111 protein-coding genes and 1 tRNA gene (2 of these 112 only partly in view) are annotated in these 115,343 nt (G+C 40.8%); 79 read left to right on the forward strand and 33 right to left on the reverse strand.

The window, feature by feature from the left end:
- A protein-coding gene (mutH, locus tag AC3KVK_RS04605) for a DNA mismatch repair endonuclease MutH (protein ID WP_490313226.1) crosses the window boundary here: on the reverse strand, window positions 1-682 show its 5' portion. Its footprint begins 11 nt before the window's first position; 682 of the gene's 693 nt are visible here — the first part of the coding sequence; the start codon lies at window positions 680-682; its stop codon lies beyond the left edge, outside the window.
- 614 nt (window positions 683-1,296) lie between these two features.
- On the opposite strand from mutH, the gene rppH reads away from it, so the two are divergent.
- The 8 genes from rppH to AC3KVK_RS04645 all read left to right on the forward strand — a co-directional run bounded on the left by rppH (window position 1,297) and on the right by AC3KVK_RS04645 (window position 8,980).
- Window positions 1,297-1,815, forward strand: coding sequence for an RNA pyrophosphohydrolase (rppH, locus tag AC3KVK_RS04610; protein ID WP_086743921.1), 519 nt, complete (start codon window positions 1,297-1,299; stop codon window positions 1,813-1,815).
- Window positions 1,816-1,874: 59 nt separating this feature from the next.
- Window positions 1,875-4,172: a phosphoenolpyruvate--protein phosphotransferase gene (gene ptsP, locus AC3KVK_RS04615; protein WP_490313227.1), complete on the forward strand. Its 2,298-nt coding sequence runs from the start codon at window positions 1,875-1,877 to the stop codon at window positions 4,170-4,172.
- A 61-nt stretch (window positions 4,173-4,233) separates the two neighbouring features.
- Window positions 4,234-5,037, forward strand: coding sequence for a sulfite exporter TauE/SafE family protein (locus AC3KVK_RS04620; RefSeq protein WP_490313228.1), 804 nt, complete (start codon window positions 4,234-4,236; stop codon window positions 5,035-5,037).
- 13 nt (window positions 5,038-5,050) lie between these two features.
- Entirely contained in the window at window positions 5,051-5,848 is a 798-nt protein-coding gene (lgt, locus tag AC3KVK_RS04625) for a prolipoprotein diacylglyceryl transferase (protein WP_490313229.1), read from the forward strand.
- Window positions 5,849-5,863: 15 nt separating this feature from the next.
- Window positions 5,864-6,697 carry a thymidylate synthase gene (locus AC3KVK_RS04630; protein WP_490313230.1) on the forward strand — a complete coding sequence of 278 codons (834 nt, stop codon included), beginning with the start codon at window positions 5,864-5,866 and terminating at the stop codon, window positions 6,695-6,697.
- 28 nt (window positions 6,698-6,725) lie between these two features.
- Window positions 6,726-7,616: a UTP--glucose-1-phosphate uridylyltransferase GalU gene (gene galU / locus AC3KVK_RS04635; RefSeq protein ID WP_490313236.1), complete on the forward strand. Its 891-nt coding sequence runs from the start codon at window positions 6,726-6,728 to the stop codon at window positions 7,614-7,616.
- Window positions 7,617-7,694: 78 nt separating this feature from the next.
- Window positions 7,695-8,300: a FlgO family outer membrane protein gene (locus AC3KVK_RS04640; protein ID WP_490313231.1), complete on the forward strand. Its 606-nt coding sequence runs from the start codon at window positions 7,695-7,697 to the stop codon at window positions 8,298-8,300.
- A gap of 14 nt (window positions 8,301-8,314) precedes the next feature.
- Window positions 8,315-8,980: a FlgO family outer membrane protein gene (locus AC3KVK_RS04645; protein WP_490313232.1), complete on the forward strand. Its 666-nt coding sequence runs from the start codon at window positions 8,315-8,317 to the stop codon at window positions 8,978-8,980.
- Window positions 8,981-9,377: 397 nt separating this feature from the next.
- Here AC3KVK_RS04645 and AC3KVK_RS04650 read toward each other — a convergent pair whose 3' ends face one another.
- A complete protein-coding gene (locus AC3KVK_RS04650) occupies window positions 9,378-10,238 on the reverse strand; it encodes an IS982 family transposase (protein ID WP_248532008.1) in 861 nt (286 codons plus the stop codon).
- A 126-nt stretch (window positions 10,239-10,364) separates the two neighbouring features.
- A complete protein-coding gene (locus tag AC3KVK_RS04655) occupies window positions 10,365-11,030 on the reverse strand; it encodes a FlgO family outer membrane protein (RefSeq protein ID WP_490312684.1) in 666 nt (221 codons plus the stop codon).
- 96 nt (window positions 11,031-11,126) lie between these two features.
- Here AC3KVK_RS04655 and AC3KVK_RS04660 point away from each other — a divergent pair.
- Window positions 11,127-11,201: transfer RNA gene (locus tag AC3KVK_RS04660), tRNA-Arg, on the forward strand.
- A 124-nt stretch (window positions 11,202-11,325) separates the two neighbouring features.
- On the opposite strand, the gene AC3KVK_RS04665 is transcribed toward AC3KVK_RS04660, so the two are convergent.
- Window positions 11,326-12,054: a glutathione peroxidase gene (locus AC3KVK_RS04665; RefSeq protein ID WP_490312683.1), complete on the reverse strand. Its 729-nt coding sequence runs from the start codon at window positions 12,052-12,054 to the stop codon at window positions 11,326-11,328.
- 127 nt (window positions 12,055-12,181) lie between these two features.
- Complete coding sequence (locus AC3KVK_RS04670) at window positions 12,182-13,363, reverse strand: flagella assembly protein FlgT (protein ID WP_490312682.1); 1,182 nt, start codon at window positions 13,361-13,363, stop codon at window positions 12,182-12,184.
- 127 nt (window positions 13,364-13,490) lie between these two features.
- Here AC3KVK_RS04670 and AC3KVK_RS04675 point away from each other — a divergent pair, with 127 nt between their 5' ends.
- A complete protein-coding gene (locus AC3KVK_RS04675; protein ID WP_490312681.1) occupies window positions 13,491-13,946 on the forward strand; it encodes an LPP20 family lipoprotein in 456 nt (151 codons plus the stop codon).
- Window positions 13,947-13,966: 20 nt separating this feature from the next.
- Here AC3KVK_RS04675 and flgN read toward each other — a convergent pair whose 3' ends face one another.
- The 3 genes from flgN to flgA all read right to left on the reverse strand — a co-directional run bounded on the left by flgN (window position 13,967) and on the right by flgA (window position 15,580).
- On the reverse strand, window positions 13,967-14,404 hold the full coding sequence (gene flgN / locus AC3KVK_RS04680) for a flagellar export chaperone FlgN (RefSeq protein WP_490312680.1): 438 nt from the start codon (window positions 14,402-14,404) through the stop codon (window positions 13,967-13,969).
- Window positions 14,397-14,720, reverse strand: a complete 324-nt coding sequence (flgM, locus tag AC3KVK_RS04685; RefSeq protein ID WP_490312679.1) for a flagellar biosynthesis anti-sigma factor FlgM — start codon at window positions 14,718-14,720, stop codon at window positions 14,397-14,399. The genes flgN and flgM overlap by 8 nt, the downstream gene beginning before the upstream one ends.
- Before the next feature lie 152 nt (window positions 14,721-14,872).
- Window positions 14,873-15,580 (reverse strand): flagellar basal body P-ring formation chaperone FlgA, encoded by a 708-nt coding sequence (gene flgA, locus AC3KVK_RS04690; protein WP_490312677.1) that lies wholly within the window; start codon window positions 15,578-15,580, stop codon window positions 14,873-14,875.
- Window positions 15,581-15,713: 133 nt separating this feature from the next.
- Here flgA and AC3KVK_RS04695 point away from each other — a divergent pair, with 133 nt between their 5' ends.
- The 20 genes from AC3KVK_RS04695 to AC3KVK_RS04790 all read left to right on the forward strand — a co-directional run bounded on the left by AC3KVK_RS04695 (window position 15,714) and on the right by AC3KVK_RS04790 (window position 39,445).
- Complete coding sequence (locus tag AC3KVK_RS04695; RefSeq protein WP_490312676.1) at window positions 15,714-16,646, forward strand: chemotaxis protein CheV; 933 nt, start codon at window positions 15,714-15,716, stop codon at window positions 16,644-16,646.
- Between the two features lie 20 nt (window positions 16,647-16,666).
- Window positions 16,667-17,500, forward strand: a complete 834-nt coding sequence (locus AC3KVK_RS04700; protein WP_490312675.1) for a CheR family methyltransferase — start codon at window positions 16,667-16,669, stop codon at window positions 17,498-17,500.
- Window positions 17,501-17,592: 92 nt separating this feature from the next.
- Window positions 17,593-17,997 carry a flagellar basal body rod protein FlgB gene (flgB, locus tag AC3KVK_RS04705; protein WP_086743900.1) on the forward strand — a complete coding sequence of 135 codons (405 nt, stop codon included), beginning with the start codon at window positions 17,593-17,595 and terminating at the stop codon, window positions 17,995-17,997.
- 2 nt (window positions 17,998-17,999) lie between these two features.
- Entirely contained in the window at window positions 18,000-18,422 is a 423-nt protein-coding gene (gene flgC / locus AC3KVK_RS04710; RefSeq protein ID WP_086744012.1) for a flagellar basal body rod protein FlgC, read from the forward strand.
- Window positions 18,423-18,434: 12 nt separating this feature from the next.
- Window positions 18,435-19,157, forward strand: a complete 723-nt coding sequence (locus tag AC3KVK_RS04715) for a flagellar hook assembly protein FlgD (RefSeq protein WP_490312674.1) — start codon at window positions 18,435-18,437, stop codon at window positions 19,155-19,157.
- A gap of 15 nt (window positions 19,158-19,172) precedes the next feature.
- Window positions 19,173-20,645 carry a flagellar hook protein FlgE gene (gene flgE / locus AC3KVK_RS04720; RefSeq protein WP_490312673.1) on the forward strand — a complete coding sequence of 491 codons (1,473 nt, stop codon included), beginning with the start codon at window positions 19,173-19,175 and terminating at the stop codon, window positions 20,643-20,645.
- A gap of 103 nt (window positions 20,646-20,748) precedes the next feature.
- Window positions 20,749-21,516, forward strand: coding sequence for a flagellar basal-body rod protein FlgF (locus AC3KVK_RS04725; protein ID WP_490312672.1), 768 nt, complete (start codon window positions 20,749-20,751; stop codon window positions 21,514-21,516).
- Between the two features lie 21 nt (window positions 21,517-21,537).
- Complete coding sequence (flgG, locus tag AC3KVK_RS04730) at window positions 21,538-22,326, forward strand: flagellar basal-body rod protein FlgG (protein ID WP_086743896.1); 789 nt, start codon at window positions 21,538-21,540, stop codon at window positions 22,324-22,326.
- Window positions 22,327-22,342: 16 nt separating this feature from the next.
- Window positions 22,343-23,026 carry a flagellar basal body L-ring protein FlgH gene (gene flgH / locus AC3KVK_RS04735; protein ID WP_490312671.1) on the forward strand — a complete coding sequence of 228 codons (684 nt, stop codon included), beginning with the start codon at window positions 22,343-22,345 and terminating at the stop codon, window positions 23,024-23,026.
- An 11-nt stretch (window positions 23,027-23,037) separates the two neighbouring features.
- On the forward strand, window positions 23,038-24,129 hold the full coding sequence (locus AC3KVK_RS04740) for a flagellar basal body P-ring protein FlgI (RefSeq protein WP_490312670.1): 1,092 nt from the start codon (window positions 23,038-23,040) through the stop codon (window positions 24,127-24,129).
- 145 nt (window positions 24,130-24,274) lie between these two features.
- Entirely contained in the window at window positions 24,275-25,312 is a 1,038-nt protein-coding gene (gene flgJ, locus AC3KVK_RS04745) for a flagellar assembly peptidoglycan hydrolase FlgJ (protein ID WP_490312669.1), read from the forward strand.
- Window positions 25,313-25,318: 6 nt separating this feature from the next.
- Window positions 25,319-27,364 carry a flagellar hook-associated protein FlgK gene (gene flgK / locus AC3KVK_RS04750; RefSeq protein WP_490312668.1) on the forward strand — a complete coding sequence of 682 codons (2,046 nt, stop codon included), beginning with the start codon at window positions 25,319-25,321 and terminating at the stop codon, window positions 27,362-27,364.
- A 9-nt stretch (window positions 27,365-27,373) separates the two neighbouring features.
- Complete coding sequence (gene flgL / locus AC3KVK_RS04755) at window positions 27,374-28,933, forward strand: flagellar hook-associated protein FlgL (protein ID WP_490312667.1); 1,560 nt, start codon at window positions 27,374-27,376, stop codon at window positions 28,931-28,933.
- A gap of 61 nt (window positions 28,934-28,994) precedes the next feature.
- Complete coding sequence (locus AC3KVK_RS04760; RefSeq protein WP_490312666.1) at window positions 28,995-30,701, forward strand: flagellin N-terminal helical domain-containing protein; 1,707 nt, start codon at window positions 28,995-28,997, stop codon at window positions 30,699-30,701.
- Between the two features lie 171 nt (window positions 30,702-30,872).
- Complete coding sequence (locus AC3KVK_RS04765) at window positions 30,873-32,573, forward strand: flagellin N-terminal helical domain-containing protein (protein WP_490312665.1); 1,701 nt, start codon at window positions 30,873-30,875, stop codon at window positions 32,571-32,573.
- 181 nt (window positions 32,574-32,754) lie between these two features.
- The gene (locus AC3KVK_RS04770) at window positions 32,755-34,458 is read left to right on the forward strand and encodes a flagellin N-terminal helical domain-containing protein (protein WP_086743888.1); all 1,704 of its coding nucleotides are present in this window, start codon (window positions 32,755-32,757) and stop codon (window positions 34,456-34,458) included.
- Window positions 34,459-34,541: 83 nt separating this feature from the next.
- Window positions 34,542-34,946 carry a flagellar protein FlaG gene (locus AC3KVK_RS04775; protein ID WP_490312664.1) on the forward strand — a complete coding sequence of 135 codons (405 nt, stop codon included), beginning with the start codon at window positions 34,542-34,544 and terminating at the stop codon, window positions 34,944-34,946.
- 26 nt (window positions 34,947-34,972) lie between these two features.
- Complete coding sequence (gene fliD / locus AC3KVK_RS04780) at window positions 34,973-36,703, forward strand: flagellar filament capping protein FliD (protein ID WP_490312663.1); 1,731 nt, start codon at window positions 34,973-34,975, stop codon at window positions 36,701-36,703.
- A 68-nt stretch (window positions 36,704-36,771) separates the two neighbouring features.
- On the forward strand, window positions 36,772-38,796 hold the full coding sequence (locus tag AC3KVK_RS04785) for a motility associated factor glycosyltransferase family protein (RefSeq protein WP_490312662.1): 2,025 nt from the start codon (window positions 36,772-36,774) through the stop codon (window positions 38,794-38,796).
- Complete coding sequence (locus tag AC3KVK_RS04790) at window positions 38,789-39,445, forward strand: class I SAM-dependent methyltransferase (protein WP_490312661.1); 657 nt, start codon at window positions 38,789-38,791, stop codon at window positions 39,443-39,445. The genes AC3KVK_RS04785 and AC3KVK_RS04790 overlap by 8 nt, the downstream gene beginning before the upstream one ends.
- A gap of 57 nt (window positions 39,446-39,502) precedes the next feature.
- On the opposite strand, the gene pseI is transcribed toward AC3KVK_RS04790, so the two are convergent.
- The 10 genes from pseI to fliS form a co-directional block, all read right to left on the reverse strand.
- Window positions 39,503-40,543, reverse strand: coding sequence for a pseudaminic acid synthase (gene pseI, locus AC3KVK_RS04795; RefSeq protein ID WP_490312660.1), 1,041 nt, complete (start codon window positions 40,541-40,543; stop codon window positions 39,503-39,505).
- Window positions 40,527-41,834 (reverse strand): HAD family hydrolase, encoded by a 1,308-nt coding sequence (locus tag AC3KVK_RS04800; RefSeq protein ID WP_490312659.1) that lies wholly within the window; start codon window positions 41,832-41,834, stop codon window positions 40,527-40,529. The genes pseI and AC3KVK_RS04800 overlap by 17 nt, the downstream gene beginning before the upstream one ends.
- Window positions 41,834-42,646: a class I SAM-dependent methyltransferase gene (locus AC3KVK_RS04805; protein WP_490312658.1), complete on the reverse strand. Its 813-nt coding sequence runs from the start codon at window positions 42,644-42,646 to the stop codon at window positions 41,834-41,836. The genes AC3KVK_RS04800 and AC3KVK_RS04805 overlap by 1 nt, the downstream gene beginning before the upstream one ends.
- Window positions 42,647-42,648: 2 nt before the next feature.
- Window positions 42,649-43,905: an aminotransferase class III-fold pyridoxal phosphate-dependent enzyme gene (locus AC3KVK_RS04810; RefSeq protein ID WP_518526928.1), complete on the reverse strand. Its 1,257-nt coding sequence runs from the start codon at window positions 43,903-43,905 to the stop codon at window positions 42,649-42,651.
- Between the two features lie 24 nt (window positions 43,906-43,929).
- The gene (locus AC3KVK_RS04815; protein ID WP_490312656.1) at window positions 43,930-44,694 is read right to left on the reverse strand and encodes a cytidylyltransferase domain-containing protein; all 765 of its coding nucleotides are present in this window, start codon (window positions 44,692-44,694) and stop codon (window positions 43,930-43,932) included.
- A 14-nt stretch (window positions 44,695-44,708) separates the two neighbouring features.
- Window positions 44,709-45,557 carry an aldo/keto reductase gene (locus AC3KVK_RS04820; RefSeq protein WP_490312655.1) on the reverse strand — a complete coding sequence of 283 codons (849 nt, stop codon included), beginning with the start codon at window positions 45,555-45,557 and terminating at the stop codon, window positions 44,709-44,711.
- The gene (gene pseC, locus AC3KVK_RS04825) at window positions 45,554-46,699 is read right to left on the reverse strand and encodes a UDP-4-amino-4,6-dideoxy-N-acetyl-beta-L-altrosamine transaminase (RefSeq protein ID WP_490312654.1); all 1,146 of its coding nucleotides are present in this window, start codon (window positions 46,697-46,699) and stop codon (window positions 45,554-45,556) included. The genes AC3KVK_RS04820 and pseC overlap by 4 nt, the downstream gene beginning before the upstream one ends.
- Window positions 46,696-47,697 (reverse strand): UDP-N-acetylglucosamine 4,6-dehydratase (inverting), encoded by a 1,002-nt coding sequence (gene pseB, locus AC3KVK_RS04830; RefSeq protein ID WP_490312653.1) that lies wholly within the window; start codon window positions 47,695-47,697, stop codon window positions 46,696-46,698. Before pseB ends, pseC begins: the two co-directional genes overlap by 4 nt.
- Before the next feature lie 76 nt (window positions 47,698-47,773).
- Complete coding sequence (locus AC3KVK_RS04835) at window positions 47,774-48,100, reverse strand: hypothetical protein (protein WP_490312652.1); 327 nt, start codon at window positions 48,098-48,100, stop codon at window positions 47,774-47,776.
- Window positions 48,087-48,509, reverse strand: coding sequence for a flagellar export chaperone FliS (gene fliS / locus AC3KVK_RS04840; protein WP_490312651.1), 423 nt, complete (start codon window positions 48,507-48,509; stop codon window positions 48,087-48,089). Before fliS ends, AC3KVK_RS04835 begins: the two co-directional genes overlap by 14 nt.
- 221 nt (window positions 48,510-48,730) lie before the next feature.
- On the opposite strand from fliS, the gene AC3KVK_RS04845 reads away from it, so the two are divergent.
- The 34 genes from AC3KVK_RS04845 to AC3KVK_RS05010 all read left to right on the forward strand — a co-directional run bounded on the left by AC3KVK_RS04845 (window position 48,731) and on the right by AC3KVK_RS05010 (window position 82,944).
- Entirely contained in the window at window positions 48,731-50,548 is a 1,818-nt protein-coding gene (locus tag AC3KVK_RS04845) for a flagellinolysin (RefSeq protein WP_490312650.1), read from the forward strand.
- 64 nt (window positions 50,549-50,612) lie between these two features.
- Window positions 50,613-51,371: a flagellin gene (locus tag AC3KVK_RS04850; protein ID WP_490312649.1), complete on the forward strand. Its 759-nt coding sequence runs from the start codon at window positions 50,613-50,615 to the stop codon at window positions 51,369-51,371.
- A 121-nt stretch (window positions 51,372-51,492) separates the two neighbouring features.
- Window positions 51,493-52,956, forward strand: coding sequence for a sigma-54 dependent transcriptional regulator (locus tag AC3KVK_RS04855; RefSeq protein ID WP_490312648.1), 1,464 nt, complete (start codon window positions 51,493-51,495; stop codon window positions 52,954-52,956).
- A gap of 182 nt (window positions 52,957-53,138) precedes the next feature.
- Window positions 53,139-54,248, forward strand: coding sequence for a sensor histidine kinase (locus AC3KVK_RS04860; protein ID WP_490312647.1), 1,110 nt, complete (start codon window positions 53,139-53,141; stop codon window positions 54,246-54,248).
- Complete coding sequence (locus AC3KVK_RS04865; RefSeq protein ID WP_490312646.1) at window positions 54,245-55,594, forward strand: sigma-54-dependent transcriptional regulator; 1,350 nt, start codon at window positions 54,245-54,247, stop codon at window positions 55,592-55,594. Before AC3KVK_RS04860 ends, AC3KVK_RS04865 begins: the two co-directional genes overlap by 4 nt.
- A gap of 181 nt (window positions 55,595-55,775) precedes the next feature.
- Complete coding sequence (fliE, locus tag AC3KVK_RS04870; RefSeq protein ID WP_490312645.1) at window positions 55,776-56,099, forward strand: flagellar hook-basal body complex protein FliE; 324 nt, start codon at window positions 55,776-55,778, stop codon at window positions 56,097-56,099.
- 18 nt (window positions 56,100-56,117) lie between these two features.
- Window positions 56,118-57,845 carry a flagellar basal-body MS-ring/collar protein FliF gene (gene fliF, locus AC3KVK_RS04875; protein WP_490312644.1) on the forward strand — a complete coding sequence of 576 codons (1,728 nt, stop codon included), beginning with the start codon at window positions 56,118-56,120 and terminating at the stop codon, window positions 57,843-57,845.
- On the forward strand, window positions 57,838-58,869 hold the full coding sequence (fliG, locus tag AC3KVK_RS04880) for a flagellar motor switch protein FliG (RefSeq protein WP_490312643.1): 1,032 nt from the start codon (window positions 57,838-57,840) through the stop codon (window positions 58,867-58,869). The genes fliF and fliG overlap by 8 nt, the downstream gene beginning before the upstream one ends.
- 30 nt (window positions 58,870-58,899) lie before the next feature.
- On the forward strand, window positions 58,900-59,733 hold the full coding sequence (gene fliH / locus AC3KVK_RS04885) for a flagellar assembly protein FliH (protein ID WP_490312642.1): 834 nt from the start codon (window positions 58,900-58,902) through the stop codon (window positions 59,731-59,733).
- A gap of 2 nt (window positions 59,734-59,735) precedes the next feature.
- A complete protein-coding gene (gene fliI / locus AC3KVK_RS04890) occupies window positions 59,736-61,064 on the forward strand; it encodes a flagellar protein export ATPase FliI (RefSeq protein WP_490312641.1) in 1,329 nt (442 codons plus the stop codon).
- 19 nt (window positions 61,065-61,083) lie between these two features.
- Window positions 61,084-61,536, forward strand: coding sequence for a flagellar export protein FliJ (fliJ, locus tag AC3KVK_RS04895; protein ID WP_490312640.1), 453 nt, complete (start codon window positions 61,084-61,086; stop codon window positions 61,534-61,536).
- Between the two features lie 83 nt (window positions 61,537-61,619).
- Window positions 61,620-63,434, forward strand: coding sequence for a flagellar hook-length control protein FliK (locus AC3KVK_RS04900; RefSeq protein WP_490312639.1), 1,815 nt, complete (start codon window positions 61,620-61,622; stop codon window positions 63,432-63,434).
- Window positions 63,435-63,499: 65 nt separating this feature from the next.
- Complete coding sequence (fliL, locus tag AC3KVK_RS04905; RefSeq protein ID WP_490312638.1) at window positions 63,500-64,042, forward strand: flagellar basal body-associated protein FliL; 543 nt, start codon at window positions 63,500-63,502, stop codon at window positions 64,040-64,042.
- Between the two features lie 12 nt (window positions 64,043-64,054).
- On the forward strand, window positions 64,055-65,149 hold the full coding sequence (gene fliM / locus AC3KVK_RS04910) for a flagellar motor switch protein FliM (protein WP_490312637.1): 1,095 nt from the start codon (window positions 64,055-64,057) through the stop codon (window positions 65,147-65,149).
- 34 nt (window positions 65,150-65,183) lie between these two features.
- Window positions 65,184-65,588 carry a flagellar motor switch protein FliN gene (gene fliN / locus AC3KVK_RS04915; RefSeq protein WP_490312636.1) on the forward strand — a complete coding sequence of 135 codons (405 nt, stop codon included), beginning with the start codon at window positions 65,184-65,186 and terminating at the stop codon, window positions 65,586-65,588.
- Window positions 65,585-65,962, forward strand: coding sequence for a flagellar biosynthetic protein FliO (gene fliO / locus AC3KVK_RS04920; protein WP_490312635.1), 378 nt, complete (start codon window positions 65,585-65,587; stop codon window positions 65,960-65,962). The genes fliN and fliO overlap by 4 nt, the downstream gene beginning before the upstream one ends.
- 1 nt (window position 65,963) lies before the next feature.
- The gene (gene fliP, locus AC3KVK_RS04925) at window positions 65,964-66,707 is read left to right on the forward strand and encodes a flagellar type III secretion system pore protein FliP (protein ID WP_490312634.1); all 744 of its coding nucleotides are present in this window, start codon (window positions 65,964-65,966) and stop codon (window positions 66,705-66,707) included.
- Between the two features lie 2 nt (window positions 66,708-66,709).
- Complete coding sequence (fliQ, locus tag AC3KVK_RS04930; RefSeq protein WP_490312633.1) at window positions 66,710-66,979, forward strand: flagellar biosynthesis protein FliQ; 270 nt, start codon at window positions 66,710-66,712, stop codon at window positions 66,977-66,979.
- Window positions 66,979-67,758, forward strand: coding sequence for a flagellar biosynthetic protein FliR (gene fliR / locus AC3KVK_RS04935; protein ID WP_490312632.1), 780 nt, complete (start codon window positions 66,979-66,981; stop codon window positions 67,756-67,758). The genes fliQ and fliR overlap by 1 nt, the downstream gene beginning before the upstream one ends.
- Window positions 67,759-67,774: 16 nt before the next feature.
- On the forward strand, window positions 67,775-68,905 hold the full coding sequence (flhB, locus tag AC3KVK_RS04940; protein ID WP_490312631.1) for a flagellar biosynthesis protein FlhB: 1,131 nt from the start codon (window positions 67,775-67,777) through the stop codon (window positions 68,903-68,905).
- Between the two features lie 104 nt (window positions 68,906-69,009).
- Window positions 69,010-71,118 carry a flagellar biosynthesis protein FlhA gene (gene flhA / locus AC3KVK_RS04945; protein ID WP_490312630.1) on the forward strand — a complete coding sequence of 703 codons (2,109 nt, stop codon included), beginning with the start codon at window positions 69,010-69,012 and terminating at the stop codon, window positions 71,116-71,118.
- A gap of 19 nt (window positions 71,119-71,137) precedes the next feature.
- On the forward strand, window positions 71,138-72,544 hold the full coding sequence (gene flhF, locus AC3KVK_RS04950; RefSeq protein WP_490312629.1) for a flagellar biosynthesis GTPase FlhF: 1,407 nt from the start codon (window positions 71,138-71,140) through the stop codon (window positions 72,542-72,544).
- Entirely contained in the window at window positions 72,537-73,394 is an 858-nt protein-coding gene (locus AC3KVK_RS04955) for a MinD/ParA family ATP-binding protein (protein ID WP_086743852.1), read from the forward strand. Before flhF ends, AC3KVK_RS04955 begins: the two co-directional genes overlap by 8 nt.
- A gap of 46 nt (window positions 73,395-73,440) precedes the next feature.
- Window positions 73,441-74,124, forward strand: a complete 684-nt coding sequence (locus AC3KVK_RS04960) for an RNA polymerase sigma factor FliA (RefSeq protein ID WP_490312686.1) — start codon at window positions 73,441-73,443, stop codon at window positions 74,122-74,124.
- Between the two features lie 45 nt (window positions 74,125-74,169).
- A complete protein-coding gene (gene cheY, locus AC3KVK_RS04965) occupies window positions 74,170-74,553 on the forward strand; it encodes a chemotaxis response regulator CheY (protein WP_086743851.1) in 384 nt (127 codons plus the stop codon).
- A gap of 17 nt (window positions 74,554-74,570) precedes the next feature.
- Window positions 74,571-75,341, forward strand: a complete 771-nt coding sequence (locus tag AC3KVK_RS04970) for a protein phosphatase CheZ (RefSeq protein ID WP_490312628.1) — start codon at window positions 74,571-74,573, stop codon at window positions 75,339-75,341.
- Window positions 75,342-75,357: 16 nt separating this feature from the next.
- A complete protein-coding gene (locus tag AC3KVK_RS04975) occupies window positions 75,358-77,577 on the forward strand; it encodes a chemotaxis protein CheA (protein WP_490312627.1) in 2,220 nt (739 codons plus the stop codon).
- Between the two features lie 19 nt (window positions 77,578-77,596).
- The gene (locus AC3KVK_RS04980) at window positions 77,597-78,721 is read left to right on the forward strand and encodes a protein-glutamate methylesterase/protein-glutamine glutaminase (protein ID WP_490312626.1); all 1,125 of its coding nucleotides are present in this window, start codon (window positions 77,597-77,599) and stop codon (window positions 78,719-78,721) included.
- Window positions 78,714-79,481 (forward strand): flagellar motor protein, encoded by a 768-nt coding sequence (locus AC3KVK_RS04985; protein WP_490312625.1) that lies wholly within the window; start codon window positions 78,714-78,716, stop codon window positions 79,479-79,481. The genes AC3KVK_RS04980 and AC3KVK_RS04985 overlap by 8 nt, the downstream gene beginning before the upstream one ends.
- 11 nt (window positions 79,482-79,492) lie before the next feature.
- Window positions 79,493-80,467: a flagellar motor protein MotB gene (locus AC3KVK_RS04990; protein ID WP_490312624.1), complete on the forward strand. Its 975-nt coding sequence runs from the start codon at window positions 79,493-79,495 to the stop codon at window positions 80,465-80,467.
- A 12-nt stretch (window positions 80,468-80,479) separates the two neighbouring features.
- Window positions 80,480-81,259 carry a ParA family protein gene (locus AC3KVK_RS04995; RefSeq protein ID WP_490312623.1) on the forward strand — a complete coding sequence of 260 codons (780 nt, stop codon included), beginning with the start codon at window positions 80,480-80,482 and terminating at the stop codon, window positions 81,257-81,259.
- Between the two features lie 2 nt (window positions 81,260-81,261).
- The gene (locus AC3KVK_RS05000) at window positions 81,262-81,993 is read left to right on the forward strand and encodes a chemotaxis protein CheW (RefSeq protein WP_490312622.1); all 732 of its coding nucleotides are present in this window, start codon (window positions 81,262-81,264) and stop codon (window positions 81,991-81,993) included.
- A gap of 28 nt (window positions 81,994-82,021) precedes the next feature.
- Window positions 82,022-82,513 carry a chemotaxis protein CheW gene (locus AC3KVK_RS05005; protein WP_490312621.1) on the forward strand — a complete coding sequence of 164 codons (492 nt, stop codon included), beginning with the start codon at window positions 82,022-82,024 and terminating at the stop codon, window positions 82,511-82,513.
- Window positions 82,514-82,545: 32 nt separating this feature from the next.
- Entirely contained in the window at window positions 82,546-82,944 is a 399-nt protein-coding gene (locus AC3KVK_RS05010) for a DUF2802 domain-containing protein (protein WP_490312620.1), read from the forward strand.
- Here the strand turns inward: AC3KVK_RS05010 and AC3KVK_RS05015 are convergent.
- Complete coding sequence (locus AC3KVK_RS05015; protein WP_490312619.1) at window positions 82,941-83,240, reverse strand: EscU/YscU/HrcU family type III secretion system export apparatus switch protein; 300 nt, start codon at window positions 83,238-83,240, stop codon at window positions 82,941-82,943. The two genes, AC3KVK_RS05010 and AC3KVK_RS05015, sit on opposite strands and share 4 nt — an antisense overlap.
- Before the next feature lie 2 nt (window positions 83,241-83,242).
- Window positions 83,243-85,360: a flagellar hook-length control protein FliK gene (gene fliK, locus AC3KVK_RS05020; RefSeq protein ID WP_490312618.1), complete on the reverse strand. Its 2,118-nt coding sequence runs from the start codon at window positions 85,358-85,360 to the stop codon at window positions 83,243-83,245.
- A 109-nt stretch (window positions 85,361-85,469) separates the two neighbouring features.
- Between fliK and ccmA the strand changes: the two genes are divergently transcribed.
- From ccmA to AC3KVK_RS05070, 10 genes are read left to right on the forward strand one after another with little or no spacing between them, the layout of a single operon-like run.
- Window positions 85,470-86,090 (forward strand): cytochrome c biogenesis heme-transporting ATPase CcmA, encoded by a 621-nt coding sequence (ccmA, locus tag AC3KVK_RS05025; protein WP_490312617.1) that lies wholly within the window; start codon window positions 85,470-85,472, stop codon window positions 86,088-86,090.
- Window positions 86,090-86,776: a heme exporter protein CcmB gene (ccmB, locus tag AC3KVK_RS05030; protein ID WP_490312616.1), complete on the forward strand. Its 687-nt coding sequence runs from the start codon at window positions 86,090-86,092 to the stop codon at window positions 86,774-86,776. Before ccmA ends, ccmB begins: the two co-directional genes overlap by 1 nt.
- A gap of 2 nt (window positions 86,777-86,778) precedes the next feature.
- Window positions 86,779-87,519: a heme ABC transporter permease gene (locus AC3KVK_RS05035; protein WP_490312615.1), complete on the forward strand. Its 741-nt coding sequence runs from the start codon at window positions 86,779-86,781 to the stop codon at window positions 87,517-87,519.
- A complete protein-coding gene (gene ccmD / locus AC3KVK_RS05040; RefSeq protein WP_490312614.1) occupies window positions 87,519-87,722 on the forward strand; it encodes a heme exporter protein CcmD in 204 nt (67 codons plus the stop codon). Before AC3KVK_RS05035 ends, ccmD begins: the two co-directional genes overlap by 1 nt.
- Complete coding sequence (gene ccmE, locus AC3KVK_RS05045; RefSeq protein WP_490312613.1) at window positions 87,719-88,198, forward strand: cytochrome c maturation protein CcmE; 480 nt, start codon at window positions 87,719-87,721, stop codon at window positions 88,196-88,198. The genes ccmD and ccmE overlap by 4 nt, the downstream gene beginning before the upstream one ends.
- 2 nt (window positions 88,199-88,200) lie before the next feature.
- A complete protein-coding gene (locus AC3KVK_RS05050) occupies window positions 88,201-90,174 on the forward strand; it encodes a heme lyase CcmF/NrfE family subunit (protein ID WP_490312612.1) in 1,974 nt (657 codons plus the stop codon).
- Window positions 90,171-90,743 (forward strand): redoxin family protein, encoded by a 573-nt coding sequence (locus tag AC3KVK_RS05055; protein WP_490312611.1) that lies wholly within the window; start codon window positions 90,171-90,173, stop codon window positions 90,741-90,743. The genes AC3KVK_RS05050 and AC3KVK_RS05055 overlap by 4 nt, the downstream gene beginning before the upstream one ends.
- On the forward strand, window positions 90,740-91,204 hold the full coding sequence (locus AC3KVK_RS05060; protein WP_490312610.1) for a cytochrome c-type biogenesis protein: 465 nt from the start codon (window positions 90,740-90,742) through the stop codon (window positions 91,202-91,204). The genes AC3KVK_RS05055 and AC3KVK_RS05060 overlap by 4 nt, the downstream gene beginning before the upstream one ends.
- On the forward strand, window positions 91,201-92,472 hold the full coding sequence (gene ccmI, locus AC3KVK_RS05065) for a c-type cytochrome biogenesis protein CcmI (protein ID WP_490312609.1): 1,272 nt from the start codon (window positions 91,201-91,203) through the stop codon (window positions 92,470-92,472). The genes AC3KVK_RS05060 and ccmI overlap by 4 nt, the downstream gene beginning before the upstream one ends.
- Before the next feature lie 7 nt (window positions 92,473-92,479).
- A complete protein-coding gene (locus tag AC3KVK_RS05070) occupies window positions 92,480-93,211 on the forward strand; it encodes an MlaA family lipoprotein (protein WP_490312608.1) in 732 nt (243 codons plus the stop codon).
- A gap of 48 nt (window positions 93,212-93,259) precedes the next feature.
- Here AC3KVK_RS05070 and AC3KVK_RS05075 read toward each other — a convergent pair whose 3' ends face one another.
- A complete protein-coding gene (locus AC3KVK_RS05075) occupies window positions 93,260-94,480 on the reverse strand; it encodes an EAL and HDOD domain-containing protein (protein WP_490312607.1) in 1,221 nt (406 codons plus the stop codon).
- 279 nt (window positions 94,481-94,759) lie between these two features.
- On the opposite strand from AC3KVK_RS05075, the gene putP reads away from it, so the two are divergent.
- Window positions 94,760-96,247, forward strand: a complete 1,488-nt coding sequence (putP, locus tag AC3KVK_RS05080; RefSeq protein ID WP_490312606.1) for a sodium/proline symporter PutP — start codon at window positions 94,760-94,762, stop codon at window positions 96,245-96,247.
- A gap of 47 nt (window positions 96,248-96,294) precedes the next feature.
- Here putP and AC3KVK_RS05085 read toward each other — a convergent pair whose 3' ends face one another.
- The 10 genes from AC3KVK_RS05085 to AC3KVK_RS05130 form a co-directional block, all read right to left on the reverse strand.
- On the reverse strand, window positions 96,295-97,149 hold the full coding sequence (locus AC3KVK_RS05085; protein WP_490312605.1) for a Tim44 domain-containing protein: 855 nt from the start codon (window positions 97,147-97,149) through the stop codon (window positions 96,295-96,297).
- Window positions 97,150-97,326: 177 nt separating this feature from the next.
- Entirely contained in the window at window positions 97,327-98,034 is a 708-nt protein-coding gene (locus AC3KVK_RS05090; RefSeq protein ID WP_490312604.1) for a DUF3379 family protein, read from the reverse strand.
- 2 nt (window positions 98,035-98,036) lie between these two features.
- A complete protein-coding gene (locus tag AC3KVK_RS05095; protein WP_490312603.1) occupies window positions 98,037-98,591 on the reverse strand; it encodes a sigma-70 family RNA polymerase sigma factor in 555 nt (184 codons plus the stop codon).
- Between the two features lie 89 nt (window positions 98,592-98,680).
- Window positions 98,681-100,306 (reverse strand): BatD family protein, encoded by a 1,626-nt coding sequence (locus AC3KVK_RS05100; RefSeq protein ID WP_490312602.1) that lies wholly within the window; start codon window positions 100,304-100,306, stop codon window positions 98,681-98,683.
- The gene (locus AC3KVK_RS05105) at window positions 100,300-102,183 is read right to left on the reverse strand and encodes a vWA domain-containing protein (protein ID WP_490312601.1); all 1,884 of its coding nucleotides are present in this window, start codon (window positions 102,181-102,183) and stop codon (window positions 100,300-100,302) included. Before AC3KVK_RS05105 ends, AC3KVK_RS05100 begins: the two co-directional genes overlap by 7 nt.
- Complete coding sequence (locus tag AC3KVK_RS05110; protein WP_490312600.1) at window positions 102,183-103,166, reverse strand: vWA domain-containing protein; 984 nt, start codon at window positions 103,164-103,166, stop codon at window positions 102,183-102,185. Before AC3KVK_RS05110 ends, AC3KVK_RS05105 begins: the two co-directional genes overlap by 1 nt.
- On the reverse strand, window positions 103,159-103,617 hold the full coding sequence (locus tag AC3KVK_RS05115) for a DUF4381 domain-containing protein (protein ID WP_490312599.1): 459 nt from the start codon (window positions 103,615-103,617) through the stop codon (window positions 103,159-103,161). Before AC3KVK_RS05115 ends, AC3KVK_RS05110 begins: the two co-directional genes overlap by 8 nt.
- A complete protein-coding gene (locus tag AC3KVK_RS05120; protein WP_490312598.1) occupies window positions 103,614-104,567 on the reverse strand; it encodes a DUF58 domain-containing protein in 954 nt (317 codons plus the stop codon). The genes AC3KVK_RS05115 and AC3KVK_RS05120 overlap by 4 nt, the downstream gene beginning before the upstream one ends.
- Before the next feature lie 2 nt (window positions 104,568-104,569).
- Window positions 104,570-105,526 (reverse strand): AAA family ATPase, encoded by a 957-nt coding sequence (locus tag AC3KVK_RS05125; protein WP_490312597.1) that lies wholly within the window; start codon window positions 105,524-105,526, stop codon window positions 104,570-104,572.
- A 225-nt stretch (window positions 105,527-105,751) separates the two neighbouring features.
- Window positions 105,752-106,000: a hypothetical protein gene (locus AC3KVK_RS05130; protein ID WP_490312596.1), complete on the reverse strand. Its 249-nt coding sequence runs from the start codon at window positions 105,998-106,000 to the stop codon at window positions 105,752-105,754.
- Window positions 106,001-106,311: 311 nt separating this feature from the next.
- Between AC3KVK_RS05130 and fadI the strand changes: the two genes are divergently transcribed.
- The 3 genes from fadI (at window position 106,312) to AC3KVK_RS05145 (ending at window position 110,052) form a co-directional block, all read left to right on the forward strand.
- Window positions 106,312-107,622, forward strand: a complete 1,311-nt coding sequence (gene fadI, locus AC3KVK_RS05135; protein ID WP_490312595.1) for an acetyl-CoA C-acyltransferase FadI — start codon at window positions 106,312-106,314, stop codon at window positions 107,620-107,622.
- The gene (gene fadJ / locus AC3KVK_RS05140) at window positions 107,622-109,724 is read left to right on the forward strand and encodes a fatty acid oxidation complex subunit alpha FadJ (RefSeq protein ID WP_490312594.1); all 2,103 of its coding nucleotides are present in this window, start codon (window positions 107,622-107,624) and stop codon (window positions 109,722-109,724) included. Before fadI ends, fadJ begins: the two co-directional genes overlap by 1 nt.
- 136 nt (window positions 109,725-109,860) lie before the next feature.
- Window positions 109,861-110,052: a hypothetical protein gene (locus AC3KVK_RS05145; protein ID WP_490312593.1), complete on the forward strand. Its 192-nt coding sequence runs from the start codon at window positions 109,861-109,863 to the stop codon at window positions 110,050-110,052.
- A gap of 10 nt (window positions 110,053-110,062) precedes the next feature.
- On the opposite strand, the gene AC3KVK_RS05150 is transcribed toward AC3KVK_RS05145, so the two are convergent.
- The gene (locus tag AC3KVK_RS05150; RefSeq protein WP_490312592.1) at window positions 110,063-112,300 is read right to left on the reverse strand and encodes an EAL domain-containing protein; all 2,238 of its coding nucleotides are present in this window, start codon (window positions 112,298-112,300) and stop codon (window positions 110,063-110,065) included.
- 57 nt (window positions 112,301-112,357) lie between these two features.
- Window positions 112,358-115,078 carry an insulinase family protein gene (locus tag AC3KVK_RS05155; RefSeq protein WP_490312591.1) on the reverse strand — a complete coding sequence of 907 codons (2,721 nt, stop codon included), beginning with the start codon at window positions 115,076-115,078 and terminating at the stop codon, window positions 112,358-112,360.
- A 189-nt stretch (window positions 115,079-115,267) separates the two neighbouring features.
- On the opposite strand from AC3KVK_RS05155, the gene sixA reads away from it, so the two are divergent.
- On the forward strand, window positions 115,268-115,343 hold the 5' portion of the coding sequence (gene sixA, locus AC3KVK_RS05160; protein ID WP_490312590.1) for a phosphohistidine phosphatase SixA. 407 nt of this gene lie beyond the right edge of the window; 76 of the gene's 483 nt are visible here — the first part of the coding sequence; the start codon lies at window positions 115,268-115,270; the stop codon falls past the right edge of the window.

Consider the following 115,343-nt stretch of genomic DNA (forward strand, 5'->3'; position numbering starts at 1 on the left):
ATTGAGTCATTAAAATCTCTTGAGTGAAATGGGTTTGCAAATAGTATCCCCTAGGAAGTGTTTTAATGATTGTGCCATTAGGGCCAATTGCATCTGTGAGCGCTTTTGAGTTTGCCGCTTTAGGCCTTATTTGCATTACTTGGCCAAATTTAGCATTCAGCTTTTCAATCTGGCCTAGCGCAATCATTTCAGTCAACTCTTCCCAATCTTGTTTGAGTAAAGCTTCTTGTACGGAGTTCGGTTGCCATAAAAAACCACTGCCAATAATACGATCGACTGGGGCAATATCGCGCTCAGATAAAATAGGGAGCCACAGTACATGAGTCAGTTTTTTCTTCACCACACTTTGCTGCCAAGTTGCATGTTGCAAATTGAGTAAAGGAGTCACTGATACATAGGTGGTCTCAAGTGGCTTACCAGAATAAGAAATGGGGATTGTTTTTAGCTCAATTCCAAGTTGTGGGAAATCAGGTTCGGGACGTGAACCTGCCGATGCACCTAAAACCCACTCGATTAGCTGGCCAATCCAGCCTTTATCACGTAATAAATCTTGGGGGGTTTTAAAGCTATTGTGGAATGCAAGCTCACCTAAAGTCAGGCCAGCAATAGCTTGAACTCTAACCATGAGTTCGTCGGTTGTTCTTGGTGGTAGTGGTTTATTTGGTAATTTCACTGTGCTCATCGTGTGGTCAATTAACTCACTAAAAGGCTAGTTTACTGAGATGTAATCCGGAGATAAAGTAGACTGCGATCTTTATGATTTTGAAAGCTGGATTTAGCCATCAACGGCTTGTTGTTTATCTATAAGTTATTCACTGATCAAAAGTGATCAACGACATATTGTTAATTGTATTGCATGAAGTGACAACTTATCCATTGAATTTGTGTATTTGTGCACTTTTATAACAAATATTGCTGGTTTATAGTGCATAACTTTCTTTGTGGTTGATTTTTAACCTTGTGGTTGGTGGTGAAAAAACAATCCTATTTTTAAATGCGATTTTATTCGTATCTTATTGTTACTTGGTGTTTTTTTAGTTTTTGGTGTATCTTTTATTTTTGTGTTTTCTGAGTTTTAATAGTTAAATACATGAATATGAACAAACTTATCCACAGAAACTGTGGAGAAAAGTGTTTTTTGGTTGCTCTATTGTGAATTTGTCTGTTAATTGCTCAGATTTATCCAAGGCTATTGATAAGGTGTGAATAAGGTGAGCGAAAGCGCTTTTAATATTTGCCGTGACACCGGTATTGTGGAACAATCAAGAAAAGTCGACAGATTACGAGGCTCTACAGGTGATTGATGCCGAAGGATTTCGAGCCAATGTCGGGATTGTGATTTGTAATAATCAAGGGCAGGTTTTTTGGGCCAAACGTTATGGTCAGCATTCGTGGCAATTCCCACAAGGGGGTGTTGATGATGGTGAGACGGCAGAAGAAACGATGTACCGTGAATTACATGAAGAAGTGGGCTTAAGGCCAGAAGATGTTGAAATTCTGGCTAGTTCAAAACATTGGCTACGTTATAAATTACCAAAAAGGTTGATCAGAAGGGATTCAAGCCCTGTGTGTGTTGGTCAAAAGCAAAAATGGTTTTTATTAAAGTTAAAATGTAAAGATGAGGATGTAAACTTACTTAAAACACACCATCCTGAATTTGATGGTTGGCGGTGGGTAAGTTATTGGTATCCAGTTAGGCAAGTGGTTTCGTTTAAGCGTGATGTCTATCGCAGAGTAATGAAAGAATTTGCACCAATAGCGATGCCATTTTATAAAAAAGAACAACCACGTGATGGATGGCGATCACGTAATTAAGGAAAGCACATGGCACTTAATCCAACAATTCGACCCCTTGATTCGATTAGGTGCTGACCATGCTGGCTGTCTTACGAAAAATTGCTGAGGCTGTGTCGCAGCAGCCTGATTTAACCAGCTCACTAAAGTGCTTTGTTTCCTCAGTCCGTCAAGCGATCAATACCGAGTGTTGCTCTGTCTATTTTGCCGATTATTCGCAAGATGATTTTGTGTTGATGGCAACTGAAGGGCTGAACCCTTCTGCTGTTGGTAATTTCAGAGTCGGGTTTACTGAAGGCTTAGTCGGACTCGTAGCGCAACGTGAAGAGCCTATTAATCTTGCATTTGCACAGACTCATCCCCGTTTCATGCTCGCTCCAGAGGTTAAAGAAGATAACTATAATGCTTTTTTGGCGGTGCCCATTGTGCATCAGAAAAAAGTGATGGGTGTGATCGTTGTACAGCAAAAGATAGCCCGTGTATTTACTCAAGATGAAGAGTCGCTATTAGTGACTCTTTCTGCTCAATTAGCGTCACAGTTAGCGTTGGTAGAAATTAAAGAGTTATTGAAACAAGATGAAATTTCGCACCAAACATCCTGTCTCAAGGGATTGTCGGGCGCACCTGGCATTGCCATAGGGCATGCATTTGTAGTGATGCCCAAACTGGATTTTGCGAGTTTTGAAACGCAAAAATGTCAGTCGATTAGTGCTGAAATCGCTTTGTTTAAACAGGCAGTCAGTGCGACACGACAAGATTTCAACCATATGTCAGTGCAGTTATCTGATAATGTCTCTTCAGAAACCCGTGCGGTATTTCAGGTGTATCAAAACTTACTCGACGCTAAGAGTTTAGGTAACAGTGTTGAGCGAGAAATTAATGCTGGTTGGTGCGCGAAAAGTGCTTTGAAAATCGTCATAGAAAATTTGGCCAGCCAATTTTTAGCGATGCAAGATGAATACCTTAAAGAACGCGCAATCGATATCAACGATATCGGTCTGCGAGTTTTACATCATTTACATGATACTGAGCAAGCCCATAAAACATATCCGGATAACACTATTTTAGTCGCCGATGTACTCACTCCGACTATGTTAGCTGACGTCCCGAGAGAGAAAATAGCCGGTGTGATTAGTGTCAGTGGCGCCGCAAATTCCCATGCATCGATTTTAACCCGCGCTTTAGGGATCCCCGCGATTTGGGGGGTGTCAGAGCTTCCTTTACTGCAAATTGAAGGTAAAGAGGTTATTTTAGATGCTTATGCGGGTCGTTTATATATATCGCCTTCGAATATGTTGCTGCGTGAATATACGCAGATTAAAAAGCAAGAAGGTTTACTGCATGATCAGTTTGAATCAGAGCATCATTTGGCGGCAGAAACCTTAGATGGTGAGCATGTTAAATTACTTGTTAATGCTGGGCTAGAAATCTCCTCAGACTTGGCGAGCGCTAATTTTATGGATGGTGTTGGGCTGTATCGAACTGAAGCCTGGTTTATGCAAAAAAACGCGTTTCCAACTCAAGCTGAACAAGAAGTGTGGTACCGTCAAGTTTTGAGTGCGTATTATCCATCGCCCGTTGTCATGCGCACGCTTGATATTGGTGGCGATAAAATGCTGAGTTATTTTGATGTTAAAGAGGAAAACCCCTTTTTAGGTTGGCGGGGCATTAGGGTGAGTTTAGATCACCCTGAATTATTTTTAGATCAGCTTAAAGCAATGCTCAAAGCCAATGCAGGCCTTGGAAATTTAAAAATTTTGTTTCCTATGGTGACAGATGTCAGTGAAGTTTCGCAGGCTAAACGGTTATTAGAGCGGGCCTATTATGAATTAGAAGATGAATGGTCAGATCAATTCTATACCATAGAAATGCCCGAAGTAGGGGTGATGCTAGAAGTGCCGTCGAGCGTTTTTCTAATTCCAGAATGGGCCGATAAAGTCGATTTTTGTTCGGTTGGCAGTAATGATCTAACTCAATACTTATTAGCTGTAGATCGCACAAATGCACGTGTGGCAGAACTTTTTAACCCGTACCACCCTGCAGTGTTACGAGTGTTAAATACGATAGCCGAGCAATGCCATAAATTTGAACTGCCGTTTAGTTTATGTGGTGAACTAGCAGCTGATGCAGAAGGAGCTATTTTACTCGTTGCTATGGGCTATCGGAGTTTAAGTATGAACCCAGGATCTATTAATCAAGTAAAGTGGGCGTTACGTCGGTTAGAAGTGCGTTACATGGAAGACTTACTGGCTGAATGTTTATTGCAGCCCAGTGCAATTTTAGTACAGCGTTTGGTACGTAACTTTATAGTTGAACATGGATTAAGCCAGCTTCTATATACTTGCCATGGTTTAAATGAGCCGATGAGTGGTGTTTAATTCTAGTATTACCGTATAATAAAAAAATATAAGCATATAACTAATTTCTTATCGGGATACTATGAATGATTTAATGGCTATCATTACCTATTGTGCCTTTTTAGGTTGTGCTGTTGGTTTTTTAGCTGGTTTATTGGGGATTGGCGGTGGTTTAATCATCGTACCAGCGCTTAGTTACATTCTAGTGGAGTATCATGTTCTCAGTAGTGAGCATGTATTTGTAGTAGCCATTGCCACTTCATTAGCCTCGATAATTTTTACATCCTCATCTTCTGCATTTGCTCATCATAAAAATCATAATATTCCATGGGATGCAGCGCCAGCTGTATTAATCGGTGTGGCGATTGGATCACTGATTAGTGGTTTCTTAGCCAGCTTTATCCCAGTTACATTTTTAAAAACTGTTTTTGCTATCAGTGTAGTATTTATTGCGTTACGAATGATGCTAGCTAAACCACAAACTCAGGTTCGCCAACTTCCAGGCTCGCCAGTGTTAGCGAGTGCGACAGCATTATTAGGTGGAGTATCTGGACTCATAGGAATAGGCGGTGGCGCACTTTTAGTTCCCTTTCTGACCTATTTTTCGATGGAGATGAAAAAAGCCATTGGATGCTCTGCAGCCAGTGGTATAGCTATCGCTGTTTTTGGTACGATTGGTTATGTGGTTTCGGGCTTAAGTACTACGAGTTTATCGAATGGCTTTCTTGGATTTGTTTATTTGCCTGCATTGTTTGGTATAGTAGTGACTTCAGCGATATTTGCCCAATTTGGGGCAAAAGCAACACAGTTTTTACCTGTGGGTATCATAAAAAAAATCTTTGCTATTTTATTGGTTATTGTAGCAATTCGAATGTTATTTTCTTAAAGGCATATATTAAATGGCGTTAGCGTTTCCTGAAATCGATCCGATTATCTTTTCAATTGGACCTTTGAGTGTCCGTTGGTATGGCATGATGTATTTAATTGGTTTTGCGTGTGCGATGTGGCTCGCAAACCGTCAAGCGGCTAAAAGTGCAGGACAATGGAGTAAAGATCAGGTTAGTGATTTACTTTTTTATGGCATGCTAGGGGTTATTTTAGGGGGGCGTTTTGGTTATGTGTTGTTTTATCAATTTAGCTATTTCTTAGAAAATCCGCTCTATTTATTCCGAATTGATCAGGGGGGGATGTCATTTCATGGCGGCGTGATAGGCGTTGTGTTGGCTGTGATGTGGTTTGCTAAAACCCGCCAAAAACGTTTGCTTGAAGTCGGTGACTTTGTCGCGCCATTGGTCCCGCTTGGGCTGCTTGCAGGACGAATAGGAAATTTTATAAATGGTGAACTGTGGGGGCGTACAACCGATGTTTCTTGGGGAATTGTGTTTCCGGGAGCTGGAGCCTTACCGCGCCATCCTTCGCAATTATACGAAGCATTCTTAGAAGGGTTGGTGTTGTTTTTAATTTTGCAGTGGTTCATTAAAAAACCTCGCCCTGCAGGTAGTGTCGCGGGAGTCTTTTTATTAGGCTACGGTAGCTTCCGCTTTATTGTTGAATATTTTAGAGAACCAGATGCGCATTTAGGCCTGTTTGCAGGCGCTATATCGATGGGACAAATTTTATCAACTCCGATGATTTTAGCTGGAATAGGCTTTTTAGTTTGGGCTTACCGCAGTCATCAAAAAGCAGCATTAAATTAATTTAGAAGTCAGATAATGAAACAGTATTTAGAGTTAATGCGCCATGTAAAAGAACATGGTGTTAAAAAAGAAGACAGAACAGGCACAGGGACAATCAGTGTATTCGGTTATCAGATGCGTTTTGATTTGAGTGAAGGTTTTCCGCTTGTTACAACCAAAAAATGCCACCTCAAATCAATTATCCATGAGTTGTTATGGTTTTTAGCCGGCGATACCAATATTAAATATTTGACTGATAATGGGGTGAAAATTTGGGATGGCTGGGCGACAGAGGAAGGAGAGCTTGGTCCTGTTTATGGTGCGCAATGGCGCTCATGGCAAGGTCAAGATGGTCAAGTTATCGATCAAATCGCTGAACTTATTGAGCAAATTAAATCAAATCCCGATTCACGTCGATTGATTGTTAGTGCGTGGAACCCCGCTGTTTTACCTGATACGAAATTTTCACCCAGTGAAAATGCGGCGAATGGTAAACAGGCATTACCCCCATGCCATACTTTATTTCAGTTTTATGTATTAGACGGTAAGTTATCTTGCCAACTGTATCAACGTAGCGCTGATATTTTGTTGGGTGTGCCATTTAATATCGCAAGTTATGCGTTGTTAACGATGATGATTGCACAAGTGTGTGATCTAGAAGTGGGGGATTTTGTCCATACATTTGGTGATGCTCATTTATATTTAAATCATTTAGAGCAGGTCGATGAGCAGCTATCTCGCACTCCTTTTCCAAAACCAACTATGAAAATTAATCCTGCAATTGATGATATTTTTGCGTTTAAATATGAAGATTTTGAATTAGTGAATTATCAGGCACACCCTCATATTAAAGCCCCCGTTGCGATTTAACATTATTGATAAACAAGGTTGTTACATGATGAAAAAAATTCAAAAAGCCGTCATTCCAGTTGCAGGTCTTGGCACACGTATGCTGCCAGCAACAAAAGCGATTCCAAAAGAAATGCTGCCGATTGTCGACAAGCCATTAATCCAATATGTCGTATCAGAAGCCATTGCTGCAGGGATTAAAGAAATCGTATTGGTTACACATGCCAGTAAAAACTCAATTGAAAACCATTTTGATACAAGTTTTGAGCTTGAAGCGACCCTTGAAAAACGTGTAAAGCGTCAATTACTCGACGAAGTACAAGCTATTTGCCCCAAAGATGTGACCATCATTCATGTCCGCCAGGGGGAAGCTAAAGGTTTAGGGCATGCGATTGCTTGCGCTGCGCCTATTATTGGTGATCATCCATTTGCTGTTATTCTTCCGGATGTCATTCTTGATGAGGCGAGTTGTAATCTGAAACAAGATAATCTTGCTGATATGATTGGCAAGTATAATCAATCATCGATTAGTCAAATTATGGTGGAAGAAGTTCCTCATCAAGAAGTCGATAAGTTTGGTGTCGTTGATATTCTCGGGGTGGAATTGCAAGCGGGTCAATCGGCAAAGATTGCCGCCATGGTTGAAAAGCCTCCAGTCGATGAAGCGCCTTCGAATCTAGCTGTCGTAGGGCGGTATGTGTTAAGTGAAAAAATCTGGGCTCTTTTAAAGCGAACACCTCCTGGGGCTGGGGATGAAATACAGCTGACTGATGCGATTGCAATGTTGATGGAAACCGATGATGTGGAAGCCTATTATATGAAAGGTAATAGCCATGACTGTGGGAGCAAACTCGGTTATATGAAAGCTAATGTTGCTTACGCTCTTCGTAGGGAAGATTTAAAAGATGAGTTAGCCGCATATATTAAAACCTTGCTGTAACCGCCACACTAGCCAAAAAAGGTGCCAAATGGCACCTTTTTTGCATTCACTGGTTATGTTTTATAAGTGGTGAAATCAATGAGCCGGATATTGGTCAGTCTTTTGTTCCCTGTGTTAATTGCCGGGTGTCAAATTACATCAGAACCACCAAGACCCATAATAGAGTCAGAGCAAACCATTCGTTTAGAATCCATGCAATCAAAACTCCAATCTGAAGTGGAGCAATTAAATTACGCAATGTTGAAAGATATGGCAAACTTCAGGGTTGGTGCCAATATTGCCGTGATGACTTTTATTGCAACTGATTCATTAACTGCTGCTGCGAATAACCAGCCAGAATATATGCTAGGTCAACAATTGAGCGAAAGTTTGAGTGTTAATCTCACTCAAATGGGGTTTAATGTTGTTGAGCATAGAAGAGCTGAATCTATTCACTTGAGAAAGAACGAATCGGTCATTTTGAGTGCTAACCCAGACATGTTAAAGACCAATCATAATATAGACTATATTGTTTCTGGAACTTATACGCTGACTGAGATGCACTTTATCGTTAATGCAAAGCTAATTGATCTATCGACAAACATTGCCGTTGCTGCTGCAAGTCGCACTATACCCATGGAGGTAATGTGGAATGACGCCAAAGTTAAGTTGCGAGCTGGTATGCTTTATCGAAGTGAATACTGAAAAAGGGGAATCGAATGAAATCTATCTTGTTAACTGCAGGCGCTTTAGGTCTAACCGGTTGTAGCTCTTTTTTTGCTCCTACTTCAGATACTGAACAGCATCAAGTTAAAGTGGTTGCTGGGGGAGAAGAATATGTCGCTGCTGATAATTTAAATTACCAGAAGCAAAAGTATCAACAGCATAACCTTAATTCAATTAGTCCGGTAAAAAATGAAAATATTAATTTTTACTCTCAAGCTATTATGCAGGATTTAGTTGCAAACCTTCAATATGTGAATAGCACCACACCGATAGCCATCACAAGCTTTGTTTTTACTGATAGTGATTTAGACGAAACGAATATTATTGGCAATCAGCTCGCGGAAAGTTTGTTACATGAAGTGCACAAGTTTGGTATCCCTGTTATTGATTTTAAATCTACAGGCTATATTAGAGTCAGTCCTCAAGGTGACTTTATTTTAACGCGAGATTACCTTGAGTTAAGCAACAGTATTCCGATCAAATATGTACTTGTTGGCACTCTTACTCGGCAAAAAACTGGGTATTTGGTAAATGCACGCATTATTGGTGTGAACTCAAAAGCTGTGGTTGGTACGGCACAAAGTTTTATTCCTTCGTCAGTACTTGATGGGTTTATTGATATGAAAAGTAATGATGGAATTAAAATTATCCAAGGCTGAAAATTTACAGACTAACTTTAGCGCCAGTTGAAGGCAAAGAGGCTTAAAGGCAAACTCAGTAGGTTTAAGATATGTATATTATTGAGCTTAGTCGATTAAATAGTTTGCTATTGAGTCTTTTATTTAGCTCTTATAGAGTTAGGCATTTCAAATGTTTAGCAGGGCCAGATACTATTTATAGTTAGCCTGTAAGCTCCATCAAGTAAAAACTCAAAGCGCTTCACTCCAAAATAAGTAAAGCGATGGAGTACTTAATTTATACATTCTAGTTTGAAGTAACGAGATATATTTTAAGTATGAAGAGTTTACTTCTCATACTTAAAAATACGACCCTTTACATATTTATTAAAGTATAAAAAGGGTCTTTAGCTTAATTAACCTCAGATCTGCATAAGAATTAAAGCCGAGTCACTTTTATACTCGGCTTTTTAGTCTGAAAAGTATAGGCAATTAATCCAGCCATTAAATTAACCATAAATGAGATGCAGCTGCGGTGCCTTGTGTGGTCTATTTGAGCCATATTTTTCAGCTGGTCGAAAACTGTTTCAATGATGAAACGCTTTGATAACATCGCTCTATCCCAAGATGATATTGGCTGACGTTTCATATTACTTCGTTGACCTGTAATAAAATCAATGCCTTGCTCAGCAAGTTCCGCTTTTAAGTTTGCAGATACATAACCTTTATCAGCGTATAAACTACCTGTAACATTATCAACCATATCTAATACCGGCTGTCTATCATCAACATTCCCAGCTGTCACTTTTACAGCTAATAAACCCCCTTCATCATTCATGATGAGGTGAAGTTTAAAGCCATAAAACCAGCCCATTGTTCCTTTGCCTCGTTTGGCTTCTCCCGCGAAAACTTGGTGACGAGGAATACGCATGTTGTGACACACCTTGAGAGAAGTGGAATCGATAAATGCAATGCCTGTTGGTTTATCAAAGCGCTGCTTCAGATAGCTGCACAGAGCAGGTAACGTGGCCTGAAGTAACTTCAACATACGTGTATAACTGACTAAATCAGGAAAATAATGTCGCCAATACTGACAAACAAATTTGGTGTAGTAAGTTTTAAAATCGCGATAACCTGATTGATGAAAAGCAATTAATATAGTCATCACTTCGCTAGAGGATAGTCGAGATGGCTTAATGCGTTGCTTTTCACCTGATTCTATTAGGTGTTTAAGCCATTGAGGTTCAAACAATAAACAAAAATCATCGACATCTACGTAAATTGCATCTAAGTTATTCATGCCCTTGCCTCGGTAATCTTATGTTTCTTGGTCGAAAGATCTGATCACCGCAAGGGCATTTAGTTCCATTTCTTATGTGCAGCTCAGGTTAATTAAGTGGATGGGGAAGTAAAGCGAGATGGTCCATTAAATCACTTGTCTAACTATCAAGCTTGGTATGAGTTTATTTGATGAGGCAACGATGGTATTACTTTTTAAGGCAATTACCCGAGCGTTGACTATGACACCTTTATCATTATTTATCATTGTCCCAGAAAGGATATACCCAATATTCTGCTGCTTCTTAAGTTCTTCAATATTTCGAGAAAAAGCAAAATCACCTTTATGGGTTACTGCGATGTGACCTGTGATTTTGTGATCGCTAATGGGCAGTCCTAGCTTAGGTAATTCAGTTAGGAAATACTCTGCAATTTGGTTGCCTAATGCGTTTGTTTGTTTAAGTGTACTATCAAGGTTAACAAATGATGTGATAGCGATAGGTTGTTGAATATTTTGCTGTTTTAGTGAATCATTTAGTTCTTTAGACATTTGCAAAATATATTCATTGAGTAGCTGAAAGTTTATATTTGTCCTGAATAAGCTTGGATCTTGCGCATCAGAATGCATGCCATAGAGCCCTGTATTTGATTTAACCTCAGAGCTATGGATTCCAATACTCCCGCAGTGATAAGTTTGGCCCGTTTCATCTATACATGTATTATTTTTAGAACTTGTACTGCTTGTCGGGAGATTACAGCCTAGGAGTGTCGCAATTGGCAGCAAAGTTATGTATTTTTTAAATTGGAAGTTCATAAATAGCACCTCAATATATTTGATTTAACAGATGCATTTTTTACGCCACAATGATTGAATATAGAGATGGTTTTCTGTAATGTTAAGTGATGATGTGGCCTCTTAGTTAAATGGATATAACGGCCCCCTCCTAAGGGGCAGTTACAGGTTCGATTCCTGTAGGGGCTACCAATAAAAATTAATGGTTAATATTGATGTGTTCTTTATTCAATAATGAAAACCGAGTAATTTAAAACTAAAAAAGCAAAGCTCACGCTTTACTTTTTAGTTTTAATAATAACGATTGAGACTATTGCTACTCGAAATAAGCCTCGAGGTCGTCAGAGCCGCCGATATGTTGTCCACCGATAAAGACTTGTGGAACAGTATCTCGCCCAGACATTGCTTTTAAGCTCGTCAAGGAAGCATCTCTACCGAGAATTATTTCTTCATAGGCAAGGCCTTTTTGCTGCAAAAGGCGCTTTGCATTATTACAAAATGGGCAATTAGGTTTAGTAAATAATGCAACCGGTTTTGGTTTAATCTGATGAGGGTTTATATAGTTAAGCATCGTGTCGGCATCTGATACCTCAAATGGGTCACCCGGCAAGTCAGGCTCAATAAACATTTTTTCGATTACACCATTTTTCACCAGCATGGAATACCGCCAGCTGCGCTTGCCAAAACCAATATCACTTTTATCTACCAGCATACCCATACCTTGAGTGAATACACCTGAACCATCAGGGATCAAACGGATATTACTCGCTTCTTGATCTTGGGCCCACGCATTCATCACAAAAGTATCATTCACTGAAACACATAAAATCTCGTCCACTCCATTATTTTTGAAAACAGTCGCTAACTCATTGTAACGCGGTAAGTGTGTTGATGAACAAGTCGGAGTGAATGCGCCTGGTAGAGAAAAAACGACCACAGTTTTATTGCTAAATAGCTCATCTGTAGTGACTGAATGCCATTCATCATTGTCTCTAAAAGGGAAGGTAGCCTTCGGGATAGTGTGTCCAGATAAATCTTTAAGCATAAGAAAGTCCTTTAATTAAGTGGTAGCTAGATTAGAAGTTATTATGAACACGGATGCTCTATTAATCCAATGCATATAATCGTTGGGATTAATCATTATTTTCGATGAATACCTGCAAATCGATAGTTTATTGAAGTGATGGTTCTTGCCATTCGACCAATAAAACAATATCACTTCTTTGAATATTTGCTAAAAGCTCATTGGAAATACTGCTTGCTATCGCTGAATGTTTAAACACCTGTTCAATTCTGACTTTATTATCACTTTGAATAATATAGGGCATGGCATAACCATTCTCATTTAAAATATGAGAGCGGTGGGCAATTGAAAAGCTTTGCCCTTTTTTAATTCCCTGATCTGTGCCTAAGTTGATCACAACTGTGTTGTCACGAATTTCTTTTATCTGGCCTTGCAGAGGCAAGCAAGTCAGAGTGTCTCTTAAATCTAAACTGACTTGCCGAGTTAGTTGTTCGATAGCTGTACCATATTCAGAACGCCAAAACTGACTGCTAAACACATTTGGTTGCGCTGTTTTATCAAAGCGCCAAACACCACTAGTGTGGTAGTTGTTTTGCCACAATAATTCATGAGTCAGGGAGTTAATTAACATAAATTCCAAATTAAAAAACCGCTCAAATTGTGCATCTTGCCAAAACAAAAGGTCAGAGTTTTGTTGGGAGCCTAGAGAGGCATCGGTGATTTGTGAAATTAAAACATATTGGCTATCTGTATGGTTTGCTATCTGCTCGATTAGACGACCATCAAGCTGTAACTGCTCGCTAAAGTAGTTTTGGACGCGTATCGGTTTTTTATAATAAGGACGAGCAGCGAGTGATTGCTCATTATTTTTTATTGTTTGATATAATTTTTCACTAAACGCTTTATTGATGTCAAAAATTTGACCATATAATGCATCTTCTCGGTTAGCTAGTTGTGTTTGAGTAATAGCAACGGATTTTTTGAAATCGGATGAGAAGCACTGCTTGTCATTTGGAAAAATATCAAGCCTGACAGTGACCGAGACAAAATCATTTGAGTATGTCTCGTCAATCAACTCTATATTGTTTATTTCACCATGGGCTCTTACTTTCAATTGATCTTGTGTGATCAATCCATCAGCAACCGATTGTAAACTCGAAACAGAAGCACCTGCATAAACGAGGGCTTGCTTAATCGCATCTTCAGTAGCTCTAGCTTTAGCGCTTTGTGAATCGCCGTCACGTATTTGTGCTTGGCCTGTTGATTCATACCACTGTGCATGGGAGTTCATAGTTAAGAATAAAAGGGCGCAGCTGATTAGCTTTCTCATATTAAAATGTCTTTGTCATGGAGCATGGTAGGTTTACAGCAAGGAATGTACCATAAAAATCAAAGCATAAATTTAGGCATATATCGTGCATAATTTGATGCAAAGAAATTGAGCGAAAAGGTTCAAAATGAAACGAATTGTTTTTTTAGTAACAGGTGTTATGGCTCTGTCAGGATGTTCTCATATTTTTGATAAACAAATAGAGTATACATATCAACAACCTGATTCTTACCCTATTTTAAGGGCCGTTGGTTATGCACCAATAAGCCTTCAACCTGGACAAAATGATCAGCAAAAAGCTATTTTGGCAATAAAAGCTTCTAAGCTTGAAGCTTATAGAGAGCTTGCTGAGCAAGTGTATGGTCAAAAAATAACGGCTAATTCTTCTGTTAGAGCTATGGTTGCAACTAATGATACGTTGAACTCTCAAGTGAATGGCGTCGTCAGAGGAGCGCGAGTGGTTAAGTCGTATGCTGTTGGTGATACTTATGCCACAGAGCTAGAGTTAGATATGAAGCTTGTCTATGACCTCTACATTGGTGAAGTTAAGCCAAGAAGTATTAAAAAGATAAAATATTATTAATAGGCTGAGTGGTGGGGTGATTACGCTTTAATTCCTTTTCCTAACATTGAATTACCAGCTGCTGCACCTTTTTTATCATAGGTGAGAGATTGTTTTGAGCCTAACAAAATCTCTTTTACTTTGTTGACGGCAACGTGTGTTTGATGTGCAGCATGTGCATTAACATCGTTTTGCTTTTGACAGGCTGCTAATTCACTTTTTACTTCTTTGACTAAGTTATCAACTTCAGACGAGGATTGGACTATTTGGCCGAGTCCACTATGTGCTAAGCGTTTGTCTACCGATTGTATCTTCTTCAACACATCTAGTTTGGCAACTGAAGACGCTGTTAAAGCATCCGCATCGCGCGTACTTATAGCTGTTAATTCAATGTTTAAGGTTTGGCTTAATTGAGCTAAATTATTTTTTTGCTCATCCAATAAATCGATAACATGTGAAAGATTGGTTGGCTTATCCATATAAATTAAACTCAAATTGTGCAATGTTTTTAGCTAACTTTTCAGCATTCACCTGATAATTACCTTCGCTAATTGCCTTTTTAAGTTCATTTACTTTCTTTGTGTCAAAGCCTGGCGCTTCATCAGCTTTTGATTGAACGTTTTTAAGTTGTTGGGCCTGAGAAGTCAAAACAACAGAATCAGCAGTGGTTTTAGGGTTAACTGGCGTAGGCTGAGCTGTATTGGTAGCGCTATTTTTGTCACCAGATTGAGCGACTTGTTTATTGTCGTTGAAACTCACATTTTGAGTGTTTCGACTATTTACTTGATTTACCATGATCTTTTCCAAACCTATTAAAGTTAGTACTTTAGTATCGGCTAATTTAATAATAACTTTAGCATAAAAGTGTGTTTTTTCGTATGTGATTTTTAGCTAGTTCCAGTTAAAAATAAAAAGTGTTTTTTATTAAATAAGACTAAAGATCCAAGCTAAAAATTGATCATAACCAGATTAGGACCAGTTACCTGTGCTTGTATTTTTTTTCCTGATTTTATGTTTTCTATCAAAATATTTTCACCAATTAAGCCGTTCTCTAGGGCTTCTCCATTGGTTTTAATACTCAACGTTTTATGTTTTGCATAAATCGTGACTTTATCGCCCTTACACACTGCACAGATTTGATTCATAGAAATTGAGCTACCAGCTCGAATTGACCTCGTAGCGCGACTCCCTATGAGTTCTTCAATAGAACCAATGTGATTGCTTCGGACTAAATGGCTGGCACGCATTTCGATCACTAATTTATCTTTTGTGATGATTTCACCCTTTGCAAGGGCTGATTGAGTGACAACAAGAGAAGATAGTTCAGTGGTTCTTACTTGAATATATTGGTGCCATTTATCGTCATCTAAACATTTAATCTGGACGGTCATTTGCCGGTTTGTGTAACTGCGATTGGCAGTATTTATAACCAGTTCGCTAGCACAGCTCTTCTCTTTGATATGATCATCAAGTGGCAATGCATCGATCGTTCTCTCGCCATTAATCAGGTCGGGCAGACGACTTGCTATAAAATCAACTGCGATACTTTGTAGGTCGGTATTGCTATATGTTTTTGCAATAGTTGATTTTGTAGTCAATAGTAACGTAAATACCAAGAAAACTAATTTGTAGATGTTTTTTTTGAACAAACTCATAAGGTTTCGACTATGCTTTATGTTGAAAACAAGGTATAAATATTTTGCGTCAATATTCAGGCGCTTGCTGTACTTAAATTATCACGAAGCAAAAATCATTCCGGGTATTTTGTTTTTTGACTAGGAGATTAAAATGGCGGGTATTTTAGACTCGGTTAACCAGCGTACACAGTTGGTTGGTCAAAATAGGCTGGAGTTGTTACTGTTTAGATTGCGAGGTCGCCAACGCTTTGGTATCAATGTGTTTAAAGTGCGAGAAGTACTGCAATGCCCAAATTTAACTGCTTTACCAAAATCAAATGGCTTTATTCGTGGTGTTGCTCATATTCGAGGCCAAACAATTTCGGTTATAGACTTATCGCTAGCTGTAGGTGGGCCAAAAATTGAAGATATAACGAACAGTTTTGTTATTATTGCTGAATACAATCGTTCTGTTCAAGGGTTTTTGGTTGGCTCAGTTGAGCGAATTGTTAATATGAATTGGGAGGCAATTATGCCCCCTCCATCAGGCTCTGGTCGATACTCGTATTTAACTGCTGTAACTGAAATTGAAAAAGAATTAGTTGAAATTCTGGATGTTGAAAAAATACTCAATGAAATTTGTCCTGTCGCTACAGAGGTTAATAGCTCTATAGTCGCTGATGGTGAAATGCAAAAAGATCTTGGTGAACGTATTGTGTTTATTGCAGATGATTCTGCTGTCGCGAGAAACCAAGTTAAACGTGCATTAGAGCCTTTAGGCGTGCAAACTGAGCTGGCTAAAAATGGTAAAGAAGCACTTATTCGTCTTAGAGAGATCGCAGCAGAAGATTGCCAAAACGATATCACCGAGCGTGTCGCTTTGCTCATATCTGATGTAGAAATGCCCGAAATGGATGGCTATACCTTAACAGCAGAAATAAAGGCTGACCCTAAGCTTTCACCCTTGCATGTAATTCTACATACCTCTTTGAGTGGTGTGTTTAATCAAGCAATGATTGAAAAAGTAGGCGCAGATGATTTTATAGCAAAGTTTAACCCTGATGAATTGGCTGCGGCTGTGAAAAAATGGGTCCATTGTGACTGATCTTGAACAGGTGAAAGAGCTTGGAAAATAAACATTTAGAGCAAAATGAATACGATAAATTTCGCACTTTCTTAGAGCAGCAGTGTGGGATAGTATTGGGTGATAATAAACTGTATTTAGTTAAAAGTCGGCTCGCACCTTTAATGAATCGCTTTGAGGTGCCGTCTTTATCTGAATTAGTAAACAAAACATTAAGCCCACATGAGCGTCAACTTCGAGCTGCTGTAGTTGATGCAATGACGACGAATGAAACGCTTTGGTTTCGTGATCAGTATCCGTTTGAGTTATTGAAAACTAAGCTGTTCCCCGAATTGAAGGATTTACGACGCCCGGTTAAAATTTGGTCAGCGGCCAGTTCTTCAGGGCAAGAGCCATACTCTATTTCGATGTCTGTGGTTGAATATCAAACTCAAAAACCAGGGGCACTGCCACAAGGCGCGCAGATTATTGGTACAGATATTTCTAACACCATGCTGGATTTGTGTAAAAACGCCGAATATGATTCTTTAGCTTTAGCTCGAGGTCTATCACCAGAAAGGCGCAGCAAATTTTTTCAAAATAGTGAGCGAGGCATGGCTAGAGTGAATGAAAATGTGCGGAAGAATGTTACATTTCGACACCTGAACTTACTTGACTCTTATGCTTTGTTGGGAAAATTCGACATTATTTTTTGCCGTAATGTTTTAATTTACTTTTCAGCAGATGTTAAAGCTAAAATCATTGCCCAATTTGCTCAATCGCTCAACCCGAAAGGTTATTTGTTTTTAGGTGCTTCGGAATCAATGACGGGGCTGAGTAATGATTTTGATATGATCCGTTGTAACCCAGGTATTATTTACCAAAAGAAAGGTTAACCTAAGGCCTACTTTCCTTCCCTGTGCCACAATTTTATAATAGTGGCCTACCACTTGCATAATCTCTTCAAAGTCAAAAAATTGGAGGGGTTATGGCTATCAACTTTGATAAGGCATTTGGTATTCACCCAAATGCAATGTTAGCCAGAGTACAGCGTGCGGAAGTGTTAGCGAGTAATATTGCAAATGCTGATACACCTGGATATAAGGCAAAAGATATCGATTTTGCGCAAGCATTAAGTAATGCTAAATCAGCTCAGAGTAGTAATCTTGTGCGTACTAATGAGAAACATTTCAGTCTTTCGACCTCTTCAATCGAATCAAACAGTTTATTTCGTAATCCAAATCAACCAGATACTGGTGATGGTAATTCAGTTGATGTACAAGTGGAACGAAACTTGTATGTACAAAACTCAATAGAATATCAAGCAAGTCTTAGATTTATGACGGGTAAAATCCAAGGTCTAAAGAAAGCACTGGGTAGTCAAGGAGCTTAATTATGAGTTTATTTAACGTTTTTGATATTACCGGCACTGGAATGAGCGCGCAATCAGTGCGTTTAAATACCACTGCGAGCAATATTTCTAATGCAAATAGTGTGAGTTCGAGTGTGGATGAAACATACCGAGCGCGACACCCTGTATTTGCCGCTGAGTTGACAAAAGCTGCCGCCTCTCAACAGGGTGAGTCGGTGGGGGTTAAAGTTCTTGGCGTTGTGGAAAGTGATAAGCCATTACAGATTGAGTTTAATCCAAATCACCCAATGGCTGATAAAGATGGCTTTATATATAAATCAAATGTCAATGTGGTCGAAGAAATGGCGAATATGATCTCAGCTTCGCGGGCTTATCAGACGAATGTTCAGGTGGCGGATGCTGCTAAAAGTATGCTGAGTAAAACAATCATGCTGGGTCAGCGCTAATAGGAGTATGCCATGTTTAATCCTATAAATGGTTCTCAAAGTAGTAGCTTTGTCGACAGTTTAAAAAATACCAAAGAAGAGAAAATTCAGACTGCAGAAGAAGCAAATGAACTATCTCAACAGGATTTCTTTACATTGATGACGAAGCAGCTCTCGATGCAGGATCCGATGAACCCTACAGACAATGAAGCCATGATGGCGCAAATGACCAATATGTCTATTGCTGAGGGTGTGAGTAATATGGCGACTAAATTTGATCAATTTGCTGCATCAATGACGTCAAACCAAGCGTTACAAGCATCTAGCTTAGTCGGAAGAGATGTCTTGATTGATACTCATTATGTGCATAATACGCCTGGTGAAGAGGTCTCAGGGCGTATCGCCTTAGAGCAGGGAGCGTCAGATATTAAAATACGTATCGAAGATCAACGAGGTGTTGTTGTCGGCGAAATCCCGTTGCCGGCCTCTAATGGCGGCAATTTAGAGTTTAAATGGGATGGTAAAGATTCCAAAGGAAACGTAGTTCCTGAGGGGATGTATAAAATTCGTGCTGTAGGCTTAGTGCAAAATGTACCTGATGAAAACGGCGTACTCAAAGCGCGCCATATTGAATTACCTGTGCAAGCTCGATCTAGAGTGGACAGTGTCAGTATGGGGCAAAATGGCACGGGGCTCGTACTTAACTTTAATGGGTTAGGTAGTGTGAAATTTGAAGATGTTTTAGAAGTTAGTTAATAGGGTAGGTTTATTATGTCATTCAATATTGCTTTAAGTGGCTTAAAAGCCGCACAAAAAGATTTAGATGTTACCGCTAATAACATCGCCAATGTTAATACGTATGGTTTTAAAGAATCACGAGCAGAGTTTGCTGATGTATTTTCAACTTCTTTATTTTCAAACTCGAAAACGCAAAATGGTGAAGGGGTACTGACGCAAGATGTTGCTCAGCAATTCCATCAAGGTAGCCTTTTGTTTACTTCGAACTCACTCGATATGGCGATAAGTGGGAATGGTTTTTTTGTGACAACTGATGGGCCGCTCAGTCGTGATTTTACCTACAGTCGTGCTGGTGCGTTCAAACTCGATAGTGAAAACCGCATTGTCACTTCAGGTGGTGATTTTTTACAAGGCTTACCTGTCAATGATGATGGCTCGGTAAAATCGGTAAGTTTAAGTACGACAGCGCCCATTCAAATTCCAGATAGTGCAGGTTCGCCTGCTGCAACTGCGCGAGTGGATATGAGCTTTAATTTAGACTCGAATGCAACACCACTTGACCCGTATCAGTTTGACCCGACAGATACGTCTACTTACACAGCGTCTACGTCTACAGTAATCTATGACTCACTTGGAAACAGTCGAATAGCGTCTTATTATTATGTTCGCACTGCCGATCCTGCGACTGTTAACGCAGCTGCACCAGCTCCGAGTCCAGGTTTTGCCGCAGTGCCGCCAGCGCCTAATAACACTAATGCAAATTCATGGGTAATGTTTGCTACGGTAACAGATGATGCGGGTGTACAACAAAAAGTTGATTTGCAACAAGATCCGTTAGCAGTGACCGGGCCTAACGCCACGACCTTTTCACTTAGAGATCCTGCCGTTGACCCCACTGCAATCACAGGAATGTTAATCCAATTTGATACATCAGGTGGTGTGGTTGGTGATACCTTTCCGACTCCTAAGACCGAAGCATTAGGCGCGCCTGGTAATATTACTGGCGCACCAGTCCCGTTGCCATATGAAGGGGCGAATGTAATTACAAATGGTGCTGATCCTGACCAAAATTTAATAATGGTGATGTCTAATCTGACCCAGTTTTCTTCGGCATTTGAAGTGACTGCTTTAAGTCAAGATGGCCAAACGGTAGGTCGTTTAACGGGGATCTCTATCGGATCGGATGGTTTGATAGAAGCTAAATACTCTAATGGTGATTCACAAGCGATTAGTAAAGTCGCGTTGGTGCGTTTTCCTAATGATCAAGGCTTAACTCAAATAGGTAATACAGCTTGGACTGCGAGTCAGACATCAGGAGATCCGTTAGCTGGAGAGCCTGATTCAGGAACATTCGGTTCTATTCGCTCAGGTACGCTTGAGCAATCTAACGTTAACCTAACTGGCGAGTTGGTTGATTTAATCACCGCCCAACGAAACTTCCAAGCAAACTCACGTGCACTTGAAGTGAATAATCAGATTTCTCAGAATATCTTACAGATTCGATAAATTTAAACTTATCGGTAAGTTAAATGGCTACCTTAGGGTAGCCATTTTTTTTGGCACTAATATTGCTTTATCAGGTTAAGGTTCAATTTATTGGCGAATAGAAATGGATAAGTTGCTGTATATTTCCATGAGTGGGGCAAAGCAAAATTTAATTGGTGTGTCAGTGAAAGCCAATAATTTAGCAAATGCATCCACCGTAGGCTTCAAAGCTGATTTAGAACAAGCGCGTTCTATGCAAGCGTTTGGTGAAGGTCACCCGACACGTGTTTTTGCCATGGAAGAGCGTCCGGGCTCGAAGATGTCAATGGGTGCGTTATCAACTACTGGTCGAAATTTAGATGTTTCGGTGAGTGGCGGTGGTTGGTTCGCGGTTCAAGATAATCAAGGTGAAGAAGCATACAGCCGGGCTGGAAACTTACACATAACCACCACAGGTCAACTATTGACAGCGCGCGGTGAGCCCATGATTGGTGAGGGCGGGCCGATTATTCTGCCAGTCCCAATCGAAAAAATTCAAATCTCAGATGATGGCACTATTCAAGTGCGGCCTCAGGGCGCGCCGGCTAACTTTTTAGAAGAAGTGGATCGACTCAAGGTGGTGGTGCCCGAAAATCAAAACTTACTCGAAAAAGGTCTCGATGGTTTATTCAGGCCTAAAGATAAAGAAGGATTTAATGACTTATGTGGTTTTTGTGACACGGCTCCAAATGTCCGCGTGATGAGTGGCACATTAGAAATGTCGAATGTCAATCCTGTTGATGAAATGGTTGGCATGATTGCGCACCAGCGCCAATTCGAATTACAAGTAAAAATGATGAAAACCGCAGAGAAGATCGACGAAAGTCAAAGCTCTCTAATGCGAATTATTTAATTAATTGACGGAGGATAGATTATGCATCCGGCATTGTGGATAAGTAAAACCGGGCTTGACGCTCAACAAACCGATATCGCAGTTATTTCGAATAACTTGGCCAACGCCAGTACGGTCGGTTACAAAAAAAGTAGAGCTGTTTTTGAAGACCTACTATATCAAAATATTAATCAGCCTGGCGGGCGCTCTTCTCAAGACACTGAAATGCCTTCAGGCTTGATGTTAGGTGCGGGTACAAAAGTTGTCGCGACACAAAAAAACTTCTCTCAAGGGAATATGATCACGACTGATAACTCTATGGACTGGATGATTCAGGGGCAAGGTTTCTTTGAAGTGTTATTACCAGATGGGAGCTTAGCTTATTCTCGCGCAGGTCAATTTACTACGGATGGTGATGGACGAGTGGTGACATCAGGCGCAGGCTTTCCTGTTCAACCTGAAATGAATGTCCCCGATGATGCTCAATCGCTCACGGTATCTCAAGATGGTGAAGTGTCAGTAAGAGTAAGAGGACAGGCTGATAATGTGGTCATTGGCCAATTAACGATTTCTGACTTTATTAACCCATCTGGTCTGGAACCTATGGGGCAAAACCTGTTTACAGAAACGGCGGTTAGCGGTGCGCCGATTCAAGGTAACCCTGGTGTCGAAGGGCTGGGGATTATTGTGCAAGGTGCATTAGAAACCTCGAACGTTAATACGACGGAAGAGTTAGTGAACCTTATCGAAACACAGCGGATTTATGAAATGAATTCCAAAGTAATTTCGTCCGTCGATCAAATGCTGAACTTTATTAATCAGCAGCTTTAATAAGTGGGAGAGGATCATGAAAAATACTCTAATCTGTTTGAGTGCTATTTTTCTTACAACTGGTTGCATGACATCAGGTAATCGCGCTGTTTTGCAAGATGATCCTTACTACAGCCCTATGGTCCCCGAACCTTCAGCTGAGCAATTGGTACAAACAGGATCATTATTTGATCCCTATTCAGCAAATGATTTATACAGTGATAAAAAAGCGGTACGTGTGGGTGATATTATTACCGTTATGCTGAACGAATCAACTCAAGCCTCTAAAAGTGCGAAGACCGAAACAGATAAAGCAACCGATATTGGTTTAAATCCAATCGTTGGCTTAGGGGGAAATAATGTCAATATTGGTGGGGAGAGTATTCAGCTAGGTGTCACTTCGGATGCTTCCTATAAAGGTGATGCGAAATCGAATCAGTCCAATAGCTTAAGTGGTAACATCTCCGTGAATGTGATGCGGGTTTTGCCGAATGGCAATTTGATGATCCGTGGTGAAAAATGGCTCACTCTTAATACTGGCGAGGAGTTTATTCGCCTCGAAGGGATTATTCGTGTCTCCGACGTGGCCGCAGATAATACAGTTGAATCAAATCGCATAGCGAATGCCCGGATCCAATATTCAGGTAAAGGCGAAATGCAAGATGCACAAAGTAGCGGCTGGCTATCTCGGTTTTTCATGAGCGCACTGTTTCCTTTTTAGGGTGAATGAATATGAAAATTCTTAAATATTTTATCAGCTTATTGCTGTTGCTTAGTTCAACGAGTTACGCAGAGCGGATCAAAGATGTCTCGATGGTTGAAGGCGTTCGTGATAATCAACTCGTTGGCTATGGCTTAGTTGTGGGGCTTCCAGGCACTGGAGAGCAAAGTCGGTTTACAGAGCAAACATTCAAAGCCATGTTGAATAGTTTTGGCATTGCTTTACCTGCAACTTTAAAACCGAAAATTAAAAATGTCGCGGCCGTGGCCGTACACGCCAAACTTCCGCCATTTGTGAAACCCGGTCAAACAATTGATGTGACCGTCTCATCAATAGGTAGTGCAGGGAGTTTAAGGGGAGGGACACTATTGCAAACCTTCTTAAAAGGGATTGATGGCAATGTCTATGCGATTGCACAAGGTAGTTTGATTGTCAGTGGTTTAGGTGCAGAAGGACAGGATGGCAGCCGAATTTTAGTCAATACTCCCACAGTTGGCCGAGTGCCAAATGGTGGCACAGTTGAGCGAGCGGTAGCGAATCCTTTTTCTCAAGGCGACTACATTACTTTTAACCTTCATCGTCCAGATTTTACTACCGCTAAACGGTTAGCTGATACAATCAATGATTTAGTTGGGCCGAGTTCAGCCAGTGCGATGGATGCAGCATCAGTGAGAGTGATAGCACCTCGTGATGTATCGCAGCGAGTTGCATATTTATCAACCCTTGAAAACTTAGAGTTTAAGCCGGCAGACACCTCAGCTAAAATTTTAGTGAACTCTCGGACAGGCACAATAGTAATAGGTAAAGATGTCAGGCTACAACCCGCCGCCATTACCCATGGCGGATTGACGGTCACTATTGCAGAGCAACAAAATGTGTCGCAGCCAAATCCATTTGCTGAAGGTGAAACGGTTGTCACTCAACAAAGTATCATTGATGTTTCGCGTGATGATACCCGTGCATTTGTGTTTGACCCAGGTGTGAGTTTAGATGATTTAGTGCGTGCAATTAATGAAGTGGGCGCAGCACCTGGTGATTTAATGGCTATTTTAGAGGCGTTAAAAGAAGCGGGCGCGATCAGTGGGCAGCTCGTTGTCATCTAAAAGCAATTCAACTTTCAAATAAAACCCAGTATTTTACTGGGTTTTGTTTTTTAAGTTATTGATAAATAAACTCATAACTCCATTTGTTTTATTGGCACTTCAATTGCATTGATCAAGGTAATCTTTGGAGTGTCAACAAACTGTTATGAATGAACTTAACCAACAAATGCCCAGTAATTATTTTGACCTAAATAGTCTGAATGATTTACGCCGAGATGCTAAAAATGGTCAAGGCAATGAAAAAGAAGCACTACGAAAAGCTGCGCAGCATTTTGAATCGATATTCATGAATATGCTGTTGCAAAGTATGCGTAAAGCCAACGAAGCATTTGAATCCGATAGTCCTTTCAATAGTCAATCAACCAAATTTTATCAAGACATGCATGATCAGCAGCTGACCATGGAGCTTTCGAGTAATGGCTCGCTTGGACTTGCGGATTTAATTGTTCAGCAATTGAGCCCGGATTATTCAACCTATCGCCCAGCTTCTGTGCTAAGAGGCAATGGTGAACTTAGCGAGTCCGTACCATCTTCAATGGTTGAGCAACCTAAAGCTTCGAAACAGTCATTACCCGCATGGGTAAACCTGCAATTCAATCAATCCGACATACACCTTAAAAGTCAGCCAACTGAGCAAAACCTGCGAGTCGAACCTGTTGAAGAATCCTATCGTTTTGATTCACCCGATGCGTTTATACAAAGTGTATGGGAAAAGGCTAAAGCGGCAGGTGAAAAGTTAAATTTAAACCCTGCAGTCATGATTGCTCAAGCCGCATTGGAAACCGGCTGGGGTAAGCATGTCATTACCGCTTCAAATGGCCAATCAAGTAATAATTTATTCAATATAAAGGCGAGCAGTAGTTGGCAAGGAGAATCGGTTAAAAAAGCGACTTTAGAATTTGAAGAAGGGATTGCAGTCAAGAAAAACGCGGCTTTCAGAGCGTATGACAGTATTGAAGAAAGCTTTGATGATTTTGTGAATTTTTTAAGTTCAGGGAGTCGTTATCAAGAGGCGCTCAAGTCAACCGGCAATATGGAGCAATTTTTGCATAAGTTACAACAAGCAGGTTACGCAACAGATCCAAACTATGCGAAAAAAATTATCGGCATCCTTAATAGTGAAGGGCTGCAGCAAGGGATCAGTCGCATGTTAAGTAACGACGTTGCAAACATTACGGAGTGATAACGAATGAGTTTTGGAATTTTAGGCACAGGTGTTTCGGGCTTAGCAGCCGCACAAAAAGGGCTCGACACCACAGGCCATAATATTGCCAATGTGAATACAACGGGTTATAACCGTCAAACAGTTGAGCAAATTTCAACGGTGGGTATCCCTTTTGGTGGTGTGTATTTAGGAAATGGAACCCAGATATCTTCAATTTCTCGTTCATTTAATGAATTCTCTTACAGCGAAGTTATTTATAACAAGAGTCAGTTTAATTATAACAATACACAAACAGTGAACGCTGGTCGATTAGATAATTTCCTCGCAAATACCGATACAGGGATAACAAAAAGTATCGAAGAAGCATTTAATTCTATTAATGGTATCACTGAAGATCCAACCATTATTTCAGCAAGAAATGTATTTTTGAGTACAGCTGAATCAACCGCTAAACGTTTTAATAATATGTTTACAGAGGTTGAGCAGCAGCATTTAGGTAATATAAATCAAGAAATCGAAACCACAGTCGCTGCGATTAATGAAATTACGACTCGAATTGCTCAACTTAACGGCGAAATAGCTGTAGCGAACTCGGTGGCAGAGAATGGCTTTCCAGCAAATGATTTATTGGATAAAAGAGAGCTTTTAATTAGTCAACTTAGCGAGCGAGTTGAAGTTAACATTATCGATTTGCCTGATGGCACCATTAACTTGACGGTTGGTACAGGCTTGACACTTGTAGCTGGCACGTTTCCGGTTCCGTTATCGGTTGAACGTAATGAGTTCGATACTAATAAATTAGAAATAGGGATTTCACCTACTCCTGGAGCTCCTAAAAAATCAATCGTGACAAGTCAAATTGATGGCGGGTCATTAGGTGGGTTATTCAAAATCAGAGAAGAGCTGTTATTACCTGCTATTCGTGAAATGGGTAAAATCTCTATCGCTTATGCTGATGCATTTAATCGTCAACAATCATTAGGTCGAGATTTAAATGGTGATCAGGGGACTAATTTATACAAAGATATCAATGACCCCCAAGCAGCTTTGTCAAGAACACTTAACTCACGTAATAACCCTGTAGGCTCTGATTTTTCAGTTAACATCACCAATGCAGCTTTAGTCACCAGTGATGAATATAAAATGGTCGTTGATCCGGGGGGCAACTTAGTCGTCTCTGACAAAGATCAAAATACTTTGGTTACTTTTACACCTGCAGATATAGCAGGCATGTCACCTCCTACTAACACGAGACTTGAAATACCTGGAACGGGTTTGAATATCAACATCCAAAATAATAATTTGGCAGTGGGTGATAAATTTTTAATTAGAGCAACTTATTCGGGGGCGAGAGATATCGAGCGCACATTAGAAGATCCGACTTTGGTCGCTGCCGCAGGAAATCAGCTCGAAGTTGCAGCTACAACGAACCCTAATAATGTCGGGTTGGAACTGTATGCAATCACAGATATTGCTAACGCTAATTTTCCAAATGAAGTCAATTTTCCATTACCTTTAGACCCGCAAATTCAGGTAGTCATCAATGCTGCAGGGACACAGTACAGTATTCAAGACTCAGCTGGGACCCCTCTGGCAGCTCCGGCGGGAGGGCCATTTAATATTCCGGCGGATCAAATTATCGACCTTCCAGGAATGCGATTTGGGATAACAGGCCAACTTGCGGGAAATGAAGTATTTACGATTACGAATCAGGATGGTACAGACCCATTTGATACGAAGAAGTTTGGCCCAGGCGACAATACCAATGCATTGAAAATGTTGGATTATCAAAATAAGAAAACACTAGATGGTAGCACTAATACGTTTTCAGAATCATATGCAGAATTAGTGACTTTTGTCGGAGTAAAAACTCAAAGTGGGCAGATCAATGCTGATTCTTTTGCGGTTTTACTCTCAGGGGCAGAGCAAAGAATGGCAGCTATCTCTGGTGTGAATTTAGATGAGGAGGCGGCAAATTTGATCCGCTATCAGCAGGCTTATTCCGCTTCGGCGCGAATCATTTCTATCGCGAATGAAACCTTTGACAGTTTAATGCAGGCCGTAAGGTAGGAGTTAATTATGAGAATCGGAACAGCTAACTTTTATCAACGTTCATTGGTTAACCTGCAAACTCGCCAGTCTAATTTAGATCGGGCGCAAGAAGAGTTGTCATCAGGAAAAAAAGTTATTCGTCCTTCAGATGATCCAGTGGCATCTAATAGTATTATTAAACTTAAAAAAGAGCTCGAAGTATCAAATCGTTACATTGACGCACAATCAACTGCAACTCGTTACAACCGAGAGGTCGAAACATCATTAGAGTCAATGAATAATATCTTATTAAGAGTGCAAGAGATTTTAACTGGTGCGATCAATGGAGCTCTCGATTCCGATGCATTGAAAGCGTACCAACAGGAATTAAGTTCACGTTTAGAAGAGTATGAAGGAATTGTAAATCAGAAAAATGCGAATGGTGATTACATGTTTTCTGGTTATCAAACGCGAACTCAGCCTTTTCAACAGGATGAGTTTGGGTACTTTGAATATTTTGGCGATAGTGGTCAGCGCGAAGTGCTAATCGCACCAAGCTTTGAAGTTGCGGTTGCGGAGCCTGGCGATAACTTTGTGACGAATGTCGCGTCAAAATATAGTCATTTTAGACCAAACGCACCAGCGGTTAGTGGGGCAAAGGTATCAATCGGATTTGTCAAAGATCCGACTGAATTTAAAGCCGCAACGGCTCCTGCAAACACCTATCAAATTCAATTTTCAGGAGCTGTTCCCCCACAAGCTGATACATGGCAAGTTATTGATGTTTCAATGGCGCTCCCAAATATAGTCAGTGGTCCTTATGATTACACCGCTGGTGATGAAATTGATTTTCAAGGGATCAGCGTCAAAACCAACCCAAATGTTCCTCCTCAAGCTGGTGATGTGTTCGACATGCAACCAGACCCAGTGCCAAATGAAACAAGTACGCTGTGGCTTTTCAAACAAGCGATGGATGCGATGTCGATCACAGGCAATAGCTATAGCACTCATGCAATCCAAGGTTCAACGGTGGCTATTTCGGGGGGGGATATAAAGTTTCCTGATGATCATACATTAGCTGACTTTGATATCGTTTTTCCCGCTGCGGGCTTAGTAGAGATTCGAGAAGTTGATCGTTCTACTTCACCTGCAACAGTTTTATCAACACCAGTAGCTGCACAAGCCTATAACCCTGCAGGAACTAGAATTGAATTTAATGGTATGGAGCTTAATTTATCAGGCATTCCTGGTAATCAAACAACTGTTCCAGCTGCACCAGCGCCTAATTACCCTGAAACTATCCAACTAGATAAACCTGAAAGCAACCGAAGAGTTGAGGTTTTAGGTGCGTTGCTTGAAGAAATATCAAACTCACAAACCAATATTGATAATACTCGCTCACAAATTGGAGCGCGTATGAACAGTATTGATAATGAAGAGCAAGCTCAGCTTTTGTTTAAAGAAACAACAAAAGTCACACTGGCTGAAATAGAAGAGATCGATGTCTATGAAGCAGTAACCAATTTAGAAAACTCGCGTGTCGGTTTGCAAGCTGCACAACAAGCTTTTTCACGTGTTCAAAACTTATCCTTATTTGATTACATATAGTTGGCACATTAAATGCTTTTAATTATTGAAGACACACTTCCATCACTGAGGAGAAACTAAGATGGGTATGTATATTAATACTAACGTGGCCTCCATTAATGGCCAACGTAACTTAAATAAATCAACAGAGGGTCTCACGACCTCAATGCAACGTTTGTCATCAGGGTTAAGAATTAATTCTGCCAAAGATGATGCAGCAGGAATGCAAATTTCTAATCGTTTAACGTCGCAAGTAAACGGCTTGACTGTTGCCGTTAGAAATGCAAATGATGGTATTTCAATGGCGCAAACAGCAGAGGGCGCACTACAAGAAAGTACCAATATTCTACAGCGTATGCGTGATTTGGCGATTCAATCTGCTAATGGTACTTATTCAGATGGCGATCGCGCAGCTCTGCAAGAAGAAGTTGTGCAGTTACAGCGCGAACTGGATCGAATTGCAGCGACGACGACATTTGGTGACCGAAAACTATTAGATGGCTCATTCGGTACTGAGGCTTTTCAGGTTGGTGCAAAATCTTTTGAAACAATCAATGTTAGTATTGGCTCTTTCGAAGCAACAGATATGGGGGCTGAATCATTTGAATTGATCAATGGTGATACAACTACAGCCACCGCGGTGTTAGGAACACCAGCCAGTATGAATGAAGTGCAAAGTTTGGTTGGCTTTGGAAATATGGCATTGAGTACAGCTGTAACAGCTTATTCTTCTTATACAAATAGTATTCAAGGAGCTTTAGCAACTTTGAGTACAGCAGCCACTTATTCATTAGGTATTAAAGGCGGTTTGGGTGAAGCTAATGTTAGTGTAAATGGTGTTGCAAGTGCCTATGAAGCTGCGCAAACCATGAACCAAGTATCGGCTCGGACAGGTGTATTAGCAGATGCGAGAAATAATGTTACATTGGATTTTTTCTCGGGCGCAAATGATGCAGCGCTTCTTTCCATTGATACAACGATCACTATGGAGCTTCGTGGTCAAAATACTGATCCAGCCATTGATCCTGCGAGAATTAAATTTACGCTATCTGATACTGAAGATTTAACCTCTGTAGTGAACGCATTTAACGAGGCTGCAACAGTTACAGGTATCTCAGCGAAATTAACCGGCGATGGTCGTGTGGCCCTAATCTCTGAACGTGGTGACAATATTGTCATGGAAAACATACAAGCGACAGGAGCAGAGACTTTATTAGCTATTAGTGCAACAACTTATGGCTATGATGGAAACGTCTTAGATACAACAACAGCTATTGCCTCAGGCACAATTGCCGATTCTACAGGTGCGTTAGGTGCATCACTGAATGAGACATCAGCTACATTTGCTACTTTTGTTGGTACTGTTCGTACTCATGGTAATAATGACTTCAAATTAAGCTTGACTGGTACCGCTTTAGAGGGTGGTAATTTATTACAGGGCACAGGTAACACAGCGGTCATTTCTGAAAAAGAAACAGTCGATGAAATTAATATAGGTACAGCTGTTGGTGCACAAAAAGCGATTGAGATAATCGATGGTGCGGTATCTTACATTGATAGCCAACGTGCGGGATTAGGTGCAGTACAAAACCGTTTATCAAGTACCATTTCTAATTTAGAAAATGTTGTTGAAAATGCCACAGCGTCAAGAAGTCGGATTCGTGATACTGACTTTGCAATGGAAACAGCAACAATGACTAAAAATCAAATATTACAACAAGCCGGTACCTCAATTTTGGCGCAAGCCAATCAGTTACCTCAAGGAGCATTATCACTTTTGGGTGGTTAAACTTCTTGGTAACTCTTTCTCCTCTTTCAACTCCAGCATATGCTGGAGTTTTTTTATCTTTTGAATAATGTGGTACGTATCCTGCATTTATTGTTTGAGATAGGCTTTTAGCCATTTAAAACAGTAACTAACCTAAACGTGGCAATTGCTTGCCATAAGGGGATGCAAACAATGGGCATGTATATCCAAACAAATGTTGCCTCTATAAATGGGCAACGCAATTTAAATAAATCAAGTGATGATTTAACCACTTCTATGCAGCGACTATCATCTGGTCTGAGAATTAACTCCGCTAAAGATGACGCCGCAGGCATGCAAATCTCCAATAAATTGACGTCGCAAGTGAATGGCTTAAATGTTGCCGTCAGAAATGCTAATGATGGTATTTCTATGGCGCAAACAGCGGAAGGCGCACTGCAAGAAAGTACGAATATTTTACAACGGATGCGAGATCTTGCCGTGCAATCTGCTAATGGTACTTATTCCGATGGTGATCGAGCCGCTCTTCAAGAAGAAGTCGTGCAATTACAGCGAGAATTAGACCGTATCGCATCAACTACGACATTTGGTGATAGAAAGCTGCTTGATGGCTCATTTGGTACTGAGGCATTTCAAGTTGGCGCTCGCTCATTTGAAACGATTAATGTCAGTGTTGGCTCATTCTTTGGTGAAGACATGGGAACTGAGTCCTTTGAAATTATCAATGGTGACACCTCAACGGCCACCACGCTTGGAACTAGTAAAGGCATGGCCGCGGTCGATAGCTTAATAGGCTTCGGTAATATGAGTCTAATGACCGCTGCCACAGCGGTGAGTTCGTATACAAATTCAATCGAAGGTAATTTACCCACTTTATCAACCGCTGCAACCGTTGCCTTATCTATCAAAGGTGATTTAGGCAGTGCTACAGCAAGTATTAATGGTATCGCAAGTGCGTATGAAGCATCGCAAACGATTAATCAAATCTCGGCTAAAACGGGTGTGATTGCTGATGCTCGTAACGTAGTGACGCTTGACTTTTTTGGTGGTGCAAATGATGCCGCTTTACTCTCGATAGATACCACTGTTACTTTAGAGCTCAGAGGGCAAAATACTGATACATCACAAGATGGAGCGCGAATTAAGTTCACTATTTCTGATACTGAAGATTTATCTGCCGTAGTCAATGCGTTTAATGAGCAAGCCACTGTAACAGGGATTTCAGCAAAACTAACAGGAGATGGGCGTGTTGCTTTAATTTCTGAACGTGGTGATAACATCGTCATGGAGAATATTCAAGCCACGGGCGCTGAAACAGTCTTAGCGATCAGTGCAACTAGTTATGGTTATGACGGCGAAGTGCTTGACACCACAACGGCAATTGCGTCAGGAACATTAGGCAGTGCAGGTACTTTAGAAGGATTAGTGGCAGAATCTGCTGCTGGGTTTGCGACATTTGTCGGTACAGTCCGTACGCATGGTAATGGTGACTTTAAATTGAGTTTAGGTACGGCAACGGCGTTGCAGGGCGGTAATATGCTGCAAGGCACTGGCAATACCGCGGTTATATCAGCCAAAGAGTCTGTGGATGACATAAATATCGGAACTGCTGTTGGAGCGCAAAAAGCAATTGAAATCGTTGATGGCGCGCTTTCTTATATTGATAGTCAACGAGCAGGGCTCGGTGCTGTTCAAAACCGATTGAGCTCAACAGTATCAAATCTTGAAAACGTAGTTGAAAATGCCTCAGCATCAAGAAGTCGAATTCGAGATACTGATTTTGCCATGGAGACTGCGAGCATGACTAAATCGCAAATATTGCAACAAGCTGGTACATCTATTTTGGCTCAGGCTAACCAGTTACCACAAGCTGCCTTGTCTTTATTAGGCTAATTAAATAATGAAAAAGGACCAATTGAGAAATTGGTCCTTTTTATATGAATAAAATCAATCAGTAACGTATTAATCCACCCAAGTAAAATTAAAATAGTTAAAAAAAGCTAAATGTTTTTGATCTCCTTCCGATACATACATTGAGAGTCTTAATTATCAATTGTTCGCTGGAGAAATTACTATGGCAATTTCAGTTCAAACGAATGTCGCATCGATCAACGCTCAACGTAATTTGAGCAAATCTGGTAGTGCGATGGAAACATCAATGCAACGCTTATCATCTGGTTTGAGAATTAACTCAGCTAAAGATGATGCTGCGGGTATGCAGATTTCAAATAAACTTACTTCACAAGTAAATGGTCTAAACGTTGCTGTTCGAAATGCAAACGACGGTATTTCAATGGCGCAAACTGCAGAAGGTGCGTTACAAGAAAGCTCAAACATCTTACAACGTATGCGTGACTTGGCAGTTCAATCGGCCAATGGTACGTACTCTGATGGTGACCGTTCTGCACTTCAAGAAGAAGTCGTGCAGTTACAACGTGAGTTAGATCGTATTGCAGAATCTACGACTTTTGGTGACCGTAAATTGCTTAATGGTTCTTTCGGTACAGAAGCGTTCCAAGTTGGTGCTAAATCATTTGAAACCATCAACGTGAGTGTTGGGTCATTCTTTGGTGCTGACATGGGTGCAGAATCATTTGAAATTATCAATGGTGATACATCTACTGCTACGACGCTTGGTACATCAGCAGGTATGGTAACAGGTGGTGATAGTTTAGTTGGTTTTGGTGGTATGAGCTTAACCACCGCAGCAACAGCGGTTAGTACTTACACCAATTCAATTGAAGGTAATATTGCAACATTAAGTACAGCTGCAACCATTGCACTTCAAGTAAAAGGTGATTTAGGCAGTGCCACTGCAAGTATTAATGGTGCTGATGCTAGTGCATATAATGCTGCATCTTCAATCAATCAGATTGCAGCTAAAACAGGCGTACTTGCTGACGCTCGAAACGTGGTTACTCTTGATTTCATGGGTGCAGCGGATGCCGCATTACTGTCAATCGAAACAACGGTTACAATGGAGCTTCGAGGTCAAAATACTGACACTGCAAAAGAAGGTGCATTGATAAAATTCTCAATCACAGATACTGAAGACTTAACAGCCGTTGTGAATGCGTTCAATGAAGCGGCGACTGAGACGGGTATTTCAGCAAAATTAACTGGTGATGGCCGAGTTGCGTTAATTTCTGAGCGTGGCGATAATATCGTAATGGAAAATATCCAAGCGACAGGTGCAGAAACGGTACTTGCTATCAGTGCGACTACATACGGTTATGATGGTAACTTCCTTGATACCACGACAGCGATAGCTTCAGGTACAATGGGTAGTGCAAACACCCTTGAGGGTATGACCGCAGATAGTTCGGCAGGCTTCGCAGTGTTTGTTGGTACGGTTCGTACCCATTCAAATGGTGATTATAAGTTGAGCCTAGGTACAGCGACAGCATTACAAGCAGGTAATATGTTGCAAGGTACAGGTAATACAGCTGTAATTTCTGATAGAGAAACGGTAGACGATATTGATATCGGTACTGCGATTGGCGCACAAAAAGCAATTGAAATAGTGGATGGTGCACTTGGTTATATCGATGAGCAACGTGCTGGTTTAGGTGCGGTACAAAATCGTCTTAATTCAACTGTATCAAACTTAGAAAATGTTGTTGAAAATGCGTCAGCGTCTAGAAGTCGTATTCGTGATACAGATTTTGCTACTGAAACGGCTAGTATGACTAAGTCACAAATTCTACAGCAGGCGAGTACATCAATTTTAGCTCAGGCTAATCAGTTACCTCAAGCAGCGTTAAGCTTGTTAGGTTAACCGTAAACGATAATTGATGACTCTGAAAGGAATCTGTTTTGCAGATTCCTTTTGTCTTAAAAAATTAATGTTTAGGTGAATGTATGAAAGTTGATACCACAAACATTATTGAGCAGGCAGTCTTAAAACAGCCAGTAAGCAATCAGCACCCTGAGCCAAAACAAGTAGCCTCTCAATTAAATAAACCAATTACTTTTGAAGATCATTCCGCTTCCCTTGTTAAAGCAGAAGATGAAATGAATCAAGATGTTGAAAAGGATTCTGAAGCAGTAAACATGGAAGAGGTGGCGCAAAAGTTGCAAGACTTTGTTGATTCACTCAATACATCTTTACGTTTTTCAGTAGACAAAGAGTCAGGTAGAGACATAATTAAAGTTGTGGACAGTGAATCTGGAGACCTTATCCGTCAATTTCCGTCAGAAGAGGTTTTAGATGTCATCAAATCTTTATCAAAAGCAACTGGAACATTGCTTAGCGAAAAGGTTTAAATAGCTTTCTATATGAGGTCAGTATTATGCCAAGTCTATCATCCCCAGGTATCGGTTCAGGGTTAGATGTCAATTCTATTGTTAAGCAATTAGTTGAGGCAGAAAGAAAGCCATTTGATGATAAAACCTTAAAAACTGAAGAAAAGTACACTGCACAAGTGTCTGATTTAGGTAAATTGAAAAGTGCAATCTCCGATCTCAATGATGCCTTGTTCGATTTAAAGCTCCCCACCACATTTTCTAAGCGTAGCGTTGAAAGTGCATCGTCTAAATTTGACGTTGAAGCTGGCTCTGCAGCATTGCCTGCAAGCTACGATATTAAAGTCGACCAAGTCGCACAAAGTCAAACGATTACTTCTAAAGCATTCGATCTCACTACCCCTGTAGGTCAAGGGACGCTGACTTTGAAAAACTCTTCATCGTCTTTCAATATTGAAGTTTCAGCTTCAGATACTCTGGATAGTGTTGCTGCAAATATTAATAGCTCAGGCGCTAATTTTGGCGTAACAGCAAGTATTATAAACGGTGAAAATGGTAGCTATTTAGTTTTATCGGCAGATAAAACGGGATTAGAGAGTGCAATTGAAATCGAAGTAACAGATCAAGATGGCCAGAGTTATGATAATTCAGGCTTATCTCAATTGGCATTTTCAGCAAAAAATACAGTTTTGGCTCAAACTTTTACTGCAGGGGAAGTCATGAATGCTGATGGCACCTCAAATGGTGTTATCACTTTAGCCAATGGCACAAGTAGTGAGAATATTAATATTTTGGCTACTGATACGATTGAAGATGTTGTTAATAAAATCAATGCTAATTCCATTAATGTAACTGCGTCGCTTGAAGATGATGGCGCTGGTGGTAAAAAGTTGGCTCTGGTTTCTACAAATGATTATGGTAATCATCAGGTGAGTATTGCAATCGCTTCTGATGATGATGGGAATACTACAGATTTATCAGGAATTTCACGTTTAGCTCATAGTTATTCACCAAATAATTATGTTGAAAATCAAGCGGCTTCAGATGCCAAAATCACGGTAAACGGTGCAATCTCTGCAAGTAGTAGTACTAATACATTCGATAAAGTCGTTGCAGGTGTCGCCCTAACAGTGAAAAGTGCACATGCAGCAACAGACGCAGCAGATAAAATTACTGTTTCTTTAGATAAAGGGTCAACTGAAGAAGCTGTAGGAAAATTTGTTGACTCATTCAATGCCATGCTTGACGTTGTCAAACAAGTGACTAATGCAGATAAAGAAACGGGAAGTGTTGGCTCTTTGATTAGTGATAGTACTGTACGTACTTTCTTAGGTCAGTTACGTGAGTCGATGGGAGATGCTGTATCAATTGAAAATAATTTATCGCTTTCTCTTTCGATGATTGGAGTCTCAACACAGAAAGATGGTACATTGAAGTTAGATAACAAAGAACTTAAAAAACAAATAGATACTAACTTTGAGCATTTTGGTACATTTTTTAGTGGTGAGAAAGGGATTGCGCGTTCATTAGCCGATGTTGTTAATGAATATAAAGGAACCGGCGGTATTGTTGATAACAAAATAAAATCAATAAATGGCTACATGGAAAAGTTAAACGAAGAAAAAGACAAATTTAACACTAAAATGGTGAAGTATGAGAGCCGTTTATTTAGCCAGTTTAATACCATGGATTTGTTAGTTGCTAATTTGAATGCGACTAGCCAATACTTAACTGGAGCATTAGATAATTTACCAGGGGTTGTTAAAAAGTCTAAATAAAGACTATATTGGTACGATAATTGAATATTTTAAAGACGCCGTAAGGCGTCTTTTTATAGGTATAAATAATGAGTTTAGATAAAGCACTACTTAAGAACATTTTAACGTTAACGTTCGATACGAACATGCACTTTTTAAAAGAACAGTTTCCGCATTTGTTTGAAAAATTTGTTAACTATGAACCAAAAGAGTATGGCTTAGAATTAGATGAGAACAATCATCTTAATATTGCCTGTAATGGCCACTTTATTTATGCAGGTAATCCTAAAGAAACGGTGATAGAACAAACACAATGTTTTATCAAAAACCCGATCCGAAATATCTATCGCATCACCCCAATGAGTGATGAAGAAAAAGAGCGGAATAACCCGATCGGTTTTAAACACTTAGATTATTTAACTGATGTTGCAAGATTAGGTGCAAAATATGAGGGCAAGGCTTTGTTTGAAGACTTGCATACTATCCCTATCGGTCGTTTTCCGTTTTTAGCTGTAATTGGTGTCGGTCTGGGTTACCACCTTGAGCAATTAGCTGAGCAGAATATAGATCATATCTATATTTATGAGCCCAATGAGGATTTATTTTATAGTTCATTATTTACCTTAAATTGGCGTTGGTTAGTTGAACGATTTCAAGGTGTGAATAAATCAATAACGATCTTGGTTGGCGCCAAAAAAGAGTCATTCTTTGAAGGGTTTCAAAAGCTATTTTTTCGCTTTGGTATATTCAAATCTGGTTGTTTATCTTTTTATAAGCATTACGAGAGTGAAACTTCGGGTGAAATTGTTGACTATATTCTAAAAAATGGTCGTGTTCTTTACTCTGGTTTTGGTTTCACAGAAGATGAAATATTATCTTTGAAACATACCTATGAAAACATTGCTAAACAGCACGCTTTTTTGAAAGCGGGCACACAGTTGATGGCCAATAAAATTGATGCGCCTATTTTCATTTGTGGCTCTGGCCCTTCGTTAGATGATGACTTCAAAATAATTAAGAAAAATAAAGATAAAGCAATTATCGTTTCTTGTGGCTCATCTTTAATGGCGTTGAAAAAGTATGGGATTAAACCAGACATTCATTTTGAGGTTGAAAGAACTGGGCCTGTTCTCGACTGGTTACTAGCTATTGATGATAAAGAATACTTAAGTGATATTACTTTCATTGGCATGAATACTGTTTATCCACCTGTGATGGATTTATTTAAAGAAACAATCTTATTTCTTAAACCTAATGATGCCGCATCCGATATGGTTCGTGTTACTTATGAGCATGACTTATCTATTATTTATGCAACTAATCCAACGGTTGTAAATGGTGCGCTGGGCTTTTTTAATCATGTTAAATCAAATGATATTTACATGTTTGGTTGTGATTTTGGCTACATCGATCCGAATAAACATCATTCAGATAAAACGGGCTATTTTGATGCATTTAAAGAAACTGCGGTAGTTCAAACTCAAAAAGATCAAAGAGAAGCTAATTTCGGTGGCGTTGTTTACACTGACAGTACACTCGACTCAGCAAGGCATGCGGCAGAATATACCCTACGACATCATGTTAGCGAAAACGATAACAAGACAGTTTACAATTGTTCTAACGGAGTGAAAGTTGTCGGTACGACTGCGTTGCGTTCCAATGAAATTGTATTGGAAAAACAGATTGATAAAGCTGAATTTGTACAGTTTCTAAAGTCAAACTCAAGTGACTCATCATTAGATAAAGAAACGTGGCAACGCGAGGTTGCACTCAGAATTGGTACAATTATCAATATCATTGATGAAACGATGATTAAGCCTGAATATCTTGAAATTGATTTTGAGCCCAAAGACATTATAGATATTTTTGACACTGTCCATCAGCGGTTAATGAGCTTAGATGGAACCAAGGATATCGTGGCAATTCGAGTCCTTAATGGCAGTGTTACCTACATGGAAACTACGGTTTTAGGTTATGTTTACCTGATCGGAAATAATACTTATTGTAAATCTTTCTTGAAAGATGCGTTTGCGGTCATGTTTGAATATTACGGTGTGCTTAGAATGCTATTGTTAGAAGCTGCACAGGAGATGGGAGCAAAAATGGATGATTAAGCAAAAAGATATCTTTTTAGGTTCTGAAGGCGATGCTTGGTATGCAAGAAATAAAGCCCATTATCAAAATTTGCCAGAGGGAACAGATGCGTTGCTCGACTTTGTATTGCAGCAACAACTTAGTCCCAAAAAAGTATTAGAGATCGGCTGTGCGAGTGGGCGACGCTTAGAGTTATTTCATAAAACATTTGATGCTGATTGCTATGGTGTCGATGTATCTACAGATGCGATTAAAGAAGGGAAAAATCAGTATCCCGCATTGAATTTAACGGTGGGTTCAGCGGATAAACTAGATTACCCAGATGAATCATTTGATATGATCATTTTTGGTTTTTGTTTGTATTTGTGTGATCGCAATGATCTATTTCAAATTGCGGCTCAAGCAGATCGGGTACTAAAAGATGGCGGGTATATCATAATTCAAGATTTTCATCCTGCGACACCTTATAAAAATGAATATAGCCACAAAGCAGGTATCTTCAGTTATAAGATGAATAATAGTAACCTGTTTTTATGGAATCCAGCTTATAGTCAATTTGCTCTAGAGATTAGTACTCATGGTGATAAATCTATGCGGGTGATTGAAGATGAAAGAGTATCGATAAGTTTACTTTATAAGGATTTAGCGAACGCTTATCGACAAAAGTAACAGAGTAATACTTTGATGGCATGCCTTAAAAACATGCCATCCAGGTAAACACACGAGCTACTTTTCGATTAAATCCCAATTCATAGGTGTAGCAAATTCAATATCTGTTAGGGCTTTTTTACCAAGAATGTCCTCATAATGTTTGGGAGCAAGGCCAAACCCAGGTCGAACACTGCGGATATTATCAGCACTTAGGACATCTCCTTTTTTGATAGTCTTTGATGCGTAAAGCGAGCGCCTAAATTGTACATTTCCTTGCTCTGCTTCTTTAAACTCAAAGCCAGCTTGACCTAAAGAAAGCCATGCATTTTTCGTATCAGTACATAATTGCTTTAATTCTTCGGGCTCAAGAGAGAATGCGGCGTCAGGTCCGCCTTCTGAGCGATCGAGCGTAAAATGTTTTTCTATGATGGTTGCACCAAGCGCAACAGAAGCAATGGCAGTGGCATTGCCTAAAGTATGATCAGATAAGCCTATATTGAGATTAAACTCTTGAGCTAACGCTGTAATCGTTCGAAGATTCGCTTGTTCTGGTGGAGTCGGGTAACCGCTGACACAATGTAAAATGCTTATATCATGGGCTCCTGATTCTCTTGCTGCGGCTACAGCTTCTCGAATTTCCAATAGGTTGGCCATGCCTGTCGACATAATCATAGGTTTGCCGGTCTGCGCTACTTTCTTGATTAAAGGGAGATCGATTAGCTCAAAAGAAGCGATTTTATAAGCGTTAACATTCAGTCCTTCTAGAAAGTCCACAGCAGAAAAATCAAATGGTGAGCTAAAGATATCAATGCCTAAATCACGGGCATGCTTAAACAATATCGGATGCCATTCCCAAGGCGTATGTGCCCAGTGATATAATTCATGTAGGGTATAACCCTCCCATAATCCGCCGACTATTTTGAACTCTGGTTTATCACTGCTTAATGTGATGGTATCAGCCGTGTAAGTTTGAAGTTTAACAGCATCAGCGCCAGCTTTGGCAGCTACATTGATTAATTCAATAGCTCGATTAATGTCACCATTATGATTACCCGATAGCTCAGCAATAATATAGGGTGGTTGATTTGAACCAATCGCTCTATGACCAATTTTCATTTTTTTCTCCGAGTAATTTAGCGATGATGTAGCACTCCGGTAAAGCGCGATCTGTTTGGATTATTTTTTTAAAAGAATGAATACTTATTAAATTTAAACTTTGGTATTCAGAGTTATCTTTATAAATACATTCGGCACTGTCGCAGAGTTTAATGGCTGATAAAATATCAAGTTGATTAGCATTAAGATCTAAAATAATGCCTTGAGTGATGACTTCATCCACGTGCTTAAGTGGATGAGCAGTTTCTTCCTGAAATTCTTTGAGTAGTTGTTGTTGGTAAACCTCAATCTCAAGCTCTTTTTCAAATCCGCCAGAAGGAGGGCATTCAATATAGCCTGGATACTGACTCACCATTTCACTACGTCGAGCAATTAAGATCGCTTGGTTTTTTATAACATAACCAGACACTCCTAATAGAAAGAAGTGTTTAGCCAGTTGAGAGTCTCTATTGTTTTGAATATAAAGTACTGTTTTATAATCACATTGTGTCACTTTGACCACATTAGCTGAAAGACCTGAACAAAGAAGTGCGGCGCCATTAAACATGCTTTTTTGTTTGTGTGTTTGCCAATACACATCGATGTCTTCGTTAAAGGGAGTGAAATCAAATTCACAGATTGTAAATGTATATTGCGAGTAGTGATTGAACCAAGTGACTGGCTGTGTGATCAGTTGTTTAAATTCATTAAAAGAGGAGACTTTATCTGCGGCATGTACATTTATGAGTGGTGAATCTTGGCAATACTGCACACTTATAAGGCCCGCTTGGAGCGATGACTGAACACCTTTTGGACTATCATCAAGGCTGAAGATGACTTTTTGTTCAAAGGGCGCAGCAGCTAATTGATATATCTCAGGGTGAGGTTTCGCCTGCTGTACGTCATCACCTGAAACGATGTGTGAAAAAAAAGTATGTAAAGAAAATCGGTCGAAAATTACTTTGATATTAGCACGATTTGAAGATGAGGCGAGTGCGACAGAAATGTGTTGCTCCTTACAGAACTGCAAAAAGTCAATCACACCAAGACATAAAGATGCGTCTTGGTAGAGTGTCTTGTGCAGTGTTATAAACTGCTGTTTTAACTTCTCTTCAGAATCGATTTGTGTGTAACGACTAGATAAAATATGGGTTATTTCATCGAGTGAAGGACCGTTTAACTCATTAAACTCAGAACGATTGCCGACAATACCGTAACGCGACAATATGGCAAGGTAGCCTTTATAAAGACTGGTGACGGTATCAACAATGACACCGTCCATGTCTAAAATAATAGCAAAAGCTGGCATCATTATTTTTTAAAAATAAATAGTTTATTTTGACCAAACTCGCCAAAAGCATTGTATATAGTCGGATCGTTTTTACATAAAAGTTCTGTCGCTGCATTCACGATTGGATGGTGGTAATCGACTTCACCTCCGTTAATCATAGGCACTAGAGTATATAAAATGACATCGTGTAAAGAGCTAAAATTGTGACTTTGCACGTGTTTGAAATCTAAGCTTTCCATATGCCTTAATAATTTATCTTCATCCATGAAGTGATTGAATGACGCTGGTTTTCGGCTAGGTAAATCGACGGAGTTACGCAATGTATTTTGTTTTGCATGAGTGTGAGTTTGATTTTCGATTAACAAGAGGTAACCCCCTGCTTTCACTTTTTCTGCTAGTTGTGAGAGTCCTTGCAATTGTAATTCGTCATTATTGAGATTGATAACACAACGAACGGTGTAAACCACATCGTATTCGTGGGCTAATTTAGTGTGTTTGTCGAGTTCTAAAATATTGCCCTGATAAAAGGGGATGTTGCAATGGAGCTCTTGGTTGAGGGCTTTTGCATGTTCGACCATTTCTTCGATGAAGTCGACCCCAGTAATCGTTGCTTGTTCGAATGCATGCTGTAAAGCAAAGCAGTTATAGCCATTACCACAACCCACTTCAAGTATTGAGAGTGATTGATTGGGAGAATAGAACTGTTGCAATGCATGAGTTAATGCATGGATCTCGAGTTGCTTAGCTGTGCCAGATTTTGTGGTCGCGCGTAAATCAGTTTTATATTGCGAAGCCCAGTTCTGCCAATGACTCTTAATTTGTTCAAGTTCCATGATTACCTCACTTTAAATACATTTTCAATGACTTGCCCGTCTAGCAAGCCTGCTAAGGTGTTATCCGCATCAAATTGTTGGGCCTGAGCGAATAATTCTTGATAGCACGTTAGCAGCGCATCTATCTCTACATAGCTATGAGCATAAGATAAGTTATGACTGCCGATAAAGAGAATATTTCTTTTACATAGCTCTTGAATTAACCATGACTTGATTGTAATCGGACAATGATTGATCCCTGGATTAATTTGTAAGAATGTCCATGGTGCTAGCCCTTTAATTTCAAACATATCACCACAGCTAGTCAGTTGATTGAACCCGTTGATTAGATACTCTCCCTTTTGCCAAATATCAATGGCAAAGTTTGTCGCAATCATTTTTTGTAAAGATGCTTTTGCTGCTGCAAGTGAGAGGGCTTCCCCCCCGAAAGTACCCGAAAAGAAAATATCGTTCATTAACATCATAATTTCTTTTTTCCCGACCAACGCCGACAGAGGAGCACCGTTAGCAAGCCCTTTCCCGAAGGTTGCTAGATCTGGAGTGACACCAAAGTAACTTTGAGCGCCACCTAGGTGATATCGAAACCCTGTGATCATCTCATCAAAAATTAATACAGCCCCATGTTTTTTACATAATAGCTGTACCTTTAATAAAAAGTCATCTTCAGGGGGGACGATATTAACGGGCTCTAAGATCACCGCGGCAATTTGATTATTTGTGTCAGCAAATAAGGCTTCGAGGGTACCGATTTGATTATAAGTAAATTTATGGGTGAGAGCTTGAGTGGAAGCTGGCACACCTAGATTACGAGTGGTAGAACCAATGTACCAATCTTGCCAACCATGATAGCCACAGACTGCTATGTGATCTTTATGAGTATAAGCTCGTGCTAACCTGATTGCGGCGCTTGTTACATCTGAACCATTTTTTGCGAATCGAACCATTTCGGCGCACGGAATCAATTCAATCAATAATTCAGCGACTTGTGCTTCTAGTTTATGTGGTAACGAAAAGCTGATCCCACTGCTGAGTTGATCGCGAATCGCATTATCTACATCAGGATCTTGGTAACCAAGGCTGATGCATAATAATCCATTGATAAAATCCGTATATTGATTGCCATCAAGATCCCACACTTGGCTTCCAAGTCCTTTTTCGATAAACAGTGGTGCAGCACCCAATGGAAGCGACATTTTACTTTTACTGAATGTTTGCGAGCCTAGTGGAATCGATTTTTCAGCACGTTCTAACCATTGCATTGAGTTTTCATACGAGGGCGTCATTTATTTAAATCCTAACAATTTGTCTTCGGCTAAAGATTTTTTATAACCTTCATTTAGTTCTATATCGGCATTTAATGCCTTAATCTTTGGATTGTTATCTAAAAAGTGAGTGATATCGCTGACACCAAAATGTTCGCCTATTTGTGATGTCAACTGTGTAAATATGGCGTTAGCAACATCAAAATCAGCTTGGTGATCGACGCATATTCGATAAGCTGATAAATTAATTTTGCTTGGGTAGTTCTTAATAGTGAATTGACCTGAATCACGAATAAAGGGGGTAACATGTTCTCGTTCAGATGGTTTTTTTGCGAATAGATAGGCCTGCTCTAATGCTGAGAACGAAAACACTTCAATATCTTGTCCATCAGGAAAATATCGTTCTACACAATTACTGGTGTAATCCGCGTGGTTTTCAGTGTGAAATTGTATGATGTTATCAATTAAAGCAGCATCAATGAGAGGGCAATCTCCACAGATCCTAACAATCGTTTCTAATTGATTTGCTTTCGCTGCAAAATAAAAACGAGCCAATACGTCATCAAGAGACCCACGAAAATGTGTAATATTATGTTCTGTGCACAATGATGCAATGGCATCATCAGAGCTATCATCTGAAGTGGCAATGATCAATGCATCAGCGAGTAGACTCCGTTGCAGGCGTTTTATCTGCTGATAAAGCATCGGATGACCTGCGAGCGGACGCATAACTTTTGAAGGTAAGCGACTTGAACTCATACGTGCTTGTACAATAATCCCAATCATGGAAGACCCTAACTTTATAATTTTGGCCAGTTACTTGGCATAATTAACGCTTGATCATCGCAAGCAAAATTCAGACCATTGAGTGCAATAGGGGATTGATATGCAGTAATAATTTCAGAAAGCTCATCCTTTGAACAACACCCGACAACAATTTTAGCTATAGCGGGAAGGGTATTAAAGAAATTTAGGCACACGCTAAGCCGTGAAGCAGATGTGCTTTCAATGAATTTATCAAAGCGATTTAGAGCGTTAAACTTGTTGAAATACGAAGGTCTATTGCTTGGTTCAAGCAGCAAAAGTCCTTGTAAAAATGCTGAACGTACATGAATCTCGATGCCTTGAGCCAGAAGTCTATCTAATAAACCATTGGCTAAAAATCGTTGATCGATGATGTTTAAGGGAATCTGAATAATATCTGGTGTAAATATATCAAATAACTTTACCTGATCGGGATGATAAAGAGAAAGGCCAATCTTTTTGACTCTTCCATTACGTTTTTCAGTTTCGAGTTGTTTTAACGCTGAACGACTATTTGGGTGATTGAGTCGATCGGCGTTATGCAGCATAACGGCATAGATGTGTGTGCGTTTTAATTGGTTGAAACACTCATCTAAGGCATGATTTAAATGAGTTAATGATGACTCATCAGGATTGATTTTGGTTATTATGTGGGAATTCTGATGAGCGAATTCCCCCAGTATTTGTTGACTGTTTCCATATGCCGCAGCAGTGTCTAAAAAACGAACCCCCTGTTCATACGCGAAACTAAGTAGCTGCTGAGCAGCGAGAGGGTCTACTTGGCCTTGTTTATTACTAATCCCATAGTCTAAGCCTAATTGCACTGTACCGAGAGCAAGCTTCATAATAATATGTCTGTTAATGCTTGAATCACATCCTGTTGATCTTTATCAGACATACTTGGGAAAAGCGGAATAGATATGGCTCTTGTATAGTAGTCATCAGCATGAGGGTGGGCGGTAAATGTCATGTCGAGTTGCTGATAATACGGCTGTTTAGTTATCGGGATATAATGAAGATTAACGCCTATTTGAGCGGCCCTAAGCGCATTGAATACGGTTTGGTGTTGAGTCGCATCATGTAACTGTATTACATACAAGTGATAGGCACTTTTGCCATAAATAACCTCAAGGATCTTTAAGGGCAAATTTTTCAGGGCATCGTTATAACATTGTGCTTTACTGTTTCGTTGTTGGATATATTCATCAATACGAGTTAATTGACTCAACCCTAAGCAAGCTTGTAACTCGGTCATGCGATAATTATACCCCAACACCTGCTGCTCATAATACCAAGGCGGGAGTGTTGTAGAACTCATCAAATCAGGGTTTTTGGTGATACCATGAGAGCGAAATAAAGCCATTTTTTCAGCAAGTTCGGGCTTATTTGTCATGGCCATGCCACCCTCAGCTGTGGTGATTATTTTTACCGGATGAAAGCTAAATACGGTTATGTCAGAATATTGACAATTTCCTATTTTACCTTGGTGATACTCACCTCCGATTGCATGGCTGGCGTCTTCAATAATGGCAAAGCCAAATCGTTTTGAAAGTTTGTATATGGTTGGCATATCACAACTTTGCCCTGCAAAATGCACAGGAATAACAACTTTTGGCAGCGTATTGGTTTTTTGTGCATTAATTAACATGGTTTCAAATGCAAGAAGGCAGAGGTTTCCTGTGCGCGGATCGATATCAATAAAGTCGATTTGCGCGCCACAATACAGGGCGCAATTACTTGATGCGACGAAACTATTGATGCTGGTCCAAACGCGATCTCCACACGAGACTCCTAACGCAAGACAAGCGATGTGAAGCGCTGATGTTGCACTGTTGGTCGCTAGTGCAAATTGGCAATTCACATAGTTCGATACAGCGGCTTCAAACTCAGGTACCTTTGGCCCTTGTGTCAAGAAATCAGAATGTAATACAGCAAGGACTTCATCGATATCAGCTTGATTAATATCCTGTCTTCCATAAGGGATCATGACATCGCCTTATTATTAAATTCTTCGATCTCCTCAACTTTAAGGTAATGAGGGTTGGTTAAAGAGTTATATTCAAACCCTTCAGGTACTAATACCGCTTTTTCACCAATTGCATTGATTGTAAAATCATTATTACGTGAACTAAAACTGATACTGGGTGCAATTACAAAATGATCCGCATATTCATACGTTTGGTAGGAAAGCTCAGCAGGGCACATAACTTCATGAAGCTTTTCACCAGGACGAATACCTACTTCTTTTTGTGGCAATGATGGTGCCATTGATGTGGCAAGATCGGTAATTTTTAGAGTTGGTATTTTAGGAACGAAAATTTCACCACCTGACATTCTTGCAAAGTTTTTAAGAACAAAATCAACGCCATCTTGTAAGCTAATCCAAAAGCGGGTCATGTCTTTATGAGTGATAGGTAAGTGATCTGAACCGGCGTTAATTAAATTTTCGAAAAATGGGATCACCGATCCTCGAGAGCATACAACATTGCCATATCTGACTACTGCAAATGTTGTTTTATGACCACCAGAAATGTTATTCGCAGCTACAAATAATTTATCGGAAGCTAATTTGGTGGCGCCATATAAATTAATTGGATTGGCAGCTTTATCTGTCGATAGAGCGATGACTTTTTCTACGTCATTATCGAGTGCAGCATCAATCACGTTTTCTGCACCATTTATATTTGTTTTGATACACTCCATAGGGTTGTATTCAGCTGCTGGTACTTGTTTTAAGGCTGCTGCATGAATAACAAAATCAACACCTCTCATTGCGCGCGTTAACCTTGCCTTATCTCTCACATCACCAATAAAATAGCGCATACAGTCATGGTTAAAGACTTGCTGCATTTCAAATTGTTTTAGTTCATCTCGAGAGAAAATAATTATTTTCTTGGGCGTGTATCTTTTCAGCAGAGTTTCGACGTATTTTTTACCGAACGATCCAGTACCACCAGTAATAAGTATTGTTTTATTGTCGAACATGTTGGGCCTTCATGAGAATGAATAAATATTTACTTATATATTAGCTAAGTAAGTGAAAAATATAAAAAGATTTACCTCATAAATTAGAGTATTTTTTTAATGCCTTTTTGTCTTTGTTCATTTTAACGATTTTAAGTTTGATATTTGCCAGCTCGGATTCATACTGTGTGCGTATCATTTCAAATTCTTCAATCAGTCTTGAAAATTCATCGATGTCAGATAAACGTCCCGATTCTGCCAACTTGATGCATTGCTCAAATACTGTTCTCAAGGTTTTTTGGAGAGGTTCTGCATCCTCATAGTTTTTTTGCTCTAATACTGTTATGAGTCGCTGATTCAGCTCTGCAATTGTTGCCAATAATGCGTCACCCGATAATGACGTTAGATCATTATTCTTGTGCATATTGCACTTCTGAAGTGGGCTGTATTTGTCTCATTTCTTTGGGGATTGCATCCCATCCACTTTTAATTTCAGCGAAGATGTTGATGACCTCTGTAATTTTATCTTTTGAATTTTCAAAGTTTGCTTCAACTAACTTAGTTTGTGTAAATTCATATAAACGGAATAGATTGATTGAAATATCCCCGCCATTTTCCATATCTAAACTGTCTTGAAGTGCACCAATTAATGTAATGCTTTCACTCACAGAGATCCCTTTTTTTTCTATTTCTTTTCTATCTATATAGGCTTTGGCTGCTGTGAGTTTCCCAATAATATTGGATAATACAATTTGAATTAACTCATATGGTTCAGCATTCTCAGCGCTGTTGATTTTCATTGATTTATATTTCTGAATCGAAAGTCGAGACATAGGACACCCGTATAATTTAATGCGATAAAATAGTTAAGCAAAGTTCATACCATTAATATGTCCTCTACCCATTGTTACCCTTTTTATCTGCCAATCTAGACTGAACTTTAACAAAAGTGGTGATTAAAACAAATTCACTAAAAATATTACTTAAGCGCTCAAGTTTTATTCAATTGAACCGATATAGGACTGTATTAACATCAGAATAAAGGCTGATCGTCTTGAGGATAGTAACCAATATTGCATCAATAAATAGCCAAAGAGTGCTTAGCAATGCAAGCTCTGCGGTGAATAATGCAATGGAAAAACTATCATCAGGGTTAAGAATCAACTCAGCGAAAGACGATGCGGCAGGGCTTCAAATATCCACGAAACTTTCAACTCAAATTAATGGGTTAACCGTTGCTAAACGAAATGCGAATGATGGTATTTCTATGTTGCAAGTTGCAGAAGGTGCACAACAAGAAATTACCAACGCATTGCAACGTATGCGCGAGCTTGCTATTCAAGCCTCAAATGCGACCTACAGCAAATCTGATCGCAAGGCTTTAAACCAAGAGTTTATTCAATTAAAAGATGAAATCGATCATATTAATGAAGACACGCGTTTTGGCGATAAAAATCTGTTCCAAACTTCAAGTGGCAGTTTGATTGATACTGTCGAAAGGGATATGGCCAAAGCACTGCAAAAAACATGGTTATCAGAATCTGAAGACATCATAAAAAAACAATTTGGAATAATTGGAAGTGGGTCACTAAAAATTGATCTCGAGCATTTAGATGGTGATGGCGGCACTGCAGCGTATGTCAAACCCGGTTACCTTGGTGGCAAGGCAGTGCAAATGGTTATGGTGATTGATAAAGATGACTTCCCTGATTCGGCGTCAATTCATGATGATTCGAGCTTAGCACTGAACGAAACAATTCTGCATGAAATGGTGCATGCCACTATGGCTGCAAACTTCGATTTAACAAATTTGCCCACGTGGTTTATAGAAGGGACGGCAGAATCAATTCGAGGTGCTGATGGCCGCTTAAAGACAGACAGTGCTAGCTTGGGTTTAGCAAATGTGATTAATGATGGCGCTGCAGGTGGCAACAACAGTTTGAATGACTTACAAGGTGTAACAGGTTTCTCGCCCTCTACAGGGGCTGAAATTGCGGCTGTTTACTCTGGTGGTTATATGGCTCTGCGTTACATGCATAGCAAGTTGGGTGACGATGGCTTGCAAACCATTATGTCAGAGCTTACAAAAGGACAATCGTTTGATGCTTCGCTTAATACCGCAGCCAGCGGGCAATGGGCAAATGAAGCTGCTTTTTTCACAGATATGATGACAACAGGAGATGATGCTGCTAACCCAGCAAAAACAAGATTGCAATTATATGTCGAAGCCGAAATGGATCTCACTAATTTAGACAATGGTGCGCTAGGAGGGCGAGATGCATCTCGGGGCGAAATTAGAGAAAATACGATGCAAGGGACAGGCAGTGGTCGCTTAGATGGGACAAAGGGATTTCGAGAATATTTAATTCTAAACGATAGTGACAGTACGATTGCTGATTTTGATGTCGGTGCGACTTACAACACCCCTTCAGGAGGCGAAATTTTACTCGAAGATTATGATGTTGGAGTAAAAGGAGCTGGAGGAGAATTTGTTACGTTACAAATTGGAGCAAATTCTCAGCAATTTATTGGGTTTACATTGGGATCATTTAATTCCAAGAATTTGGGGCTTGAACAAGCAGAGCTCATTGAGCAGCCGCAATTCGCGATTTTTGCAGTTGATGATGCCTTAGTGATTGTCGACAAACAGCGAGCTGTTTTGGGGGCGAGTATGAATAGGCTCGATAAAACGATTAATATTTTGGAAAATATTGTTGAAAACTCGTCCGCGAGTCGTGCTCGGATTAGAGATACCGATTTTGCCGCTCAGACAGCAGAATTAACTAAAATGCAGATAACTCAACAAGCTGCAACATCACTTCTTGCTCAAGCGAATCAGGTACCTCAATTGGCTTTGTCATTGCTTCAATAAACTGCTTATTTATCGTTTTTCTTTTCAGTATTTGGGCTATGCTTAGATAAATGGAGGGAACATCATGAAACCTATCTCTGCTAATATTTTTATCAACCCAACGGTTAATAAAATAGCTGCTAGCCAAGAAAAAATCTCATCAGGTGAGAAAATCAACAGCGCGAAAGATGATGCTGCAGGATTACAAATATCGAATAAGTTACTGACTCAATTAAACTCTCTGGAAAACCAAACCCGTAATGCTAACGATGCCGTGTCTTATTATCAAGTTGCAGACGCTGGTCTTTCAGGTGTGCAAGATGCGGCGCAGCGTATTAATGAATTAAGTATCCAAGCAGCAAATGGCACATTGGGTTCGAGCGAACGTCAAGCGATTCAACAAGAAATTCAAGGTTTACAAGATCAAGTAGGTACGATTGCGACTGACACCCAATTTGCAGGTCAGGCAGTGTTTGGCAATTCAAGTAGCACACTTGCTAATTCAATTGCATTGGATAGCGAAACATTAGTGAAAGCGGTGTCTGAAATTGATGTCACTTCATCAGCTGGCGCACAACAAGCAATAGCGCAAAGTGAAGCCGTGCTTGAACAAGTTGGGGCGGGGCGCACAAGTATCGGCGCATTACAAAACCAGCTTTTGTCTGATATTGAAGTACAACAAAGTAGTCGCCAAGCGAATACGCAATCTTATTCAAGAATTAAAGATACTGATATAGCTGCAGAAGTCAGTGAACAAGTTAAAAATAAAATGCAACTAGAAACAATGCTTGCTCTTAAAGCGCAAGGTAATTTAGAGGCCGGATTGTTGCAAAAGCTGCTTTAACGGCCCAGTCAGTAAAACGTCAAAAAAATGATGTGGACGTCAAAAATTTGCCACTTTGACTTGCATCTAGCCTTTAACACCTTACAATCTATATAATAATTATAAATGCAGTGCTGTAAGCATGAATCTTGACAACAAAATATTAATTCTTGATGAAAATCAGCAACGAGCTTATGGGCTTTCTGCTTCGTTAACGTTTATAAATGAGCCCAATTTGTTGGTAACGAGTGAAGATTATGCTCAATTTGTCCAGCCTTCTGATTGTGTGACTGCATTTATTTTGGGTGCATCGATGTCTATCGATCACGAAAATTTTATAAAAGAAAACCCAGCCATTCCTTTTCTGTTAATAGGTGAAACACTCAAGCCATTGCTTTCGATTGCCAATGTAGTGGGTTTGATATGTGAGCCATTTAATTATGCTGTAACCACACAACTTATCCACGATTGCCAAGAATATCAGCGGCTTATTCCGGGTAAAGCTCGACAAGATGAAGATAATCGTCGTTTTGATGGCTTTGTCGGTGAGACGCAAGTTGTCCAACAAATTCGCTTTTTAATTAGTCAGGTCGCGAAAACAGATGCCAATGTATTGATTTTAGGAGAATCAGGTACCGGTAAAGAAGTGGTTGCACGAAATGTGCATTTACTCTCAAATCGAAGTGATGGTCCCTTTGTGCCTGTTAATTGTGGTGCAATTCCAGGTGAGCTACTTGAAAGTGAGTTGTTTGGGCATGAAAAAGGCGCTTTTACCGGTGCAATTTCTGCTCGAAAAGGGCGGTTTGAATTAGCGCAAGGTGGCACGCTCTTTTTAGATGAAATCGGGGATATGCCTTTGCAGATGCAAGTAAAATTATTGCGCGTCCTACAAGAGCGAACCTATGAGCGGGTCGGTGGAACGAAACCCATCAATGCAGACGTCCGTATTATTGCTGCGACTCATCGTAATCTCGAAGAAATGATTGATGCTGGGCGTTTTCGAGAAGATTTATATTATCGACTCAATGTATTCCCAATCGAGAATCCTTCGCTACGCGATCGTAAAGACGATATTCCGCTTCTGTTAAAAGAAATGATGAAACGCAACATAGCGCAAGGTGGGGCGAGTGCAAAATTTACCGAACGTGCAATGCTATCTTTACAAGAGCATGATTGGCCCGGTAATGTTCGCGAGCTGGCAAACTTGGTTGAGCGAATGGTCATTATGTTTCCTGAAAAAGTGGTTGATGCGGCTGATTTACCTAAAAAGTATCAGCATGTCGATCTAGATGCATATATACCAGAATACCCAGAAGAAATTCTCGAACGCCAAGCACTTAATGATATCTTCAGTGCTGGATTTGGAGACTTTTCATCGGATGACGACGATCTAGAAAGTGGCTTTTCATCTACCGATAACACATTTGGCTTGCTGCCTGATGAGGGGATTGATTTAAAAGACTACCTAGCAGATCTTGAAATCAACCTCATTAGCCAAGCACTGGAGCGTTATGATTATGTTGTCGCGCGCGCTGCCGAAGTGCTCGGTGTGAGACGAACCACGCTTGTAGAAAAGATGAAAAAATATAACCTGAATAAAGAGTAATAAATCGATTTACTTTAAAAGAGCCGCTGCTAATTTTGTTGTGGCTCTTTTGTTTAAATGTCCACAGTCAGTAAATTGACACTCCAAATTTACACCGTAATATACTGAAAAGTAAGTGTTTATTTTTGGCACGATCTCTGCTTCCTCTAGTTAATCTAGAAAAGAGTTGAGCGACAAAAATTATGGCATTAGCACACGTTTACCGAAGTGATTTCAATCAAAGCCAATATAACCCTTGCCTACAACAAGAGTCCTATATTGGTGAGTTAAGCGAATTACGTCAGCAAGCAAGTTGGTTAGGTCATTTAGTTGATACATTGCCCGCTGGGGTGATTGTTCTTGATGGTCGCGGAATGATTGCCAAAGCTAATCAAATAGCAATTAGCATGTTAGGTGAGCCATTAGAAGGAGAAAAATGGCTGACTGTGATTCAGCGCTCCTTTTCGCCACGTCAAGATGACGGACATGAAGTCTCATTAAGAGATGGACGCCGTGTTAAGCTTGAAATTTCAGCTCTTTCGCCAGAACCTGGCCAGCTTATCTTAATGACTGATCTCACTGAAACCCGTCGTTTACAAGAGCGCCTTGCGCATATGCAGCGTTTGGGTGCATTAGGAAAAATGGTTGCCTCCCTTGCACACCAAGTGCGCACTCCTTTATCTGCTGCGATGTTGTACGCTGCTAATTTAGGAAATAAAGCGCTCACCGGTGATGCGAAAAGTAGTTTTCATACTAAGTTGATGTCGCGCTTAAAAGACCTCGAAACTCAAGTGAATGATATGTTGTTATTTGCTAAAAGTGGCGAACAACAGGTGGTCGAAAAAGTATCGCTACAGCAATTATTGAGTGAAGTTAAAGCGGGTTCAGAGGCAATGATGAATTTAAATCATGCCCAATTAACGATTGAATTACCTGAGCCTGATATTGAAATTACGGGCAATAAAACAGCGCTTGCAGGGGCCATTGGTAATCTCATCCATAACAGTGTCCAAGTGATCGGAAAAGAAGCAAAAGTAGTCTTAAGCGCTAAACGTGATGAGCATCTGGTTAATAGTGTCACAATTTCAGTATCTGATAATGGCCCGGGAGTTCCTGATGAGCTGAAAAGCAAAATATTTGAGCCATTTTTTACCACCCGTAGTCAAGGGACAGGGTTAGGGCTTGCGGTCGTCAGCTCAATTGCAGCTAGTCACCAAGGCCGAGTGAGCCTGAAAGATAACGCTGCAGGTGGGAGCACTTTTAATATTCATTTACCTGTATTTCCAACTGCTGATACTTCGGAGGAAGCATGAACGAGAATACCATTTTAGTTGTTGAAGATGATGCTGGCTTAAGAGAAGCATTGATCGACACTCTTGAACTTGCTGGCATTGCTTGTATTGAAGCTGATTGTGCTGAAACGGCATTGATGGAGCTGAAAAAAAGCAAAGTGTCGTTAGTTGTGAGCGACGTGCAAATGGGCGCGATGTCCGGTATTGATCTCTTAAAAAGCATTAAGCTGAATTACCCAGAAATGCCCGTTTTGATGATGACTGCATACGCAACGATTGATGATGCAGTTGAAGCAATGCGTTTAGGCGCAATTGACTACATGGCGAAACCGTTTGCCCCGCAAGTGTTATTAAATATGGTAAGCCGATACTTACCAGAAAAAGAAAAGGAAACCGATGGCCCTGTGGTCGAAGATCCCAGCAGCCTAGCACTACTTGAACTTGCTCAAAAAGTAGCCCGCTCTGAAGCGTCGGTGATGGTGATGGGGCCAAGTGGTTCCGGGAAAGAAGTGTTGGCGAGGTACATTCACGACCACTCCGATCGGGCTGATGAGGCTTTTATCGCTATTAACTGTGCAGCCATTCCTGAAAATATGCTCGAATCAACTTTGTTTGGTTATGAAAAAGGCGCATTTACGGGAGCGATCCAAGCTTGTCCAGGTAAGTTTGAACAAGCACAAAAAGGCACCATCTTACTTGATGAAATCACCGAAATGGATTTGAGTTTACAAGCCAAATTACTTCGAGTATTGCAAGAACGAGAGGTCGAACGCTTAGGCAGCCGAAAAACTATTTCTCTTGATGTTAGGGTGCTGGCAACCAGTAACCGAGATTTAAAACAAGCGGTGGCTGATGGCGTTTTTCGTGAAGATTTGTATTATCGACTGAATGTATTTCCATTGGAGTGGTTGCCACTTAAAGATCGCCCAGAGGACATCATTCCTTTAGCGAAACACCTGATTGCTCGTCATTGCCTTAAAGCGAAGCAACCTCTGGCAGAATTGACCGAAGCGGCGCAAGATAAGCTTTATATGCATCTGTGGCCAGGTAATGTGCGTGAACTTGATAATGTCATTCAGCGAGCGTTGATTTTACAGCATGATCATATTATTGATGAAGACGCTGTTTATTTAGAAACGTTAAAGCCTAAATTGGTAAGCGCCACAGCTGAACATCCACTAGAGATTAATTCATCATCAAGCTTTAAAGATGAGTTAAAAGATCAAGAAAATAAAATTATTCTGGATGCGCTTGAAGCGTGCCAAGGTAGTCGTAAAGAAGTGGCGGATAAACTCGGTATTAGCCCACGGACTTTACGTTATAAACTAGCCAAAATGCGAGATGCTGGGATCAGTGTTCCAGCTTAATAGAGACTCAGTTTCTAGTATTATTTGAAGCCAGCAATGCTGGCTTCTTTATTGTCAAAACTTTGGCGAGCAACTAAATATACCGTTTTATTTTTTTTAACTTTATGTAATTTAAGGTTTTTTAAACTTGGTACGATGATTGCTTTTTCGAGTGATAGTTAAGTTTATTTTCGAGAATAGTATGAACGTATCAGGTAATACACTTTTACAAGAAATGCAGTCGATTGCATTTGAAGCGGGCAATAATGTCAGCAATCAACTTCCTATCAAAGAATCTTCAAGCGCAGAATTTAGTAGTTTGCTGAAAAATGCATTAGATACAGTCAACGAATTACAACAAGACTCTAAGCAAAAAGTGACTGCCGTAGAAATGGGCGACCGACGCGTTTCGTTAGCTGAAGCGATGATTGCTTCACAAAAATCGTCAGTAGCATTTGAAGCGACCGTTCAGGTTCGTAATAAATTAGTCGAAGCTTATAAAGATATTATGAACATGCCTGTGTAGGCATGATGGAGTAAGATTGTGGCGCAAGATAATCAAACAACAGACCTCGCATTAGCCAACTCTGGTGGTGGCATGATGAGTAGTGAGGATTCGAATGACAATGAGCAAGAGCAAAAATCTGGCTTTTTGGGCGCGTTAAGCGGCGTTGATGTCTTACGTCAAGTGACGTTGGTTATTGCGTTAACAATCTGCTTAGCGATCGCTGTTTTTATCATCATTTGGGCACGCCAACCCGATATGCGCCCGTTGGGCAAGATGCCCACTGAAGAGTTAATCCAAACACTGGATTTTCTTGATGCACAAAAAATTGAATATACCTTAGATGGCAACACGGTATATGTACCTGAGAGCAATTATCAAGACATCAAGTTGAAGATGACGCGTGAAGGATTAGATCATTCACCTAATTCAGGCACAGATATCTTAATGCAAGATATGGGGTTTGGAGTCAGCCAACGATTAGAGCGTGAACGCCTCAAACACAGCCGTGAGCAGCAGCTTGCCCGAACCATTGAAGAATTACAAAATGTGGTACGTGCCAAAGTATTATTGGCTATTCCAAAAGAAAATGTGTTTGCCCGCAGAGAAAAATCCCCTTCAGCCACAGTGGTACTGACATTAAAGCGTGGTCGTATTTTAAATGGTGAAGAAGTCGATTCTATAGTAGATATTATCGCCTCAGCTGTGCAAGGGCTTGAACCGTCACGGGTGACAGTGACGGATCAAAATGGGCGTTTATTAAACTCTGGATCGCAAAACTCATTAGCAGCACGCTCAAGAAAAGAATATGAAGTGGAGCGTAAGCGCGAGCAAGAATACTTAGAAAAAATCGACTCAATCATGATCCCTATAGTGGGCTTAGGAAATTATACCGCCCAAGTTGATTTGATTATGGATTTTAGTTCAGTCGAAGAAACTCAAAAACGCTACAACCCAGACTTACCTGCGGTGCGAAGCGAGATGACCCGTGAAGAAAATAACATTGGCGGCTTAGCTGTTGGTATTCCTGGAGCTTTAAGCAATCAACCGCCAGTGAATTCGGCTATTCCAGAGCAAGCTACGGGCGGCAGTGCCAGTGCGAGTGCACCCAGTCGTAATCATAAAGAAGCCACGCGAAATTATGAGCTTGACACCACCATTTCACATAAACGTCAGCAAACTGGTGTAATAAGAAGAATTAGTGTCTCTGTTGCGCTTAACTATAACACTATTGCAGGGGCTGAAGGTGCAGATGCGACTCGCGAACCAAGAACTCAGCAAGAGCTTGCAAATATTCGTCGCTTACTGCAAGGAGGCATTGGCTTTGATATGCAACGGGGTGACGCTTTGGAAGTCGTTACAGTACCATTTGTTCAAGAATATATAGAAGCCGCCGAAGAATTACCACTTTGGGAGCAGCCTTGGTTCTTCAAGATTGCCCGTTTAGTGATGGGTGCGTTAGTGATTATCGTCTTGATTGTGGCTGTCGTTCGTCCAATGCTTAAGAAACTGATCTACCCTGATGATACATTAGAGAGTTATGATGATGATGCAATGAGCTCAGGTGTAGATATTGGTGATAGCACCTTAGATATGCTTAATCAAACATTTGATGAGTCAGCGGTTGGTTTTGCACCTGATGGCACTTTGCAATTGCCAGACTTACATGGTGATGATGATTTATTGAAAGCGGTTCGTGCTTTAGTGGCGAATGAACCTGAACTCTCCTCTCAAGTAGTGAAAGCGTGGTTAACAGAAGATGACTGATCAAGAAGCAAGTAAAGGGTTTGACGTTGATAAGCTCGATGGGGTAGAAAAAGCCTCTATCCTTTTATTGAGCTTATCAGAAGAAGATGCAGCGCAAATTCTCAAGCATTTAGAGCCTAAGCAAGTGCAAAAAGTCGGTATGGCGATGGCGAGCCTTGCTGATTTGAGCCAAGATAAAATTAGCGCTGTTCATCGTTTATTTATCGACCAAATACAAAGCTTTAGTACGATTGGCTTCCAATCAGAAGATTTCATTCGTAAAGCATTAACGGCAGCGTTAGGTGAAGAAAAAGCAGCTAACTTGATTGACCAAATAATCATGGGGTCGGGGGCAAAAGGCCTCGATTCGCTGAAGTGGATGGACTCAAAGCAAGTGGCAAATATCATTCGTAACGAGCATCCCCAAATTCAAACCATTGTGTTGGCCTATCTGGATCCTGAGCAATCTGCAGAGATTATTTCTCAGTTCCCAGAAAAAGTTCGGCTAGATTTAACGATGCGAATAGCCAATCTTGAAGAAGTACAACCAGCAGCCTTGCAAGAATTGAATGAGATCATGGAGAAACAGTTCGCAGGCCAAGCGGGTGCGCAAGCAGCGAAGATGGGTGGCTTAAAAGCGGCTGCCGATATTATGAACTACCTTGAAACCAATGTTGAAGGTCAGTTGATGGATTCAATCCGTGAACATGATGAAGAAATGTCACAACAAATCCAAGACTTAATGTTTGTATTTGAAAACTTAATGGATGTTGATGATCGGGGCATACAAGCGATTTTACGAGATGTCCAACAAGATGTCTTAATGAAAGCCATTAAAGGTGCTGATGAAGGCTTGAAAGACAAAATACTTAAAAATATGTCTAAACGTGCGGCCGAAATGTTGGCTGATGATCTCGAAGCGATGGGCCCTGTTCGGATCAGTGAAGTTGAAGCAGCCCAAAAAGAGATTCTATCGGTGGCACGACGTTTGGCTGATTCGGGCGAAATTATGCTGGGTGGCGGTGGCGGTGAGGAATTCCTATAATGACATCACCAGCGTCGTTTGGAGTCATGCATGGCTAATACATTTTTAAAAGGGCATCAGATCCAATCTGAAGAAGCTGTGCGAGAACTGCTAAAAAATTGGCCCGTTCCGGAAGTGACTGACGAGCGCAAAAAACGCGATGGCCGCTCGACAGCTTTTGGTACACCCATGGAGCAACAATTTAGATCTAAGCCAAAACAGGTTGAGCCACAAGCGGAAGAAGAACAAGAACCTGCTCCACTCACACTGCAAGAAATCGAACAAATTCGTCAAGATGCGTTTGATGAAGGAATGACTCAAGGGCATGCCGAAGGTTATGCCATAGGGCTTGAAGAAGGGAAATCTGATGGTTTAAAACAAGGCTTTGAAGAAGGGGCTGAGCAAGGAAAAGAACAAGGTCTAGAAGAAGCAAAACCCTTAATTGAAGAAAAGCTTTTACAACTTCAAACCTTGATTCACGGCTTACAAAAGCCACTTCGCGACTATGATGAACACGCTGAAAAGCTGCTCGTTCAATTAGCGGTTTCTCTTGCTGAAGCGGTGGTGTTCACTGAAGTAAAAACCAACCCTCAAGCCATTTTATCAACCCTTAAACAATGCATTGAAGCCTTACCGCATAATGCTCAAGGGATAGAGCTTGAACTTCACCCTGATGATCTTCAACTCATAAAGCAAAGTTACGGTGAAGACGAAATAGAAAAGCGCGGCTGGTTTTTAAAAGCCGAGCCGAGCATTGAAGTTGGGGGTTGCATTGTTAAAACACCAACATCTTCAATCGATTACACAGTTAAATACCGTATATCAGAAACCTTGGATAGCTTTTTGCATAACTCAGGAATCGACCGTCAAAATCACGACGAGTAATCATGTCTGAGACCGCTTTACCTGAAAAGTTAGCCAAATACAGTCAATATGTCCGAAAAGTGCCGCCCGCTGTTGCGGGAAGTTTGACTCGAGTGGTGGGGTTGACTCTCGAAGCGCGGGGTGTGAAAGCCCCTGTGGGGAGTCAATGTCAAATAGAGACACTAAACGGTTTTATAGATGCTGAAGTCGTTGGCTTCAATGGTGATATTTTATATCTCATGCCCAATGATGCCATTTCTGGTGTCTTGCCCGGTGCACGTGTCATTCCTCAAGTAAAAGAAGCTGGCTTACCTGTCGGTATGGCTTTGCTGGGTCGTGTAGTCGATGGACTCGGTCGTCCAATTGATGGCTTAGGCGCGATTAAATCTGAAAAAAAACTCAAATTTGCACAACATGCCATTAACCCATTAGCTCGACGAGCAATCAGTGAGCCCATGGATGTCGGGGTACGTGCGATTAACTCGGTTGTGACGGTTGGTCAAGGGCAACGAATGGGGCTCTTTGCTGGCAGTGGTGTGGGTAAATCTGTCTTACTCGGGATGATGACTCGAGGATCTGCTGCGGATGTGATTGTAGTCGGATTAGTTGGTGAGCGTGGCCGCGAGGTTAAAGAGTTTATTGAAGAGATTTTAGGTGACGAAGGTCGCAGGCGTTCTGTGGTGGTCGCTGCTCCTGCGGATGCATCGCCCTTAATGCGTCTAAAAGGATGTGAAACCGCCGTGACAATTGCCGAGTACTTTAGAGATCAAGGTTTGAATGTTCTATTGTTACTTGACTCAGTAACGCGTTACGCAATGGCACAGCGTGAAATAGCATTGGCGGTTGGTGAGCCGCCGGCAACAAAAGGATATCCACCTTCAGTGTTTGCAAAACTTCCTGCGTTAGTTGAACGAGCGGGTAATGGTGGCGAAGGGCAAGGTTCTATCACTGCGTTTTTCACCGTGCTTTCTGAAGGGGATGATATGCAAGATCCCATTGCCGATGCCGCTCGGGCTATTCTCGATGGGCATATTGTATTATCGCGAGAACTCGCCGACAGTGGTCATTACCCTGCGATAGATATCGAAAAGTCAATTTCACGTGTTATGCCGCAAGTGGTGTCTGAGGCGCATATGCAACAGGCTCGAGTGCTCAAGCAAGTCTATTCTTTATATCAGCAAAATAAAGATCTGATAACCTTAGGTGCATACCAAAAGGGAGCTGACCCTATTTTAGATAAATCAATCTCGATGATGCCGAGTGTGAATGGTTTCTTACAACAAACAATGAAAGAAGTGATCCCGTACGATGAGGCGCTGCAAGGCTTAGCGCGATTATTAGGTCAGGCTTAACACGATTGAGAGGCAGGCAATGGCAACAAAACAATTCACCTTATTATTAAAGCTGAACCAAGAGCAAGAAGAAGCGCGCCGTTCTGAGTACCTACGAGCTGAACAATACCTAAGAGATAACCAAGCAAAGCTAACAGGACTATCAGAGTTTAGACTCGACTATATGAAGCAATTAAATACCCGTGGACAACAAGGGTTAAGCAGCAGTAATTTTAATCAATTTCATGCATTTATTAATAAAATTGAATCGGCGATGACGCAGCAAATTGAGGTAATTAATACTGCTAAGCAAGTTGTCGAACAACGTAAGGGAATTTGGTTAACTCAACAACAAAAAACAAAAGCAATTGCTAAGTTGATAGAAAAACAAGTGCAGGCACAGCAAGCTAAATTACAAAAAGAAGAACAAAAAATGCTCGATGAATTCAGTACTAATATGTTTATGAGGGTTAAAAATTCACAGTTGGTCTAGTTTTTGCTTTTAATTTTATCTTAGTCTGGAATTAAGCGTCACTAGTTGGTTTTGGCACTTAAGTTAGCACCCTGGGGGGATTTATGGCAAGCATTGGCAATAATGTAAGTTTAGCTTTAAATGTTGAAAAAAAACAAAGTGCTGAGGCAAGTTCAGAGTTAATAAGCGAAGGTAAGGGTGAGTTTTCTACGCTGTATTCTCAAAGTATGTCGTCTGATAAAGTGGATAAGCAAACACCCAAACAATGGTCACAGACTGAAGGCGACAAAAGTGGCAATAAGTCACCGCTTACCGCTGACTCTGCAATAGAGGAGGAGTTAGTATCCTCTAAATCGGAGAGTGAACCACAGTTTGAATCGGTTTCTGAGCTTAATAACGAATCGGCAAGCCCCGAAACTGCCAGTGATATCCTAGATCTTACGCCTAATAACTTGACTGACTCTATTGGTCAGTTGCTCAACCAATTACATGACTCAGCAAATGCGACTGTTTCTGTTAACCATTTTTTCAAAGCAGCGCAGCTTGGTGATTTATTGATTGAAAACAGTGACAATCAGTTTAATGATGAGTCTGGACTCATGGCTGCACCGCTTTCTTTTTCGACGATTTCAGTTGATAAACAAGCGACTCATGATATTGGAGATGGTTCATCGGAAGTAAAGCTTGGCGAGGATCAGCTTCAAGATCAAGTCATTGATTTACTCTCTGGTTTAAAAGAAAGAATATCCGATCTTTCATCTAGTCAACGTCAAGAGTTGAGCCAGCAAATAGACTTGGCGATGGATAATCTCGTTGGACTTTCAGAAGCGTTGAGTGTTGATAAACAGCTTTTAAGTGATGTGCTAAAGCAATTACAAACATTGTTATCAGGTGAATTTATAAATGCTCAGTTTGTTGATGAAGGTTTATCTGTTGACGGGGTTAAATCGAATTCGGCTGATTTAGGAGCAGGCCATAAGGCAAGTGAAAAAAAAGTACAAGTCAATGAACAATTAATGTCGGCAGAGAAGTTCACACAGGCTACAAACGGTGCTAAAAATGAAATGATGCTCAGTGCAGCCCAAGATGCGAGTAAATCACCAGTTGTAAATGTATTTAACAGCCAGAGCAATTCTGCCAATATTGGACAAACATCAAGCCCTGTAGTTCATGCTCAAACCGTGGACATGTCTGATATTGAATCTCAAGCGACTCCTAAATTTCAAACGGATGCTTTATTGGCAGGCTTTGCCACGCAATCACACAAAGACCCGAAACAACTCGAGCAAGCGCTGAATAGTCTGATAGATAAAATGCTTGCAGAACAGCCTAATCAAGATCAAAGTCATGCATTGAGTCAATTTACGTCTTCATCAACGGCAGATACACAGGGTGATGCCTTGAGCAACCTGTATAGTACTGCCAGTTTAAATCAGCTCACGCAACAGCGAACTCAGCAAATACAGACAGGACCAATCGAAGCGCAATTGCAGCAGCCGTTGAACATTCTTCGTTCTGAAGCTGCAAAAGAGTTGCATGATCGGGTGACGTTTATGTTAGGACTCAACAAAAAAGAAGCGGAAATTCGTTTAGACCCACCAGAGCTTGGAAGTATGCAAATTAGAGTTCGCAGTGATGCCGAGCAAGCTCAAATCAATTTTGTCGTTCAAAGCCAACAAGCAAAAGAAGCGCTCGAGCAATCTTTGCCTCGGTTACGTGAAATGTTGGCAGAACAAGGGATTCAATTAGGCGAAAGCAGTATTGAACAACACAGTGAATCTAAAGATGACAATAATGATGGCTCAGATGCCCAACAAGGTAAGCAAGGCGCTGATTCAGATGAAGAAATTGAACAAACTTCGCACATTAGTGCTCGAATTGCAGGCAGTCGACTCGGTGGCGTTGATTTTTACGCATAACAATAATTGCTATTATCCTGAATTCAAAGCAATAATATAAAGAGTTTAATTACAGAGATATCATTATGGCTGACGAAAAAGATCTACAAATAGAAGAAGGTGGTGGTAAAAGTAAGAAAATGCTGTTTATCATCATTGCTGTGGTTGTATTAGCGGCAGCTGGTGGCGGCGCATTTTTTATGATGTCTGGTGATGAGCCAGTGGCCGCAGAAGAGACATTGGCCGAACCCGGTGGCGCGCCTGCCGAAGGTACTGCGGCTTCTGCGAATACGGCCTCGGCTGAAATGGGCACAGCTTTATATGTTGGTATGCCAAGGCCATTTGTATTTAATGTACCTGGGGCAAGTCGTGACCGTTTAGTGCAAATAAAAGTGCAATTGTTAGTGCGCGGCGATGCCAATGAAGAAACAGCCAAAAAACATATCCCACTGATCGAAGGTGCGCTTTTAGGGGTGTTTGCGACTTCAAATGCTGATGAGTTGAGTACCAGTGCAGGTAAAGAGTCACTCAGAACAAAAGCGCTTAAAGAAGTGCAAGATAAATTAATTGAGATTGAAGGCAACAAAGTCGTTGAACGAGTTTTGTTCACCGGTTTTGTCATGCAGTAGTAAGGAGAGAGGGTGAGCGATTTATTATCCCAAGACGAAATAGATGCCTTACTCCATGGTGTCGATGACGTTGAAGAAGATGAGATAGACGACGGCGAAGATGGCAGTGGCTCCTCCGCCTCGCAATATGATTTTTCGTCTCAGGATCGTATTGTTCGTGGTCGGATGCCCACCCTTGAAATTGTTAATGAGCGCTTTGCTCGGCATATGCGGATCAGTTTATTTAATATGATGCGTCGCACAGCTGAAGTGTCAATTAACGGCGTTCAAATGATAAAGTTTGGCGAGTATATCCATACTTTATTTGTACCGACTAGTTTAAATATGGTGCGGTTCAGACCACTAAAAGGGACGGGGTTGATCACCATGGAAGCCCGGCTGGTCTTTATTCTCGTGGATAACTTTTTTGGTGGCGATGGGCGCTATCATGCCAAAATTGAGGGTCGTGAATTCACCCCTACAGAGCGTCGTATCGTACAAATGCTGCTTAAAATTATCTTTGAAGATTATAAAGAAGCATGGGCTCCAGTGATGGATGTGTCGTTTGAATACTTGGATTCTGAAGTGAATCCGGCTATGGCTAATATTGTGAGTCCAACCGAAGTGGTCGTCATTAGCTCTTTCCACATCGAACTCGATGGCGGAGGAGGTGATTTCCATATCGCATTACCTTACTCTATGCTCGAGCCGATCCGTGAGTTACTCGACGCAGGTGTGCAATCAGACACTGAAGACACTGATTTACGCTGGAGTAAAGCGCTTCGTGACGAAATTATGGATGTCGAGGTTGACTTATCGACACGCATGCTTGAAGTCGATTTATCATTAGAACAAATCATGAATCTCAAAGAGGGGGATATTATTCCTGTCGAAATGCCGGAACATATCACTGTATTTATCGAAGATTTACCCACATATCGCGCAAAAATGGGGCGGTCTCGTGATAATGTTGCGCTGCAAATTAGTGAAAAAATTAAACGTCCAGATTCAGTTAAATCTGAGATGCATGTCTTCACCAAAGGTGGTAAAAAACTGGACTCGGATGCTGAACTTGAACAGCTTGAAGAAGATTTGCATCTGTCCACTGGGGTTGATTTAGATTGGTAAGAGTGATTATCAGAATGTTTATAGGTGAAAAATTATGAGTGATGACCAAGATACAATGGACGAATGGGCAGCAGCGCTAGCTGAAGCTGAAGATGGTGACGCAGGAGAAGGCGGTGATGTCGAAGTGGCCGAGTTAGACGAACTATCTAATCAGCCTGCAGAAATTACTCAAGAAGAGAAAAGAAAACTCGATACAATTTTGGATATTCCGGTCACTATCTCGATGGAAGTCGGCCGTTCAAAAATTAGTATCCGTAACTTATTACAATTGAATCAAGGTTCTGTTGTTGAACTTGACCGTGTTGCCGGTGAACCGCTTGATGTGTTAGTCAATGGCACTTTGATCGCACATGGTGAAGTGGTTGTAGTTAACGATAAATTTGGTATTCGGTTAACCGATGTAATTAGCCAAATCGAACGGATTAAAAAATTACGATGAGACTGTTTGTCGCATTATTAGGCGTGCTATGTTGGCCGGTGTGGGCGCAAAGTGCACCGGCGCAAAATTTGATGTCAGTAGCAATGTCTCTTATGTTGGTGATTGTAATTATTATTTGTTTAGCTGTCTTAGTTAAACGTTTTTCACCCAATATGCCGACGATGGATGAGTTTAAAGTAATTCGTTCAATTCCGCTTGGCTCAAAAGAAAGGTTGCTGGTTGTAGAAATAGATCAAAAGCAGCATTTGTTAGGGGTCACGCCTCACTCAATCAACTATCTTTATGAATTAGAGAGGCCGCTTAGCGCAAAAGAAATGCCCGCGTTAGCGAAGTCTTTTAGCCAAATCTTAAATCCAAATAATAAGAAAATTTAATATGCTAAAATGGATCATATTGAGCGCTTTAATTTTAGTTTCGCCATCACTTAGCGCAGAGCAGGGGTTGCAAGCTTTAACTGTCACGAGCAATGCCGATGGCACGCAAGAGTACTCTGTCACCTTGCAAGTATTAGCCATTATGACGGCGCTCAGTTTTATTCCTGCAGCTGTGATTATGATGACGTCATTTACGCGCATTATTGTGGTTTTAGCTATCTTGCGCCAAGCCATTGGATTGCAGCAAACACCTTCTAATCAAGTGCTGGTGGGGATGTCGGTATTTATGAGTATTTTTATAATGACACCGATTTATACCCAAGTGCATGAGCGAGCAATCCAGCCATATTTAAATGAAGAAATGACCTCATTAGTTGCTCTAGAACAAGCAAAAGAGCCGATTAAGGCATTTATGCTTTCACAAACCCGAATTAAAGATTTAGAAACATTCGCACAAATTGCAGGAATTGATCAGCTTAATAAACCTGAGGATGCGCCTTTTACTGTGATTATTCCAGCCTTTATTACCAGCGAATTGCAAACGGCATTTATAATTGGTTTTATGTTTTTTATTCCTTTTCTCATCGTCGACTTAGTGGTTGCTTCTGTTCTGATGGCGATGGGTATGATGATGCTTTCTCCAATGATAGTGTCGTTGCCATTTAAAATAATGCTGTTTGTGCTGGTAGATGGCTGGAGTTTAGTCATGGGCACTTTGGCTAAGAGTTTTGGTTTAGGGAGTTAACAGTGGAACCTGAAGTCTTTGTAGGAGTATTGAGCAATGCACTTTTTTTAGTGATTAAAATAGTGGCAGCGATCATCGTACCTAGCTTGATTGTGGGTTTGATTGTGTCAATATTTCAAGCTGCGACTTCAATTAATGAGCAGACCCTCAGCTTTTTACCCCGTCTGATCGTTACGCTTCTGGCGTTGATTATTGGAGGTCATTGGCTGACACAAGAGCTGATGGATTTCTTCACTGGTTTAGTGCTGCAAATACCTGAAGTGGTTGGTTAATGGAGTTTCCGCTATCAATCATAATGCAGTGGTTAGCGGATTTTTTATTACCACTCGCCCGGATATCGTCAATGCTGATGGTTATGGCGGGTATCGGTGTGAGAACCGTTCCTACACGTATCAAAACCGGCTTAGCCGTGGCAATAACCTTTATTGCTGTGCCAATGTTGCCACCTGTTCCATTTACTAATTTATTTTCGTTTGAAATGGTCTTAGTGGTTTTACAGCAGATTTTGATTGGTGTTGCTATGGGCTTTGCATCGGTATTAATGCTTAACACTTTTGTGTTAGCAGGACAAATACTGGCCATGCAAACGGGCCTTGGTTTTGCATCAATAATCGACCCAACCAATGGGCAAAATGTGCCTGCTGTAGGACAATTTTATTTGATTTTAGCTTCGCTGTTATTTTGGGTGTACGACGGCCATTTGATTATGATGCAAATGTTGATTCATAGTTTTACTGCGCTGCCCATTGATGGAACATGGTGGGATCCAGAAAACTTTCGTGAGGTGGCCCTTTGGGGGGGGTGGTTATTTGCGACAGCGTTAGTGCTGTCTTTAGCGCCGTTGACTGCAATGTTGATTACTAGTATTTCATTTGGTGTGATGACACGGGCAGCACCTCAGTTAAATATTTTCTCTATTGGTTTTCCATTTACGTTAATGATGGGGTTAGTCATAATTTGGGCTACGATGGGTAACTTTGTTGTTCAATTCGAGTTTCAATGGCAACGTATGCTTGAATTAATGTGTAAAGTGTCGGGCTGTGGCCCTTAAAAGCTAAGGTTAAAGAATGGCTGAAGGCTCAGATCAAGAAAAAACCGAAGAACCCACGGAAAAAAAGCTCAGTGATGCCCGTAAGAAAGGTCAGATAGCGCGTTCGAAAGAAACAGGCACTGCTGTGGTTTTAATCATGTCGGCGGTGTCGCTGTTGATTTATGGGCCAACCATAGGAGCAGGCTTACACCGAGTGATGGCGAGGATGCTTAACTTAAATCGCAATGAAGCTTTTGATACCACGAAGATGTTCGCTGTTTGGGGAGATATTGGCAAAGAACTTTGGTTTGGTATGACGATGTTTGTGTTAGTTATTTTAGTTGCAGCCTTCATTGGGAATACGTTTTTAGGTGGCTTTAATTTTAGTTGGTCAGCCGCTGCACCCAAAGCAAATAAACTCTCACCTTATCAAGGTTTCAAGCGGATGTTTGGTCCGCAGGCCGTTATTGAACTAGTGAAAGGATTACTCAAGTTTTTACTGGTCGCTTTTACGGCTGTCTTGCTTATAAAAATGTATTTTTATGAGATTTTGCACCTTAGTTTAGAAACCATGCCCGGTAATATCGAGCATGCATTGAAAATTCTCGGTTGGATGTTTTTAGCACTCTCTTGTACTTTGGTTATTGTTGCTTTAGTCGATGCGCCATTTCAAAAGTGGAATCACAATAAACAACTGAAAATGACGCTGCAAGAAGTGAAAGATGAATATAAAAATTCAGAAGGTGATCCTCAAATCAAGGCGCGGATCAGGCGTACGCAGAGAGAAATGTCGCAGCGGCGCATGATGCAAGACGTACCAGACGCCGATGTCATTGTTACAAACCCGACTCATTATTCTGTAGCGCTTAAATATGACACAGAAAAAGCAGGGGCTCCGATAGTGTTGGCAAAAGGTATTGATGAAATTGCGCTGCAGATTAGAAAAATCGGTCAAGCGCATGATGTACCAGTACTTGAATCTCCGATGTTAGCGCGCTCTTTATTTCACACAACAGAGGTTGGACAACAAATTCCTGATCAGTTGTTTATTGCTGTAGCGCAAATTTTAGCGTACGTGTATCAACTTAAGCAATTTAATAAAGGACGTGGAAAACGACCGAATAAACCGTCTTCAAAGCTACCAATCCCAGATGAGTTAAAGTACTAACAAGCTGATTTTTAAAAACTATTTTTATTGTTTTCTCAAAGTTAATAACTGGAATGTATTTTGCTTTTACTCACTCAGTGTCAATTTTTTGAAATTAGTTGTGTATGAACCTTCAGGCTGTATTAACACAAATCAATAAAGATAAAATGGAGTACTTAAAAGGGGTTGGGACGCCTATTTTAGTACTTGCGGCGTTGGCGATGGTCGTATTGCCTATGCCTCCAATGCTGCTTGATGCGTTGTTTTCATTTAATATTGCTTTGGCACTGGTTGTATTGCTCGTTACTGTGTACACCATGAAACCTCTCGATTTTGGTGCTTTTCCTGCTATTTTGTTAATCGCAACGATCCTTCGTTTAGCTCTAAATGTTGCCAGTACTCGTGTCGTTTTACTCGAAGGCCATAATGGAGGAGATGCCGCAGGTCAAGTAATTGAGGCATTTGGTTCGGTAGTCATGGGTGGTAATTATGTTGTCGGTTTTGTGGTATTTCTTATATTGATCATCATTAATTTTGTGGTTATCACAAAAGGTGCGGGCCGGATTTCAGAAGTGACCGCTCGATTTACCCTTGATGCAATGCCGGGTAAACAGATGGCGATTGATGCTGACTTAAATGCGGGTTTTATTACAGCAGAGCAAGCACGAGAGCGCCGAAATGAGGTAACTCGAGAGGCTGACTTTTACGGCTCAATGGATGGTGCTAGTAAATTTGTTAAAGGTGATGCCATCGCCGGGATAGTCATCCTGGTAATCAATATTACCGGTGGCTTATTTATTGGTATGATTCAACATGACTTACCATTTAGTGTAGCGATGGAAGTGTACACTTTATTGACCATCGGTGATGGCTTGGTCGCACAAATCCCCTCTTTATTACTTTCAATAGGTACTGCGATTATTGTGACTCGTCAAAATGAATCACAAAATATGGGCGACCAAGTAAAGAAACAATTAGGGAATGAAAAGCCATTATTTATTACCTCAGGTATTTTAATTGTGATGGGCTTAGTACCTGGCATGCCGCACTTCGCATTTTTATCATTAGGTGCACTTATGGGGTATGGTGCATTTTATGCTCAGCAACAGGCCATTAAAGAAAAAGAAGCTATAGAAAAAGGCGAATTGCAACCCAGTACTGGTGTCACTGCGGCTCCAGCACAAGAACAAAAAGAGCTGAGTTGGGATGATGTTTCACAGGTTGATGTGATTGGCTTAGAAGTAGGTTACCGTTTGATCCCACTAGTTGATCAGGCTCAAGGTGGTGAGCTCCTAAGTAGAATCAAGGGAGTACGTAAAAAGCTCTCTCAAGAACTCGGGTTTTTAGTCCCGCCAGTGCATATCCGTGATAATTTAGAGTTAGACCCCAATGCTTATCGGATTACGCTCATGGGAGTTGCTGTTGGCGAAGGGGAACTCAAACATGGTAATGAACTGGCCATTAACCCAGGTCAGGTTTTTGGACCAATTGATGGCACACCAACAAAAGATCCCGCTTTTGGCCTTGAAGCTGTTTGGATAGGCCCTAGCCAAAAAGATGAGGCGCAATCACTAGGATACACTGTGGTTGATGCGGCCACAGTGGTTGCCACTCACATCAGTCAACTACTGCATAATAATGCTTCGTTGCTGCTAGGTCATGAAGAAGTACAAAATCTCCTTGATATGTTAACTAAGAGTCACCCTCGTTTAGTGGAAGGACTTGTTCCAGATGTACTTCATTTAACGACGATTGTAAAAGTTCTGCAAAACCTCTTGAATGAAGGTGTGCCTATTCGAGATATGCGTTCGATTGTGCAAACTTTAGTTGAGTATGGGCCCCGTAGCCAAGATGCAGATGTTTTAACCGCAGCAGTGCGTATTTCACTGCGTAGGTTGATTGTTCAAGATATAGTTGGCGCCACCCCTGAAATCCCTGTCATAACATTGGCGCCTGAGTTGGAACAGATGTTGCATCAGTCACTTCAAAATGCAGGTGACGAGGGTGCTGGCATTGAACCTGGGCTTGCTGAGCGGCTACAAAATTCGCTAAGTGAAGCACATCAAACTCAGGAGATGTCAGGTGAACCTTCAATATTGTTGACATCAGGAATGCTGAGAACCGTTTTATCGCGATTTGTTAAGCATACATTACCCGGTTTAAGGGTGATGTCTTATCAAGAAGTACCGGATGAAAAGCAAATTAAGATTGTCAGCTCTGTAGGTCAGCAATAGTCAGGACAAGGGGTAATTTATGAAAATTAAACGTTTTTTTGCTAAAGATATGCGTACCGCTCTGAATGAAGTAAAAGAAGAGTTAGGTGTGGATGCCGTTATAATGTCGAATAAGAAAATGGCCAATGGGGTTGAAATTGTCGCTGCGGTAGATCATGAGCGTGCTCCTGCAAAACGTCCTCCTGCACAAGTAAGAGCACCGATCAGTGAGAGAATGTCAGATTATGGGGTAACCAATGAACAAGTGGTTAGACCGCAAGCCATCAAGCGCTCAGCAGAGCCAGAAGCGAAAATAGCTGACAGTTTAGAGGCCCTTTTGAATCGTCAGGCTACCAAGCCACAAGCGAGTAATTTCTCAGCTATGCTCGAAGAGCAGCAAAAACCAAAAGCAGAGCATTGGTATAAAGGTCCTGAAGAAGATGATTTTTCATCTCTAGAAAAAAATCACAAACAAACGCTCGCTCAGTCTGAATCAAGTCACTCTAAAAATGATGAAGAAATTAAGGCGATGAGAGATGAGATGCTGGCTATTCGTCAATTACTTGAGCATCAAGTATCAGGGCTAATGTCGCAAGATTTAGCGAGGAGAGATCCTACAAAAGCATACATGGTTGATCGACTTAAAGGTATGGGAATTGGTGATGATTTAGCTGATCAAATGGCCTGTTTTATTCCGGATGATGTCTCTGAGAAAAAAGCTTGGCAAGCATTGCTAGAAATGGTCCAAAGCCAACTATATACGTCGAATAATGAAATTTTACGTAATGGCGGAGTGTTTGCATTAGTGGGCCCAACAGGTGTTGGGAAAACCACGACTGTTGCAAAATTAGCTGCTCTAGGAGCTCAAAAATTTGGCGCTGATAAAATAGCTCTAATTACAACAGATACTTATCGTATTGGAGCCTATGAACAATTGGCAACTTATGGCAGAATCATCGGCTGTCCGGTTAAACAAGTAAAAGATGCAAATGAATTAGCAGAAATGCTTTATCATTTACGAAATAAGAGACTAGTATTAATTGACACCGCTGGCATGAGTCAACGTGATTTACGTTTGACCGAACAGCTCAATACTTTAATGAAAAATGCGCGAGTGGACATACGTAGTTACCTTGTATTGAGTGCAACAGCACAGTTAGAGGTATTGCAAGAGACGGTTAAGCATTTTAAAAAGGTACACTTAAGTGGTTGTATATTCACAAAACTTGATGAATGCTTAAGTTTAGGAGAGATTATAAGTATTGCGATTCAAAATCGCTTACCAATAGGGTATCTTACTAATGGTCAGCGTGTGCCAGAGGACATTAGAGTGGCTAATGCAGAAAAACTAGTCAAAAAGGCTGAGCAACTGTACGCTAAACGTGCAAACGCGCAATTTAAAAGACATCCAAACTTGGAGTCTCATGCAGTAGGGATGTATGATTAATACAGTTTTAGATCAAGCAAGTGGCCTGCGAAGAATGAATCAAAATAATCAAGCTGTAAAAGTAATTGCAGTGACAGGCGGCAAAGGTGGCGTGGGTAAAACCAATGTCTCCTTAAATATGGCAATTGCAATGGGACAACAAGGCCAAAGGGTTTTGGTACTTGATGCTGACTTAGGGTTGGCAAACTGTGATGTGATGCTTGGACTCAGAGTTGAACGAAATCTCTCGCACGTATTATCGGGCGAATGTGAATTGGAAGATATTTTAGTCGAAGGTCCACACGGAATCCGTATTGTACCTGCAACATCAGGTTCTCAAAACATGGTAGAACTATCTCCAGCTGAACATGCAGGTCTCATCCGTGCTTTTGGCGAATTGAATGCTGACTATGATGTGCTGATTGTAGATACCGCAGCTGGTATTTCAGATATGGTGTTAAGTTTTTCAAGAGCAGCTCAAGATGTACTCGTAGTTGTATGTGATGAGCCGACTTCAATAACAGATGCTTATGCTCTAATTAAAATATTGAGTAGAGAGCATGGTGTCTATAAATTTAAAATAGTCGCTAATATGGTACGCAGCTTACGTGAAGGCCAAGAGTTGTTCGCAAAGCTTTCTAAAGTGACAGACCGTTTTCTAGATGTTTCTCTAGAGCTTGTCTCGACAGTTCCCTTCGATGAGAATATGCGTAAATCCATTCGTAAACAAAAAACGATTGTTGATCTCTTCCCTAAGTCACCCGCAGCAATTGCATTTAAAACGCTTGCAACAAAAGCGGCTAAATGGCCTATTCCAAATCAACCTTCAGGGCATTTGGAGTTCTTCATAGAAAAGCTTGTAAATCGCTAAGGCATCCTGTGTGAATAAAGTAATAGGGTATAGCACTGCAGATCAAATGACGAACATGATCGAAAGACATGTAACGTTAGTAAAGCGCATTGCATACCACTTACTGGCGCGATTGCCAGCGAGCGTTCAATTGGATGATTTAGTGCAATCAGGAATGATAGGCCTGATTGAAGCCGCGAAAAATTTCGATGGCTCAAAAGGTGCGAGTTTTGAAACGTATGCAGGAATCCGCATACGTGGAGCAATGTTGGATGAAATACGAAAAGGGGACTGGGTTCCACGATCGGTTCATAAAAATGCGAGAATGGTTGCGCAAGCGACTGCAGAATTGGAATCTTCATTAGGGCGAGAAGTAAAAGATATAGAAGTTGCTGAAAAACTTGATATTACGCTCAATGAATACCATGATATTCTTAATGATGTAAATAGCGGTAGGATTTTGGGGATTGAAGATCTAGGTGTTGATGAAGATGTGCTCCATAACGAAGAACATTTAAACTCTAGTGACACACCCTATGTTCATACACAAACAGAGCGGTTTAATGACTCCTTAATGGAAGCAATTAAAACTTTACCTGAACGTGATGCACTGGTTTTATCTCTTTACTACAATGATGAAATGAATTTAAAAGAAATAGGTGCAATTCTTGATGTGAGTGAATCAAGAGTTAGCCAAATACATGGCCAGGCAATGATAAAGCTAAAAGCAAAAGTCAGTGACTGGATTTGAATTAGAAGTACTGTAATTTGGGTTTAAACCTCACCGGAGGATGTTTTGGATAAAAACATGAAAATTCTTGTGGTAGATGACTTTTCAACTATGAGAAGAATCATTAAAAATCTGCTTAGGGACTTAGGATTTACTAATGTTCAAGAAGCTGATGACGGTAGCACCGCACTACCAATGTTACAAAATCAAGAGTTTGATTTTGTTGTAACTGACTGGAACATGCCTGGAATGCAAGGTATTGATTTGCTCCGAGCGATCAGAGCTGATGACAACCTTAAGCATTTACCCGTGTTAATGGTAACGGCTGAGGCTAAAAAAGAACAAATCATTGCTGCGGCTCAAGCGGGTGTTAACGGCTACATTGTTAAACCGTTTACCGCTGCGACGCTGAAGACTAAATTGGATAAAGTGTTTGAGCGTTTAGGTTAAACAAGAAGGAGAGCTTCATGTCGGCCAGCGCTATACCACAAATAACACTTGAACAAGCCAAACAGCTCGTCGAGCTTTTGGAAAATGGCGAACAAGAACAAGCGAATGAGCTGTTATTACAAATAAGCTCAGATGAACAGTCTGAGCTATTTGCAGAGGTTGGTAAATTAACTCGGCAACTTCATGACTCACTTAAAAACTTTGAGTTAGATGACAAGCTTTCTTCGTTAACACAAGAATCATTGCCGGATGCCAAGCAGCGATTAAATTATGTTATGGAAATGACAGAGCAAGCTGCAAATAAAACAATGGATGCCATTGAAGCTAGCTTGCCTCTCGCCGATAAGTTAAACGACGATATTAATAATCTTAAGCCCTCGTGGGATAGATTAATGTCACGGGACTTAAAGTTAGGTGAATTTAAGACGTTATGTCTTGAGCTTGATGACTTTATTCAAGGTACGCAAAAAGATACGCAACAACTTCATAGTTTGATGACTCAAGTATTAATGGCTCAAGATTATCAAGATCTGACAGGTCAAGTAATTCGAAGGGTTATCGAGCTGGTTCGAGAGGTAGAAGACAGTTTAATTTACATGTTAACTGTCTTTGGTTCTCCAGTTGAAACGTCAAAAGAAGTACACGAAAAAAATACGATTGTAGCCGATGTAAGTTCAACTGAACTAGATCAGGTTGCTGAAGGGCCGATTATTGATGCTGCTGAGCGTGATGATGTAGTTTCCGGTCAAGATGAAGTTGATGACTTATTATCGAGCTTAGGCTTCTAAATGGGAGAGCAGCTGCATGAGCTTTGAAGTTGATGAAGATATATTGCAGGATTTTTTGGTCGAGGCTGGTGAAATACTCGAATTATTGTCCGAGCAGTTAGTTGAATTAGAAAATAATCCTGAAGATGCAGATTTACTCAATGCTATATTTAGGGGCTTTCATACCGTTAAAGGTGGAGCTGGCTTTCTAGCAATGACAGAATTAGTTGATGCTTGTCATGGGGCTGAAAATATTTTCGATGTTCTCCGTCAAGGCAAACGCAGAGTCACTGCCGAGTTAATGGATGTCATTCTTCAAGCTCTCGACACTATTAATGAAATGTTTGCAAAGATTCAAAATAGAGAGCAACCTGATGCGGCTTCACCAGAATTACTCGATATTTTACATAAGTTAAGTAAGCCAGAGTCTGAAGATGAGGTTGGGGAGGTTGAAGAAACAGCTCCAGAAGAAGCATACTCTGAACCTGAACCTGAAAATGAATCAGAACCATCACAAGATGAGTTTGATGACATTTTTTTCGGTGAAGATCCTATAACACCAGAAGCTAGTTCACCAAGTTCAGATTCTATTGATGATATAACGGAAGATGAGTTTGAAAGCTTACTTGATGAGTTACATGGTTCTGGACAAGGGCCGGCTGCACAGCAATCCCCTGATTCAACAAGTTCTGATAATGATGATATAACAGATGATGAGTTTGAAAATTTACTTGATGAATTACATGGTTCAGGATCGTTCGGCGCTGTAAGCGCTTCAAATGAGCAACCCAAATCACCACCGAGTGTTGACACAAATGCTGCAAGTTCTGACGAAGAAATTACAGAAGATGAATTTGAATCATTACTTGATGAGCTTCATGGTTCTGGAGCTCCTAAAGCTGTCAGTAATGGCTCAAAGCAAGCTTCCGTTCAAGCTAAAGCAGAAGTGCCAGCTGCACCTAAAGCTGCACCAGCAAAACCTACACCAGTTGCTAAACCAGCAGCGCCTGTAGCAAAAGTACCAGAAAAGCCAACAGCGGCCCCTGCTAAAGCTCCGGCTCCTAAAGCTGCAGCACCTCAAGCTGAAACGACAGTTCGTGTTGACACTAAACGACTAGACCAAATTATGAATATGGTTGGTGAGCTAGTGTTAGTTCGCAATCGCTTGGTTAGTTTAGGTGCCACTGTTAGCAGTGAGAGTATGAGCAAGGCCATTTCAAACTTAGATGTCGTCACAGCCGATTTGCAAGGCGCCGTGATGAAAACTCGAATGCAACCTATTAAGAAAGTATTTGGACGTTTTCCTCGAGTCGTTCGTGATTTGGCTCGGAGTTTGAAAAAAGAAATTAATTTACTGCTCGTCGGTGAAGAAACTGATTTAGATAAAAACTTAGTTGAAGCATTAGCAGATCCTTTAGTTCATTTAGTTAGAAACTCTGTTGACCATGGGATTGAAATGCCAGATGACCGTGAGGCATCTGGAAAAGTTAGAACAGGTACCGTGACTTTGTCTGCATCTCAAGAAGGGGATCATATCTTATTAAAGATTGAAGATGACGGTGCAGGTATGGATCCTGAGAAACTTAAAAATATTGCAATTGGTAAAGGTGTGATAGACGCAGATGTTGCGGCTAGACTCTCTGATACTGAAGCTTATAACTTAATTTTTGCCCCTGGCTTTTCAACTAAAGAGGAAATATCAGACATCTCAGGGCGAGGTGTGGGTATGGATGTTGTAAAGACAAAAATAACTCAATTAAATGGTTCAATTAATATTGAATCACAAAAAGGAGTGGGAACCACATTAGAAATAAAAGTGCCCCTGACTCTGGCTATTTTACCAACATTAATGGTCATGGTTGGTAAGCAAACGTTTGCCTTGCCTTTGGCAGGTGTAAGTGAGATTTTCCATCTTGACTTAACGAAAACGAATCTTGTTGATGGTCAATTGACAATAATTGTTAGGGAAAAAGCAATTCCGCTCTTTTATTTAGAGAAATGGTTGATCAGAAATTATCAATCCAATGATCAAAAACGTTCTCAAGGGCATGTTGTAATTGTTCAATTAGGCACACAACAAGTTGGCTTTGTAGTTGACTCTTTAATTGGTCAAGAAGAAGTTGTTATTAAACCTCTTGATGCGTTGTTGCAAGGCACACCAGGAATGGCTGGCGCAACAATTACGTCGGATGGTGGGATTGCTCTGATTCTTGATGTACCGAGTATGCTTAAACATTATGCCGGTAAAACAAAATAAATAATGGTGAGAACCCTAAATGGCAGTTAAAGTTTTAGTTGTCGACGATTCTAGTTTTTTTCGTCGTAGAGTCAGTGAAATAATCAATCAAGATCCTGATATGGAAGTGATTGGTACTGCTAATAATGGAAAAGAAGCGATTGAGCAAGCTGCTGCGCTTAAACCCGATGTGATAACAATGGATATTGAGATGCCAGTGTTAGATGGTATCAGCGCAGTTAAAAAAATAATGGAGTTGAATCCAACTCCTATTTTAATGTTTTCATCATTAACTCATGCTGGAGCATCAGCAACGCTTGATGCCCTTGAAGCCGGTGCTTTGGATTTTTTGCCGAAAAAATTTGAAGATATTGCTCGAGATAAAGAAGAAGCAACGAGGTTATTACAACAAAAAGTAAAAGAAATTGGTCGACGTAGAGTGAGCCGTTTCACGCGTGCTCAGCCAGTTGTGCAGTCACCTTCGTCAGCAAGAAGTTCAACAGTTAAACAACCTGACCGAAGCTTTAGTTCGACGAAACCGTCTGAACCAAAAATCACTGAAGCTGAAGTAAGAGCTTCCGGAAAAAAATATCAATTAGTTGCAATTGGAACGTCAACTGGTGGTCCTGTCGCACTTCAAAGTATATTAACTCAGTTACCTGCAAACTTTCCTCATCCAATCTTGCTGATTCAACATATGCCAGCAGCTTTTACGCCTGCATTTGCATCTCGTCTTAATAGTTTATGTAAAATCCAAGTTAAAGAAGCTGAAAATGGTGACATACTTCGTTCTGGTGTAGCTTATCTTGCTCCTGGAGGTAAACAGATGCTGGTCGAAGGCCGAGGTAATGGACAAAAGCTCAAGGTTTTCGAAGATGATAATGCGCGAGTCACCTACAAACCAAGTGTTGATGTGACATTTGCAAGCGCGGCAAAAAGTTATGGCGATAGCGTCTTAGCAGTTGTTTTAACGGGAATGGGAGCTGATGGCCGTGAAGGTGCTCGCATGTTGAAGCAAGCAGGTTCAAAAATTTGGGCCCAAGATGAAAAGTCGTGTGTTGTTTACGGAATGCCACAAGCTGTAGCGAATGCAGGGTTAGCAGAAGCAAGTATCGCGTTAAGCGATGTTGCAGCGAGGATTACAAGAGAAGTAGGCTGTGGATAGACTGTCTATTGTCGGTGTAATTGTAGCTCTTGCTGCAATAGGGATAGGCTACAAAATCGAAGGCGGATTAGTTTCTAGCCTGATAAATTTGCCAGCTTTATTGATTGTATTGGGTGGCACATTAGGGGCTGTGATGCTTCAGTCACCTAAATCTGAGTTTTTTTGTGGTTTGCGGATGCTAAAATGGGTGTTTATTCCTCCAAAATTAAGAATTGACGAAGGGATCGCTAAAATTACCCGTTGGTCTCATAAAGCAAGGCAAGATGGTTTTTTATCTCTTGAAAAAGAAGCGCTTGATAGCGACGAGTATTTTATCAGTAAAGGATTGAACATGCTGATTGATGGAGTCGAAACGAATCAATTTCGAGAAGCTATGGAAACAGAGCTCATTTTACGAAGAGAAAGCTTGTTTAAATCTGCAAAAATTTATGAAGCGATGGGAGGGTATAGTCCTACCATTGGTATTTTGGGGGCAGTATTAGGCCTAATTCAAGCAATGACATTTATTAAGCAACCAGAGCTTTTAGGCGCCGGTATTGCAACGGCTTTTATTGCAACAATTTATGGAGTTGGCTTTGCAAATTTATTTTTTATACCTGTCGCGAATAAATTACGTTTTTTAATAGAGCAGCAAATGTTGTATCACGAATTATTGACTGAAGGAATGATTGCTATTTTATTGGGTGATAGCCCTCATAGTATTGAACTAAAATTATCAGCTTTTAAGGTCGAACGTCATTACGTTGCAGGCCGAAGCTAGGTCGCTCCTATATGAGACGATACCGAGACCTTAGAGTTTCCTCTGAAAATAACCATACTGAAAGATGGCTTGTTTCTTACGCAGACTATATGACGTTAATGTTTGCACTTTTTGTTGTTCTTTATTCGATGGCCATTACAAAAGAGAACGAATTTGAAGTGCTTTCTACTTCACTTGAACATGTATTTGTTAAATCTGCACTGAAGTCTTCTGAGCAAGGCTCAGGAGTGAAAGGTGAGGGTTTATTAATAGAAAACTCACTTGATACAGAATTTAATTTATATGGTAACGCTCTGATCAATGAAGAGAGAGGGCCTGAGCTTCTTGATGGATTTGGGGATTTAGTGAATCTTCAGAAAAAACGGCTTGGTAGCCCACTTGAATCTCTTAATCAAAATCTTCAAGCAGCCTTATTTGATCATATCGAGGCTGGAGAGGCGAAGCTAGAGCTTGATGATGATTGGCTGACTATAGAGTTAAGCTCGGGCTTGTTATTTGGTAGTGGGAGCGCAGTTTCTACCAACGAAGCTAAAAAAGTAGTGGCCGATGTATATGACATTATTAAAAGTGTAGATAATTACATCAGAATTAGGGGGTTTACCGATAATTTACCGATTAATAATGAGCTTTTTAATTCTAATTGGCAGTTATCAGTGGCAAGAGCGACACAGATGTTACTTGAATTGGAATCATTAGGCGTTAACCCTGCGCAAATGGCTGTAGAAGGTTACGGTGAATTTTCACCGTTTGCATCAAATGATACCCCTGAAGGGCGAGCAGAAAATAGAAAAGTTGTTATTGCTTTATCAAAGTACGGCTTACCGCCAGTGATAGAGTCTGAAAATTCAAGCCAAGAAAATACTCAAAAAACGGTTATAATTGAAGATGTTCATAGTAATAATGAAGTGAGAAATAACCAAATAAAAGTAATTGAGTTACCAAATGGTGGCATTCGTATTACGACCCGAGAAGAAGAAAAACAGTAGTAAGGAATAATTTTGAAAATTTGGACTGTTGCAAACCAAAAAGGGGGGGTAGGCAAAACGACTACGACAGTGTCGCTTGGCGGTATTCTTGCATCTCAGGGAAAAAAGGTCTTATTAATTGATACTGATCCTCATGCTTCTTTGACTTACTATTTTGGAATTGATTCAGAAGAATTAGAAATTAGTGTTTATGATATCTTTTCTCGTGGTAAAAACATGAAGAAAGAAGAAATTCTTCAATCATTATGCCCTTCATCGATGGATAACTTAGATATTCTCCCTGCGACAATGGCTATTGCTACATTAGACCGAAGTATGGGGAATAAAAATGGCATGGGATTACTTTTAAAAAAGGCCCTAGCTAAGTTAGATGACGAGTATGACTATGCCATTTTAGATTGCCCTCCAGTTTTGGGAGTGCTGATGGTCAACGCATTGGCTGCAAGTGAGCGAATTTTAGTGCCTGTTCAAACTGAATTTCTGGCCTTAAAAGGGTTAGATCGAATGATGCGTACGATGGAGCTTATGCAAAGCTCTCAATCAAAAAGCTATAAATATACGATTGTACCTACAATGTATGATAAAAGAACAAAGGCGTCTCTTGAGGCATATAAAAGTCTAAGAGCGAGTTATGGTGATGCAGTTTGGCCTGGCGTAATCCCGGTTGATACGAAGTTTAGAGATGCAAGTTTAGCGATGAAAGTACCAAGTTTATATTGCCCAAAGGCACGTGGTGTCTATGCTTATGAAGCGTTGTTAAAATACCTATTAAAACTAAAGGATAGTGATTAATCATGAGCAAACAGTTATTTGCGAATGAAAAAATAATGAAGCAGTATTTAACTGCTTTATTAAATGAGGACGATCCTAATTTAAACTCCGTTAATTTAGACCCTGTCGCTAAACTCTTACAGCAAGTACCGTTGATAACAGAAAAAGAAGAATCTGAAGAAAAAAAATTAGAAACTATCGAAGTTTTATCTTCAGTAAATCAAGCTATTGACGATACAAAAAAATTAGAAACGCAATTAAATAATGAATCGGCTATCCCACCTGTCAGAACTTATCAGGATGATTATAGAAATGGTGAGTTTCAAGCATTATTTTTTAATGTAGCTGGTTTGACATTAGCCGTGCCATTAAAGTCATTAGGTGGTATTCATCAGCTAGGTGAAATTAATAGTATCTTTGGTAAACCTGATTGGTTTAAAGGGGTGATGCTCCACCGCGAAGAAAAATTAAGCGTTATTGATACTGCTAAGTGGGTAATGCCAGAAAAATATGACAAAACCTTAAAAGAAGCACTAAACTATCAATATCTTATTATGTTAGGTGATAGTCATTGGGGCTTGTTAGCTGAAAATTTGGTCAATAATATTACGTTGAAAAATGATGATGTAAAATGGCGTGAACATTCAGGAAAGCGCCCCTGGCTGGCTGGCTTGATTAAAGAAAAAATGTGCGCTTTAGTTGATGTTACATCGCTAATTGAATTACTTGAAAAAGGTTTAGATAGCCAAGATTAACTCTCGGTTTTGCTATAGGAGCATACAAATGAGTCAAGAACGAATTTTATCATCCAATGCTGTTGATAATGACGAGGTATTGCAATGGGTTACCTTTCATTTAGAAGATGAGACCTATGGTATTAATGTAATGCAAGTTCAAGAAGTGTTACGTTATACCGAAATTGCCCCCGTACCTGGAGCACCTGCGTATGTTTTAGGGATAATAAACTTACGTGGTAATGTTGTTACCGTTATCGATACGCGCGCACGATTCGGGTTGGTAGGTAATGATGTTACTGACAATTCAAGAATTGTAATCATTGAAGCTGATAAGCAAGTCATAGGTATCTTGGTTGATAGTGTAGCTGAAGTTGTTTATTTACGAAGTTCAGAAATTGACAGCACGCCAAATATTGGCACAGAAGAAAGTGCTAAATTCATCCAAGGAGTCTCAAATCGAGATGGTGAGTTATTGATTCTTGTTGATTTAAATAAACTTTTAAATGACGAAGAGTGGGACGAACTGAGTAACTTTTAGTTACTAACTATTGCCGAGCAGCACGTTATATTATGATATTTGAAGTACTTATATTGCTTAATTTAGCAATAGTGTTTTTTGCAATAGGGTTTATGTTACGTACTCGTACATTACAAAAAGGGCGGGATGAGAGTAAACAAAAAGAAATAGAGGCATTATCTCAACAAAATGCCATTCTTCGCAGTGAAATTGAAGAAGTACGTGGTGGCCTATTAAGCATTGGGAAAAGGATGCTTCAATTAGAAACGACAACAAACGAGTTGCTTCAAAATCAGCAAGAATTAAAATTTGTTGATCCAGACTCTAAAATGTACTCCCGAGCGGTCAAAATGGTTGAGCTTGGAGCTGATCTTGACGAAATTATTAAAGAGTGTGAATTACCTCGCGCTGAAGCTGAGCTTCTATTATCACTTCATCAACAAAAAAGTTAAGCTTTGATGTTGAGCTTATTGTTAAGGCCTTTCCAGCCTGGAGGGAATTTCCCTTGGATTACGTAGGACAAGGCAATAAGCTCAGCTATTACAATATAGAGCTCTTTAGGGATCTCTTCCCCTAGCTCTAAATGCTGTAGCGTTTTAGTTAGATTTTCGTCTTGATGAATTAAGATATCTTTTTCTTTAGCTAGCGCGATAATCTCTTTTGCTAAATCACCAAATCCTTTAACTGAGACACTTGGAGCTGAGCGCCCATCGTAGAGTAATCCAATTGCTGAGTATGGTTCATTCATGTTTACACCTTAATATTAATAATACTATGCTGATCAAAAAATGATGAGCTTGATTCTTTCGCATGTTTGAGTGTTATTTGTTCGATATGTAAGCCGTGTTCATTTAATCGCTGCTTTAAGCTATGAATGTGCGGCTCGGTCTTTGTTGTTAATTGTTCTGATGATGCAACAAGATCAAAACTAACAGATTTACCCATAATTTGAGCATGTGTTTGCAACTTCCCTAGTTCACCTAAATCAAAATTGAGCCTAACAAACCATATTTTCTTACTCGCGCCGTCTACTTTATTTTTTTTCTCATAATGGCCAATTTTAACCTCTGTCTGTTGTGCTTCAGCTGCTAATTTCATCGGAAGTAGAAACTGGAAAATGGAGGGAAGATCAGGTTGTGTTGTGTTTTGTAGCTGGTTGCTTTGTAAGGCTGACTGAATCTGCCCAATATCTTGTAAAACAGGGTTGGCTGAATGCTGTGATAAGAGGGAATTCAGGTCAAATTTATTCTTAGGAAAAAAAAGCTGCAGTATCCCTTCAAGCTTATTATTGATAGTTAGCTGCTGGTTATGATGCTGAGCAAGATCTAGAGTTAGAAGTTCTACAGATAATAGATTAATGGCATTAGCAAACGCAGATGGTGCAATTGCAGTTGGAAGCTTTGTAGGTTGTATTATTTGTGTTACTTCTGTTTGAACCTTATTAGGTGAAAGCGTTTCGGCAGAAATTAGTTGAGAAAAAGCGCGATGTATCAGTTTATTTAACTCTTTTGCTTCGGGAATGCCTTGCTCCGATAAACGATTAATCACTTTACCGAGTTGGTTTAAATCTAACTTATCGTGAGGTTTGTCTGTTAAAGAGAGTGAATTTGTATGACTGGTTTTTTGTGAGGTTCCTGTATTAAATATACGATTGGAGGCTTGGGTGTCGATTTTTAGCGGCAAGTTACCATTGTTGGCTTTGTCTGAAGTGAGTGTTTGCGTTTTTTGTACCTGGTTATCAGTAGCTTGGAATAGCGTTTTCCCCTCCATTTTTTGGCTTAAATCGGATCCTGCAGTACTTGTGTTTGCAGATAGATTTTGCTGAATGAAGGTTGTTTCTAGTTTGAGCTGCTGCGCTGGTTGAGCTGTGGGCCCCGAAGGGGCTGCAGGTTGAACAGCACGACTAATTTTATGCCATAGGGTTGTAAGAGTTGCGGTGCCAGAACTTGAAGGTTGATTTGGAGTAGTTAAAACAGCTGATTGTTTAGGATTATTTTGTTGTTCATTGAATAACTGTGAGTTTTGGATAGCGTTATCCATAGAGTTAGCATTTGCTTTTGTGCAAAGCGATATCTGAAGTGATATAGGGGCTTTCTCAACAGAGAGATGTAACTCATTTTTGTTTTTTGAAAGATGATTGATTGCATGCCATTCAGGTTCAATTTTGCTCGCTCTCGTTATCGGCAATGAAATATGCTTGTTAGCCACTTTTAGCTCAAGGTTTTGTGCGGTCGGGATCCGTATCTCTCCCTCCGATAGTCCTTTACTCAACAACCCCAATAACTTCTCTGCCGAAAAAGCTTGAGAGTGAATAATCCTTGAGTGGGGAGGCGCGCTAATATTGGCCATGACTTGACCATTTTTGAAATTCATAGTCGCGACTAAGTTGTCTGTTTTGGCGAGCAAACCTGCGATTGAACTATTGGTCGGTAACGCAGCTTTTAATGTCGGAAAAAACAGCTTGTTGAGTGATGGGTTGACTGTTACAGGCAGCAAGACTGAGTTAGATCCTAACTGAGTATTTGATGCAGGAGTAAAGAGTTTAAGTAAACTTAATAATTCATTTGGCTGCAGTTTAATTGCAACAGAAAGGTGTTCTTTGAGTGTTATTAATTGTTGAGAGTTAAAAGTGAGTGTACCTGATTGGACTAGAAATTTATTTTGTTTTTGTTCAGTACTTAAAGGTAACGAAACCTGCTGCCAGGCGCCGTTTATCTGGATTTCAGCTTTCAGTACTTGGCCATCACTTTGAGCATTTTTGATTGGATAGCTTTGATTGATGACCAATTTTTGTGCTAAGTGAGCCTGTTCAGCTGAAAGTTTAAGCTGTTGCGTGTTTGTTAGGGAAATTTCACTAATATTTTGCATTTATGTTTTAAATCAATATTTAAGCATTTCTAAGATAAAGCTAACTTACGCTTTGCAATATCATTATGATAGACTACTGGCCTCTTTGGGGTATAGAGAAAGTTACTTTTTGTTAAATGTCGAATCAATAACTTGCATCAAACAAGAGCGTTGTTTGTTTGAAAATCTTTCTTTTGAGTTAAATTCAGGAGAAATCATGCAATTAGAAGGTCCTAACGGGGCTGGTAAAACATCATTATTGCGTATTGTGGCTGGTTTCTCTCGACCAGAGCAAGGTCGTCGCTTATGGTTTGGTGAAGATATCGCAAAAGATGAAGATGACTTTTTAGGACAGCTGTTATTCATTGGTCATAAAACGGGTGTTAATACACAGCTTACAGCCATTGAAAATATCCAATTTTGGCAGCAAACACATGGCTATACCCAGTCAATTGATTATTATCATTTATTAGCGCAGCTCGGGCTTGTGGGCCTTGAAGATGTCCCGGTGCGGATGTTATCCGCTGGTCAACAACGCCGAGTCGCTCTTGCTAGATTGTGGGTGTCCGATGCTAAACTTTGGATGCTTGATGAACCCTTTACCGCAGTTGATAAAAAAGGGGTGACATTGTTACAGCAGCAATTTCTCATGCAGTTAGCAAGAGGGGGTAGTATTTTACTCACTAGCCATCAAGATTTGACTGAGCAATTTGAGAATTTGAAAACGTTGACTTTGGAGTATCGATTCTGATGCTTCGTGAATATTCTTACCGCAGCCTATTCTGCGCTGTCTACACCAAAGACATCCGTTTAGCGTTTCGTCAGCGTTCAGAAATCATTAATCCTTTGTTGTTTTTTACCATTGTTATCAGTCTGTTTCCGCTCGGTGTCGGGCCTGAACCTGCATTGCTATCTCGCATGGCCCCCGGAATTATTTGGGTTGCAGCTTTATTAGCAACTATGTTGAGTTTAGATAAATTATTTCGTGATGATTATAATGATGGTTCACTGGAGCAGTTAATGGTGAGCCAGTATCCAATGCCTCTCGTTGTTCTTGCCAAAGTTTCAGCTCATTGGACGACAACAGGGTTGCCTTTAGTGCTTTTTTCTCCTCTGTTTGCCTTGTTATTAAATTTAGAAAGTGAAGCCTGGCAAGCGACAATTATAACATTATTGATTGGCACACCATTATTGAGTTTAATCGGTGCGATTGGCGCAGGGTTAACTGTTGGTTTGCAAAAAGGGGGGATTTTGTTAAGTTTATTAGTCTTGCCTCTGTATATACCCGTTTTAATATTTGCTACCTCTGCGATTGATACCGGTTCGATGTCTCTTGCGTATCATGGTCAGTTAGCAATTTTAGGTGCGATGTTAGCGTCAGCAATGATACTCGCACCTATTGCCGTTTCATCAGCATTGAAAGTGAGTGTAAGTTAATTATGTGGAAGTGGTTACATCCGTATGCGAAAGCTGAAACAGCTTATCGCTTGTGCAATTTGTTTTTGCCTTACTTTGCCGTAATTACGGCGGTATTGTTGGTTGTTGGTTGGGTGTGGGGATTAGCTTTTGCTCCTGCAGATTATCAACAAAAAGACAGCTACCGAATTATTTTTATACATGTACCTTCAGCAATTTTGTCTATGGGGGCGTACTCGTCAATGGCTATTGCTGCATTCATCGCGTTAGTTTGGCAAATTCGTAATGCAGAGCTTGCAGTTATCGCTATAGCACCTGTTGGTGCCGTCGTTACTGCTATCGCGTTAATTACCGGAGCCGCTTGGGGAAAGCCCATGTGGGGAGCATGGTGGGTTTGGGATGCGCGGCTGACCTCTGAATTAATTTTATTATTCCTTTATCTAGGCGTGATTTCTCTTTATCACGCTTTTGAAGATAAAGCCTCGGCAGGACGAGCTGCGAGCATTCTTGCAATCGTTGGTGTGGTTAATTTACCGATAATCCACTTTTCAGTGGAGTGGTGGAATACCCTGCATCAAGGTGCGACCATCACTAAATTTGACTCCTCGGCCATCGACAAGTCTATGTTCTGGCCTCTGATGGTTAATATTGCTGCATTTGCTGCTTTGGTCGGAACCGTCACTCTAATTCGATTAAAAAATGAAATCTTGTTGCGCGAAAAACACCGCCCCTGGGTGAAAGCGCTAGTTAATGGAGATCACTAATGCAGTTTAGTTCTTTTTCAGAGTTTATTGCGATGGGCGGTTATGGCTTTTTTGTTTGGCTGTCTTATGGAAGTTGCTTTTTACTTTTAGCAGGGATTGTGGTGGCGAGTGTTCGTGGGCATAGACAAACACTGAATAACATAAAAAATCAGCTAGCGCGTGAGCAGCGTATTAAACGTGCTCAGCAGGAGGAAAAAGCATGAACCCTCGGAGAAAAAAGCGGTTGATGGCCATTATCGCGATTATTTTTGGTATTGGGACATCTGTTGCATTAGTGCTTTTTGCCCTTCAAGAAAACATTAATTTATTTTATACCCCGAGTGAATTAATTGAAGGTAAGGGCCCAGACAAACAAAAGCCTTATGTTGGGCAAAAGCTCAGAATTGGCGGAATGGTTGTACCTGGAAGTGTTGTTCGTGATGAAGACTCATTGTTTGTGGAATTTAAGCTTATCGACACAGGCCCGTTAGTTACGGTTCGCTACCAGGGAATTTTGCCAGATTTATTCCGTGAGGGGCAAGGGATCGTTGCACAAGGACACTTAACCGCACCAGACACCATTGAAGCGTTTGAAGTGCTAGCAAAGCATGATGAAGAATACATGCCTGCTGAGGTCGCAGAAGCAGTTAAAGGCATTAAGCATGAAAAGCCTGTTTACAACATACCAAAGGGGTATTAGTTATGATCCCAGAGTTAGGTTTTCTATCACTCACGATTGCAATGGCATTATGCATTCTATTATGCATTTATCCTTTATGGGGGGCACATACTGGTAACTTGCGCCTAATGCGAGCTGCGCCAGCTTTAGCGATGGGCCAGTTTGTTTTTGTACTTCTTTCCTATTTAGCACTGGTTTATACCAGCCTACATGATGATTTCACTGTGGCGTATGTTGCGAATAATTCAAGCTCCGTATTGCCTTGGTATTATAAAATAACATCGACATGGGGTAACCATGAAGGGGCGATGCTCGTTTGGGTCCTTATTCAAGCCCTGTGGACTGTGCTGGTGGCAATGTTGTCAAAATCACTGCCTTGGTTATTGCGTGCACGTGTTTTAGGTGTTTTGGGGTTTTTAGGTGTAGGCTTTATGTCCTACACACTACTATTATCGAGTCCATTTGAATCGCTATTACCTTACTTTCCTGTAGAAGGACGCGACCTTAACCCATTGTTACAAGATCCCGGTATGATTATCCATCCTCCTTTGCTTTATATGGGTTATGTGGGTTTATCGGTTTCTTTTTCTTTTGCTATTGCCGCTTTATTAACAGGCAAGCTTGATAACACCTGGGCTAAATGGTCTCGCCCATGGACGATGGCTGCGTGGGCTTTTTTAACCTTAGGGATCACCATCGGTAGTTGGTGGGCATATGCCGAATTAGGCTGGGGTGGCTGGTGGTTTTGGGATCCAGTTGAAAATGCGTCTTTGATGCCATGGCTGGTTGCAACCGCGCTGATCCACTCGTTATCTGCTACAGAGAAACGTGGTGTGTTTAAATCGTGGACTGTCCTATTAGCGATTGCGGCATTCTCATTAAGTTTACTCGGTACGTTTATTGTGCGCTCAGGCATTATTGTGTCAGTGCATGCCTTTGCCACTGATCCGGCTCGAGGAAGCTTTATTTTGGCTTTCTTACTCGTCGTGGTCGGAGGGAGTTTATTACTTTACGCGCTGCGTGTGGCTGAAGTACGAAGTGAAGGGCGTTATCAGCTGTTTTCTCGCGAAGTAGCGCTTTGGCTCAATAATATCTTTTTAGTCGTTGCGACACTGATTGTGCTGCTGGGTACTCTCTTACCACTGGTACACAAAGAGTTAGGGTTAGGCTCAATATCGATTGGTACGCCTTTCTTTAATCAAATGTTCTCAATTTTATTAGTGCCTTTCGCTAGCCTGTTGGCACTGGGTCCTATGCTTCGGTGGAAGCAAAATAAACTTAAACTGGTTTTTAATAAATATGCATTGTCGGGGTTAATAAGCGTGATCGTTTCTTCGGCTTGGTTGTTTTCGAGTTATGATGAAGTCAAAGTTATAACATTAGTCGCAGTGATGCTTGCTGTCTGGATTGTGGTGACTTCTATGGTCGATATCGGGTTAAAGGTCGCTGAGTCAGCATCGATTTCATTAGGATTGAAAAAGTTAGGATTAAGTTACTGGGCAATGATTTTGGGCCATATTGGTTTTGCGTTTGTAATAGCTGGAGTGGCATTAACGTCAGCTTACTCAGTTGACCGCTCGGTCAAAATGAACCCAGGTGATATAGCAAGCCTCAATGAATATGATTACCGCTTTGACGGTGTTAAATCGATCACAGGTAAAAACTTTACAGGTCATGCTGGTGTGGTCACTGTGCTTAAAGAGAACCAATTTGTTGTCGAGCTGTATGCAGAAAAACGCCTATATACCATTGGAAAGCAATTTATGACTGAAGCCGCTATTGATGATGGCTTTACCCGTGATTTATACCTTGCTTTAGGCGAGCAATTTGATAATGGTGCGTGGTCTTTACGGATTTATCATAAGCCATTTGTGCGTTGGATGTGGCTAGGTGGGATTATCATTGCACTCGGAGGCTTTTTGATTTTATTCGATAAGCGTTATCGTCGGCGTCAGGTCATTCAAACAAGTGATGATAGTAAAGGAGTGATGGCATGAATCGTAAGCTATTGTTTTTAACACCGTTAGCGATTTTTTTATTGCTCAGTGTCTTCTTGTTTAAAGGGCTTTTCTCTGATCCTCGAGTGTTGCAAAGTGGACGTATCGGTCAAACTATGCCTGAGTTTGTATTACCTGATTTAATGCACCCTGAAAAGCAATGGCGAAATACCGACTTATTGGGTGAAGTCTATCTGTTGAATGTGTGGGGAACCTGGTGCCCGACATGTGTGGCTGAATTGGGCTACTTAACTGAATTAAGAAATCAAGGTATAAAGATTGTCGGCTTATATTTTGAGCAAGGTTATGATGCTGATTTTGGCGACCAATTTAGCCTGCCTGAATTGCAAATGGAAGTGGCCGACATGCTCAATCGAGCGGGCAATCCATACGCATTCAATATGCTCGACCTCAATCGAACTGTGTTGTTAGATTTAGGCGTCTCTGGCGCTCCTGAAACTTTCTTAGTTGACAGTAAAGGGACTATTTTATTACATCACACTGGTGATATTAATAGTCGAGTTTGGCGAGCGAAATTTGCTCCGGTTATTGCAGAGTTAGCACCATGAAGTATTTATTTGTTTTAATTTCTTTAGTCGTTACTTCGTTTGTTTATGCCAGTGAAGACCAATATCAATTCGCGAGTCCTGAGCAAAAAAATATCTTTGCAGAGTTAACCCATGAGTTGCGTTGCCCTAAATGTCAGAATCAAAATATTGCAGACTCCGATGCGATTGTTGCAAAAGACCTACGTGAAAAAGTGCTTGCCTTGGTTGAAGAGGGCAAGGGCAAAGACGAAATCATCGAATTTATGATCGATCGTTATGGTTATTTTGTGCATTACAAACCGCCAGTCACTGCTTCGACATTAGTATTATGGGTATTGCCAGTGTTATTTGTTTTATTTGGTTTTGGTGCTGTGATTGCTCGTCAAAAGAAGGCTTCTCAAGCGCAAAGCTGGTCTGAACAAGATGAAAGCACACTCAATGAGCTAATCAACAAATATCAACGTAAGGGAGAACAGGTATGACAGAGTTCTACTTATACGCAGGGATATTAATTTTATTTGGCTGTGTTTTCGTGGTCTTACCTTTTATGCGAAAAGATACGTTAGTTTCAGTGGATCCAGGAACGAATGCAGAGCGCATTGATATCTATCATCAGCGACTTGCTGAATTGGCGCAAGAGCAGCAAGATGATCGTTTATCAGATGAAGGGTATCAGCAAGCCATCGTTGAGCTAAAAAAACGTTTGCTAAACGAACTGGCACCAGAAAAGCAATTTAACCTTAAAGGTAATAACTTAGTATTGGCATGCGTAGGCACGTTATTTATGCTGAGCTTTTCGGTTATTTTCTACAGTATTAGCGGGAGTCATCAGCAGCAGCAAAGCTGGTTAGACGCGATAGATAAATTACCTGAATTGGGTCAGCGAGCCGTCATGCAAACGGGCGATCCCTTGACGCCTAACGAGTTACAGCAATTTGCTTTAGGGTTAAGAACAAAGCTGTCGACTAATGGGGATGATCAAGTTGCCTGGATGTTGCTCGGGCGAGTGGCTATGTCATTAAATGATTTAACAATGGCCACTCAGGCGTTCGAAAAATCACTTAAAATCAATCCTGATAATGTAAATGTAATGCTTGCGTATAGTCAAGCGTTGTTAGTTGATGGCTCCGAGGAGTCGATTAACAAAGCAGCGAAAAAATTGTCAAAAATTTTGCAACAAAATCCAACTAATATGGATGCAATTTCGCTTCTGGCATTAATCGCTTACGAAAGAAAAGACTGGCTTGAAGCTAAAGCTGCGTTCGAGTTGTTGTTAAGCAGTATGGAAAAAGCCGATCCACGCTATGCGTTGATTGAACAACGAATCGCAGAGTTAAACCAGCAGTTGAATGAGAGCTCAGAAGCCTCTGTTAACAAAAACTCACAAACTATGGCTTTACAGCCAAGGCAATTAACGGTCAGACTTAGCATCTCTGACGATTTAGCTAATAATGTTCCTGAGGGGGCTACTTTATTTGTGTTTGCAAAAGCAGCTCAAGGACCCCAAATGCCATTAGCAGTCGTTAAGCTCGCACGTGTTGACTTATCAAAAACGGTACTGCTTTCTGAAGCAAATGCGATGATGCCGTCATTAACGTTGGCGCAGTTTGATCGCGTTATTGTTACGGCGCGTATTTCGATAGATGATAAGGTCGATGTACAGCCTGGTGAGTTACAAGGTCAAAGTACAGTAATTGACTTAAACACCGAAACAGAGGTTTCGTTGACGATTAATCAGCTTATTCAATAGGGACAGCATGTATAAAACTGCAGTAGTGTTATTAATTTGGTTTTCTTTGGTTGGCTGCGCGCAAGTACCAGAAGAAAAACAAGATGAGCGCGATCCACTTCAAGCTCTCAACCGCCCAGTTTATGATTTTAACATGGACGTGCTTGACGCTTATGTGCTTCGACCTGCTGCAGTTGGTTACAGTACAATCACACCTCAACCGGTGAGAAACGGTATTGTTAATTTTATTGAAAATTTACAGACACCTGTAGACGGTGTAAATGCTGCCTTACAAGGCAAGCCCAGTAATGCGGGCGTAAGTGTTGCTCGGTTCCTTATTAACTCGACAGTAGGGGTCTTAGGTATATTTGATGTTGCCTCTGAGATTGGTTTGGAGCTAGAAGAAGAAGATTTTGGTCAAACGTTGGGTGTTTGGGGGGTCGGTGATGGGGCATATTTGATGTTGCCCGCGATGGGCCCGAGTACAGCCCGTAATTTTACGGGGGATATTGTTGATAACTTTATTGTGCCACAAGTCGCATTAACGACTCCGCAAAGCTTGATTATCTTTGCTTTTAAAGCACTTGAAGCCCGTGCCTCTTTATTTGCACAAGAGTCATTACTCAATGAATCCCTTGATCCATATATTTTCATGAAAGATATCTACTTCCAGCGTCAGTTGTATGAATTACACGATGGTAATCCGCCGCTTGAAAAAGAGCCGGAGACATACGAAGAAGATTTCCTCGAAAACTTATAATAAAAAAGCCGATGATATTTCATCGGCTTTTTTAGGGGGGTCATTTTACTAAGAAATAGCAGCCAGCTGCATGTTTGCCCACTGTACAGCTTCGTGGTAAGCATCGGGAACTTCTTTTGAATTGAGATTCAGTTGCTCGATGATTGTATTGGCTGACTCCCATTGTGCTTTTTCATAATGCTTTACTAATTGGAGATACTGGGCTAACACGCCTTCATCTTTGAGTAAGGCATCTTTAATTTCGTTTGATAAAGGCAGCTTAGCAAGGGCATTTTCCATGGTTTCATCTAAAATTGCATCAATCAGAGATAGCATGCCTGCTAGGAATGCCATTGCGGTATCTTTCATTTGACCGTGGCTCTGGGCTATTTTTTCCGCAAAACGTGCTCGGGTTAATGAAAGGTTCATTAACTCAATCGGCTTATTAGATGAGACTTGCGCAGCAAACAATACAGACAGAAATTTATTGAGCTCTTTGGCACCTAACACAACAAGAGCTTGTTTAATTGTACTGATTTCTGCTCGGCGCTTAAAAGCCGCAGAGTTTGAATAGCGAAGTAATTTGTAGGATAAATTTACATCTCGCTCAAAGACCTCGGTTATTTTCCTCAGATTAATTTCAGAGTTTGATGTTTCGTAGAGTAATTCAGCAAGCGTCATTTCAGATGGGGCAAGTGATTTACTTTGGATGACTTCGGGTTTAGAAAAAAAGTAACCTTGAAAGTAGGTAAAACCCAGTGCTTGTGCGGTTTCAAATTGTTTATGAGTTTCAACTTTTTCCGCTAGGAACTCAATATGCGGAAACTCTTTAGTCTCGGCTTGAATTTGCTTGATTTCATCCTCATTGAGCACTTGAAAATCAATTTTGATGATATCAACAAAGGGATAAAAATGGCGCCAAACCGGATTATGTATGTAATCATCAAGGGCGATGGTATAACCCTTTTCTTTTAAATCTTGGACAATGGCCAGCAGGCGCTTTCCTGGCTGCACTGTTTCGAGAATCTCAACTACGACTTGCTCAGGATCACACATAGTCGCATAGCCTTTGAGCAGGGTTTCGAGTGTAAAGTTGATAAATGCCGGTTTATTAGCGGTTAAATCTTCAATACCAAACTCAAACTGACTACCAGCAATCAGTTTGGTGGTCGCTTCGTGACCATCTACATCAGGAAAAACATTGTCTAGACCATCTCGAAACAGTAATTCATATGCATATAAATTTTTTTCTTTATCGAGTATTGGCTGTCTAGCTGCATAAAAATACATAAGCTGTGGACCTTTTTCCTATTGGTTTATTCTTATTTAGAATAGGTAATATAAAATATGCGCAGGCATTTTTCATTAACTATTTTATTTAACCTCATTCTTTTGGGGGGTTATTGCTCACTTCCAGTCATTTTTTTGGCTCTCATGTTATATTAGTGTCTGTGATTCAATCTGTGTACCTTTTTAGTCTTAAATTATGGTGATCTTTTCACCCAGAGTTTGAGCCAAGTTTGAATTGAGTGTTAGTGAAATAACAATAACAACATTTAGGGGGTTAGAGTGGCGATAGGCACATTCATTTCTTTAGCGATATATTTTGCCGTGATGTTAGGTATCGGCTTTTATGCGTACCGCAAGTCTACCAGTGATGTTTCTGGTTATATGCTCGGTGGTCGAGGGTTGAGCCCGAGTGTGACCGCTTTATCAGCTGGAGCCTCAGACATGAGTGGCTGGATGTTAATGGGGTTACCTGGCGCAATGTACATTAGCGGCTTGAGTAGTACATGGATTGCTGTTGGTTTAGTGATTGGTGCTTTATTAAATTATCTCGTCGTTGCACCTCGGTTACGTACCTTTACTGAGGTAGCGAATGATTCAATTACGCTGCCCGATTTCTTTGAAAACCGCTTTGCGGATCGTTCTCATATGCTGCGTTTAGTCTCTTCATTAGTCATTATTGTGTTTTTTACGCTTTATACTTCGTCGGGTGTTGTTGCAGGGGGCAAGCTTTTTGAATCTTCATTTGGCCTAAGCTACGAGGTTGGCTTATATGTAACCGCTGGTGTGGTGGTTATTTATACCCTGTTTGGTGGGTTTTTAGCGGTCAGTCTGACAGATTTTGTCCAGGGCTGTATTATGTTTTTAGCTTTGATTTTAGTACCGATAGTCGCCATTTCTGAAGTGGGTGGGACTACTGAAATTATCAATACAGTACAGACAATTAATCCTGAATTACTTAATTTGGTTAGTGGTACAACTTTCGTTGGTATTGTCTCTGCAATGGCGTGGGGGTTAGGTTATTTTGGTCAGCCACATATTATAGTTCGATTTATGGCAATTCGTTCAGTGAAAGATATTCCTACAGCGAGAAATATTGGTATGGGCTGGATGACTGTATCGATCATTGGCGCTGTGGGGACTGGTTTTGTAGGTATTGCCTATGTAGCAAAAACAGGTATGACATTGAATGATCCTGAAACCATCTTTATTGTTTTATCTCAATTATTGTTTCATCCATTAATTGCCGGCTTTTTACTGGCTGCAATACTGGCTGCGATTATGAGCACGATTTCATCACAGTTATTGGTGACATCAAGTTCATTAACAGAAGATTTTTATAAAATATTCTTAAATGATAAAGCATCAGATAAAGAGCAAGTCACCGTGGGGCGTATTTCAGTAGTGATAGTGGCACTGGTAGCGATAGGATTAGCTTATGATCGTGAGAGCTCTATTTTAAGTCTTGTAAGTAACGCATGGGCTGGATTTGGTGCTGCATTTGGTCCTTTAGTTATATTAAGTTTGTATTGGCGAAAAATGACGGCATGGGGTGCATTGGCAGGTATGCTAGTGGGTGCTTCGACTGTATTAATTTGGATTTATGCACCTTTGTCTATTGATGGACAAACTCTGAGTGCGTGGATGTACGAAATTGTGCCTGGCTTTATCTTATCGTCAATTGCGATTGTGGTTGTAAGTAAACTGACTACGATAAACGATCCTGTGGTTGAAGAACAATTTGATGCGATGCTCACTCATCATCAATAACAATCAATAAAAAAGCCTGCAACTGCAGGCTTTTTACTGTTCAGCTATTAAGCGGCTTGATCTTCGATACCAACAATCAGCCAAGGCGCATTCGCTTGACGCATATCACGCTCTAGATGCCAGATTTCAAGAATCGCTTCTTCTTGTTTGTCAGCTAAATCTCGGTACTTGCCTTTAAAACGAACACTTATTTCCCATTTAATGGGTGAACTATCTGCTCGAGCCAATTCAGCATCAATGAACATAACTTCAGTGGCAACGTCGGCTACGTCTGCACGCTCAGCTTTTAGCTCAGCAAAAAGTGCTGGACTGACATATTCTTCGATCGTAGACAAATCATTTTCATTCCATGCTTTTTGTAATGTATGGTAATGATCGCGCGCGCCTTGTAAAAATCCATTCAGGTCAAAGTTAGCAGGTAAGTTAAAAGGAACGTCGTTTTCAGCTGTGTTAAACCCATTACTTGCTGAAGAGGTTGAGTTTCGGTACTGAGCAGGCTCAGTTGGATTGATTGTTGGACCCCCTGCTGTCACGGTTCTATTAATGGCGTTTTTTGCCATCACGGCTTTAATGACTTTGAAAATAATGAAGGCGAGTAGTGCCATCATTAACATATCCATAATCTGTAGACCTTCAAAGTCGCCACCTAGCATTGCAGCAATTAAGCCGCCCATCAGCAACCCTCCGAGAATCCCCCCCATAATGCCTTTCTTATTGGAGCTTTTAGCTGCATTCGCTGGCGTTTGAGTTGTGTTGTTGGGTTGATCTGCTTGTTGTTTTTGTTGCGAGGTTTGTTGAGTTTTGCCTTTGGACTTAGAGCCAAATTTTTTGCGTGCATCGACATCAAATGATGCGGTGAACAGCACAGCAAACAGCGTAAAGATGACACAGAACTTTTTCATGTTTGAGCCTATATAAAGTGATAAATTCAAAGAGGATTGTAGGGGCTCAAAAAGTGAAGTCAATGAGAAGTGTTGTAAATATCTCATTGTTTTTAAAAAGTTAAATAGGATTAAAAAACGATTAAATTTAATGTAAATTTTAACGCCGTTCACTCACTAAGTTGAACGGCGCACGCATCAAATTTGCCAAACTAAGTTGTCTTTGATTTGATTTTGCAAAGGCATCAATTCGGTATTATTTTCACCCAACAGAATGACAGTTGCTGAGGTGGATTGGTAAATTGTGCCATTAAAGCGCTGATCGGCAAATTGTGAATATGATTCACGCTGATTATTCGCAGGTACAATAAATAAAGTAACAGGACCACTTCGTGTATTGAGTACCATATGTAAGCTTTTTTGGCCTTTAAAATTACAGAAAGTTAAATAGTTTACATCGCCCGGAACATCCGTTAATTGACCACCAAACGAAGCGAGCTTGGCATTCACTTGCTCAATTGCAAACTGTTGTTTGGTATTGGAGAGTGAAGCTAATTCATGATAGACATGTTCTAAAGCATGTTGCTCTAAATTAAGTGGTGCTGCGGGATTATAAAGATTAAAAATAATACCAAAGGCAAACGCAATAGAAGCCGCTATCGCTAAATGAACTCGTCCACGGCGTTTGTGTTGTTTATGTTCGCTAAAACGTTGGTTAAGTAAAATCTTATCCGCTAAGTTTTCAGGCACTTCAATATTGAGCGCCTCATGTATTTGTGTGTCAAGTTGCTGAATATCAGTTAAGAACTGTTGTCGCTCATCATCGCTTTGGGCAAACTGTTTCAGTTCAGCGCTGACTTCGCTGGGATCCGCATAAAGGCGGCGGCGAAATTCTAATTCATCCATTGTTACTTAACCCCTCTATGGTGGTGTGTTGAAGTTGACAGCGCGTCTTTGAGCTGATTTCGAGCTCTAAATAGACGCGTCATCACAGTATTTTTGTTCAAATCTAATATGGTCGAAATTTCATCACCTGAGCAACCCATCACTATTTGTAGCAGTAGTGGCTCACGATACTCTTCTGGCAAAGCCATAATTTGGCGTTGCATCATGGTTTGCTCCATATTTTGCTCAAGGGTGAAGCTGCGCTCATCGACTAAGCTATCTTGTTCGACGTCTGAATAATCAAATTGTTTTCGCTCAAATCGACGTGCATTTTCACGTCGCAAAATAGTGAGTAACCACGACTTCGCCGCTTTTTGATCAAGCAAGGCATCCAAAGACTTCCATGCGCGTAAAAACGTTTCTTGTACCAAATCATCGGCCACACTGTGATCTTGGCATAGCCAATAAGCAAATCGGTAAAGTTCTTTATGATAAACCTGCACGAGTGCTTCGTATCGTTTGTGTTTATGTGCCATATCAATTAAGACCTGACGATCAGAATTTTTCTTTCCAAACATAGGGGATTTTTTTCTTTTTGCTCTGATAGGGCTAAGTATTGCACCAAGCGAGGCGCAAGCCAAGCTTAGTGCAAGATATGAAAGGCGAGTTAGTACAAAGGTTTGAGTACAGAAGTGGCAGAACCTTGGACTTCAGGGGGCGATTTTAAGATATTTAATATCGAAGTGAGCGCCACATTTGTTTTTTGAGTGCCGTATAAGCTTGCTTGTAATTGGTTTAGTTGGGTAGCCAATGCTAGATCATCATAGAGAGCAATTAAGTCATCTAATGAAGCTGATGGGTTATGACACCGCAACTTCGCTAGCGCGAGTGTGTGCTGATAAAAGGCATGATTATCGTTTGACGCCGAGGCGCGTGTTAATTGTGCGACCAACTCTTTATCGTCAGGCTGTAAGTGAGCCGCCTTATTTTGTTTAGCCACTTGTGGACGTTGGGTGCGTTGTGACCACCAAATAAGTAATGTAATCAACCACAGCACATAGCCACTGGCCATTAACCCCCAGTGGAGCGAAGGAATGTCAGCGCTGACTGCATTATTTTTTTGGCTTGGCTGTGTAAGCGGTACTGGTGGTACAGTAGGTGCAGAGCTGTTGGCTGAATTATTTGCAGCGACAACAGTTAAAGTCCGAGCAGGTAGTGTCGCATATTCAATGCGGTTGACCACTGTATTGAACCACGGAATTTTAACTTCAGGAAGTTGGTAAGTGCCTGGTTTTTGCGGTAATAAAGCGATTGACTCAACGCGTTGGGAAATAACTCGTCCATCGCGTACATTGTGATTGTTTTCAGCTTGGTCGGGGTAAGCGCGGATCCCTGCAATTTCAGTGAGTTTGATTTCAGGGAGCTGCTCTTTGGTGATCCCTAATGCTGTTAAGGTAATGGTTCGTGTCAAAGGCGTGCCGACTTCAACCTGATCCTCTTCAGGTTGCCATTGTTCATGTAATGACACCATTTCACTTGGTAACCAATCCCCTTGATAATTAGCTGGTATAGATTTAACCGTTAACAGAGTGTCTTCTGCAACGGCAGAGGCGGCAATCGCACGGTAATTCTCTTGTATTCGACCATTAAATGATGGGGCGCTAATGGTAAAGTCACCACTTTTTTGGGGTTGCACTAAGTAGTCACGACTGACCACTAAATAGCGCTTACCATTGATAATCTCTGTACTTTCAATTTGCTTACCGAGCTGTGAAATTTGTGCATTATCCATAATTGGAGCACTGAGTTGACCGTCTCTGAGCTCTTTCGCTAAATACAATTTTACATTGTAAACTCCGGCTTGTTGTACGTAGAGATTGTCAGGTGTCATGCTCGTTTTAATGAAGATATCATTGCTTTGTTGGTCGAGATCTTGTTTGACGACCGTTAAAGTATAAGGCTGTGATTGAACGCCGTTAATTTCAAAGGCGGGAATGGCAAATTGGCCACTTTTGCGTGACATTAGCTCCACTTGCCAGGTTGTTTTTTTCGAGATACTGCCATTAATAATACTGGTGTGACTACTGACACTCGTCGGGCCGACGACAAAGTCTTTCAATAATACCGAAGTGTCAGGTTGTGCAGCTTGCACGTTATCGTCAGCTTGAATAGTTAATACAAAATACTCACCTTGCAATACTGGGTTTTTATTCACCGATGCATCGAGTTTTGTTAGTGCAAAAACTCTGGGGCTACAGATAATAATCAGTAATAAAATACAACGCATTACCATGATTTTTTAACTCCTTGTGGGCTAGTGTTACGGCCACGATTTTGATATTCAAGTCGCATTTTGTTGCGTAATAAGATCGCAGGATCATCCGGTACTTTTCTAAGTAACTGATTTAATTGTTGAGCTTTTTCACGTTCTTCATCGGTTAATGGCTCAGCGGAAACGGCCGTTTGCTGAGTGTGTTCATCACCTTCTTGGGCTGTTTGTGGCTCGCTTGGCGCTACAGCTTGCTGTTCTTCTGGTTTCGAGTCCGAACGGCTCTGTTCTTCAGCTGCGGATTGTTGTTTTTGTTGCTGAGGCTCGGCAGACATTTCAGGCTTATTTTGTTGGTCAGTATTGCTACTTTTTTGCTGCTCGGACTCGCCTTGCTGTCCTTGTTTTTTATCTGGAGAAGCGTCTGAATCGGGCTGCTCTGAGTTTTGTTGCTCGGACTGCTGCTGATTTGGATCAGACTGTTGATCTGATTGTTGCTGTTGGTCAGAGTCTTGTTGCTGATTATTTTGGTTTTGTTGCTCAGGTTGATTATCTTGTTGCTGTTGCGATAACTCTTCGATAATTTCTTTATTTTTCTGAGCGGCTGAAAAGTTAGGGTCTTGCACTAATGATTGCTCATATTTTTCAATTGCTTCAGGTAGTTTTCCAAGTTTAGCTAAGGCATTACCTTGGTTAAATAAGCCTGTAGCAGATTCATCTTGACTAAAATGCGCTAAAGCTTCTTCATACTGGCCTTGCTGGTATAAGGCCGCGCCTTTAAGATGAGAGTTGGAGGTGTTTTGTGCTTGTTCAAAGTCACCTTGCTGATACGCATCAAGAGCACGTTGATCAGTGTTTTTCCATAAAGATGACCATTCAACAGCATTGGCTTGCTCAGTGGGCAAAATTAAAAACACACATAAGCCAATTAACAACTGGTTTTGTTTGATTAATAAAAATGCTAATGGAATGAGTAAGAGCATTAAATACACACCCCCATCGAGTCTAGAAAGTGTATGTTGTTGCTCGGTTTCGCCAATTTCGGCATTTTCATCGGCTTGCGTAAACACTGTTATATCAGCATTACTGGCTGTATAGGCAGAAAAGCGGCCGCCGCTTCGTTTGGTAATACCACGCATTGAGGTAAATTGGGCTTTTGGTACGACGATTTGACCATAGCGGTCTTTTAAAAATCCACCCTCGGGTAATTCAATCGGGGCACCTTGCTCTGTCGCGACCGCATAAATATTGAGTGTGTAACCAGTGCCTTGAGCAAACTCTTGGACTGACGATAAATCATCGCTATCAATACCGTCAGTCACGAGGATAATATCACCATTTAAATAACCCGCTTGGGTGAGTAACTCGCTGGCTGCGGTCAGTCCTGCCATTACATTTGAGCCTTTTCCTGGCATAATTTCAGGACTTAAACTTGGGATCAAATTAGCTAATGTGTGTGCATCAGTGGTCAGCGGTGAGACCGTAAATGCATTTTCTGCATAGGCGACAAGAGCGGTTTCACCTTCTTTAAATAGTTCAACCATATCAAGGGCTTTAAATCGCGCTTGGCTGAGCCTATTTGGCTTGATATCGGCACTGAACATAGACAATGACATATCCATTACTAATACTCGGGCTTGCTTAGCTTGATATACAGGCACAGCTTGTTTTTCCCAGCTTGGCCCTGCAGCCGCGATAATAGCGAGGGTTACGAATAACAAAGAAAGCCAAGGTGATTGACGTTGCTGTTTTGCGCCAGAGGTCAAGACAAACTGCGCCAAATGTGAGGCAATTAAAGGTTGCTGACGATTCACTTTATGTTGACGAAAGTAGATGATGGCCGCTAATGGGATGAGAAGGAATAAAAGCCACAGTAACTGTGGGCGGATAAATTCAAAGTCCATTAGAACACCTCCTTTTTTGGTAAGCGAAGATAGGGTCTCACATTAGCAAAGGTCAAGAGTACCAATGCAACCAGTAATGGATAAAAGAATAAGGCTGTTTGTGGGCGAAATGTCTGAGTGTCGGTTGCGATGGGTTCCAATTTATCAAGCTCTTGGTAGATTTCTTGCAAACTGGCTACATCACGGGCGCGAAAATACAGACCGCCGGTGTCCTCTGCGATAGTTTTTAACAGGCCTTCATCCAGTGCTGAGCCTGTATTCATACCAAACATGCTAAAGCGGCTATTCCCATCAGAGCCGACCCCGATGGTATAGACTTTAATTCCTTCTTCACGGGCGAGTAACAGGGCTTCTTCAGGGGCTAAATTACCGGCAGTATTTTCACCATCGGTTAAAAGCACCAAAATACGATTGCTGTCTTGTTTTTGTGAAAACCGCTTTACGGCAAGACCCAGCGCATCACCGATGGCTGTTGCGCGCCCGACTAAACCAATTTGCGCTTCATCGAGCATTTGGCTCACGGTGTTTAAATCTCGGGTTAGTGGGGTTTGCAAAAAAGCGGTATCTCCAAATAAAATCAGGCCGAGACGGTCGCCTTGACGCTGTTCAATAAAATTTTTGAGTACCGCTTTAACCATCGATAGGCGATCAACATATCGCCCTTGATAGGCCATATCTCGCTCGGTCATAGAGCCTGATAAATCGACGGCTAACATGATATCCCGTCCTTCATTTGGCAAGCTGATAGGTTCACCAAGCCATTTAGGGTTGGCGGCGCCAAGGCATAAACACAACCAAAATAACCACATTATTAATGAGTGGGGACGCGCGCGTTGGTGGCTGCTGGTGCTGCTTAGTAGAGGATTTGCATTAAAGCTGGGTATACGTAGTGTCACATCTTGCAGTTTTGCTTTGGCAAGAAAACGTAATAAAAATGGTAGGGGCAACGCTAGAAAAGCCCATGGCCAAGTAAACTCAAACATGGTCCGCACCTCGGGTATTAAAGCGCTTAATAGCTTGGAGTAATTGTTGTTTTAGTTGCGTATAGTGTTCGGGGTTGACCGATGGATGATAAATAAGCGTCAGTTGCTCGTGGTTAATGGTTATGCGACTTGTAGTCTGCAAAAAATGACACCAATCTTGTGAGTGGTGTGAAGCTGCTTTGGCTCCGTAATAATGACTGGCTAAGCGTTTTAAAATCATATTGAGTTGTTGTAAATGTTCAGCGCCCTGATAGTCGAGCGTGTTAGCGAGTGCTACAGCTGCTCTTTTTGCATGGTTGTGTTGATAAACAAAGCGCCAATAGGCAAAACCAGCCACGAGGGCACTTACTATCAATGCGATGACGACCCACCACGCAGGTGCGAGTGGCCACATAGAAGCTGATGATGGAGCTATAATATCTTCTAGATTATCTAATGGAGAGGCAGTCATGAGGATGCTTTTCCTAAAATCTGTTGTTCTAAAGGGGTTGCAGCACTGAATGTGATCGGATGAATACCTGCTTTTTTCAGTGCGTTCAGGCGATGATGTTGTTGTTCATTCGCATGTTTGGTAAAGCGTTGTTTGAACTTTTTATCTGCCAATGGCAGAGCGAAAGTTTGGCTACCTGCGTTGACTTTGACATTGTGATCACTGGTCGCTAAATCCAGTTCAAAAGGATCAAAAACTTGACAGGCAATGACTTCGCAATGGCGGGCAAGCAACTGCAATTGTTTTAGCACTTCATCATCTAGCTGAACAAAGTCTGAAATCAAATAAACCAACGAGCCGGGTTTGGCGAGTTGGTTTAAACGCTTTAGGTTATCTCTAAAGCCACTATTTGTATCTTGTGGTGGCAATGTAAGTGCTTGCTCATGGCTTGTTAAGAGATTATGAAAAAGATTCATTACCGCATTTTGCCGACTGCCCGGTTTTAGTTCGAAGTGTTGTTGTTGGTTAAACACCAAACCGCCGACGCGATCGCCACGGCCTATGGCAGACCAAGCTGTCAGTGCGCTGAGTTGAGCAGCTTGAATGGACTTCAAAACAAACTGGCTACCAAATAACATCGATTGACTGAAGTCAGTAAAAATAAACACAGGGCGCTCTTTTTCTTCTTGATAGAGCTTAGTATGGGCTTGACCTGTTCGAGCAGTGACACGCCAATCAATTGAGCGAATATCATCACCTTGTTGATAATGGCGAACCTCAGCAAATTCCATGCCTCGGCCTTTGTGTGGTGCGAGGTACTGACCGGCTAATTTATGTTTGATATTGACTTTGGGCTGTAAATTGAGCAGAGCCGCTTTCGCTCTATAATACATCAGCTCTTTGAGGGATAAATTAACCCCATTGCAATGACAAGCCTGCAACCACAAAGCTAAATTGTTGGACACACTCATGATTATGGTACTGCAACGAGTTCTAATATACGCTGTAATGCTTGATCTTTCGTAATCCCATCGGCTTGAGCTTCATAGCTTAAAATGATGCGATGACGTAATGCATTTAGGAAAACGGCTTGAATATCGTCAGGTGCGACAAAGTCTCGGCCATTGAGCCATGCATGGGCACGAGCACACTTATCCAATGCAATGGTGGCACGAGGGCTTGCACCATACTCAATCCAGCTGGCAAGGGTCGGGTCGAGTTTCGCCGCATTACGTGTGGCCATGATCAGTTGCACTAAGTATTGTTCAAGCGGTTCGGCTAGATGCATTTTTAGCACTTCTTTTCGAGCTGAAAATAACATTTCTTGAGAAATCTCTGGTGCAGAAACCGCTTCTTCGGCAAGTGCCTCGCCTCGCGTTAAGCGTAGAATTTCAAGCTCACTTTGTGCGTCAGGGTAATCAATATTTAAATGCAATAAAAAACGGTCTAATTGGGCTTCAGGTAACGGGTACGTTCCTTCTTGCTCAAGTGGGTTTTGCGTGGCCATCACTAAAAACAGCTCAGGGAGCGGGTAAGTGGTTTTGCCTACAGTGACTTGACGCTCAGCCATCGCTTCAAGTAACGCAGATTGAACTTTGGCGGGCGCTCGGTTGATTTCGTCGGCTAAAATTAAATTATGAAACAGCGGCCCAGCTTCAAATACAAACTCACTGGTTTGTTGGCGATAAATATCGGTGCCTGTAATGTCAGCTGGTAATAAGTCGGGGGTAAACTGTACCCGTTGGAATGACCCTTCGACGCCTTTGGCGAGTGAGTTGACCGCGCGCGTTTTTGCCAGACCTGGTGGCCCTTCGACTAATAAATGGCCATCAGCCAAAATAGCTAACAACAGAGATTGAGTCAGAGCGGGTTGGCCGATAATTTGTGTATCAAGATAAGTTTGTAATTGTTGAAATGCGTTAACTGCCATAACGAAAATAAATCCTTTGTTCTTATGATGAGGAGCATTTTGTCCCATTGAGACTACGCTGTAGATATAAGGTTCATTTTTATTGAAAACAAGTTGTAACGAAAAATAAATGGGGGCTTTTTAAATGAAAAACAACATCCAATGTCGTTTTTTATCGATTGATTTGGAAAGTTATCATGATTAAATAGCCTGTTGGCTGCTTGTTAAGCGCGAAAAGCTGGTAAATTAGGCTTTTAGTTTCTCTTCAGTTTTATTTAAGGTTTGGTAGCCTTCAACAGCTTGGCTTTTAGCCTGTTGCAAGGCTTGATATTTAATACCATCGAGTACTAAATCTAAGATGGGCCGTTTGTCTCCATTATACCAATTATTGGCGGTGCGTTTACTGAGGGTGCCGTCTGTCAGTGTTTCAATTTTTTTCATGCTCCACTCTCGGCCGAGTTGCTGCTTAATATATTGCGTCAGTTTTAAGTTCATAAGCTATCCTGTGATATGACTAAGTTAAAGAAATTGTTACCGAATAGCGTGTGATGAAGTAGCGTAAAATCGTGAATGAATGTAATCATTTGTCACTGAGGAATATTCTGACAATTAATTATTAAGAATAATGTCAGCATATTTAATCAAAAAGCATTTATATGTATGTAAATTAGCTGGTTAATTAGAAATCTCTCTTTTTTTCAGATTAAATATAAAAATTAGGTAAAACAAAGGTTGGCAAAAAAAACTGGGTTGTTTAGAATCAAACCAACATTAACAGGTCTGACCTGTAACAAGAGGAATTAATTATGTCTGAGCAAATAAAACTAAAAACAGCCCAAGGCGACCGAATTGCCATTGTTAGTGGTCTTCGTACACCCTTCGCAAAACAAGCGACAAACTTTCACCATATTCCGGCGTTGGATTTAGGGAAATTAGTCGTTAATGAAATGCTTGAACGCTTGAATTTTGATCGTAATGAAATTGATCAACTTGTGTTTGGCCAAGTGGTGCAAATGCCTGAAGCCCCTAATATTGCACGTGAAATTGTGCTTGGTACAGGTATGCCAGTTGGAATTGATGCGTATTCGGTATCAAGAGCTTGTGCCACGAGTTTTCAGGCTATTGCTAATGTAACAGAATCGATTATTGCTGGCTCTGTGTCTGTGGGGATTGCAGGTGGTGCGGATTCATCGTCTGTTTTACCGATTGGAGTGAGCAAAAAGTTAGCGGGATCGCTTGTTGATTTAAATAAAGCACGAACTTTAGGCGATCGTCTTAAAATATTTTCAAAATTGCGTCTCAAAGACTTATTACCTGTTCCTCCTGCTGTGGCCGAATACTCAACAGGGCTTTCTATGGGGCAAACAGCCGAGCAAATGGCTAAAACCCATAATATTAGCCGTGCAGATCAAGATGCTTTAGCCCATCGCTCACACACGTTAGCAAGTAAAGCTTGGGCTGATGGTTACTTTAAAGATGAGGTGATGACAGCTCATGTTCCACCTTATAAAGGCTTTTTAGAGCAAGATAATAACATTCGCCATAACTCGACACTTGAAGGTTATGCGAAATTACGCCCAGTATTTGATCGCCAACATGGCTCAGTGACGGCTGCTAATGCCACGCCACTGACTGATGGTGCCGCTGCAGTGTTAATGATGAGTGAATCAAAAGCTAAAGCATTAGGTTATGATATTTTGGGTTATGTACGCAGCTTTGCATTTAGCGCGATTGGTGTGCATGAAGATATGCTAATGGGGCCCGCGCATTCAACGCCCATTGCACTTAGACGTGCAGGGATCACTTTAGCAGATCTAGATTTAATTGAAATGCATGAGGCTTTTGCTGCTCAGACGTTGGCCAATATGAAGATGTTTGAGTCAGATAAGTTTGCGAAAGAGCAATTAGGTTTAAGTAAAGCTATTGGCTCAATAGATATGGCTAAGTTTAACGTAAACGGTGGTTCACTTGCGTATGGACACCCATTTGCAGCAACTGGTGCGCGTTTAATTACTCAGAGCTTGAATGAGCTTAAACGTCGTGGTGGTGGCTTGGCGTTAACGACAGCCTGTGCGGCGGGCGGGCTAGGCGCAGCATTTGTTTTGGAGGCAGAATAATGACGGATTCAGTATTTAATTTTGAACTAAAAGATAATGATATCGCAGTGGTAACCATTGACGTACCAGGCGAAAAAATGAATACATTACGAGCCAGTTTTGTCGATGAGCTCAATGATGTACTGCAACAGGCAACCTCAGAACGAGTTAAAGGCTTAGTGTTTATTAGTGGTAAAACGGATAACTTTATTGCCGGCGCAGATATTAAAATGCTCGATTCTGCGCAAACTCGCGATGATGCGTTGTATTTGTCAAAAACATGTCACGATGTTTTTGCTCAGATGGCTAACATGCCTTTTACTACAGTTGCCGCGCTACATGGTGCCACACTTGGCGGGGGGCTTGAATTTGCTTTAGCCTGTGATTATCGCGTGTGTTCTGATGCAGACATTACTAAATTAGGCTTACCTGAAGTACAACTTGGTTTGTTACCTGGTGGTGGTGGTACTCAGCGTTTACCCAAATTAGTCGGGATACAAAAAGCGCTAGAGTGGACATTAACAGGTAAACAAGTGCGCGCGAAGCAAGCTTTGAAAACAGGCTTAGTGAATCAATGTGTGCCACAAAGTATTTTGTTAGCAACTGCACTTAAACAAGCAAGTAAAGCAAAAGTTAAATCAGTGAAGCCAAAACTTGATCGTTTAAGTCAATTGCTTGAAGGAAACCCGTTTGGTCGTAATATCATTTTCAAAAAAGCGGCCGAAAATGTCACAAAGAAAACAGGCGGCCATTATCCAGCTCCTTACGCCATTATTAAAGCTATTCGTGCCAGCGTTGAAATGGATAGCCAGCGTGCTTATCAAGTAGAAGCTGATGGTTTTGCTGATTTATGTATGAGCTCTCAATCTAAAGCACTTCGTGGTATCTTTTTTGCGACCACTGAAATGAAAAAAGAATGGCAAGTTGAAGATAAGTCAGCGATTAGCCATGTTGCTGTCTTAGGCGGTGGTTTAATGGGAGCAGGAATTGCTCATGTCAGTGCATGTAAAGCTTCTGCCCGCGTTAGGATCAAAGATGTTGCATCTGATGGGATCAGTAAAGCCCTCAACTATAGTTATAAGATCTTATCGAAAAAACAAAAACGCCGTATTTTATCTTCAGCCGAATTACAGCTGCAAATGAACCGAATTACGGGCGTGACTGATTATAGTGGTTTTAAACATACTCAAATAGCTATTGAAGCGGTGTTTGAAGATTTATCACTTAAACAAGCGATGGTTGCTGATATTGAAGAAAATACGAATGAAGACACTATTTTTGCAAGTAATACTTCATCTTTACCAATCCATCAAATAGCAGAAAAAGCCGCACGACCTGAAAACGTCATCGGGCTACATTATTTTTCTCCGGTAGAAAAAATGCCACTTGTTGAGGTTATTCCGCATGATGGAACAAGTGAGCAAGTGATTGCTAAAGTGGTTAGTTTTGCTCGTAAGCAAGGTAAAACACCGATTGTCGTGAAAGATAAAGCGGGTTTTTATGTGAATCGTATTTTGGCTCCTTATGTTAATGAAGCGGCGAACCTATTGTTAGCAGGGGAGCCTATCGAAAAAATTGACCAAGCGTTAGTTGAATTTGGATTTCCGGTTGGGCCATTAACACTTCTGGATGAAGTCGGCATTGATATAGGCTCTAAAATCGCGCCTATTTTAGAAAATGAGCTTGGGGAGCGTTTTAAAGCACCTGATGCGTTTAACAAGTTGATTTCAGCCAAGCGTTTAGGCCGCAAAACAGGTAAAGGTTTCTATCTTTATGGCAGTAAAGATAAGAAAGTGGATGAGTCGATTTATGATTTACTCGATATTACGGTTTCTCCAAAGCTCAATAAGGAAGAAATAGCTGAACGTTGTGTGAGCCAAATGCTCAATGAAGCGGCACGTTGTTTAGATGAAGGCATTATTGCGAGTGCCAGAGATGGTGATATCGGTGCTATTTTTGGTATCGGCTTTCCGCCATTTTTAGGTGGACCATTTAGCTACATGGATAAACTGGGTGCTGCGCAGCTTGCGTCACGTTTAGCTACTTTTGCAGAGAATAACTCGGCGTTTACCCCTGCAGAAGCGTTAGTTACCATGGCTGAAAATAAAGCACTTTATTATTAATATGTTATAAAGAAAATTTATTTAAATTCTAGCATTAGGCTAAAAAATACACGCGAGTGTGTTTTTTAGCCTTTTTTGTTTATAATACGCCGCCCATGACAGGGTCATGATTGCAATTTAATTGAAGTAGGCTGGTATGATATTTGTTTTAAGCGGTGTGTGTGCGTTGTGGTTGTATATTTTAGCGATTAAAAAAGGAATGCCAGCCAAAAGATGGAGTTTATTAGGCGGGGTGTGTGGGCCCTTTGCCTGGTGTTTGTTTAACTTGCATTATCGTCGTGCATGGATGCGTCAATTGGGTAAAAAACGTGGTTTCTTTCGAGCATAGCCTACGGAATTTAGCTTTTTACTAAAGTCAGCTTATTTGTTTGACGCCCTTGTTGCTTTGCTAAAAACTCTTCGAAATGCTCTGCTGAAAGCGGTTTTGAATAGTAATACCCTTGGATGGTCTCGCAATTTAATTCACTGAGAATATCGATTTGTTCTGCGTATTCTACCCCTTCGGCTACTACTGATAAGTCCAAGTTATGGGCAATTGTAACAATCGAGTCAACCATATTACGCCCGCGCTCAGTGGCCATATCATCGACAAATGCTTTATCTACTTTAAGAGTATTGAGCGGAAACTGTTTTAAATAGGCTAATGATGAGTAGCCAGTACCAAAATCATCAATTGCTAAATGAATACCACGTGCACTGAGCGACTTCATTATTGAGATCGCTTCTTTTGGATCATCCATAACAGTCCCTTCTGTAATCTCAAGCTCAAGAAAATAAGAAGGCAGGCCATGTTTTTGTAGTATTGCATCAATCCGTGCGGTTAAATCAGGTAAAGCGAACTGCTTAGCCGATAAGTTCACGGCAACGCGTCCGCTAAATAAACCTAAGTTAAGCCAACGTTTTACATCGGCACAGGCTTTATCTAAAACAACTTCACCAATTTCGATAATTTGCCCTGTTTCCTCAGCAATAGGAATAAACTGTGCAGGGCTGATGAGTCCTTTATTGGGTGTTATAAAGCGCACTAATGCTTCCATTCCAACCAGTTCACCTGTTTCAGTGTTCATTTTTGGCTGATAAAAGACACAAAAATGATCTTCTTTTAAGCCAAAGCGCATCAAGTTTTCTATTTGCAGACGTTTCACAGCTTGACGGTTCATGGTGTCATTAAAGAATAAATAACGATTGCCTTGTTGTTTCGCGTGATACATGGCTGTATCTGCATTTTTTAGCAAAATTTCCGGTGTATTCCCATCTTCAGGAAATAATACAACGCCGACACTAGAAGTAATGACTAACTCATGGCCTGACATATGGAATGGGTTGGTGATTTCTTGTAAAAACTCTTTAGCAGTGGTGGTAATTTTGTGAATATCATTCGTACCCACCATGACCAACGCAAACTCATCCCCACCCAAACGATAAAAGCTATCTTGTTGACGTGTTAATTTTGTTAAACGGTTAGCCAAGCGGCACAGCAGCATATCCCCTAATTGGTGGCCAAGCGAGTCGTTAATTTTTTTGAAGTTATCTAAGTCAAACACCAGAAGTGCATGGTGTGACTTTTGTGTCGCGAGCTTCTTGAGGTTGGTGAAAAACTGATTTCGATTCGGTAGCCCAGTTAAGCGGTCACGATTTGAGAGACGCTGTAATTCAGATTCTGCTTGCTTGCGCTCGCTAATATCAGAATACAAAACGACAAAATGGGTAACTTGCCCATTATTATTCTTTACTACATCTATCGATAAATCGATAGGTAATAATTGGTTATTTGCACCAGGTAATTTCAATTCCTCTTGCCAATGGCCTTTTTCAATTAATAGAGTTTTGAGTTTTTCGATATAGGCTGGCTTATATCCGTGCAAGCTGAAAGGAGTATTGATGTACTGCTCTCTTTTTTTACCAAAAAAAGTAACGAAACTTGGGTTTACATCAATTACTTTAAAGTTGCGATCGCAGATAGCAATGGCGTCACTTAAGTTTTCCACACATTTGGCGAATAAATTGAGGCGCTCTTCAGTTGTTTTGATTCGGCTGATGTCTTTGACTGTCCCCGTCATGCGGGTCGGTTTTAAATTCGAGTCCGTTTCGATTACCTTGCCACGGTCTAATACCCAGCGCCAACGGCCTAAATTATCTTTTGTCCGATAACTGGCTTCAAAAAATGCTGTATGGCCTGAAAAATGTTGTTTGAGTAAGAGTTCAACACGAGGTAAGTCACTGGGATGGATGTTTTTTCTATTTGGTGGCGTGGTGGCATTTTTATCTTGTTCGATAAATTGACCGTCATTCATTCGGGTTAACTCGCCACTGACAATATTCCAGTCCCATAACGTATCGCCACTGCCTAAAAAGCTACTTTTTAATCGGTCTTCTGAGATCCGTAATTTACGCTGAGAACGTATTAGCTTAAAAATAACAAACAGTGAAAAGGGCAAAAGTAATGCAATTAAGGATAAAGGTAAAAAATAGACAGAGTCACTGAATAGTACTTCATGAGCGAGGGCAGATGAAGGGGTGAAAAAACTTAGTAATCCAGAGGCTATAACAACAGCATTTTTTGTATTTGACTGCATATACTTTACAAAATGTTAACTTCAGCCCAGTTACACTAATGCAAATGAGATTAGCTGTCAAAGAGACTTTGACAGCTTTGTATCTGTTTGGCTAACTTTTTCATTTTGTGATGATAATAGCACCGTTTTGACGCTATTGTCGGCAAACAGTTGCTGGCAAAAATCAGCTAAGGTATTTTTTGTTAAGTGACTTAAGCTGGCTTTTAATCTGGCTTGCATAGTAAATTTTAAATCTTGGTTGTTCAAACTCAGCCAATATCGTTGTGAGCGCACCCGCAAATTTTTGTCTTTTTCCATTATTTGAGTCATCAATCCCATTTTTATCTGGTGCCAATCTTGATCACACAGGGAACGAATACGTTGATGATACTGCTGCGTAAATTGCTCGTGATGACGAAGTAACTCGTTGCTACAACTTGTCGGCGATTGCACATATAAAGCAATACCAGCACGACTATTAAGGGGGGCATACCCTGTTCCGACTAAATATCCTAACTGTTTATCAGTGCGCATATACTGAAAATAATCTTGGCTTATTATGTGGTTTAAGCACATCAAAGATACTTTTTCATCAACATCATCGCTGTGAGCTTGAAAGTAGACCACTAAAGCATGATCGGCATGTTGAAGTGGGTGGTGACATATTTTTGCTTCGCTTACCTCAACCAGTGGTCGGGTTAGATCTGGCATGGCTTGGCTGGATTGCGTGCGTGTTTGTAGCAGTGACACAAAACGTTGAGCATCTTTTCGTTGCCAATTACCGTGGAGCAAAGCTTGAATATGAATTTTATTGAATAGTTTTTGGCAGAAAGTTTCAAATTGAGCAAAACTACAAGTCGTGAGTGTTTCAGCTAAGGCTTCGGGTGTGGGGTTCCAAGGTAAGAGTGTTGAGCTTAACTGGCTGAATAATTGGCTCACTGGTTTATTGTGGTTACCACTAATCCAATGGCGGCATAACTGTTTTTTATATTCAGCAAAGCGTAACGGGCTAAACTCACACTGATACAAGTGAACCAACAGTTTATCCACTAAGTCATACTGGTTAGCCGAAAGACCAGAAGTATGAAGGGTGAGCCCGCCTTGGTGTGTTGTTAATTGATAGCTAAGCCCTGCGAGTTCTGCAGGGTAAAACTCTTCAGCTACCTTATCCATGAATAAATCAGCGAGCAGACGAGTCATGGCCATATGATGAATGTCTGTGACTGCTAATTCAGAGTCTATCGCTAAATAAAAGTGTCCTTTAGCGACTCGGTACGTGTGATCTTGTTTAAACCAAAACTCAAATCCTGTTTCGTCATGGATTTTAATGGGTAATGTAGGGCTGGGTTCTAAGTCATGTAATGCGACTGTGTTAGATAAATAGGGATTAATGGCGGGTAACGCCATCTCTGGGTGTGCATGAGTAATGGTGCTGAGTTGTTTAAGCCACACCGCATCAAGATTTTCAATCGCATAAGGGGTGTGGTACCAGGCTGTCGTTTTATTGGTTTTAACATTGGGATCGATTAAAACAACGCGCATATTCTGCGGGTTAAGCCAGTAGAGTAAACTTTTCCAGTGATCGTGGTTAAAGCCTTCCATTAAAAAATCACCACTAATGTATTCCATTTCTGGGTAATGGTGCATGTTTGCACTTAAGCCACTAATCCAATCGAGTAATCGAGACTTTTCTTGATTATCAAAAGCAATGTCGAGTAATGTTTTTTTGTCTTGATACAAAAGTGAGAAATCAGTGTCAGGATCGTGTAACAATCTGATAAAGGCAAATACACTCTCAACGATATCTAAATAATGGCTGGTCCCTTCGTCAGTGAGATTAATGCTGAAATTGAAGTCTTTAAAATTACTACCATTAATTCCGCCCCCAGCAGAGAGCCCGTTTATCCAACCGCGTTGTTTGAGTACGCTATACAAAGAGCCCTTACCTTCATAACCGAGGATATGCGCTAAAAAGCTCACCGATTTATTTCGGTAAAACTCATCGATATTGGGCATCGCAAAACTGATTATCAGCTTTTGCATGTCTTTATGGGGCTCGATGACGATAAACTTAGCCAAATGCTCAGGTAAATATAGGGGCGCTGAGATCGCAGGCTTTGCGTTAACGGCAGGTGCGATGCCAGCAAATAAGTTGCGTACCCACACGGCTTGTTCTGCGATATCTATTGGGCTACAAATGGCTAAGGTCATATATCCAGCTCGATAATGCTGCTCGAAAAAAGCACGGATTTCATGGCAAATCGATTTGTCAGCATCACTCAATGTTTCTTTGTTACCGACAGAAAATTTTGCAAAAGGGTGGGCCGGATTGGCTGTTTCTTTATGAACCTGATAAATACGACGGCTATCGTCTTTAAGTTTTAATTTGAACTCGGCATCGATTGCACTGCGTTCTTTGCTCGTTCCTTGCTCAGTGATAAGTGGGGCAATAAAAAACCGACTAAAAATCTCAAGAGCTTGGTAAAAAAATGGCTGATCGATTTCGAAAAAATAGCTGGAATGTTCAGTTCCTGTCCAAGCATTACAACTGCCACCATGTTGACTGGTAAACTGAGATAATGTCCCTGGTTCTGGGTGACGGTCAGTGCCTAAAAAAAGCATGTGTTCAAGAAAGTGAGCAAGGCCTTGTCGATGAGATGGATCATCAAAATGACCGGCATTAACCGTGAGTGAGGCTGCGGCTTTTTCACTGTGTATGTCTTGGATCAGCAAAACTTTTAGACCATTGTCCAGTGTTAGTGGATGGTAAGTTCTGTTATCATTGCGACTGATATTCAAGTGCTGCTCCTAGTGATGACTCAACATAGTGTGAGGCAAGATGTAGGTTCAGGAAACAAGACAACTTAATTCAAAAACAAGCTTGCCTGAATGTCAAAATTAAAAGGTGAATATAAATATAGCTGAGTTGTACTAATAATAGCTATAGTGTTACCGAAATCTTTTTGTTCTTAAATGGTTAAGACTGCAATGTATAAAATTTTTATTATGCGTCATGGTGAAGCTGAAGCAATGAAAGCCGATGATTTTAATCGTAGCTTAACCG

This window comes from Pseudoalteromonas sp. J2K-J979 (assembly GCF_058169715.2).

Coding starts and splice junctions, on each gene's coding strand:
- AC3KVK_RS05100 (WP_490312602.1), bottom strand. CDS start 100,306: ATGGTAATGCGTTGTATTTTATTACTGATTATTATCTGTAGCCCCAGA.
- AC3KVK_RS04855 (WP_490312648.1), top strand. CDS start 51,493: ATGAATCTTGACAACAAAATATTAATTCTTGATGAAAATCAGCAACGA.
- AC3KVK_RS05145 (WP_490312593.1), top strand. CDS start 109,861: ATGATATTTGTTTTAAGCGGTGTGTGTGCGTTGTGGTTGTATATTTTA.
- AC3KVK_RS05015 (WP_490312619.1), bottom strand. CDS start 83,240: ATGAATGAACCATACTCAGCAATTGGATTACTCTACGATGGGCGCTCA.
- AC3KVK_RS04630 (WP_490313230.1), top strand. CDS start 5,864: ATGAAACAGTATTTAGAGTTAATGCGCCATGTAAAAGAACATGGTGTT.
- AC3KVK_RS05110 (WP_490312600.1), bottom strand. CDS start 103,166: ATGTTTGAGTTTACTTGGCCATGGGCTTTTCTAGCGTTGCCCCTACCA.
- flgN (WP_490312680.1), bottom strand. CDS start 14,404: ATGGATAAGCCAACCAATCTTTCACATGTTATCGATTTATTGGATGAG.
- AC3KVK_RS05035 (WP_490312615.1), top strand. CDS start 86,779: ATGTGGAAGTGGTTACATCCGTATGCGAAAGCTGAAACAGCTTATCGC.
- AC3KVK_RS04760 (WP_490312666.1), top strand. CDS start 28,995: ATGGGTATGTATATTAATACTAACGTGGCCTCCATTAATGGCCAACGT.
- AC3KVK_RS04785 (WP_490312662.1), top strand. CDS start 36,772: ATGAGTTTAGATAAAGCACTACTTAAGAACATTTTAACGTTAACGTTC.
- pseB (WP_490312653.1), bottom strand. CDS start 47,697: ATGTTCGACAATAAAACAATACTTATTACTGGTGGTACTGGATCGTTC.
- AC3KVK_RS04770 (WP_086743888.1), top strand. CDS start 32,755: ATGGCAATTTCAGTTCAAACGAATGTCGCATCGATCAACGCTCAACGT.
- AC3KVK_RS04990 (WP_490312624.1), top strand. CDS start 79,493: ATGAGACGATACCGAGACCTTAGAGTTTCCTCTGAAAATAACCATACT.
- AC3KVK_RS04765 (WP_490312665.1), top strand. CDS start 30,873: ATGGGCATGTATATCCAAACAAATGTTGCCTCTATAAATGGGCAACGC.
- AC3KVK_RS05050 (WP_490312612.1), top strand. CDS start 88,201: ATGATCCCAGAGTTAGGTTTTCTATCACTCACGATTGCAATGGCATTA.
- fliK (WP_490312618.1), bottom strand. CDS start 85,360: ATGCAAAATATTAGTGAAATTTCCCTAACAAACACGCAACAGCTTAAA.
- AC3KVK_RS04820 (WP_490312655.1), bottom strand. CDS start 45,557: ATGAAGCTTGCTCTCGGTACAGTGCAATTAGGCTTAGACTATGGGATT.
- AC3KVK_RS04775 (WP_490312664.1), top strand. CDS start 34,542: ATGAAAGTTGATACCACAAACATTATTGAGCAGGCAGTCTTAAAACAG.
- AC3KVK_RS04640 (WP_490313231.1), top strand. CDS start 7,695: ATGAGCCGGATATTGGTCAGTCTTTTGTTCCCTGTGTTAATTGCCGGG.
- AC3KVK_RS04850 (WP_490312649.1), top strand. CDS start 50,613: ATGAAACCTATCTCTGCTAATATTTTTATCAACCCAACGGTTAATAAA.
- flgK (WP_490312668.1), top strand. CDS start 25,319: ATGAGTTTTGGAATTTTAGGCACAGGTGTTTCGGGCTTAGCAGCCGCA.
- flgC (WP_086744012.1), top strand. CDS start 18,000: ATGAGTTTATTTAACGTTTTTGATATTACCGGCACTGGAATGAGCGCG.
- galU (WP_490313236.1), top strand. CDS start 6,726: ATGAAAAAAATTCAAAAAGCCGTCATTCCAGTTGCAGGTCTTGGCACA.
- AC3KVK_RS04980 (WP_490312626.1), top strand. CDS start 77,597: ATGGCAGTTAAAGTTTTAGTTGTCGACGATTCTAGTTTTTTTCGTCGT.
- AC3KVK_RS05060 (WP_490312610.1), top strand. CDS start 90,740: ATGAAGTATTTATTTGTTTTAATTTCTTTAGTCGTTACTTCGTTTGTT.
- flgB (WP_086743900.1), top strand. CDS start 17,593: ATGGCTATCAACTTTGATAAGGCATTTGGTATTCACCCAAATGCAATG.
- AC3KVK_RS04725 (WP_490312672.1), top strand. CDS start 20,749: ATGGATAAGTTGCTGTATATTTCCATGAGTGGGGCAAAGCAAAATTTA.
- AC3KVK_RS05000 (WP_490312622.1), top strand. CDS start 81,262: ATGAGCAAACAGTTATTTGCGAATGAAAAAATAATGAAGCAGTATTTA.
- flhA (WP_490312630.1), top strand. CDS start 69,010: ATGAACCTTCAGGCTGTATTAACACAAATCAATAAAGATAAAATGGAG.
- AC3KVK_RS05150 (WP_490312592.1), bottom strand. CDS start 112,300: ATGCAGTCAAATACAAAAAATGCTGTTGTTATAGCCTCTGGATTACTA.
- flgJ (WP_490312669.1), top strand. CDS start 24,275: ATGAATGAACTTAACCAACAAATGCCCAGTAATTATTTTGACCTAAAT.
- AC3KVK_RS04960 (WP_490312686.1), top strand. CDS start 73,441: ATGACGAACATGATCGAAAGACATGTAACGTTAGTAAAGCGCATTGCA.
- AC3KVK_RS04620 (WP_490313228.1), top strand. CDS start 4,234: ATGAATGATTTAATGGCTATCATTACCTATTGTGCCTTTTTAGGTTGT.
- AC3KVK_RS04955 (WP_086743852.1), top strand. CDS start 72,537: ATGATTAATACAGTTTTAGATCAAGCAAGTGGCCTGCGAAGAATGAAT.
- AC3KVK_RS04675 (WP_490312681.1), top strand. CDS start 13,491: ATGAAACGAATTGTTTTTTTAGTAACAGGTGTTATGGCTCTGTCAGGA.
- AC3KVK_RS05095 (WP_490312603.1), bottom strand. CDS start 98,591: ATGTTTGGAAAGAAAAATTCTGATCGTCAGGTCTTAATTGATATGGCA.
- AC3KVK_RS04805 (WP_490312658.1), bottom strand. CDS start 42,646: ATGGAACTTGAACAAATTAAGAGTCATTGGCAGAACTGGGCTTCGCAA.
- AC3KVK_RS05085 (WP_490312605.1), bottom strand. CDS start 97,149: ATGAAAAAGTTCTGTGTCATCTTTACGCTGTTTGCTGTGCTGTTCACC.
- fliH (WP_490312642.1), top strand. CDS start 58,900: ATGGCTAATACATTTTTAAAAGGGCATCAGATCCAATCTGAAGAAGCT.
- fliS (WP_490312651.1), bottom strand. CDS start 48,509: ATGTCTCGACTTTCGATTCAGAAATATAAATCAATGAAAATCAACAGC.
- flgM (WP_490312679.1), bottom strand. CDS start 14,720: ATGGTAAATCAAGTAAATAGTCGAAACACTCAAAATGTGAGTTTCAAC.
- fadJ (WP_490312594.1), top strand. CDS start 107,622: ATGACGGATTCAGTATTTAATTTTGAACTAAAAGATAATGATATCGCA.
- AC3KVK_RS05130 (WP_490312596.1), bottom strand. CDS start 106,000: ATGAACTTAAAACTGACGCAATATATTAAGCAGCAACTCGGCCGAGAG.
- AC3KVK_RS04650 (WP_248532008.1), bottom strand. CDS start 10,238: ATGAATAACTTAGATGCAATTTACGTAGATGTCGATGATTTTTGTTTA.
- AC3KVK_RS05010 (WP_490312620.1), top strand. CDS start 82,546: ATGATATTTGAAGTACTTATATTGCTTAATTTAGCAATAGTGTTTTTT.
- ccmD (WP_490312614.1), top strand. CDS start 87,519: ATGCAGTTTAGTTCTTTTTCAGAGTTTATTGCGATGGGCGGTTATGGC.
- AC3KVK_RS05120 (WP_490312598.1), bottom strand. CDS start 104,567: ATGAGTGTGTCCAACAATTTAGCTTTGTGGTTGCAGGCTTGTCATTGC.
- AC3KVK_RS05005 (WP_490312621.1), top strand. CDS start 82,022: ATGAGTCAAGAACGAATTTTATCATCCAATGCTGTTGATAATGACGAG.
- fliD (WP_490312663.1), top strand. CDS start 34,973: ATGCCAAGTCTATCATCCCCAGGTATCGGTTCAGGGTTAGATGTCAAT.
- fliP (WP_490312634.1), top strand. CDS start 65,964: ATGCTAAAATGGATCATATTGAGCGCTTTAATTTTAGTTTCGCCATCA.
- ccmI (WP_490312609.1), top strand. CDS start 91,201: ATGACAGAGTTCTACTTATACGCAGGGATATTAATTTTATTTGGCTGT.
- AC3KVK_RS04715 (WP_490312674.1), top strand. CDS start 18,435: ATGTTTAATCCTATAAATGGTTCTCAAAGTAGTAGCTTTGTCGACAGT.
- fadI (WP_490312595.1), top strand. CDS start 106,312: ATGTCTGAGCAAATAAAACTAAAAACAGCCCAAGGCGACCGAATTGCC.
- AC3KVK_RS04740 (WP_490312670.1), top strand. CDS start 23,038: ATGAAAATTCTTAAATATTTTATCAGCTTATTGCTGTTGCTTAGTTCA.
- AC3KVK_RS04670 (WP_490312682.1), bottom strand. CDS start 13,363: ATGAGAAAGCTAATCAGCTGCGCCCTTTTATTCTTAACTATGAACTCC.
- fliJ (WP_490312640.1), top strand. CDS start 61,084: ATGGCAACAAAACAATTCACCTTATTATTAAAGCTGAACCAAGAGCAA.
- AC3KVK_RS04865 (WP_490312646.1), top strand. CDS start 54,245: ATGAACGAGAATACCATTTTAGTTGTTGAAGATGATGCTGGCTTAAGA.
- fliO (WP_490312635.1), top strand. CDS start 65,585: ATGAGACTGTTTGTCGCATTATTAGGCGTGCTATGTTGGCCGGTGTGG.
- flhB (WP_490312631.1), top strand. CDS start 67,775: ATGGCTGAAGGCTCAGATCAAGAAAAAACCGAAGAACCCACGGAAAAA.
- AC3KVK_RS05105 (WP_490312601.1), bottom strand. CDS start 102,183: ATGGACTTTGAATTTATCCGCCCACAGTTACTGTGGCTTTTATTCCTT.
- flhF (WP_490312629.1), top strand. CDS start 71,138: ATGAAAATTAAACGTTTTTTTGCTAAAGATATGCGTACCGCTCTGAAT.
- AC3KVK_RS05070 (WP_490312608.1), top strand. CDS start 92,480: ATGTATAAAACTGCAGTAGTGTTATTAATTTGGTTTTCTTTGGTTGGC.
- fliI (WP_490312641.1), top strand. CDS start 59,736: ATGTCTGAGACCGCTTTACCTGAAAAGTTAGCCAAATACAGTCAATAT.
- fliL (WP_490312638.1), top strand. CDS start 63,500: ATGGCTGACGAAAAAGATCTACAAATAGAAGAAGGTGGTGGTAAAAGT.
- fliG (WP_490312643.1), top strand. CDS start 57,838: ATGACTGATCAAGAAGCAAGTAAAGGGTTTGACGTTGATAAGCTCGAT.
- AC3KVK_RS04655 (WP_490312684.1), bottom strand. CDS start 11,030: ATGAACTTCCAATTTAAAAAATACATAACTTTGCTGCCAATTGCGACA.
- flgG (WP_086743896.1), top strand. CDS start 21,538: ATGCATCCGGCATTGTGGATAAGTAAAACCGGGCTTGACGCTCAACAA.
- fliR (WP_490312632.1), top strand. CDS start 66,979: ATGGAGTTTCCGCTATCAATCATAATGCAGTGGTTAGCGGATTTTTTA.
- AC3KVK_RS04975 (WP_490312627.1), top strand. CDS start 75,358: ATGAGCTTTGAAGTTGATGAAGATATATTGCAGGATTTTTTGGTCGAG.
- fliN (WP_490312636.1), top strand. CDS start 65,184: ATGAGTGATGACCAAGATACAATGGACGAATGGGCAGCAGCGCTAGCT.
- ptsP (WP_490313227.1), top strand. CDS start 1,875: ATGCTGGCTGTCTTACGAAAAATTGCTGAGGCTGTGTCGCAGCAGCCT.
- lgt (WP_490313229.1), top strand. CDS start 5,051: ATGGCGTTAGCGTTTCCTGAAATCGATCCGATTATCTTTTCAATTGGA.
- pseI (WP_490312660.1), bottom strand. CDS start 40,543: ATGAAAATTGGTCATAGAGCGATTGGTTCAAATCAACCACCCTATATT.
- AC3KVK_RS04835 (WP_490312652.1), bottom strand. CDS start 48,100: ATGCACAAGAATAATGATCTAACGTCATTATCGGGTGACGCATTATTG.
- ccmB (WP_490312616.1), top strand. CDS start 86,090: ATGCTTCGTGAATATTCTTACCGCAGCCTATTCTGCGCTGTCTACACC.
- AC3KVK_RS04970 (WP_490312628.1), top strand. CDS start 74,571: ATGTCGGCCAGCGCTATACCACAAATAACACTTGAACAAGCCAAACAG.
- fliE (WP_490312645.1), top strand. CDS start 55,776: ATGAACGTATCAGGTAATACACTTTTACAAGAAATGCAGTCGATTGCA.
- AC3KVK_RS04860 (WP_490312647.1), top strand. CDS start 53,139: ATGGCATTAGCACACGTTTACCGAAGTGATTTCAATCAAAGCCAATAT.
- AC3KVK_RS05125 (WP_490312597.1), bottom strand. CDS start 105,526: ATGGCAGTTAACGCATTTCAACAATTACAAACTTATCTTGATACACAA.
- AC3KVK_RS04695 (WP_490312676.1), top strand. CDS start 15,714: ATGGCGGGTATTTTAGACTCGGTTAACCAGCGTACACAGTTGGTTGGT.
- pseC (WP_490312654.1), bottom strand. CDS start 46,699: ATGATCCCTTATGGAAGACAGGATATTAATCAAGCTGATATCGATGAA.
- AC3KVK_RS05115 (WP_490312599.1), bottom strand. CDS start 103,617: ATGACTGCCTCTCCATTAGATAATCTAGAAGATATTATAGCTCCATCA.
- AC3KVK_RS04790 (WP_490312661.1), top strand. CDS start 38,789: ATGATTAAGCAAAAAGATATCTTTTTAGGTTCTGAAGGCGATGCTTGG.
- ccmE (WP_490312613.1), top strand. CDS start 87,719: ATGAACCCTCGGAGAAAAAAGCGGTTGATGGCCATTATCGCGATTATT.
- AC3KVK_RS04645 (WP_490313232.1), top strand. CDS start 8,315: ATGAAATCTATCTTGTTAACTGCAGGCGCTTTAGGTCTAACCGGTTGT.
- AC3KVK_RS04810 (WP_518526928.1), bottom strand. CDS start 43,905: ATGCAATGGTTAGAACGTGCTGAAAAATCGATTCCACTAGGCTCGCAA.
- flgE (WP_490312673.1), top strand. CDS start 19,173: ATGTCATTCAATATTGCTTTAAGTGGCTTAAAAGCCGCACAAAAAGAT.
- AC3KVK_RS05075 (WP_490312607.1), bottom strand. CDS start 94,480: ATGTATTTTTATGCAGCTAGACAGCCAATACTCGATAAAGAAAAAAAT.
- AC3KVK_RS04815 (WP_490312656.1), bottom strand. CDS start 44,694: ATGATTGGGATTATTGTACAAGCACGTATGAGTTCAAGTCGCTTACCT.
- AC3KVK_RS04800 (WP_490312659.1), bottom strand. CDS start 41,834: ATGATGCCAGCTTTTGCTATTATTTTAGACATGGACGGTGTCATTGTT.
- flgL (WP_490312667.1), top strand. CDS start 27,374: ATGAGAATCGGAACAGCTAACTTTTATCAACGTTCATTGGTTAACCTG.
- AC3KVK_RS04900 (WP_490312639.1), top strand. CDS start 61,620: ATGGCAAGCATTGGCAATAATGTAAGTTTAGCTTTAAATGTTGAAAAA.
- flgH (WP_490312671.1), top strand. CDS start 22,343: ATGAAAAATACTCTAATCTGTTTGAGTGCTATTTTTCTTACAACTGGT.
- AC3KVK_RS05090 (WP_490312604.1), bottom strand. CDS start 98,034: ATGGATGAATTAGAATTTCGCCGCCGCCTTTATGCGGATCCCAGCGAA.
- AC3KVK_RS05055 (WP_490312611.1), top strand. CDS start 90,171: ATGAATCGTAAGCTATTGTTTTTAACACCGTTAGCGATTTTTTTATTG.
- flgA (WP_490312677.1), bottom strand. CDS start 15,580: ATGAGTTTGTTCAAAAAAAACATCTACAAATTAGTTTTCTTGGTATTT.
- AC3KVK_RS04665 (WP_490312683.1), bottom strand. CDS start 12,054: ATGCTTAAAGATTTATCTGGACACACTATCCCGAAGGCTACCTTCCCT.